Here is a 112,106-nt window from a genome sequence, read left to right on the forward strand (position 1 = left end):
CCTGCGACCGGCTCGCCGCCACCGACGACCTGCCCCGCGACCACGGCTCGAAGCCCCGCGTGATCGTGCTCATCGACCAGGACTCGTTGAAGCAGCAGGTCATCGACGCCGGCTACGCCCGCGGCGGCCGGACCCCCACCGGAGCCCGGCTCTCCGCCACCGCCGTGCGGCGGATGGCGTGCGACGCCGAGATCATCCCCGCCGTCCTCGGCACCGCGGGCCAGGTCCTCGACGTCGGACGCGCCCAACGGCTCGTCACCGCCGCGATCTGGATCGCGCTGGTCATCCGGGACCGACACTGCGCGTTCCCCGGCTGCACCCGCATGCCGCTGGCCTGCGACGCCCACCACATCACCCACTGGGCCGACGGCGGCACCACCGCGCTGCCGAATCTCGTGATGGTCTGCCGACACCACCACACCGTCCTCCACCACACCCCCTGGGTCGTGAAGATCGATCAGGACACCCGACAACCCGTCTGGACCCCACCACCCCGCGCCACCCTCGACTCACTCCACGGCCGAGTCACCTACGCACCCGCCCGACCACGCGCCGCCTGAGGCGCGGCCGGGGCCGGGGCCCGTCGCGCGGTCGGCGAAACCTTGGGGTCCGACCCTGATGCCCGGCGGCGGGCGGATTCCTAGCGTGGTCCCATGGTCCTCCCACGCCTGCTCCGTCCTGCCCTGTTCGTCGCGGCCGGACTGCTCGTCGTACCCGGCACCTTCGCGGTGAGTCCGGCGACGGCCGCCCCCACGGCTGACCCCACGGCTGACTCCACGTTCGCGCCGACAGCCGGACCGGTGGCCAAGCCGGTCGCCACGGCCGCGCCGGTCACGGTGAGCGAGCCGGCCGGCAAGGTGGTCGTGAAGCTGAGGCTGGCGAAGAAGGCGCCGCGGAACCTGTCGCTCTCGTGGTCGACCGTCGCCGGCTCCGCACAGGCAGGCAGCGACTTCAAGGCCGCCCGGGGCACGCTCACCGTGCGGAAGGGGAAGAAGGGCGCCAAGGTCAAGGTGGCCGTCGTCGACGACAAGGTGGCCGAGTCCACCGAGACGTTCCACGTCAAGCTCACCGGGGCGGCGAAGGTGCGCCCGGCCAAGGTTCCGGTGACGATCCTCGACGACGATGGCGGCACGGGGTCGGGAGGTCCTGGCGCGGGCACGCCCTTCCCGCAGACCATCTCCGGCACCCTCTCCGGCACGACCAAGACCGCCGTCTTCAGCGGTGGCACGGTGCCGGACACGCTGCACGTCGAGTGGAGCGGGACGATCTCCTACGTGTTCCAGCCGAACGACCCGGTCCTGGGCACGCCGTGGGCGGACCAGCAGGTCCACTACGCGGTCCAGTCCGCCACCGTGACCTGGACCGCGAGCGGCTCCTGCACCGGGTCGGGCACCCTGACCGGGCCCCAGCTCACCGGCGCCTTCACGGTCGACGCCACCGCCGCCGGGATCGGGTACGACGAGGACCCGGCCGCCTGGGACTACGCCCTCCTGCTCGCCCCGGTGAACAACAGCACCGGCAACATGCCGGTGTCCTGCGGCGGCAGCCCCGGCAACGCCGCCGGCCGGGTCGGGCAGGGCGGCTTCGGCGGGGCGCTGGTCTACAACGGCCACGCCACGCCCGAGCAGCCGGTCAGCAACCGGGTGTCCGCGGACCGCTACACCTACGCCGGCACGGCGAACCCGCCGACGCTGACCTACGACAACACCTGGAGCCTGAGCGGCAGCGGCGTGGCGGCGTACCCGCCCGCGGGCTGAGGGACCCGGCACCTGAGGACAGCGGACCGGCACCTCAGGCGGAGGTGCCACGGGGTGTCTCGTTCCTAGCGTGGTCCGCATGACGATCCTGCTGTCCGATCCCCGCGTCCGTGCGGTGCCCGTCGTCGAGTGCGGGGAGCCACTGGTCCGGCTCCCGCACGACCTCGCACCGTCCGGGGCCCTGGTGCGTGCCGGGCTGGCGTACCGGCTGGTCGCGGCCGACGGGATGCTGCCCGCCGGCATCCGGCTCCGGGTCGTCGAGGGCTTCCGCGCGGTCGAGGAGCAGCGCGCGATCGTGGCGTCGTACGGCGCCGAGCTGGCCGCGCTGCACCCCGGCCTCGGGGACCAGGCGCTGGAGCGGCTGACCAGCCGGTTCGTGGCGCCGGTCGACGTGGCGCCCCACGTGGCCGGAGCGGCGGTCGACCTCACCCTGGTCGACGTCTGCGGCGAGGAGCTCGACCTGGGCACGCCGATCGACGCGACCCCGGAGCAGAGCGACGGCCGGTGCTGGTTCGCGGCGGCGGGGATCGGCCCCGACGCCCGGGCGCACCGCACCCTGCTCGCGAGCGTGCTCGAGGCGCAGGGCCTGGTGAACTATCCGACCGAGTGGTGGCACTGGAGCTACGGCGACCGGTACTGGGCGCTGGTGACCGGTGCCCCGCACGGGCTCTACGGCCCGCTCGCCTCGGCAGTGGCGGCATGAGCCGCACCGGCGGCCTGGCCGTGCAACCGCGCGCGCTGGCGCAGGGCACCCCGCAGCTGACCGTCGACCTCGCCGCTGTCGCCCGCAACACCCGGACCCTCGCCGACCGCACCGCCGGCGAGCTGATGGCCGTGGTCAAGGCCGACGGCTTCGGTCACGGCACGGTCGATGTCGCCCGGACCGCCCTCGCCCACGGTGCCACCCGGCTCGGGGTCACCAGCCTCGCGGAGGCGTGGACGCTGCGGGACGCGGGTCTCGTCGCGCCGCTCCTCAGCTGGCTCAACCCGGTCGACGCCGACTTCCCCGCGGCCGCCGTCCGGGACGTCGACGTCGCGGTGCCGAGCCTCGCCCACCTGGCCGCGGTGGCCGCCGGTCCGGGTCGCAACCGCGTCCATCTCCACGTCGACGCAGGCATGGCCCGCGACGGCGCCGAGCCCGAGGAGTGGCCGGCGCTGTGCCGTGCCGCCCGGCGTGCCGAGGTCCGGGGGCAGGTCGAGGTCGTCGGTGTGATGGGCCATCTCGGCTGCGCCGACGACCCCGCCGACGACTGCAACGCGTTGGGCCGCACCCGGTTCGCCTGGGCGGTCGAGGTGGCCCGCGGCGCGGGCCTGCGCCCCCGCGACCGACACCTCGCCGCGACGGCGGCGACGCTCACCGACCCGCGCGCCCACCACACGATGAGCCGGGTGGGCGCCGGCCTGGTCGGCATCGACCCGTCCGGGACCACGGCGCTCGAGCTGGCGATGACACTGACCGCGCCCTTGGCACAGGTGCGCCGCGTCCGGGCCGGCACACCTGTCGGCTACGGCCACACCCACCGCACGGCCCACGCCACCCACCTCGGCCTGCTCCCGCTGGGGTACGCCGACGGCCTGCCGCGCGTCGCCTCCGGCTGTGCCGAGGTGCTGGTGCGCGGCACCCGGTGCCCGGTGGTCGGCCGGATCTCCATGGACCAGGTGGTCGTCGACCTGGGCCGGACCGGCGCGGAGGCGGGGGAGTGCGTCACCGTCTTCGGTCCGGGCGGGACCGCCGGCGGCGGTGAGCCCACCGTCGCCGAGTGGGCCGCCTGGGCCGGCACCATCGAGCACGAGATCGTCACCGGGATCGGCGCCCGCGTCTCGCGCCGGACCCTGGCCGCGCCGTACCTGAGGCGGCTCGCATGAGGACCCGGGTGGCCGTCATCGGCGGCGGCGAGAACTGCGAGCACGACGTGTCCGTCGCGAGCGCCGCCTCGGTCGCGGCGGCGCTCGATCCGGCGACCTACGACGTCGTCCCGCTGACCATCGGTCGGGACGGGGCCTGGCGCGACCGGGGGCTGCGCCCGATCGGGCTCAGCGGCGCCGCGCAGGTGCTGCGCGGCTGTGACGTCGTGTTCCCGGTCGTGCACGGTCCGCGTGGCGAGGACGGCGCGCTCGCCGCGTTGTGCGAGCTCGCCGGCCTGCCGTACGTCGGCAGCGGCGTCCGCCCCGGCGCGCTGGCCATGGACAAGTGGGCGACCAAGCTGGTCGCGCAGGCGGTCGGGATCGCGACGGCGCCCGGTGCCCTGGTCACGCGCGCGACCGCGTCGCACCTGCGCTGGACCCACCCGGTGGTGGTCAAGCCGGTCGCGGCCGGGTCGAGCCAGGGCGTCAGCCGGGTCGACGTGCCCGAGGCACTGGCGCCGGCGCTGGACGCCGCCTTCGCGCTCGACGACCGGATCCTCGTCGAGGACCTGGTGGCCGGCCGGGAGGTCGACGTCGCGGTGCTGCGCCGCGCCGACGGGACCCTGTTCGTCCCGCCCGCGCTGGAGATCGTGACCGACGGGATCTTCGACTACGACGCGAAGTACGGCGGGAACGCGGACTTCCGGATCCCCGCGGCGCTCGACGAGACCGACGCCAAGGCGTTGCAGAACGCGGCGACCGGGGTGTTCGAGGCGCTCGGTTGCGCCGGTGTCGCCCGGGTCGACTTCTTCCTCACCGAGGCGGGACCGGTGCTCAACGAGGTGAACACCATGCCCGGCATGACCGAGCACTCCCAGGCGCCGCGGATGTTCGCGGCCGCCGGGATGACGTACCCGGACCTGCTCGACGAGCTCGTCCGCGGCGCCCACCGGTGAGGCTGCCGAGTCCGGAACGAGTGGGCGGCCTCGACCTGCTCCGCGGGCTCGCGGTCGGTCTGGTCCTCCTGCGGCATGCACTGCCCGACCTCGCACCCGGGGCCGGCGTCGTCGGCGTGGTCATGTTCTTCGCGCTGTCGGGCTACCTGATCACCGGCGTGCTCGAGCGGCGTCCACCCCTGCGCGACTTCTACACCCGCCGCGCCCGGCGGCTGGTGCCGCCGCTGCTGGTGCTGGTGGCCGGCGTCGTCCTGGTGACGCTGCTCGTCGACCCCCTCGGCGACCGGGACGAGCTCGGCTGGACGGTGCTGTGGGCGCTCACCTGGACCGGGAACCTGCCGTTCGGGCACGCCAGCGACGCGACCTTCCACCTGTGGACGCTGGCGACCGAGGAGCAGTTCTACCTGCTGTGGCCGGCAGCGCTGCTCCTGCTCGGCCGGGGCCGCGCGCTGGTCCTCGCCGCCGTCGGCACCGCCCTGGCCTGCGTCGCGACGACCTGGTGGCTGGCGGAGGACCCCGACCTCGCCTACTCGCTGCCCACCAGCTGGGCGGGGTGCTTCGTGATCGGCGCCGCCGTGCGGCTGTACGGCGACCGGCTGGAGCCCCGTCTCCCGACCTGGGCGGCGCCCTCGGCCCTGGCGGCGCTGGCGGCGCTGAGTGTGATTCCCTTGCGGGGACACGCCCTCACCTACCTGGCAGGAGGTCCGGCCATCGCCGCGCTGACCGGTGTGCTGATCCTCGCCTGCCGGAGCCGGGTCACCGTGACCGGACCGCTGCGCGTGCTCGTGGCGCTGGGCACCGTGTCCTATGCGGCGTACCTGTGGAACTACCCGCTCTCGCTCTGGCTATCCCCGCTCCCGGCGGTGCTGCTGACCCTGGTCGCGGCGGCGCTCTCGTGGCGCTACGTCGAGGCGCCGCTCCAGCGCCGGTGGTCCCGCCGGCCGACCGGAGCCGAGGCCGAGGTGGCGGCATGAGTACGGTGAGCCGCTCGGCGCGCTGGCTGCCCGACCTGCTCGCCGGCGTCGCGGCGTTCGTGGTCGGCCTGGTCGAGATCAACCGGTACTACTACGCCGAGATCTGGCCGCCGCTCGTCGTCATCACCGGCGTCGCCGTCGCGGTCGGGCTGTCCCGGGCCCTGCCCGGGGCCGCGCTCGCGGTCGCCTGGTTCACCGGCCTGCTCCAGGTCCTCACCGGCGTCGACCCGATGGTGACCGAGGTGCTGCTCGCCGTCGTCGCGTTCGGGTGCGCGCGGTGGGGGCGGCTCCCGACGGTCTGGCTCAGCGGCCTGTCCATCCCCGCCGGGGCGGCCATCGCCGTCGTCTGGCTCTCGCCGTACTCCTTCTACGAGGGGCTCGAGAGCCTGGGCATGGGCGGCCTGGCGGAGGACGCGTACCGGGCCGGCGGCTACGGCGCGCGCGCGACCGCGGGCATCCTCGCCATCGCCCTGCTCGCCACACCCTGGCTGCTCGGCCTGGCGCTGCGGTTCGCCTCCCGCTCGCAGGACTCGCGCCGCTCGCAGGTCGCCGCGGAGGCGGAGCGTGACCAGGCCGAGGAGATCGCCCGGCTGCGCGAGGAGCAGGCCCAACTGGCCCGCGACGTGCACGACGTCGTCGGCCACTCGCTGGCGGTGATCCTCGCGCAGGCCGAGTCCGCGCAGTACCTCGAGGACGCCGACACCCAGGGCCTCAAGGTCACCATGGCCAATATCGCCACCTCGGCGCGCTCCTCGCTCGACGACGTCCGGCAGGTGCTCGCCTCGACGGCGCAGCAGCCGGGCAGGGCGACGCCCGCCACCCAGCACACCGACCTGGACAGTCTGATCGAGGGGGTGCGGGCCAGCGGGCACGAGGTGCTCGCCACCGAGATCGGCACGCCGCAGCCGATGCCGCCCGAGCTCGCCGTCGTGGCGTTCCGGGTGCTCCAGGAGATGCTCACCAACGCGATCAAGCACGGCCCGCGCGACCAGCCGGTCCACGTCGAGCGGCACTGGCACGGCGATCTGCGCATCGAGGTGCGCAATGCCGTGGCCCCGGACCAGCCCGCTCCCGACCTGACCCACCCGATCGCGGTGCCGCTCCCACCGCCTCCCCCACCCCCGTCCTCCCCGCCTCCGGCCGGGGGCGGCCAGGGGGTGGACGGCATGCGCCGCCGGCTCGAGGCGATCGGCGGCCGGCTCGACGTCCGCCGGCGCACCGACCCGCCGTCGTTCACCGCGACCGCCTGGGTTCCGGTGCGGGCGCGATAATCGCGGGTGTGAGCGAGCCGATCAAGGTCCTTCTCGTCGACGACCAGGAGCTGTTCCGCGAGGGCGTGCGGGTGATCATCGACGCCCAGGACGGCATGGGCGTCGTCGGCACGGCCGGTGACGGCGTCGCGGCCGTGCGGCTGGTCGACGAGCTCGCGCCCGACGTCGTGCTGATGGACGTCCGGATGCCGGAGATGGACGGCGTCGAGGCGACCCGGCAGATCTTCCTGCCCGACCGCACCGCCCGGCGCGAGCGCCCGGTGCGCGTCATCGTGCTGACCACCTTCAACCTCGACGACCGGGCCGCGACCGCCATCCGGTACGGCGCCAGTGGATTCCTCCTCAAGGGCACCACCCCCGTGATGCTGCGCGACGCGATCCGGACCGTCCACGCCGGCAACGCGGTGCTCGCACCGACCGACCTGTCCACCCTGCTCGACAGCCAGTTCAGGACGGCCGCGGCCCCGCCGCCGGCGTACCTCGGCCTCACCGACAAGGAGCGCGAGGTCTTCGCGGCCGTCGCGAAGGGCCTGTCCAACCAGGAGATCGCCGGCCGGGTGTTCCTCAGCGAGTCGACGGTGAAGACCCATGTCGGCGCGATCCTGCGCAAGCTGGGCCTGCGGGACCGGGTGCAGATCGTGGTCTTCGCCCACGAGCACGCGCTGGTCGGTTGAGCGTGCCGAGCCGTCACGACATCGTCACCTTCCAGGACGCGCCCGTCCCGCCGGGCGCCTCGCCGTGGGTCGACGGCGCCGGTCCCAGCCCGGACGTCGCGGTCGTCCCGCCGGATCCCGCCTGGCCGGCGCGGTTCGACGAGATCGCCGAGGCGGTACGCCGGGCGCTGGGCTGGCGCGCCCTCGTCGTCGAGCACGTCGGCTCCACCTCCGTCCCCGGCCTGCCCGCCAAGCCGGTCATCGACGTGGACCTGGTCGTCGCGGACCCGGCCGACGAGGCGGCGTACGTCCCCGCGTTGGAGGCGCTCGGCCTTGAGCTGCGGGTGCGGGAGCCGTGGTGGCACGAGCACCGGCTGCTGCGCGGCACCGCGCCCGCCTGTCACCTGCACGTCTTCGGCCCCGACAGCCCCGAGGTGGTCCGGCACCGGATCTTCCGCGACTGGCTGCGCGGCAACCCCGACGAGCGGGAGCGGTACGCCGCCGCCAAGCTCACGGCGGCGGCCGCGTCGAGCGCGGCCGGTGAGCACGGCATGCAGTACAACGCCCGCAAGGAGCGGGTGGTCCGGGAGATCTACGGGCGGGCGTTCGCCGCGACCGGTTTGGCGTGATCGTCGGCGCCGTCCCCCCGGGGGGCCGGGCTGTCGTCGTACCCGGCGTCCGGGTCGTCCGGGAGCCGGATCAGCGACCCGAACGCCGGGTACGACGCTCGACGGTGGCGATCACCCGCCCGGCGGGTCGGTGCCCAGTGTGCGAGGACGTCATCGAGCATGAGCTGGTGGGGTGAGCGTGCCGAGCCCGGCACGGCCGTCATCCGGGAGCCACGACGGGGACCGGGGCCCGAGCCCGGTCCCCGTCGTGGCGGATCAGTCTCCTCGGATCAGTGCAGCGCGCCCCGGCGTCGTCCGGTCACCAGGACCGCGACTCCACCCAGGATCAGCGCCAGGGCGCCGATGATCAGGCCGATGCCGACCGGCGAGCCGGTGCCGGGCAGGCCACCGGAGCTGCTGACTCCGGCGACGTCGCCGCCGCGACCCTTGCCGCCGCCGGCGCTCTCGCCGCCGACGTCCCCGGTCAGGACGACTCCCGCGTCCCACGTGGGATCGATGCCCTCACTGGCACCGACGGTCCTGTCGTAGGACCGCACCAACGCGGTGTTGCTGTCGTCGAGCACGATCGGTCCGGTCGTACCGCGCACCCGGTGGGCGTCCGAGTCCCGTGCGTCGTCGCTGCCGGCGTTGCGGCGGGTGAACTCGTACCTCTTCGCCTGCTGCTTCGTCAACGTGAACCGGACCTGGTAGGTGCCGGCCGGCAGGTTGTCGAACAGGTAGCGGCCCGCCGCGTCGGTGAGCGTGGTGGCGACCACCCCGCCGGTGCGGACGTCCAGGAGCTCCACCTGCACGCCGGCCAGCGGCTTCTCGCCGACGCCCTGACGACCGTCGTCGTTCTTGTCGATCCAGACGAGGTCGCCGATCGCGTAGCTCTTCAGCATGAAGCCGAAGTCCAGCGTCGGGTCGCGGTCCCCGTCCTCGCGGAGACCACCGGTCAGCGACGTGGCCTCCCACAGGTCCGAGTCACCCTCGCGGTCCCCGACCTTGGCCGGTGCGGGGGTGTAGGGCGCGAGCGCCTTCGCCGAGGCAGTGCGGTCGATCCGCACCCGGTAGGTGTCCGATCCGGTCAGGGCCGGCAGGTCGTCGAACGAGTAGCGCCCCTCGGCATCGGTCGTCCGCGGCCCGACCGGCTGGCCGAACACGTCGGTCACGGGCTGGCCGTCCGGACCGACCAGGACCAGCACGACGCCCGGGATGCCGGGCTCGCCGGCGTCCTGACGGCCGTCGCGGTCCTCATCGAGCCAGACCAGGTCGCCGACCGAGACCCGCTTGAGCACCACGCCCGCGTCCCAGGTCGGGTCCACGCCCTGCGTGGCCTCGAAGTCCTGGTCGGCGTAGCTGCCGCTGAGGGCGGCGTTGGTGTCGTCGAGCCGGAACGACGCCGTCAGACCCGCGGCAGGATCGGCCTGCACGTGGGCGTCGGAGTCCTTCGGGTCGTCGCCCGCGTCGGTGGCGGTGAACTGGTAGCGCGCGGCCTGGTCGGGCGTCAGCGTGAAGCGGACCCGATAGTCGCCCTCCCCCAGCTCGTCGAACAGGTAGCGGCCCTGGGCGTCGGTCGTCGTGGCCTCGACCACGTCGCCGTGCACGTCCCTGACCGGTTCGCCGTCGGCGTCGGTCAGCTCCACGCGTACGCCGGCCAGGGGCGCCTCGTCGGCGTCCTGGATCCCGTCGCGGTCCCGGTCGATCCAGACCACGTCACCCACGGCGTACGACTTGAGCATGAACCCGAAGTCCAGCGTCGGGTCGTGCGCACCATCGTCCTGCAGCTCGCCCGGAAGGGTCGAGACCTCGCCGGTGGAGGAGTCGCCGGCACGGTCGCCACGGCCGGCGGGGGCCGGCACGTACGGCTCGAGCACGTCGCGGGTCTGCGGTTCGTCGGCCACGATCCGCACGGTGTAGGTCTCCGTCCCGGTCAGCGCGGGAAGCCGCTCGAAGACGTACTCCCCGTCCGGACCGGTCCGGACCGGCAGCACGGGCTTGTCGTCGATGTCGGTCACCGGCTGGCCGTCGGGACCGACCAGCTCCAGCAGCACGCCGGGGATCCCCGGCTCACCCGTGGTCTGGCGTCCGTCGCGGTTCTCGTCGAGCCACACGAAGTCGCCCACCGAGACGGCCTTGGGCCGGGTGTGCGCCCGCCACGGGTCGTCGTCGGTGACCTTCTCCCGGGAGTGGACGCCGATCCCGGTGACGCTCGCCCGGTCGACGTGGCTCTGGGCGAAGTCGTCCAGGGTGAGCGTGCCGGTGCACTCGAACTTCGCACCCGGCTGGAACGGACCGGACCACTGAGTGCCCGGCGTCGCACCACCGGGGAACACGCAGGCCAGGTCCTGCACGACACCGGCGCCGGAGACCAGCTCGTCGGAGACCTCGATGTCCGTCAGGGGCTCCCCGCCGTCGTTCGAGATCGTGAACCGGATCTGCTGGGCCTCGTCGATGGTCAGCTCCTTGCCGGGGCCGGCGGCGTCGAAGTCGCCGTAGAAGCCGTCGTTGACGAGCGCCCCGGCCGCGTCGTAGAGCGGACCGGAGGACGTCGGCTCGACGGTCCACTTCTCGATGTCGATGCTCGGCGGGTCGCCGGGCTCGATGGTGGCGTGGCTGTCGTCGATGATGTTGACGATCGGCTCGGTGACGTCGGAGGGGTCGTTCACCCTGACGACGAGGTACGCCGCGATCGGCTGGCTGGCGTCGAGCACCGTGCCCGTCTTCTGGCGCAGGGTCACCGTGCGCTCGGCCGCGGCGTAGACGGCTTCGAGGTTGCCCCCGATGTCCCGCGGCCCGGTGGCGGCGCCCGCGCCGGTGGCGGCGTCGGCCTCGTCGACGAAGCCGACGAAGCTCACTCCGGCCGGCAGCTTGTCCACGACGGGGCTGATCACCACGCCGTTGAAGTTGCCGTGCGGCAGGAACTCGACCCGGTAGGTGTAGAGGTCCCGGACCAAGGTGCCGTCGGCGTCGACGTAGGCCTTGAGGGTCGGCACCCACTCCTCGTCCCACGGGTCGAAGACCCGCTTGCGGACCTCCGCCTCGTCGCCGTACGACGTGGACTCGGTCGTGTGCTCGGACCAGTAGTGCTCCTTCTCGTCCTCGCCGTAGAGGACGGCCCGGTTGCGGATCTCCAGCGTCTCCTTGACCGGAGGCGGACCGGCCGCTCCGATGGGGCGGGTGGACAGGTCGATGACGACGCGCCACTCCTTGTCCGTGCCCCGGGCCTGGGCGAGCGCCTTGCCCGCGTCGCTGAGCTCGATCTTGAGGTCGCTGCCGACCTTGGTGACCACGAAGTGCGAGGAGTCGAGATTCTGGCCGTCGTACTTGCTGCCGCCGCTGCCGTCGCCGGGGACGATCACGTCGGACAGAGTGCCCGGGAGCACGAAGAGGTCGGGGTCGACGGCATCGATGATGTGGCTCTTGGCCGCGTCGATCCCCTTGCCGCCGGCGAGGCGGAAGGTGTAGCGGACCGTGGTGGACTCACCCGGGTCGACCTCGGTGCTGCTGGCGACACCCGACTTGGCGAAGACGGTCTCGTCGTTGTAGCCGTCCGTGCCGTCGGGGAGCTCGACGACCGTCACGTCGACCTGGCGCGAGGCCGGGCTGCCGGTGGTGTAGTCGAAGGTGGCCGTGTTGCGCAGCCGGTACGCCGTCGCGCCGGCGATCGTGGTCGAGCCGGCCTTGGTCAGGCCGGTCACGCTGTTGACCAGCACCTTGGCGCGGATGTCGACGTTCGTGGAGTCGTCCTTGCCCACGTTGATCAGCAGGACCTGCCCGCTGACGCAGTACGTGCCAATGAAGGCGTCGCCGCGGAAGTCCGCCGCCGAGGTGCCCGGGCACGTGCCCGCGTTGTTCAGCGCGAGGCCACCGGCGCCGCCGGAGCCACGCCCGACGGTGCTGATGAAGCTCGGATCGCCGGTCTTCCACGAGGCCTGGGTGGGCAGCTCGTCACGGATGACGACGTTCTGGCCGAGGACGCGGTTCGGGTTCGCGCCGTCGTTGTCCCACTTCGTCAGGTCCGCACGCAGGGTGTAGGTGAGGTCCTCCGGCGGAGTGAGGTCGCCGTCGGCGTCGGTCTCGACGTTGCGCGAGGACCAGCTCGCGCTCTTGGCGAAGGCCGCGTTCAGGTCCGGCCCCGGGTTCGGGTCGGCCACGGTGCCGCGCAGGCGCAGGTGGGCGGTCCGCTCGATGCTGCCGCCGAACTTCGCGGTGTTGTTGAGCTCGATCTGGAAGTTGCCGTGGCCGGCACCGGCCACCAGGGCGTCGTACTTCGCCTGGAGCGCGGTCTGCAGGGCGAGACGCGCGGCCTCGTCGGGAACGCGGACCCGGTACTCGACGCTGAGCAGCGACGGCGCGGGGAGGTCGACCCTGGTGGAGAAGGAGTCGCCGGTCAGCGTGGGAGTGAAGGGGAACGGATCCTGGACCGTGCGGTTGAGCAGGTCGTCGTCCCAGGAGGTCAGCTTGGCCGCGAACGAGCCGGGAACGTACGCCAAGCCGGACGGCAGCGTGTCGGCGATCTCCCAGTTGGTGCGCGCCGGGCCGGCGTTGGGGGTGTCGACCTCGAGCCGGTAGGTCAGCGTGTCGTCGAGGATCGCCGGGGAGACCGCGACGACACCGTTGGTGACCGTGACCCGGTTGTTGGGCCAGACCAGCGGGTTGCCGCTGGGACGGTCGGAGCCGTTGAGCTTCTTGGCGTACCGCTCGCTCGTCACGTTCGCCGGCTGGTCGCCGTTGTTGACGATGACGACGGGCACCGAGCTCTGGTCGCCGTCGACCTTCCAGGTGATCGGCTCCTTGGAGCTGTGCTCGACCGAGTCGACCGTCAGGTCGATGTCGAAGACACCCTGGTTGACCGTCGCGGGCCACGGGTCCTTGAAGGTGATGACGACCTTGTTGCCCGTCTGGGTGATCGACTCGATCGCCTCGTTGCCGCTCGGCTTCGACACCACGACGTTGGGGTCGAACTCGAACTCCACGGACGTGCCGGCGCCGACGCTGCGGTCGTATTGCACGCGCAGCTCGAGCTTGTCGCCCTCGTTGAGCACCGTGCCCGGCGCGACCGGCTGGCCGTTCTTGAGCAGGCTGCTGGTGATGCCGGGCGTGGCCGCACCGGCGGACGGGCTGATGCCGGCCACCGTCAGGATCGCGAGCAGCAGCGCGATCGTCATCGAGAGCACGCGTCGGGCGTGCGAGCTGTTTCCGGGCGCGCCAGTAGGCGCCGGGCTGGACCTGGTCACTGAGATTCCCTCCGTATGAGACCAAACGCGAGCAGCACCCGGAACCGCTCCGTGACATCGGCCCTCCCGAGGCCGGTCACCGCTCCTACCTTCATCGCCGACGGAGGGCAGGACAAATCCGGGAGGAGCGCTGTGAGGGTGACGTTCATCATCGAGTTTTCGCGTGATAATTCCGTGGTCAGGAACGTCTGAGCAGATGGGCCAGACGTCTGCCGACGACAGCGAGAACGGCGGGCGTCAGCGGCGCCGCGGGGTGCGCCGGCCGGGCATTTCGTGCTGCGGGAGGTGTGCCGGCGGTTCGACGTCGGTACCCGCGGATGAGCGCACCGTCCTGGTGCCTAGACTCGGGCTCGTGCATCGGTTGGTCGCGGCAGGAGCCTTCGTGGTGCACGTCCTGTTCGTCGGCTTCACGGTGATCGGCGGCTTCCTCGCCTGGCTGATGCCGTGGGTGTTCATCCCGCACCTCGCCGCCGCGATCTGGGGCGGGCGGATGGCCGCGACCGACGCGGCCTGCCCGCTCTCCCGTCTCGAGGACTGGGGCCGCGAGGGAGCCGGCAAGCCGCGCATGGACGAGCGCGGGTTCATCGCGCACTACCTGGAGAACCGGGTCTACCCCTCGCGCCTCGCCCGCCGGGTCGAGGTCGTCGTGGCCACGGTCATCCTGGGTTCGTGGCTCGGGTTCGCGATCCGCTGACGCCGGTGTCGGCAGGTGCGTCGGGTGCGTCGGGTGCGGCGCAGTCGAGTGCGGCCAGGTAGCCGAACACCAGCGCCGGGCCGATGGTCGCCCCGGGCCCGGCGTACGTGTGGCCCATGACGGCCGCGCTCGCGTTGCCCGCGGCGTAGAGGCCCGCGATCACGCTGCCGTCCGCGCGCAGCGCCCGCGCCCGCTCGTCGGTGAGGACGCCGCCCTTGGTGCCGAGGTCCGCCGGCACCATCCGGGCCGCGTAGAACGGAGCCTTCGTCAGTGCGCCGAGGCTCGGGTTGGGCTTGTTCGTCGTGTCGCCGTAGTAGTGGTCGTACGCCGACGCACCGCGGTGGAAGTCCGCGTCGACGCCCGCCCGCGCGAATCCGTTGAAGCGGTCCACCGTCCCCGCCAGCACACCCGTCGGTACGCCGATCGCCGCCGCCAGCTCGCCAAGGCTCCCGGCCCGGGTGATCGCGCCGTCCGCCAGCCAGGACTTCGGGAGTGGGCGGCCGCCGGTGACGCCGGCGAAGAGGTAGCGGTCGCGGTAGGTCTGGTCGAACACCAGCCAGCACGGGAGGTTCTCGGCCGGGCCGTCCCCGGCGCCGTACCGGCCGCCGAACATGCGGTGCGTGGCCTCGACGTACGGCAGCGACTCGTTCATGAACCGCTCGCCGCGCGCGTTGACGATGATGCTGCCGGGCAGCGACCGCTCGGCGAGCGCGAACCACGGGCCGCGGGGGAGCGGGATCGACGGTGCCCACCAGGCGTCGTCCATCAGCGCGGTCGCCGCGCCCACGTCGAGCGCGGCGCGGATGCCGTCACCGGTGTTGGTGGCGGCACCGAGGGAGAGCCGGGGTCCCGCGGGCTCGCGCTGGTGCTCGGCGCGCATCGCGGCGGAGTGGTCGAAGCCGCCGCAGGCCAGGACGACGCCGCGGCGGGCGGTGATCCGGTCGCCGGCCGTGGTGAGGACACCGGTCACCCGGTCTCCGTCCCGGATCAGCTCGGCCAGGGCGGTGTCGAGGCGGAGGGGTACGCCGAGCTCGCGCAGGCCCACCAACAGGGACGACGACAGCGCGCTGCCGAGCCCGACGAGGCGGCGGCCGCGCAGCCTTGCGAGGATCGTGCGGAGGCCGACGCGGAGCAGGTGCAGCGGTCCGCGCCAGTGCCGCAGCCCGGTGCTCAGCCAGCGGTAGTCGGACTGCTTGACCACGACGTTGAGCGGCGCCTTGGTGTAGAAGGGCTGCATCGTGGCGGCGTCCGCGCCGATCCGCCGGGTGTCGAACGGCAGCGGCTCGCAGGAGCGGCCCCCGGCCCGGCCGCCGGGCGCCTCGGGGAAGTAGTCGGAGTAGCCGCGCACCCACTCGAGGTCGAGCGCGGAGTGCTCGGTGAGGAAGCGCAGCGCCTCGGCACCCCGGTCGAGGTAGGTGTCGATCCTCGTCGGGTCGACACCGGCTGCCGGGTCGACGATCGCGTGCAGGTAGCGCCGGGCGTGGTCGAGATCGTCGGCCGGGACATGCTTGCGGAGGACGTCGTTCCCGGGAATCCACACGCCGCCACCCGAGCGGGCGGTCGTGCCGCCCCAGACCGGCGCCTTCTCCAGCACCACCGTCGACAGCCCGTGCGCCGCGGCGGTGATCGCGGCCGCCATGCCCGCCCCGCCGGAGCCCACCACGACCACGTCGTACGTCTCGTCGGTCATCCATCACTCCTTGATAGCAACTCCGAATATGGGAGTGTCTATCAACTTGTGACGAAGTCCGCAACGTGGGAGGGTCGCCGGATGGCCCTGACCCTGCGCGAGCGCAACCGGATCCGGGTGCGCCGCGATATCCAGGATGCGGCCTGGACGCTCTTCGCCGAGCGAGGCTTCGCGGCGGTGACGACCGAGGAGATCGCCGCCGCGGCGGGCGTGTCGACGAGCACCTACTTCCGCTACGTCGCCGCCAAGGAGGACCTGCTCCTCCAGCCGCTCCTGGTCAGCAGCGCCGAGATCGTCGCGACGTACGCCGCCCGCCCGGACGACGAGCCGGTCGCCATCTCCCTGGCCGCGGCGATCCGCGAGCGCAGCGCGGAGGTGTCCGACGCGGAGCTGCGGCGCTGGCGGGCGGCGATGCGGACCGCGACCGAGCTCTCCCCGCGGGTCGTCCTCATCGCCGACGACGACCGGGCGGCGCTGGTCGCGCTCGCTGCCGGCCGGATGGGCGTGCCCGACGGCGACGTCCGTGCGGGCGTCGCCGTCCAGGTCGTGCTCGCGGCCGCCGAGTACGCCTACCGTCGCTGGCTGGCCGTCGAGGATCAGTCGTTGCTCGAGCTGATCGGCGCGGCGTTGGACGAGGTCGTGTCGGGCGCCTGGCGCTGAGCCGGCTCCCAGGCGAAGCCGTCCGGGTCGCTCGCCGCGGGACCGCCGTCGGACAGCACGATCCGGTGCGAGCCGCTGCCCTCGATCGCGACACCGGCGTCCTTGGCCAGCGCCTTGCGGCTGAGCAGGCCGAGGGTCACCGCTCCCGCGCCGGACTCGAACTCGACGTACTTCCTGCCGAAGCTCTTCGCGACGCCGAAACCGCGCTCGACGTAGAAGCGCTTGCTCGCCGCGACGTCGTCGGCGCCGATGAGCAGCACGATGCTCTCGATCTCCCGGCTGGCCGGACGGGTGTTCTTCTTGGAGGAGCTGACCACCTTCCAGATCGCGCCGTCGGGCGCGCGGAGCACGCCGCCGTAGCCCCACAGGGACTTGGTGACCGGCTTGATCGTGGTCGCGCCCGCGTCCAGTGCTGTCGCGACGAGCCCGTCGACGTCGGCCGGCTGGGCCATGGTGAGCGAGATGTGGAAGCCCCGAAAGCCGTCGCTCGGCGCCGGGTCGGCGCGGAAGTCGAGCGGGAGGTCCGGCCCGAACGCGCGGGCGTAGAAGTCGCGGGCGGCGGCCGGGTCGGCCACCTCGAGGGTGAGGGTGTCGATGGAGTTCATGTCTCCGACGGTAGGCGCGCCGGACCGCCGCTGCTTCTCGATTCCTGACGGCTTCCGGGCGCGTCAGACCGGCAGGTCGTAGGCGGCGCGGGTGTTGTCCGCGAAGAACTGCGCCCCCTCCTGGTCCGTCGCCAGCTCCGCGACCAGCGGCACGATCGCGCCCAGCAGGTCGGCGTGCCCGACGCGCAGCGAGTCGATCGGCATGTTCGAGCCGAAGAGCAGCCGGTCCCAGCCCCAGGCCGCGACGGCGCCCTCCAGCCACGGCCGGAGGCTCGCGCCGGTGACCCTCGGCAGCACCATGCCGAGGCCGGAGAACTTGCACATCCAGTCGGTCCCCTCGGCCGCGACCCGCATCGCGTCCCGCCAGGCCGCGTGCCCGTCGGGACTGAGATCCTGCGGCGACCCGAGGTGCTCCAGGACGACCCGCAGGCCCGGCCGGGCGGCCAGGACCGATGCCCAGGCGGGCAGGGTGTCGGGGGTGGCCACGAGGTCGAAGACCAGCTCGTGGTCGGCGAGCCAGTCCAGGATCGCGGGAACCCCGGGGGCGTCGGGCTCGAGACCCGGGAAGACGCGGATCCCGCGGAGGTGGTCGTACGCCGCCTGCTGGTCCAGGTGCGCGACGAGCTCGGCGACCGGGAGCAGCGGGTCGACGGTGCCGATTGAGACGATCGGCACCGTCGCGGTGCCGCGCTCCCCCTCCAGCCAGCGTGCCTCCTCGAGATAGGCGTGGGGCGCCGAGCTCGCCGACACGTGCACCAGGCCGGCCAGGGTGACCGCCGGGTGGTGGCGCTCGGCGAAGTCGGCGTACCGGTGCCGGTCGAGCAGCCAGGGGCTCCCCGTCCCCTCGGCGACGCCGTGCAGGCGCGGGTACCAGGGGTTCGCGGCCGGATCCCAGAGGTGGGCGTGGGCGTCGACGATCGTCGGCGGGGTCATCGGTCTCCGTGGGTCGTGGGCGGGTCAGGACGCCGAGGCGCGGAACCGCCGCAGCCGCAGGCTGTTGGACACCACGAACACCGACGAGAACGCCATCGCGGCGCCTGCCAGCATCGGGTTGAGCAGGCCGGCGGCGGCCAGCGGCAGGGCGGCGACGTTGTAGGCGAAGGCCCAGAACAGGTTGCCCTTGATCGTGCCCAGGGTCCGGCGGGAGAGCCGGATCGCGTCGACCGCGACCTGGAGGTCGCCCCGCACGAGGGTGAGGTCGCTGGCCTCGATCGCCACGTCGGTGCCGGTGCCCATCGCGAGGCCGAGATCGGCCTGGGCGAGCGCGGCGGCATCGTTGACGCCGTCGCCGACCATGGCGACGACCTTGCCCTCGCCCTGCAGCCGCTTGACGACGTCGACCTTGTCGGCGGGCAGCACGTCGGCGATGACGTCCGCCTCGGCGATGCCGACCTCGGCCGCGACCGTCCGGGCCACGACGGCGTTGTCGCCGGTGAGCAGGACCGGCCGCAGGCCGAGCTCGCGCAGCTGCGCGATGGCGGTGGCCGAGGTCGGCTTGATCGCGTCGGCGACCACGACCACCCCGCGGGCCTTGCCGTCCCAGCCCACCGCGACCGCCGTACCGCCGGTGCGCTGGGCCTCCTCGAGCGCCGAGGTCAGCTCGGGGGAGAGGTGCTGCGACCACTCCTCCAGGAGCCGCGGCCGCCCGACCAGGACGGCGTGGCTCACGTCGCCGTCGAGCAGGACGCCCTGGACCCCGAGGCCCTCGACGTTGGCGAAGTCCTCGACCGCGGGCAGCGGACCGGCCTCGCGGGCGGCATCGGCGATCGCCCGGGCGATGGGGTGCTCCGAGGCGTCCTCGAGCGCGCCGGCGTACCGCAGCACCTCGGCGGCGTCCTCGCCCTCGCCGGCGACCACGTCACGCAGGGTCATCTTGCCCGTGGTGACCGTGCCGGTCTTGTCGAGGACGACGGTGTCGACCGCGCGGGTCGACTCCAGCACCTCGGGCCCCTTGATCAGGATGCCGAGCTGTGCGCCGCGACCGGTGCCGACCATGAGAGCGGTCGGCGTGGCCAGGCCGAGGGCGCACGGGCAGGCGATGATGAGGACGGCCACCGCGGCGGTGAACGCCGCCGCGAGCCCGTTGCCGGTGCCCAGCCAGAAGCCGAGGGTGCCGGCCGCGAGCACGATGACGATCGGCACGAAGATGCCGGAGATCCGGTCGGCCAGGCGCTGCACCTGGGCCTTGCCGTTCTGGGCGTCCTCGACCAGGCGCGCCATCTGGGCGAGTTGGGTGTCGCCGCCGACGCGGGTCGCCCGGACGACCAGCCGGCCGCCCACGTTGACGCATGAGCCCACGACCGGGTCGCCCGTAGCGACCTCGACCGGCACGGACTCCCCGGTGAGCATCGAGGCGTCGACCGCGGAGCTGCCGCGCTCGACGACGCCGTCGGTCGCGATCTTCTCTCCCGGCCGGACGACGAACAGGTCGCCCACCGCCAGCTGCTCGACCGGCACCGTGGTCTCGGTGACGCCGTCGGGTCCGAGGACCGCGACCTCCTTGGCGCCGAGCTCGAGCAGCGCCTTGAGCGCCGCTCCCGCCCGCCGCTTCGAGCGCTGCTCGAAGTAGCGCCCGGCCAGGATGAACGTCGTCACGCCGGCCGCGGCCTCGAGGTAGATGTTGCCGCTGCCGTCGCTGCGCTCGATGGTGAGCTCGAACGGGTGCGTCATCCCGGTGACACCGGCGGTGCCCCAGAACAGCGCGTAGAGCGACCAGCCCAGCGCGGCGAGCGTGCCGAGCGAGATCAGCGTGTCCATCGTGGACGTGCCGTGGCGCAGGTTGGTCCAGGCAGCCTTGTGGAACGGGTAGGCGCCCCACAGCACGACCGGCGCGGCCAGCGTGAGCGAGAGCCACTGCCAGTAGTCGAACTGGAGCGCGGGCACCATCGCCATCGCGATCACGGGCACCGACAGCACCGCCGAGATGACCAGACGGTTGCGCAGCGGCGCGATCGGGTCGGCCTCGTCGCCGGCGCCCTCCGCACCGCCGTCGGCGGACGGCGGCTTGGGCAGCGCGGCGCCGTAGCCGGCCGCCTCGACCGCCGCGACGAGCGCGTCGGTCGAGACGCCCTCGGCGTAGGAGACCTTCGCCTTCTCGGTCGCGTAGTTGACCGTCGCGGTGACGCCGTCGAGCTTGTTGAGCTTGCGCTCGATCCGGTTGGCGCACGAGGCGCAGGTCATCCCGGTGAGGGCGAGCTCGACCTGCTGCTGGGTGGGGTCAGTGTGCGTGTCCACTGCTCTCTCCGTGCTCCTGGGGCTGGCTCTTCCCGGTGCCGCCGGCGGTGACGGTGAAGGCCGCGGTGCGGACCACGCCGTCGTGCTGGAAGTCGAGGTAGAGGTGGTAGGTCCCGGCGCTGGGGACGGCGGTGTGGAACACGACGTCCGGCCCCGGCCGGGTCGTCCCGTCGCCGGGCTCCCCGTCCGGGTGGACGTGGAGGTAGGCCAGGTCGCCGGAGCGCAGCGCGACCAGGTGGCCGTAGGCGCCGAGGTAGGGCTGCAGGTCGGTGACCGGCTTCCCGTCCTTGCTGACGCTGAGCGTGAGCCTCGCGTCGGCACCGGCGTCCAGGTCGCCGTCGAGGGTGACCTGGTAGCCGTCTACGGTCGCGGTGCGGCTCTCCTGCGCGGGCGGCACGGCCTCGTAGCTGCCGTCGACCGCGAGGTCGGTGCCCAGGGTGAGCGCGTCGCCGCCGGTCGCCTTGAAGTCGGCGAACAGCCGCCACGTCCCGGGCGTCAGCGCCAGGTCGACGGACCAGGTGCCGCCGGTCAGGGTGGGGTGGACGTGCTGGAAGCCGCTGAGGTCACGCCGTACGGCGATCAGGTGGAGCTGCTTCTCGTGCTGCACGTCGTACGCCGTCACGGGGGCGCCGTCGGGTCCGTTGATGGTGAAGCTCACCGGGACCGCATCCCCGGGGAGCGCCCGGGGCTGGTCGAGGGTGAGGGTGTAGCCGTCCTGCGATGTCATGAGTCCTCCTGGGATCTCGGTCTCCGCCTCGGCGGGGTCCTGCGGGGTGTCGCTCGCGGTGGCGTCACCGGCGTGCGTCTCGTGGCTGGGCGCCGCCGAGTCGCTCGCGGCGACCGGGCCGACGGCCCGGCCGACGAGAAGGGCGATGCCGAACACGACGGCGGCGATGGCCCCGAAGCCGGCGAGCCGTGTCGGGGTGTTCATGCGAGCTGGTAGCCGGCCTCCTCGACGGCGGCCTTCACGGCGGACTCGTCGAGGGGGGCGGCGCTGGTGATCGTGACCGCACCGGTGGGCAGGTCGATCGCGACGTCCTCGACGCCGGTGATCTCCTGCACCTCCTCGGTGACGGAGGCGACGCAGTGGCCGCAGGTCATGCCGGTGACGGTGAAGGTCTGGGTGGCGCTCATGGCGAGCTCCTCTCCTGGTGGTGTGGGTGGGGTGGTCGGGGGACGCGTCAGGAACGGACCAGGCGGGCGATGGCGTCGGAGGCCTCCTTGAGCTTGATGGCTGCCTCCTCACCTCCCTCCTGGGCGGCGTTCACGACGCAGTGCGCCATGTGCTCGTCGAGCAGGCCGAGGGCGACGGACTGCAGGGCCTTCGTCATGGCGGAGACCTGGGTGAGGATGTCGATGCAGTACTGCTCCTCCTCGACCATCCGCTGCAGTCCCCGCGCCTGGCCCTCGATGCGGCGCAGCCGCTTGAGGTAGTCGTCCTTGGTGCGGTTGGCGATGTAGCTGTGCTGGTGCTCCGCGCCGGTTCCGGTGTGTGCCATGGCCCTGTGTCCTTCGTGTGCTGGGGTTCGACCTGTGTGAACAGGATACCCCCCTGCGGTATTCCGTGGTAGCGTCCCGCCTTGTCCTAAACCATACCCCCCTAGGGTATGAAGTCAAGCCGGAAGAAGGAGAGAACTCAGATGTCAGTCACGACTGCGCCAGCGACCAACCGGCGCTGGCTCGGGCTCGCGGTCATCGCCGCCGCCCAGTTCATGGTCATCATGGACACCTCGATCATCGGTGTCGCGCTGCCGGAGATGCAGCGGGACCTGGGCTTCACGCCCGAGAACCTGTCCTGGGTGTTCAACGCGTACGTCGTCGCGTTCGGCGGCCTGCTCCTGCTCGGGGGCAAGGTGTCCGACGTCTTCGGGGCGCGCAACGTCTTCGTCGCCGGGTGGCTGGTCCTCGCGGCCGGCTCGCTGGTCGCGGCCGTCGCCGGGAACGTCGAGGTCGAGCTCGCCGGGCGCGCGATCCAGGGCGCGGGCGCCGCGCTCATCGCACCCGCCGCGCTGACCCTGCTGATGATGCTGTTCGGCAGCGAGCCGCGCGAGCTGACCAAGGCCCTCGCCCTGTACGGCGCCGCCGCTCCCGCCGGCGGAACGGCCGGTGTCTTCCTCGGCGGGGTGATCACCGAGTACCTCAGCTGGCCGTGGGTGTTCGCGATCAACCTGCCGATCGCGGTCCTCATCCTCGCGCTCGTGCCCGGCTCGATGCCGGGCGGTCGCGCCGCCGGCTCGCGGCGCGTCGACCTCGTCGGCGCGGTCACCGTGACCGCCGGACTCGCCGCCCTCGTGTACGCCGTGGTCCAGGCCCCCGAGGTGGGCTGGGACGCTCCGCGCACGTGGTGGGTCCTCGCCGCGGGCGTCGTACTGCTCGCCGTCTTCGTCGTCCAGCAGGCTCGCGGTCGCGACCCGTTGGTCCGGCTCGGCATCTTCCGCGCGCCTGACCTCGCCGCGGCGAACCTCGCCCAGCTGCTGCTCGGCGCCGCCTGGATCCCGATGTGGTTCTTCCTGAACCTCTACCTCCAGCAGGTCCTCGGCTTCAGCGCCTTCCCCAGCGGCGCCGCTCTGCTGCCGATGACGCTGCTGATCATGGTCGGCATGGTCGTGCTGGCGCCCAGGGTGCTGGCCCTGGTCGGCGTCCGGACCGCGACCGTGAGCGGCCTGGTCCTGCTCGCCGTCGGCATGGCCTGGCTGGCGATGATCGACCCGGACGGCAGCTACGCGGTCGACGTACTCCCGGCCTCGCTGGTCGCCGCGCTCGGCATGTCGCTCGCCTTCATCCCCACCCTCGGCACCGCGATCTCCGCGGCACCGCCGGAGGAGGGCGGGCTCGCGTCGGGCATCGTCAACACGAGCTACCAGATCGGCTCCGCGCTCGGCCTCGCCGTGATGACCGCGATCGCGGCCGCCGCGGGTGCCGACCGGCTCGGCGACCCGGGCGCCCTCACGGAGGGCTACTCCGCGGCCTTCGTCGGCGCCGCGGTCGTGGCCGCGGTGGGTGCCGTGGCCGCCGGTGCCCTCCTGCGGGGCAACCGGTCGTGACCGGCCGGGACGTCCTCAAGGCCGCCGCCGCCTGCGCACTGCGCTGCGCGGCGGCGGCCCTGGCCGGGACGCTCGTGCGAGCATCGGCGGATGGAACGGGTCCGCCTCCGCCGTCGTCGTGCGGATGACCTGCCGGCACTCGCCGAGGGGTTGCTCGCCCAGCAGCGCACGACGCGCTACCCGTTCCGTGACCCGTTGCCGGTGCCCGTCGAGCAGTTCCTCCACGCGGACGATGCGTTGTCGGCGTGGATCGCGGAGCTCGACGGCCGCCCGGTCGGCCACGTGTGCCGGACCGGTCCGCCGGCCGGGTTCCCGGACGCTGCCGCGCTCAACGACGCGTGTGCCGCGGCCAACGGCTGCGCCGTCGATGCCCTCGGCTGGGTGAGCACCCTGTTCGTGGGCGCCGACGTGCGCGGGAGAGGCCTCGGCCGGCTTCTGCTCGACGCGGTGGTCGACGACATCCGGGCAGCCGGCCTCCGCCCGTGCCTCGAGGTCCTGCCCGTGCACCCCGCGGCGTTGGCCCTCTATCGCCGGAGCGGCTGGTCCGAGGTGCTCGCGCTGCGGCCGGCCTGGCTGCGCGAGGCCGCGGGGGAGGAGGGCCCGGATGTCGTGGTGATGGTGCTGCGCACCGGTGATCTCGCGGGACCGGCGGCGCCAGGATCCTCGGACGACGCCTGCCCGACCGTGCGGTGACCGAGGGCGGACTTCTAAGATCCCGCCATGGACGAGTCCCGATGTCGTTTCCGTTCACCTGTCGCGTCGCGGGCGGGTGAACGGCGATGATCGACACGCAGACCTTCGTGAACCTCGGCCTGGTCGTGGCCTTCGTGCTGGTCGGCGGTGTCTTCGCGGCCACCGAGCTGGCCCTGGTCTCCCTGCGGGACTCCCAGGTGAGCCAGCTCGCGCAGCGCGGCGGTCGCGGCCTGCGGGTCGCGGCGATCGCCCGCGATCCCAACCGCTTCCTGTCGGCGGTCCAGATCGGGGTCACGGTCGCGGGCTTCTTCTCGGCCGCGTACGGCGGCTCGACCCTCGCGCCCGACGTGGCGCCGTACCTCGTCGACCTCGGGCTCGGCCCGGACGCCGCGGACACCGCCGCCCTCGTCGTGATGACGCTCCTGATCGCCTACCTCTCGCTGGTGCTCGGCGAGCTGGTCCCCAAGCGGCTCGCGCTGCAGCGGGCGGCCGAGGTGGCCACGCTGACCGGGCCGGTGCTCGACCGGTTCGCGACCTTGATGCGCCCGGTGATCTGGCTGCTCTCCATCTCCACCAACGCCCTCGTGCGCCTGCTCGGCGGCGACCCCGACGCGACGTCGGAGGAGGTGAGCAAGGAGGAGCTGCGCGAGATCGTCGCGAGTCACGAGGGCCTCGCGGCCGAGGAGCGGCAGATCCTCGGCGACGTCTTCGCCGCGACCCGCAGCAACCTCAAGGAGGTCATGCGCCCGCGCGGCGACGTCGTCTTCGTGCGGGGCGGCATGCCGCTGGCGGAGGCCGCCTCGTGGGTCGCCGACCAGCCGTACTCGCGCTTCCCGGTGATCGGCGAGGACTTCGACGACATCACCGGCTTCGTGCACGTCCGCGACCTGCTCGGTGACCACGGGGCGCACCGGACGGTCGACGACGTCCGACGCGACGTGCTGCACCTGCCCGGCACCAACAAGGTGCTGCCGACCGTCGTACTGCTCCGCAAGGAGGGGACGCACCTGGCCATCGTCGTCGACGAGTTCGGCGGCACCGACGGCATCGTGACGCTCGAGGACCTGGTCGAGGAGATCGTCGGCGACATCCGCGACGAGTACGACCAGGAGCCCGACGGACTCCTGGTCCGGCGCTCGGGCGGTCCCGCCGGTCCCGCGTTCGTCCCCGGTGGGCTGACCATCGAGGACGTCGCGGAGGAGACCGGCGTGGAGCTCCCGGACGGCGACTACGAGACCGTGGCCGGCTATCTGCTCGCCCGGCTCGGCCGGGTCGCCGAGGTCGGTGACGAGGTCGAGGTCGGCGCCGCCCTCCTGCGGGTCGCCGCGGTCGACGGGCGCCGCATCACCCAGGTCGAGGTCGTCGCGACGCCGGCGCCGTCCGACGAGCAGCCCGGCGACCCGGGCGGGTCAGGCGGGTCGGACTAGGCCAGTCGGGAGAGGCGGTGCGCCTCCTCGAGCAGCAGCCGACCCAGCACCGGCTGCCGGTCAGCGCGGAACCGCTGCTCGACGCCGGTGAGGGTCAGCGCCCACTCGGGCCGTCCGGCCTTGTCGAAGACCGCCGCGGCCATGCCCCAGGAGCCCTCGACGACGAGGCCGGGGTTGAGGGACCAGCCGGTACGGCGGGTGGCGGCGAGCCGTTCGCGCACGAGTGCCTCGGCGTGCTGCGGTCCCCACTCGGCGGTGGGGTCCGCGCGTGCGAGGAAGGCGTCCACGTCGCGGGCGGGGAGGTGGGCGAGGATCGCGACTCCGGCCGAGACGACGCCGAGCGGGAAGCGGGCGCTCTCGTAGAGGACGTAGGAGCGGATGGGGAAGTCGCCGTCCTCGCGGAGCAGGACCACCACCTCGTCGCCGCGCCGCACGGAGAAGAAGGCGCTCTCGCCGGTCTCCTTCGCCAGCCGGTGCACACTCGCCCGCGCCTCGTTGGTCAGGTCGTAGCGGGCGGCGGCGGCGACGCCGAGGACATAGGTCTCCGGGCCGAGGTACCAGCGTCCGGTGGCGGGGTCGCGGTCGGCGAGGCCCTCGGCGGCGAGCGACTCGAGCAGCCGGTGGGTGGTCGCGCGAGGCTGCCCGGTGGTCGTCGCCAGGTCGGTGGTGGTGGCGCCGGACTCGGCGGCGGAGAGCGCACGCAGCAGTGCGGCGGCCTTCTCGAGGACTCCGGGGGCGCGTGGCACGCCTCGATGGTACGTCCACTCAGTGGACGCCGATGCTCCTGGGCATCCGCCGAGTGACCACTTCCTTGACCGCGACGGGGTGGGGAGCGGTGAACTGGGGTTCATCCGGTGAGCAGACGAGCAGGAGTGCGCGATGAGGAAGCTGGCGGCGGACCCGCGAACAGCGGTGGCCGAGCGGGTCCGGGACGGGATGACGATCGCGGTCGGAGGGTTCGGTCTGTGCGGCATCCCGCGGGACCTGATCGAGGCGGTGCGCGACAGCGGCGTGCGCGACCTGACCATCGTCTCCAACAACATGGGCGTCGACGGCAAGGGCCTGGGCGTGCTCCTGGAGAACAGCCAGGTGCGCAAGGTGATCGCGTCGTACGTCGGTGAGAACAAGCTCTTCGCCCAGCAGTACCTCGACGGTGCGCTCGAGGTGGAGTTCTGCCCGCAGGGCACGCTCGCCGAGCGGCTGCGGGCCGGTGGCTCCGGCATCGCCGGCTTCTACACCCGCACCGGGGTCGGCACCGAGGTCGCCGAGGGCAAGCCGCACGAGACCTTCGACGGCGAGACGTTCGTCCTCGAGCGCGGCATCGTCGCCGACCTCGCCCTCGTGCACGCCAACACCGCCGACGCCGAGGGCAACCTCCGCTATCGCGCGACGGCGCGCAACTTCAACCCGCTCGTCGCGATGAGCGGGCAGGTCTGCATCGCCGAGGCCGAGACCGTCCTCGACGGCTTCCTCGACCCCGACGAGGTGATGACCCCCGGCATCTTCGTCGACGTCACCGTCCTCGCCAGCGACCGACCCAAGGACATCGAACAGCGCATCGTCCGGCCGCGCATCGACGCGGCGGCCGACGCCGGAGTGGGAGCCTGACATGCCCTGGACCCGTGAGGAGATGGCGGCCATCGCCGCCCGCGAGCTCAACGACGGTGACTACGTCAACCTCGGGATCGGCATCCCGACGCTGGTGGCCGACCACCTGCCGGCGGGCGTCAACGTGATGCTGCAGAGCGAGAACGGCCTGCTGGGCATGGGCCCGTTCCCCTACGAGGGGGACGAGGACGCCGACCTCATCAACGCCGGCAAGCAGACGGTCACGACCGCGCCGGGCGCCTCCTTCTTCGACTCCGCCACCAGCTTCGCCATGATCCGCGGCGGTCACGTCGACATCGCGATCCTCGGCGCGCTGCAGGTCGCGGCCAACGGCGACCTCGCCAACTGGACGGTCCCGGGCAAGCTCGTGAAGGGCATGGGCGGCGCGATGGACCTGGTCGCCGGCACCCGCCGCGTCGTGGTCATCACCGACCACGTGGCCAAGGACGGCACCCCCAAGATCGTCGAGCAGTGCACCCTGCCGCTGACCGGCGCCGGCGTCGTCGACCGGATCATCACCGACCTCGCCGTGCTGGACGTGACCGACGAGGGCCTGGTCCTGGTCGACGTCGCGCCCGGCACCGACGCCGACAAGGTCCGCGAGCTCACGGGCGCGCCGCTCAGGAGCCCAGCCGCTCCTTGATCTCGGTCTTGAGCACCTTGCCGACCTTCGATCGCGGCAGGTCGGCCCAGACCTCGACCTGCTTGGGCGTCTTGACGCTGCCGATCCGCTCCTTCACGAATGCCTGGACGTCCTCGGGTGCGACGGACCGCCCCGGCCGCAGCTGCAGGACGGCGGTGAGCCGTTCGCCCCACTTCTCGTCGGGCAGGCCGATCACCGCGCAGTCGGCGACGGCGGGGTGTGCCATCAGTGCCTGCTCGACCTCGGTGGAGTAGACGTTGAAGCCGCCGGTGATCACCATGTCCTTGGCGCGGTCGACGATGTGCAGGAAGCCGTCCTCGTCGAGGTAGCCGATGTCGCCCGTGTGGTGCCAGCCGTACGCCGACGCCTCGGCCGTCGCCTCCGGGTTCTTGTAGTAGCCCCGCATCACCAGCGAGCTGCGGACCACGATCTCGCCGCGCTCGCCCCGAGGCAGCGTCGTGCCGTCGGTGTCCATGATGGAGACCGTCACCAGCGGTGCCGGTCGCCCCGCCGATGACAGCCGTTCGTGGGCGATGCTCCCGTCGGGACGGAAGTGGTCGCGTGGCGCCATCGTGGAGATCATCATCGGCGCCTCGGTCTGTCCGAACAGCTGCGCCATGACCGGGCCGATCCGGGTGAGCGCCTCCTCCAGCCGGCGCGACGACATCGGCGCGGCGCCGTACCAGAAGCACTGGAGGGACGACAGGTCCGTCGCCTCGAGCTCCGGATGGTCGAGCACCATGTAGATCAGCGTCGGCGGCAGGAAGGTGTGCGTCACCCGGTGTGCGGCGACCGCGTCCAGGAAGCCCCCGACGTCGGGCGTGCGCATCACGGCGATCGAGCCGCCCGACGCCAGCACCGGGAAGCAGAGCACGCCGGCCGCATGGGTGAGCGGCGCCAGCGCGAGGTACGTCGGTCGCTCGGGCCCCTCGGGCCACGGGTAGCTCATCAGTGTGAGCGCCGTCATGGTCTCGAGGTTCGTGCCGGTCAGCAGCACGCCCTTGGGCCGGCCGGTGGTGCCGCCCGTGCCGACGATCATCGCGAGATCGTCGTCGGCCGGGCGGTCCGCCGGCTCCACGCCGCACGCGAGGAACTCCTCCCACCCCAGCGCCCAGTCGTACGACGCGTCGAGGCAGACCAGCGTCGTGACGGCGGGCAGGTCGCCGCGGATCTGGTCGACGAGCCCGGCGTAGGACGCCTGGAAGATCAACGTCGTGCACTCGAACAGGTCGAGCAGCTCCCGGTTCTCCCCGGCCTCGTTGCGCGGGTTGATGGGACACCAGACCGCGCCGGCGCGGCTGATCCCGAACACGCAGGTGAACGCCACGGGGTCGTTGGAGGCGAGGATCGCCACCTTGTCCCCGGGGTGCACGCCCCGCCCGGCGAGGGCGGACGCGATCCGGTCGGCGAGGTCCCCCACCTCGGCGTAGGACCACGTCCGCCCGTCGCAGACCAGGCAGGGCGCGTCACCCCCGAGCGACGCGCCCTTGTCCAGGTAGTCGACCAGCCGCACGGACCCTCCCCCTCAGCCCTCGACCGTCAGCACCGGCTCGGCGACCAGGCCGAACGCGCGCAGCTGGCCCAGGAGCTCGCGGTGGCCGAACGCCTTGCAACCCGAGGCGAACCCGACCCGCAGCGGCGGCTGCTGGAGCAGCGAGTAGGCCGCATAGGCCTGCAGCAGGCCGGTCTGCTTGTAGTTCTGGTTGCCGTGGATCACGCAGTGCGCGCGGCCGAGCGGGCCCGAGGCGTGCACCGAGTCGAGCGACTTGTTGAGCCGGGGGTTCTCCCGCGGCGGCATCTGGTTCATCACTTGCGCGGCGGTGGCGGTCAGCGCCTCGTCGCGCTCCGCCTCGCTCATGTCCTTGGTCGCCTCCAGCGCACCGGCGACGATCTGCGGGACGCCGTGCATCAGGGCCGCGTTGAAGACGCCGCCCTGCGCCTTGCAGTTGGCCACCCGCGGGTCCTTGCGGTACCAGACCGGGTGGGAGGTGCCGCCCCACGGCAGCGAGAGGGCGAGCTCGTGCTGCCCCGGTACGACGAGCGACACGAGCCCCTGCGACGGGTCGAACTCCGCGTACCGGTTCTGCTGCAGGAAGTGCGCCTTGGACGTGGCGGCGTTGACGAGGATGGTCTGGGTGGACGCGATCGTCGGCGATCCGCCCCAGAAGACCGCGATGTCGAGGGTGTCGAGGCCCGGCTTCTCGAGGCACAGCTCGGCCGCGATCTCGCCGGTCGTGTACATCTGGGCGATGCCGGGGGACAGCAGCAGGCCGGCGGCGGCGAAGTCGGCGCCGTACTTCTCGTCGCAGGTGATCAGCCAGTCCTGCTCACCGGTGGTGTCGAGGTAGTGGGTGCCGGCGGCGAGGCAGGCCTCGACCACCTCCGGACCGTGCTTGCTGAATGGTCCGACCGTGTTGCAGACGACGGACGCGCCGCGGAACAGCTCGGTCAGCGAGGCGACGTCGTGGCCGACCTCGACGATCTCGTAGTCGGCGGTCTCGATGCCGGGGACGTTGGCCTCCATCGAGGCCTTGAGCTTGCCGCTGTCGCGGCCGGCGGCGACGAACGGTACGCCGAACTCGCGCAGGTACTCGCAGATCAGCCGTCCGGTGTAGCCGGAGGCGCCGTAGACGATCACAGGCTTGGTGCTCATGGTGTTCTCCTCACATCCCCATTCCGCCGTCGACCGGGAGGCCGGCGCCGTTGACGAACTTGGCTCGGTCCGAGGCGAGGAAGACCACGGCGTCCGCGATCTCCTCCTCGGTGGCCAGGCGGCCCGACGGGGTCAGGCCGACGACGCCGGCGACCGCCTCCTCGGCCGACGGGAACAGGCCGAGGGTGGTCATCTCGTTGGCGAGGCCGGCGCCCATCTCGTTGGGGACCAGGCCGGGGTAGACGCAGTTGACCCGCACGCCGAGACCGAGCTTGCCGCTCTCCATCGCGGCGATCCGGGTGAGCCGGTCGACCGCCGACTTGGACGCGGAGTACGCCGACAGCGCGGGGAACGCGATGGTCGCGGCGACCGAGGCGATGTTGATGACGACGCCGCCCTTGCCCGCCGGGCCGCCCGGGCCCATGGTGCGGAAGGCGTGCTTGATGCCGAGCGAGGTGCCCACCACGTTGACGTCGAGGATCCGGCGCACGACGTCGGGGTCGAGGTCCACGAAGAGGCCGGCGACCTCGATGCCGGCGTTGTTGACCAGGATGTCGAGTCCGCCGACCTCGCTGACGGCCTGGGCGACCGCGGCCTCCCACGAGGCGTCGTCGGTGACGTCGAGGTGGACGTAGCTGCCGCCGATCGCCTCGGCGACGGTCTTCCCTTTCTCGTCCTGCAGGTCGGCGACCACGACGGTCGCACCGGCGGCGGCGAGGAACTCGGCGAACTTCCGGCCCAGGCCCTGGGCGCCGCCGGTCACCAGCGCCGTGCGTCCGGCCAGCTCGGCCGTGGTCGTTTCGGGGGAGGTCATGGGTGCGGCTCCTTCGCCGGTCGGTGAGTGATGAGCGCCACACAACCCCGTTTCCTTGACGACTGTCAAGACTTTCTTGGACAACTGTCAAGATTCTTCTTGGCACCCGCACACAAAGCGCCGTCCAGCCGGTAGCCTCGGGCCCCATGACGACTGCCACGGCTCGTCGTACGCCTGCTGACAAGCACGACGAGCGCCGCCGCGCACTGGCCGACTCCGCCCTGCGGACCCTCGGCGAGCTCGGCTACGCCCGCGCCAGCCTGCGCGAGATCGCGAACAACTCGGAGTTCTCCCACGGCGTCGTCCACTACTACTTCCACGACAAGCTCGACCTGATCGTCTACTGCGTGCGGCAGTACAAGGCCACCTGCGTGCACCGCTACGACGGGGTGGTGGCCGAGGCGTCGACCGCCGACGGCCTGGTCGCGGCCTTCGCCGACAAGCTCGTCGAGACGATCGTCGACGAGGCGCCGATGCACCGGCTCTGGTACGACCTGCGCTCGCAGAGCATGTTCGAGGAGAGCCTGCGCGAGGCGGTCCTGCAGATCGACCAGACGCTCGAGGACATGGTCTGGCGGGTGGTGGCGACCTACGCCGAGCTCGCCGGTCGCCCGGCCGCGATGACGCCGCACGTCGCCTACGGCCTGCTCGACGGCCTGTTCCAGCAGGCGCTGCTGGGCCATCTGTGCGCGCGGGAGGGCGTGCTCGACGACCTCCGCGCGCAGGTGCACCGGCTGATGCCGGTGCTCCTCGGTGCTCCGGCGCTCAGCGATCCCGGCTGAGCGTCGCCTCCGCGTCGAGCGCGGTCAGCTTGGCCGGGTTCCGGATCACCAGGATCCGGCTGATCCGGCCGTCCTCGATCTCCAGGCTGACGGCGGTGAGCTCGCCGCGCGCGTCGATCCGGGCGCCGGGCGCGCCGTTGAGCCACACCGACTCGACCGTGCCCCCGGGTGCGAAGACCGCGAAGTTGGCCAGCAGCCGCGCGACCGGCTCGGGACCGTGCAGCGGCTTGCGGATCGCCTGGGCGACGCCCCCGTGGTCGGCCAGCAGCACGACGTCGGGCGCGAGCGCATCCAGGAGACCCTGCAGGTCGCCGCCCCGCACCGCCTCGAGGAACCGCTCGACCACGGCCTGCTGCTCGGTCCGGTCCACGTCGACCCGCGGTCGCCGGGCGGCCACGTGGTTGCGGGCCCGCACCGCGATCTGCCGCACGGCGGCCGGCGTCTTGTCCACGGCGGCCGCGATCTCGTCGTACGGCGTGTCGAAGACCTCGCGCAGTACGAACACCGCGCGCTCGGTGGGTCCGAGGGTCTCCAGCACGGTCAGCATCGCCATCGAGACGCTCTCCGCGAGCTCGACGTCCTCGGCGACGTCGGGCGCGGTCAGCAGGGGCTCGGGCAGCCACTCGCCGACATAGTCCTCGCGTCGCCGGGCCAGGCTGCGCAGCCGGTTGAGGGCCTGGCGGGTGACGATGCGGACCAGGTACGCCCGCGGGTCACGCACCTCGGCGGCGTCGACCCCGTCCCACCGCAGCCACGTCTCCTGGACGACGTCCTCCGCGTCGGCCGCCGAGCCGAGCATCTCGTAGGCGACGGTGAAGAGCAGGTTGCGGTGGGTGACGAAGGGGTCGGCTCCGCTCATGCCGACGAGCCTACGGTCGCCGACGGACCGGGCTGCGCCAGCGGCTTCATGCCGCACGCCGCCGCGAAGCCCTCGGACTCGATGCCGAGCGCCGTGTTGGAGCGGGTCGTCATGTTGGCGAAGCCGATCACGGTCGTCAGCTCGAGCAGACCCGCCGGCCCCAGGGCGGCGAGCAGCGGCGCGACCATCTCGTCGGTCACCGTCGGCGGCGTCTGGCTCGCCGCCTCGGCGTACTCCAGCACCTGGCGCTCCAGCGGGCTGAACACCGCCGAGTCCCGCCAGCGCGGGACCTCGCGGGCCTTGTCCTCGTCCAGGCCCTTGTCGCGGGACATGAAGTAGTTGAAGTCCAGGCACCAGGTGCAGCCGACGAGGGACGCGACGGCCATGTGCGCGTAGGTCTTCAGCGTCTCGTCGCAGGCGTCCCACTTCTGCAGCTTCTGGCCGTAGGCCATGCTCGCCTTGAGGGCCGGCAGGTGGTGCCACATCACGCCGAGGGACTCGGGCACGCGGCCGAACATCCGGCCGGCGAACTTCTTGACCAGGGCGCCGTAGAGGCCGGTGATCGGGGCCGCGGGCACGCGGGTGGGGTGCGGGGTGGTGGTCATGTCGTCCTCCTCGTTGGGGTGGGTTCGACATCAAGACACCGGGCGTGCGACGGATGTGACAGTCAGGTCGCGTAGCCGAGGCCCAGCTCCGCCATCGCCTGCTCCAGCCGGTCGAGCGCGATCGGCCCGACGCCGTGCAGCGCGGCGAGGTCGGCACGCCGCCAGCCGCTGACGGCCTCGAGCGTGTGCACGTCGACCTCCCGCAGCGCACGGGTGGCGGGGGCGCCGATGGTGCGCGGCAACGGGGATCCGGTACGCCGCGGGGCACGCTCGCGCGGGCCGTCCTCGTGGTCCAGGACGGCCTCGCCGCGCGAGGAGAGGCGGTACCCGATCGCCAGCGACTCGGTCAGCCCCCGCTCCTTGAGCTTGCGCACGTCCTTCTTGAAGTCGAGGGTCTCGCGGCCCAGCTCCGCCGCCAGGTCGGGAGCCCGGACCTCCGGGTTGCGGTCGATGATGCGCAGGGTGGCCCGGGTCCACGGCCCGATCGCGGAGGCCGCGTCCAGCCGGTCCAGGCCGGCCAGGATGCGAGGAACCTCCGCGGCGTCGGGGACCGCGGCGCGCAGCGCCTCACGCGGGTCGGGGCCGCCGTACCTCAGGCCGATGCGGAAGACCGGCCGGTCCGGCCGTGCTGACAATGCCCCCTTGAGCGCGGTGAGCGATGTGGCTCCCGCGCGGCGGGCGTCGTCGGCGCGCAGTGCCGAGAGCCCCACCTGCTCGACGCTGACCACCTCGACCACGCCGACCGCGGTGCGCAGCCGGCTGCCGACCTTCACCCGCGGGCGGTCCCAGCGGCGGAAGGCCAGGTCGACCGTGCCGTCGCGGACGCCCTCGAGCTCGACGGGTCGCATCATCACGGCCCCGAGCATAGGGAACCCGTCCCGCGGCGGACGACCTGATCGTGGACCCAGATGACGCCGACCCGGCGCAGATTGAACCTCAGATGACGCCGACCCGGCTCAGATTGAACCCCAGATGACGCCGACCCGGCGCAGAGTGACGTACGAGCAGTTCAATCTGCGCCGGGTCGGCGGGCATGGGGCATCAGTCTGCGCCGGGTCGGCGGGCATGGGGCATCAGTCTGCGCCGGGTCGGCGGGCATGGGGCATCAGTCTGCGCCGGGTCGGGGAATGAGCCGCTCCAGGAGCATCGCCGCGATTCGTCTCGGCCCGACCGATGAGTCCGCGGGCGCGCCCCGGTCAGCACCGGCATGGGCATCGTGACCGCGGACATCGGCATCACCCTCGACGGCTTCGGCGCGGCGGCGGACCAGTCCCTGGAGCACCCGTTCGGCTCGATCGACGAGCACCGGCTGCACAGCTGGATGTTCGAGCACGGCGACGACAACGCGGCGGAGGTCGCGGCGATAGTCGATGCCGGCGCCTTCGTGATGGGCCGCAACATGTTCGACCCCGGCCGCGGCGACTGGGACCTCTCCTGGCGCGGCTGGTGGGGCGAGGACCCGCCGTACCACGCGCCGGTCTTCGTGCTCACCCATCACGCGCGTGAGCCGTTGCCGATGGAGGGCGGCACGACCTTCCACTTCGTCACCGACGGCCTCGCGTCGGCGCTCGCGCAGGCTCGCGCCGCCGCCGGTGAGCGCGATGTCGCCGTCGCGGGCGGCGCCTCCACCATCAACGCCTGCCTCGCGGCGGGCGTGCTCGACGAGCTGCGGCTCCATGTCGCGCCGTTCGTCGCCGGGCTGGCCACCGGCTCCCGGATGTTCGACGGGGTCGGTCCGCTCGGGCTCGAGCCGGTGGCGGCCCGGCACACGCCGCACGTCACCCACCTGACCTACCGGCGGGCGTAGGGGCGCGTTCAGTCGAGGGCCACCACGGCGAGCGGGAGGTCGAGGACCCGCTGTTCCGGCGGCAGGGTGTCGAAGGAGACGCCGTCGAGGAGGTCGCCGCACAGGTGCCGGCCGCTGTTGCTCGACAGGATCCGGCCGAAGCTGTTGACCACGGCGATCCGGGGCCCGGCGGCGCGCAGCGGCGGGAGCAGGGCCCGCTCGGCGTTCTTCACCGCGATGTCGGCGCCGCCCACGCCGCAGAACCGGCCGCCGACGACGACGGGCACGGTGAAGGTGAGGGTGTACTCCTCGGTGCACAGATAGTCGACGTACGGCCCGGTGACGTGGCGGTGCCCGGTGTCGCGCGGGACGACGAACCACGGCAGGTGCTCGTAGTCGTAGAACCCGATCGCCTGCGGCTCGGAGTGGGTGACCAGGCGCTGGGGGCGGCCGTCGGGGTCGCGGGCGAACCACTCGAGCCACCATTCGGCGTCCTGGAGGACCTCGGGCGCGGCGACGAAGCCCGCTCCCTGCACGGGCTGTCGTCCGTCGCCGAGCACGGGGACGACGAGGGGCTCGACCGGGTCGAGGTCGGCGCGGCGCGGCGCGGTCCGCCCGGCGAGGGCGCGGGTGACCGTCTCGGCGATCCGGTCGGCCAGGCCGAAGGCCTGGTCGGCGAGCTCGGCGACGGCGGCATGCACCGGCGCGACGTCGCCGGGGGAGAGGCGGAGCCTGTGCTTCGAGGACTTCATCGGTGGACCTCGCTCAGCTGGTAGTCGATGAGACGGGCGGTGGAGTCGGCCACCCGCTGCTCGGCCGCCTCGCGGGCGGCATGGGGATCGCGGTCGGCGATCGCGGCGACGACGGCCCGGCAGCTGCGGACCATCTGGGCGTGGCTGTCGTCGTCGCCGAAGGCGAGCCACAGCAGGGTCCCGAACTCGGCCTGGAGGCCGACCTCCTCGTGGTAGAGGCGGGGGGACTGGGCGGCCGCGGCCACCTCGATGTGGAACTGCGCGTCGGCCCGCCGACGGGCGTCGGGCTTCTCCGCGTGCTCGAGCGCGTCGGCGACCCGCTGCAGCCGATCGACGTCGTCGGGGCTGGACCGCCGGGCGGCCAGGGCCGCGCTGGCGCCGCAGATGGCGGCGTACACGTCGCCGAGGTCGCGCAGCTCGCCGAGGCTGAACCCGTCGAGCCGGCGGCGGGCGAGGTGGCTGACGCCGTTCTCGGGCGTGCGCACGAAGCTGCCGCCGCCACGTCCGCGGCGGGTCTCGATCAGTCCCTCGGAGCGCAGCACGGACAGCGCCTCGCGGACGGTGACGGTGGAGACGCCGAAGATCCCCGCGAGGTCCAGCTCGCCGGGGAGCTGCTCGGCATCGGGGAGGAGGCCGAGCGCGATCGCGTCGGTGAGCCGACGTACGACGAGCTCCGAACGGCTCAGCGACTCCAGCGGTGAGAACACCGCCGCGGATGCACGTCCGTAGAACGGCACGGCCACCGTCTCTCCTCCTCCAGTCCCGGACGACCCCCGCGTGTCGCCTTTTCGGGGCAATCTTGCCGGACGCTCTTGTGCTTTGAACTGTGAAGTCATATGTTAACGCCGATCTGAACGTGACGAAAGGCACATCGATGTCCCTCTCGACCAGTGCTCCCGCTGAGGCGGCTGCAGTCGACCGCACCCCCGCGATCACGCTGCGCGGCCTTCGCAAGACCTTCGGTGACGTCGTCGCGGTCGACGCCGTCGACCTCGACATCGCCGACGGCGAGTTCTTCTCGATGCTCGGCCCGTCGGGCTCGGGCAAGACCACCGTGCTGCGGCTGATCGCCGGCTTCGAGCAGGCCAGCGCCGGCACCGTCGAGCTCGGCGGCGTCGACGTCACGCGCTCCGCGCCCTTCGAGCGCGACGTCCACACGGTGTTCCAGGACTACGCGCTCTTCCCGCACATGAGCGTCCTCGACAACGTCGGCTACGGCCTGCGCGTGCGCGGACTCGGCAAGAAGGAGCGTCGCGAGCGCGCCCAGCAGGCGCTCGACACGGTCCGGCTCGGCCACCTCGGCGCCCGGCGGCCGGCGCAGCTGTCCGGCGGCCAGCGCCAGCGGGTCGCCCTGGCGCGAGCCATCGTGCTCCAGCCGCGGGTGCTGCTCCTCGACGAGCCGCTCGGCGCCCTCGACCTCAAGCTGCGCGAGCAGATGCAGGTCGAGCTCAAGCAGCTCCAGCGCGAGCTCGGCATCACCTTCGTGTTCGTCACCCACGACCAGGAGGAGGCGCTCACCCTCAGCGACCGGATCGCCGTCTTCGACGCCGGCCGCATCCAGCAGCTCGGCAGCCCGCGCGAGATCTACGAGAGCCCCGCCTCGGCGTACGTCGCCGGGTTCGTCGGCACCACGAACCTCTTCGACTCCGCGACCTCCCAGCGGATCCTCGGGGTGGCCGGCGAGCACGCCGTCCGGCCCGAGCGGCTCCGGCTCTCCGCGGGCACGGAGCCCGACAGCGAGGGGAGTGCCCGCCCCGACGAGGTCCGCCTCGAGGCGGTGGTCGTCGAGACGATCTACCTCGGCACCGGCAACCGCGTGCACCTGCGCACCTCCGACGGCGTCGAGCTGGTCGCGCTCGAGCAGTCGACCGGCTCGCTCGACACCCGCGAGCACCGCGGCGAGGACGTCACCGTCCGGTTCGCCCGCGCCGACGTGGTCCCGCTCGCGGCCGGCTCCTGAGCCGCGCCCAGCCCCGTGCTCCCACGCACCTGCAACCCCACCAGTCTCCGTCCCAACCAGAAGGGGAGAACCCGATGAAGAACACCCTCCGGAGAGGCCGCGTCGCCACGGCCTGCCTGACCCTGCTCTCGGTGTCCGTGCTGAGTGCCTGCGGCAGTGGCGACGACGACAAGAAGACCGAGGCCGTCGAGAAGGTCGGCAAGGCCGAGGGCCAGGTCTCGATCCTCGCGTGGCCCGGCTACGTCGAGGACGGCAGCAACGACCCCGCCGTCGACTGGGTCTCCGCCTTCGAGAAGGACACCGGCTGCGAGGTGACCAGCAAGGTCTACGGCACCTCCGACGAGGCGCTCAACCTCGCCAAGTCCGGTGAGTACGACGTGATCGCGGCCTCTGGCGACCTGTCGCTGCGGCTCATCGCGTCCGACGAGGCCCAGGCGATCAACACCGACCTGGTGCCCAACTACGAGAACGTCTACGACTTCCTCAAGGACACCGAGTGGAACTCGGCGGACGGCAAGAACTACGGCGTCCCGCACGGCTATGGCGCGAACCTCTTGATGTTCAACAAGAAGAACTTCGCCGAGGCGCCGACCTCGTGGGGCGCCGTCTTCGACAAGGAGCAGCTCGCGGCCAACAAGGGCAAGGTGACGGCGTACGACTCGCCGATCTACATCGCCGACGCCGCGCTGTACCTCATGAAGACCCAGCCCGACCTCGGCATCGAGAACCCCTACGCGCTGGACGAGGACCAGCTCGACGCGGCCGTGGCCCTGCTCAAGGAGCAGCGCCAGTACGTCGGCGAGTACTGGTCGGACTACCTCAAGGAGGTCCAGGCCTTCGAGACCGGCGACTCGGTCGTCGGCACCACCTGGCAGGTGATCAAGAACAGCATCGAGAACCCGGACGTCGACGTCACGCTGCCCACCGAGGGCGCCACCGCGTGGAACGACACCTGGATGCTGTCGTCGCAGGCCAAGAACCCCAACTGCGCCTACAAGTGGATGGACTACATCCTCAGCCCCGAGGCCAACGCCCAGGCGACCGAGTACTTCGGCGAGGCGCCCAACAGCCCCGAGGCCTGCGCGCAGACGACCGACCCGAAGCACTGCGAGACGTTCCACGCCGGTGACGAGGAGTACGCGAAGCAGCTGTGGTTCTGGCGGACCCCGATCGAGAAGTGCCTCGACGGTCGGACCGACGTGCAGTGCACCAACTACGCCCAGTGGACCGAGGCGTGGACGGAGATCAAGGGCTGATCATGTCCGTCACGTCCCGCGCTCCCGACGCCCGGAACGACCAGGCCCCGGCCCCCGCGCTGCGGGGGCCGGTGGCCCGGCCGGGCTCCCGGCTGCTGCACCGGATGGTGTGGCTGCGCCTCTCCCTCCTGCTCTCCGCGCCGCTCGCCTGGATGCTGCTGGTCTACGTCGTCGCGCTGGTGGCCCTGCTGATCACCTCGCTGTGGTCGGTCGACAGCCTCAGCAGTGAGATCGACCGCTCGTGGACGCTGGAGAACTTCCGCACGCTCCTCGAGAACGAGGTCTACCGCAATGTCGCGCTCCGCACCGTCGGCGTCGCGGTCGCGGTGACCGTGATCGACGTGGCGATCGCGCTGCCGATCGCCTTCTACATGGCCAAGGTCGCCTCGCCGCGGGCGCGCCGGATGCTGGTGGTCGCGGTGCTCACCCCGCTGTGGGCCAGCTACCTGGTCAAGGTCTTCTCGTGGCGGGTGGTGCTGTCCGAGGGCGGCCTGGCCGAGTGGAGCGGGCTCGGCTCGCCGGGCTACGGCCTCACCGCCGTCGTGATCACGCAGGCCTACATCTGGCTGCCGTACGTCATCCTGCCGATCTTCGCCGCGCTGGAGCGGGTCCCCGACTCGCTGCTCGAGGCGGCCGGCGACCTCGGTGCCCCCACCGGCATGGTGCTGCGCTCGATCGTGATGCCGCTGCTCGTCCCCGGCATCGTGGCCGGCGCGATCTTCAGCTTCTCGCTGACGATGGGCGACTACATCACCGTCAACATCGTCGGCGGGGCCAACCAGATGCTCGGCAACCTCATCTTCATCAACGCCGGCGCGGCCAACAACCTGCCGCTCGCGGCGGCGATCGCGATGATCCCGATCGCGGTGATGGTCGTGCTGCTGACCGCGATCCGCCGCACGGGCGCACTGGAGAACATGTGATGACCCTCAGTCCTCTGTCCCGCAAGGTCCTGGCCGGCCTCACCTTCGGCGTGCTCGCGCTGATCTACCTGCCCCTGCTCGTCGTCGTCGCCAACTCGGTGAACCCGAGCCAGTCGATGACCTGGCCGCCGCGAGGCGTCACCTTCGAGTGGTGGGAGCGGGCGGCGCACAGCTCCGGTGTCCGCGAGGCCCTGGTGACCAGCCTGCAGGTGGCGGCGATCGCGACCCTGCTGGCGCTCGTCCTCGGCACCCTGCTGGCCCTGGCGCTGCAGCGGTACTCGTTCTTCGGCAAGAGCTCGGTCAACCTGCTGGTGATCCTCCCGATCGCGCTGCCGGGCGTCGTCACGGGCATCGCGCTCAACAACGGCTTCAAGGGCATCCTCGGCGTCGACCTGTCGATCTGGACGATCGTGATCGCCCACGCGACGTTCTGCATCGTCACCGTCTTCAACAACGTGCAGGCGCGGCTGCGCCGGCTGGGCACCAGCCTCGAGGAGGCCTCGTCCGACCTCGGCGCCGGCGTGTTCACGACCTTCCGGCTGGTCACGCTCCCACAGCTGCGCTCGGCCCTTCTCGCCGGTGGCATGCTGGCCTTTGCACTGAGCTTCGACGAGATCATCGTGACCACGTTCACCGCCGGCAACGGCGCCAACACCCTGCCCATCTGGATCCTCAACAACATGTTCCGCCCCAACCAGGCGCCGGTGGTCAACGTCGTCGCCGTGGTGCTGATCGTGTTCTCGATCCTCCCCGTCTGGCTCGCGCAGCGACTGTCCTCGGACGTCGAAGCCGCCCACTGACCCACCGCTGTCCCTCCCGAAGGAGTCTCACCCCATGACCGAGTACGCCGTCCGCAACCCCGCGACAGGGGAGCTGGTCGAGACCTTCCCGACCGCCACCGACGCCGACATCGCCGCCGCGATCGACGCGGCCTCCGCGGCGTACGGCTCCTGGGGCCGCACCTCCGGCGTCGCCGAGCGCGCGGCCCTGGTCCGCCGGGTCGCCGAGCTGCACCGCGAGCGCAGCGCCGAGCTGTCCGCCGCGATGGTGGAGGAGATGGGCAAGCCGCTCGCCGACGCCGAGGGCGAGGTCGACTTCTCCGCCTCGATCTACGAGTTCTACGCCGACAACGCCGAGCGCTTCCTCGCCGACGAGCCGATCGAGCTCGGCGAGGGCGAGGGCACCGCGGTCATCCGCCGGACGCCGGTCGGCGTCCTGCTCGGGATCATGCCGTGGAACTTCCCCGTCTACCAGATCGCCCGCTTCGCCGGCCCGAACCTGGTCACCGGCAACACGATCCTGCTCAAGCACGCCCCGCAGTGCCCGCGGTCCGCCGCGCTGCAGGAGCAGATCTTCCGCGATGCGGGCTTCCCCGAGGGTGCCTACGTCAACATCTATGCCACCAACGAGCAGATCGCCGACGTCATCGCCGACCCGCGCGTCCAGGGTGTCTCGCTGACCGGCTCCGAGCGGGCCGGCGCGGCCGTCGCCGAGATCGCCGGGCGCAACCTCAAGAAGGTCGTCCTCGAGCTCGGCGGCTCCGACCCGTTCATCGTGCTGTCCTCCGACGACCTCGACGCCACCGTCGAGGCCGCGGTCTTCGCGCGCATGGACAACGCCGGCCAGGTCTGCAACGGCGGCAAGCGGTTCATCGTCGTCGACGGCCTGTACGACGACTTCGTCTCCCGCTTCACCGAGAAGCTGCTCGAGGCCTCCGGCGGCTCGCCGCTCTCCTCGGTCACCGCCGCGGACAACCTGGACAAGCAGGTCGGCGAGGCCGTCGCCGGCGGCGCGACGCTCGCCACCGCGGGCGAGCGCGAAGGCGCGTTCTACCCCAGCGGCGTGCTGTCGGGCATCACCACCGAGAACCCGGCGTACCACCAGGAGCTCTTCGGCCCGGTCGCCATGGTCTTCCGCGCGAGCGACGAGGACGACGCGGTGCGGATCGCCAACGACACGCCCTACGGCCTCGGCTCCTACGTCTTCTCCACCGACGCCGCCCAGGCCCAGCGCGTCGCCGACCAGATCGAGGCCGGCATGGTCTTCGTCAACGGGGTCGGCCTCGACGCCGCCGAGCTGCCCTTCGGCGGCGTCAAGCGCTCCGGCTTCGGTCGCGAGCTGAGCCGCTACGGCATGGAGGAGTTCGTCAACAAGAAGCTGATCCGCACGGCCGGCTGACGTCGGAGCGGGGGTCAGGCTCCGTCGCGCACCCGGCGAAGGGGGTCGGGCTGGTAGGAGCCCTCTTCGCCGGAGGTGTCGCGATAGCGGGCGCTGAGCAGGTCGACGAGGCCGGGCACGTCCTCGAGCGCGAGCTGGAAGGTGCCCGTGCAGACGTTGTCGCGCCACAGCGAGAGCACGACGACGTCGGCCTCGGAATGCCAGCTCACCCGCAGCGCGCGGCCGTCGCCGCGGGGGTCCAGGTAGGCCGCGCCCGCGCTCGGAAGGGGTGGGTGCACCCGGCGCATGCCCCATGATGCGCCGGGATGTGCCGAACTGTCACCGGTTTCGCCGGACCGGTGGCCCGGCAGCCGGGTCAGCCCTCCTGCGGCGGGCAGAGGCAGAACGGGTGGCCGTCGGGGTCGAGCAGGACCCGCCAGGAGCCGCCGACGCCGGCGGCCGGCTGCGTCTCGGCGACGGTGGCGCCGAGCGAGGTCGCGTGCTCGGTGGCCGCCTCCAGGTCGGGGACCCGGAAGTCGAGATGGAACTGCTGCGGGTGCTCCTGGCCGGGCCACTGCGGGCGGGAGAAGTCCTTGACGGTCTGGAAGTTGAAGGTCGCGCCGAGGACGGAGGCCGAGGCGTACCCGTACTCCGGGTAGTCCCCGGTCACCTCGCCGCCGGTCAGGTCGGCGTAGAAGCGGGCCAGCGCGGCGGCATCGGCGGTGTCGATGGTGAAGGCGATGAGCTCGGTGACAGGAGTGGTCATCTGCCCACCCTGCCTCGTGGCACCGACACCCGTCTTGAAGATTCCCGACAGTCGGCCGTGTCTCTGCGATGACACGGCAGCGCGCTGCCGTCGCGCGTCTCGGCCGTGCTGCCGACATAATCCGACACATGCGCTGGCAGCCGGACGGACCGCTCGACGTGGTCGAGGCCGCGCAGCTGCGCGACGTCCGGGGGTTCAGTCCCTCGCTGCGGCGCTATGCCCCGCCGCCGTCGCTCGCGGACGCCGTCCGCCGGTTCTGGGTGCCGGTCTGGTCCCTGGAGCCGGGGACGACCTCGGTGCAGCGGGTGCTCCAGTACCCCGTGTGCCAGGTCGTGGTCGGCCCTGCCGGCGGACAGCTGGTCGGGCCGCACGCCGGACTGAGCACCGAGGAGCTGAGCGGGTCCGGTTGGGCCGTCGGCGTGATGATGCAGCCCGCCGCCGGGCTCGCGCTGGTCGGCGGCCCGGTCGCGGAGCTGACCAACGAGCGACGTGACCTCGCGACCGTCTCCGGTCTCGACGCGGCGGGCCTGGTCGCGGCGGTCCGCGCCGCGCTCGGCGACGACCCCGCCGAGATCGCCCGCCAGCGGGAGGCGTGTGCGCTGGTGGCCGAGGCGCTCGCCGTACTCGCACCGGTGGACGACGAGGGTCGCCTGGTCAACGCCGTCGTCGAGTACGTCGAGGGCGACCGCGAGGTGCAGCGGGTCTCGCAGGTGTGCGCCAAGTTCGACCTCGGGGAGCGTGCGCTGCAGCGGCTGACCCGGCGCCGCATCGGGCTCTCCCCGAAGTGGCTGGTCCAGCGGCGCCGGCTGCACGACGCGGCGGAGCTGCTGCGGGCCGGTTCGGCCGTCGACCTGGCCCGGGTGGCCGCCGAGCTGGGGTACGCCGACCAGGCGCACTTCACCCGCGACTTCCGCTCCGCCACCGGCCTCACGCCGGGGGAGTTCAGCGCGGAGCCCGGTCCGGTCGGTCCGGAGCGAGGGTGAGCTCGAGCCGGGGGAGCACCCGGCCGGGGATCGAGCCGGACGCAACGGCGCCCACACGGACCGCTCCCGCAGCCAGGTAGAACGCCTCGGCGTTGGGGTCGGCGTCGATGCTGAGCGACGCGAAGCCGGCTGCTCGGGCCTCGTCGAGGAGGTCGGTGATCAGGGCGCGGCCGACGCCCCGGCCGATCAGGTCGGGGTCGACGAACATCATGCCGACGGTGCCGTTCGGCGGCCGTCCCTCGAGGGTGCGGAAGCCCACGATCCGGCCGTCGACCTCGGCGACGACCGCGCGGCGGTCGGTCAGCTCCTCGTCGCGCACGGTCAGCTCGTCGCGACACGCTGCCAGGAAGGCGGCGTCGTAGCCCCAGTGGCCCTTCGAGCGCAGCGCGAGCGTCGTCAGTGCGGCGCCCTCGTCGGGTCCGGCCGGGCGGAGCCGGGGTGCGGCGCTCATGCGAGCTCCCGCAGGTAGCAGAGCATCCGGTAGTCCTCGCCGGGCTGGATGTTCGTGAACCCGTGCCGCTCGTAGAAGCGCCGGGTGTCGACGTCGACCTCGTCGACGTTGATGTGCACCTCGATCCCGCCGCGCCGCTCGACCTCCGCAACCGCCGTGGTGAGCAGGACGGTGCCGATGCCCCGGTCCCGCAGGGTCGGCACGACGTACAGCTCCTCGAGCTGGCCGAGCGGTCCGTCGCCGTACGGCGTGGGGCGCAGGGTGAGGTAGCCGAAGCCGGTCGCGGCGCCGGTGGCCCGGTCCTCGGTGAGCACGACGAACACGTCGGGGCGGGCCAGCAGGGAGGTGAACCGGTCGCCGAAGTCGGCCGCGCTCGGCGTGGGCGACCCGAACTCGGTGTTGAAGTCGAAGAGGAGCCCGCCGACGACGTACGCGTCGGCGGGAGTGGCGAGCCGGACGGCCGGCGTCGCGGGCAGGTCGGTCATGCGAACCACGCCTTCGTCAGCGAGCCGATCACGCCGGTGAGGCGCTCGGCGGTGAACCGGCCGGGGTCGGCGAGGACCAGCCGGCCGAAGTGGTCGAGCAGGGCGAGGATGCCGTGGGAGAGCACCTCGGCATCGGCCGGCTCGCCGAGCACGCCCGCGACGAGCTGCTCGATCACCGCCCGGACCCGCTCGCGGTCACCTTCTATCCGCTCCCGCACGACGTCGGGGACCGTGACCGGCGAGGCCAGGATCGCCCGCCAGGTGACGGGGTCGGCGAGCACCATCGCGTGCAGGGCGGGAACGGCGCGCTCGACCACCGCGACCGGGTCGTCGCCGGCGGCGTCGAGGGGGAGGGCGGCGAAGAGCTGGGTCAGGGCACGCTCCTGCTGGCGGTCGAGGAGGGTCGTCAGCAGCGGGCCGAGCCCGTCGAAGGCGCCGTAGACGACCGGACGCGTGACGCCGACCTCGCGGGCGACCGCGTCGATCGAGACGCCGTCGTACCCGTCGCGGTCGATGATGGTGAGCGCCGCGTCGAGGAGCTGCTCGCGGCGCTCGACCATCGGCACGCGCGGTGCGTACGGGCGTCGCTTGCGGGCCGGCTCGGGCATGGCGTCCACTCTAGGGTTCCATTTACTACAGTTGTGTAGCATTCTAGGCCCATGGCGACCAGCAAGCGCACGCGCGACATCACGCCCGCCGAGGACTACGGCTTCTTCGGCCCCGAGTCGGTGGCCTGGAAGGTCTGGGGCTATCCGACGTCGCTGACGATCGGCTTCAGCCGGGCGGTCGTGGTCGAGGAGCTCGACCCGAACCTGGTGGCGTCGGTCGACCGCACCCAGGACATCTACCGACGGCCGAAGACCCGCTACGACCGCACGATCCACTACTTCGCCCTCGTCGCGTTCGGCGACAGCCGGACCACCGCGCGCGCGGCGGACGTCCTGGTCAAGGTGCACAGCAAGGCGATCGGCACCGAGCCCTACGGAGGCGGCCGGTACGACGCCAACGACCCCGACTCGCAGCTGTGGATCCTCGTCACCGGCTGGCACTCGGTCCTGAAGGCCTACGAGATGTACGGCCCCGGGCGGCTGTCCGAGGCCGACGAGGCGCAGTACTGGGCGGAGTGTGCCCGGGCCGCCGAGCTGCAGACCTGCTCGCCCGACGACGTCCCGCGCTCGCGGGCCGAGCTGCACGCCTACTACGAGCGGATGCGGCCGGTGATGTCCGGCTCGCCGATCGCCCGCCGGGCGATGGCGCACCTGATGGACGTCAGCCAGCTCGCCGACGACGTGCCCCTGGTGGCGCGCCCCGCCCGCTGGGTGATCGGCCGGTTCTTCCGCGCCGGCGTGATCGCGACCCTGCCGCACTGGATGCGGGAGATGGGCGATGTGACCCAGCCGCGGGCCGTGGACCTCGTCACGCGGCCGGTGCTGCGCGCCACCTTCGCCGGGATCTCGACGAGCAAGCGGCTCCAGCTGCGGATCCTCGGTCTGCTGTCCCCCAGTACGGTCCCGGTGGTCGCGCCGATCCTGCTCGGCGTGCCACCGGTGACCCCGGAGCTGCTCACGCCCACCCAGGCGCAGGAGCGGTACGGGTACGACCGGCCTGCCGAGGCACACCTCGCCTGGCGCGCGAAGCAGCACGACAAGGTCTTCGGCCGCGGCGAGGCGCCCAGCGACGCCGGACTCGTCGAGTCGGAGCCGGTGCTCGGGCGCCTGGCCTGAGTCGGCCCGCCCGAGTGACCCCACCCGCGTCGTACCCGAAGGAGAGCCCGTGGGCCTCAACCCCGTCGCCGACATCCTCAAGCGCACCGACAAGGTGCTCAAGAACGCCGAGGCCGCGCTGGGCAACGTCGACGCCACGCTGGTCGACGTCGACGGCAAGCTGAGCACCGTGGACGCCACGCTCGCCGAGACCCGCGACGTGCTGGGACAGGTGCAGACGCTGCTCGGCGACCTCAACGACAAGCTGGTCCTGCTCGACGAGGTGCCGGAGCTCAAGGCGAAGCTCGACGCCGTGCTCGCCGCCGTCCAGCGGGGCTGACGCCCTCGCGTCGGCCGACCGCGCGACGAGTGCGCACGGCGGGTGCGCACGACGGGTCCGGCGGTTGACAGGCGAGCGTTCCCGGGTTCTAAATTGGAAGCGTGACTATTTTAGAGGAGAGGTGGCGTCCCCGGATCGTCGCCGACGGTCCCGTCGTCGACCTGACCCGGGGCCGGCGATGAACGTCGTGGTGGTCGGCGGCGGCCTGGCCGCGGCCAACGCGGTCGCCGAGCTGCGGAGCCAGGGCCACACCGGCGACATCGTGGTCGCCGCGGAGGAGCCGCACGCGCCGTACGAGCGCCCGCCGCTCTCCAAGGGCATCCTGCTCGGCTCGGCCGAGCCGGACGCGGCGTTCGTCCACCCCCGGGACTGGTACGACGAGCAGCAGGTCGACCTGCGCATCGGGACCGTCGCGACCGGGATCGACCTGGACCGGCGGCGGGTGCGGCTCGGGGCGGAGGAGCTGGCCTACGACCGGCTGCTGCTCGCGACCGGCGCCACCCCGCGCCGGCTCCCGATGGCCGACGCGTCGGGCGCGCCGGTGCGGTACCTGCGCACCCTCGACGACGCCCTGGTCCTGCGAGACGGTCTGACCGAGGGTGCCCGGGTCGCGATCATCGGTGCCGGCTGGATCGGGCTCGAGGTCGCCTCCGCCGCCCGGCAGCGCGGGGCCGAGGTGACGGTCCTCGAGGCGGCACCGCTCCCGCTCCGGCGGGTGCTCGGCGACGAGCTCGCCACGGTCTTCGCGGACCTGCACCGTGAGCACGGCGTGGATCTGCGTCTCGGTGTCCGCGTCGCCGGCGTCGAGCACGACCACGGCAAGGCGGTCGTCCATGTCGAGGACGGCCGGCCGGTCGTCGCCGACCTGCTGCTGGTCGCGGTCGGTGTCACGCCCGCGGACGCGCTCGCCGCGCAGTCCGGCCTCGCGGTCGACAACGGGATCCTGGTCGACGCCCGGCTGCGCACTCCGGACCCGCACGTCTTCGCCGCCGGCGATGTCGCCCACCACGACCACCCCGCGCTCGGCACCCGGGTCCGCGTCGAGCACTGGGACACCGCCATCCACCAGGGCCGGCACGCCGCGCGGGTCATGCTCGGCGCCGACGAGCCCTACACCCGGCTGCCGTACTTCTTCACCGACCAGTACGACCTCGGGATGGAGTACGTCGGCCACGTCGACGCGGCCGCCGGGTACGACGCCCTCGTGGTCCGCGGCGACCTCGCCGCCCGGCACGCCAGCGTGCTGTGGCTCCGCGGCGACCGGGTGATCGCCGGCATGCACCTCAACGACTGGGACGCGATCGACCCGCTGCGCGCCGTGGTCGGCGGTCCGGCCACCGATGCCGTGCGGGACCCCTCGGTGCCGCTGGCCGACCTCGCCTGAGGCTGGTCTGACCAGTTCTCATTGGGCAGAGACTGCATGCCCCGGGCCCGAAATTGCACGGTTTGGTCCCAAACCGCAGCACTTTCCGCGCCGGTTCGCCCGCCCCCGGGCCGCCTCGGAGCAGCTCGGGCTCAGCCCGCGTGGTGCCGGGCATGCAGCGCCCGCACCCGCTCGGCGTACTCCTCGACCGGCCCGTCCACGGGCAGCCCGGGAGCGACCTCGGCGATCCGGAGCGCGGCGACCGGGGAGGCGGGCAGGCCCAGCTCGGCGTACCACTGCACGAGCTGGGGCGTCGACGTCGCGAAGACGATCCGGCCCAGGCCGGCCCAGGCGTGCGCGGCCGAGCACATCGCGCAGTGCTCGCCGGACGTGTAGACGGTCAACGAAGCACGTTCGGCTACCGGCACCTGAGCCGCCGCCCACAGGGCGATCGCGAGCTCGGGATGCCGGGTGCCGTCACCTCCGCTGACGTGGTTGTGGTCCTCCATCAGCACGGTGCCGTCGGCGGCGACGAGCACCGAGCCGAACGGCTCGTCGCCGGCGGCCACGGCCGCCTCGGCGAGCTCGACGCAGCGGTCCAGGTGACGGCGGTCGTCGGCGGAGATGGTCATCGGGAGTGCCTCCTCAGGCTCGGATGATGCGGCGCTCGATCGCGGCCGCGACGGCGCCGGCCCGGGTGTCGACGCCGAGCTTCGTGTAGATGTGCGAGAGGTGCGACTTCACCGTCGCCTCGGAGACGAACAGCTCGCGCGCCATCTCCTTGTTGCCGAGCCCGCGGGAGAGGAGCTCGAGCACCTCGACCTCGCGCTCGGTGATGGAGACGGCGCCGGGGGTCGTGCGCCGCACGAGGGTCGCCGCCACCGACGGGGCGAGTACGGTCTCCCCGCGCGCGGTGGCGCGGATCCCGGCGAACAGCTCGTCGGGTGGCGCGTCCTTGAGCAGGTAGCCACGCGCACCGGCCTCCAGCGCCCGCAGGATGTCGGACTCGGTGTCGTACGTCGTCAGCACCAGCACCTCCGGCGGCGCGGCCAGTGCTCGCAGCGCCGCGGTCACCTCGGCACCGCCGGCCTCGCCGTCGCCGAGGCTCAGGTCCATCAGCACGACGTCGGGCCGGTCCGCCTGCACGACGACGACGGCGCGATCGAGCCCGTCGGCCTCGCCGACGACGGACAGGTCGTCCTGCCCCTCGACCAGGGCGCGCAGCCCGGCACGGACCACCGGGTGGTCGTCGACCAGCACGATCCGGATCATCGTTCCTCCTCCTGGCGCACGGGGAAGCGGACCGACACGGTCGTGCCCTCCCCGGGAGCGCTCTCGACGTCGGCGCGCCCGCCCAGTGCCTCGGCCCGGTCGCGGATGCCGGCCAGCCCCCGTCCGCGGGTACCGGACGGACGCACCTGGTGCCCGAGGTCGACCTGGTCGAAGCCGTGGCCGTCGTCGCGTACGTCGAGCACCACCTCGTCCACGTGGTAGGTCAGGGTCAGCGCCACCCGGCCGGCACCGGCGTGCTCGCGGACGTTGGCGAGCGCGCCGCGAGCGGTGCGCACCAGCGCCGCCGCCACCTCGGCGGGGACGATGACGGGCTCGCCGTCGACGCGGACCTCGATCCGCATGCCGGGCACCGCCTGCGCGAGCTGGTCGGCCGCGCGGCGCAGGGCGGCGGGCAGCGCGGTGCCGGTGACGTCGCCGGCCAGGTCGGCGGGGGCCAGGTCGCGCACGACGCGGCGCACCTCGTCGAGGCCGTCGCGGGCGGTCGCCGCGGCGGTGCGGACGTGCTCGCGGGCCGCAGCCGGCTGGGTGGACCAGGCCCGCTCGGCCGCCTGGAGCAGCAGGTTGATGCTGGACAGGCCCTGTCCCACGGAGTCGTGGATCTCCCGCGAGAGGCGGGTCCGCTCGGCGAGGGCGCCGGTGCGGTGCTGCTCCTCGGCCAGCTCGGCCTGGGCCTCGACCAGCTGGTCGAGCAGGTCCTGCCTGGCCCGCGACTCGAGGTCCAGCGCGCGGTAGGCCAGCACGGTGACCAGCCCGACGCCGATCGGCCCGGCGACCTGGACCGGGTCGAAGCCGGTCGTGATCCGCTGCCAGGCGGCGGTCAGCAGCACGGTCATCAGCACCACCGTGCCGACCGCCCACGCGAAGGGCAGCACCCGCAGCACCGCGAAGGCGACCGGGACCGCGCACCACGCGAAGGACGGTGCCACCGCGGTCAGCGCGCCCCACAGGACGACCATGCCGGTGACCCACACGGTCGGCCACCAGCTCCGGTCGGCCAGCAGCCCGCGGGTGGCGTAGGCGAGGCCGAGCACGAGCGCGCCGGCCAGGACGGCGACCCCGGCCGCGTCGAGGGCGTGCCGGTCGACGTACCGCACCGCGCAGGTCACGAGCAGGACCACCAGGACGACGAGCAGCCATCGGTCGAGGCGGCTCGCCGGGGCGAGGATGCCGTGCTCGCCGGGGCGGCGGGCGGGCTGGAGGACGGACATGACGGGACCAGCGTAGGGAGGATGGGGCGAGGACGGCATCAACCGATTGGCTATCGGGCGGTAGCCGGCTGCCCGACGTGCGGGCCCCGGTCGACGCCGCAGAGTGGTGGACATGAAGCGCAACCACCTCATCACCAGCTCCCTGCTCGTCGCGACCGCCGCCACCGCGAGCCTCACCGGTCTCGCCGGTACGACGGCCGCCACCGCCGCGGACCGCGACCACGGCCGCGCCGCGAGCTACCTGCTCACCGGCGACCCGGTCGACGCGAACAACCCGGCCGGCTCGAAGTTCGAGGGCATCGGCGCCGACGAGAAGCGCGGCCGCTTCTACGTCAGCGAGGTGACCGGCGGCGAGCTCCACCGCGGCACGGTCGGCACCGCTCGGACGCGCGAGTGGATCGCCGGCAACGGCACCGACGGCCGGTTCACCGCCCGCGGCGTCACCGTCGACGCCAAGGGCCGCGTCTACGTCGCCGGCGGCCCCAACGGCATCAGCAACGGCGGCCCCAACGGCATCGACCCGGCGGGCACCGACAACGCGGCCCGCCCGGACCTGTGGGTCTACTCGAAGTCGGGCAGGCTCCTCGCCGCCCTGCAGATCCCGGGCAAGCCGGTGTTCCTCAACGACGTCGCGATCGGCCCCGACGGTGCGGCGTACTTCACCAACTCCAAGGACGCCGAGATCTACCGGGTAGCCCAGGACAAGTTGGGCTGGGGCGTGAGGCTCTGGGCCGACGCCAGCGACAGGATCGCCGGCCAGCCCGGCTTCAACCTCGGCGGCATCGTCGTCAGCGAGGACCAGAAGGCGCTGGTCGTCGCGCAGGGCAACACCGGCCGCCTGTGGCGCTTCTCGCTGGCGACCGGCAAGGTCAGCCAGGTCAGGACCGGCGGCGCCGACCTCACCGACGCCGACGGCCTGGTCCTGCAGGGCGACCGCCTCACCGTCGTGCGCAACTTCAAGAGGCAGGTCGCGACGCTGCGCCTGTCCGCCGACGGCCGCAAGGCGAAGCTGATCCGCCAGCGCGCCACCTCACCGGACCGCGTGCTCACGACCGCCAAGGAGCTCCGCGGCCAGATCCTGTACGTCGACAGCAAGTTCGACGAGCAGATCGCCTCCGGTCCCTACGAGGTCATCGCGGACCCGACCCGATGAGGCGCCGGCTCGTCGTGGCCCTCCCGCTCGCGCTCGTCCTGGGCGCGTGCGGGGGCGGTGACCCCGCCGGTACGGCGGACCCGTCCGCCGGCGGGGATCGCACGACGAGCCCGGCGGCCACGCCCTCCGGCCCGGCCACGCCCTCCGAGCCGGCCTCGGCCGGTTCGGAGGCCCCTGCCGTCCCGCAGGCCGAGCTCGACCAGCGGCTCCGCGATGCTGCCTGGGCCGACGACGTGAAGGCTGCCCGCAGACTCGTGCGGCAGGGCGCCGACGTCAACGCCAAGGATGACACCGAGCAGTCGGCGTACCTCGTCGCCACCAGCGAGGGACACCTCGAGCTGCTGCGCCTGACGCTGCGCAACGGAGCGGAGATCGACGACAAGGACAGCTGGAACGGCACCGGCCTGATCCGGGCCGCCGAGCGCGGCCACGGTCTCGTCGTCGGTGAGCTGCTCCGGGCCGGCATCGACCGCGACCACGTGAACCGGATCGGCTACCAGGCGATCCACGAGGCGGTCTGGCTCGGCGAGGACACGCCGTCCTATGCCACGACCGTGCGGGTGCTGGCCGCCGGCGGCGTCCAGCTCGACGCGGTCTCGCCATCGGCGGGACTGACCCCGCTGCAGATGGCCCGCGAGCGCGGGTACGACGGCCTGGAGAGGATCCTGAGCACCGTGACCACCGCCGACCTGCCTGCCGACGCCGACGCCGCGCTGCTGCGCGCAGCCCGCACCGGCGACGCCGACGCCGTGGCCGTCGCGCTCCGGGCGGGCGCCGACATCGAGGCCCGGGACGACCACGAGCGCACCGCGCTCCTGCTGGCGTCGACGTACGACCACGTCGCCGTGGCCGAGGTCCTCGTGGCGATGGGCGCAGACCCCGACGCCCTCGACGACCGCCACGACACCCCGTGGCTGGTCACCGGCGTGACCGGCAGCGTCGCGATGCTCGAGGCGCTGCTCCCGGCCGAGCCGGACCTGTCGATCGAGAACCGGTACGGCGGCCTCTCGCCCATCCCCGCCGGGGAGCGCGGCCACGTCGACTACATCCGCCGGGTCGTGGAGACCGGGGTCGACATCGACCACGTCAACGACCTCGGCTGGACCGCGATGCTCGAGGCGATCATCCTCGGCGACGGCAGCGAGCCGTACCAGGAGATCGTCCGGGTCCTTCTCGCCGCCGGCGCCGACCCGGCCATCACCGACCGCGAGGGCGTCACGCCGCTGCGGCACGCCGAGCGGCGCGGGTACGACGAGATCGCGGCCCGGTTGCGCGGCTGACCGACGTCGGGGAGGGCGCCCGTTCGGGTAGCACGACGGCCCCGGCCACTGCGACGGCTACCGTGTCCGGGGTGCCCTTCTCCTGCACCGGTCCCGTGATCGAGTGGCGCGGACCCGCGCCCTTCGTCTTCCTCGCCGTCCCCGACGAGGAGAGCGAGGACATCAAGGAGGCCGCTCGCGGGCTGGAGTACTGGGGGCAGGTGGCGGTCGACGTCCGGATCGGTGCCACCGGCTTCCGCACGGCACTCTTCCCCAAGGACGGGCGCTACCTGGTGCCGCTGCGCGTCGCCGTACGCCGAGCCGAGGGGATCGAGGTCGGACAGGAGCTGACCGCCGAGCTGGAGCTGGCCTCGAGGAACGGGACGGAGGACTGACGTGCCCGTCACCCTCGCCCATCCGGCCGCCGTCCTGCCGCTGCGGGGCCTGGGGCTGCCCCTGTCGGCGATGGTCATCGGCTCCATGGTCCCGGACCTGCCGGTGCTCGCGCGGACCTGGGCGCTCTACGACTTCACCCACAGCCCGCTGGGGATCGTGACCGTCGACCTCGCTGTCACGGTCGTGCTGCTGGCGTTCTGGGACCGGTGGGGTCGCGACGCGCTCGTCGACACGACACCCGCCCTCGTCCGGGACCGGCTCCCGAGCCGAGCCCGGATCGGCCGCGGCGCCTGGCTGCTCGCGCCGCTCGCCGCGGTCCTCGGGTCGATGACCCACGTCGTCTGGGACGCCTTCACCCACCCGGGCCGCTGGGGCGTGCGGCAGGTCGGGTGGCTGCAGGAGACGCACGGTCCGCTGCCCGGTCAGCAGTGGGCGCAGTTCGCGTCGGGGATCGTCGGCCTGCTGGTGACCGCGCTGGCGATCGTGCTGCACGTTCGCCGCTCCCGGGGAGGTACGCCGCGGTCGCGGCGGCTCCCCGCCGCGACGCTGCCGGCCGGGTTCGCCGTCGCGACGGCGGTCTCGCTCGCCGCCGGACTCGTCAACCTCGATGCCGGCTGGCATGCCGCCGCCTTCGACGCGGCGGTCGCCGGGATCCTCGCGTTGGCGGCGCTGGTGCTGCTCGTGGCGCTGGCCTGGCGCCTGGCCGGGGAGGCTTCCGCCGGGGAGGCAGCCGCCGGGGAGGCAGCCGCCGGGGAGGTCAGCGACCGGGCCGGTCCCTGAGCGCGACCGGCGGCCCGGCGTACGACTCCAGGGCGGCGCGCACCGCGTCCGAGACCGGCCATGCCGAGCCGGCCGCGGTGTCCCAGAACACCGTGGAGGTCTCGGCCACGACGGCCGGGGCGTGGTCCGGCGCGACCCGCAGCTCGAGGGAGACCGCGCAGGAGGACCGTCCGACGTGGCTGACCCAGATCCGGACCAGGAAGGGCTGGAAGGCGACGAAGCGCATCTCGGAGTGGTAGTCGACGCGCTGCGCGCCGACCAGCTCGGCGACGCCGGACGGGAGGTCGCGGAGCAGGCCGCGGCGCTCGTTGTCCGCGGTCAGCACCGCGTGCCGGAAGAACAGCAGCCGGGCCTCGTCGAGCACCCGCAGCGCCTCCACGTTGTCGACGTGGCCGCCGAGGTTGATGTCGCGCATCCGCGCCTGGATCTCGCAGTCGAAGACGTCGCCCACGGGTCGCATCCTCCCAGGCGGGTGCACCGACACGTGTAACTACCGGTTGTTGCCACTGCCGTACCCGTAGACCGGTGCGGTAGTGGCAACGACAGATAGTTACAGCTGCCGTCGGCTCGGCAAATGCGCGTCAAGCGGCGTCAAGAACGCGTCAACACGGCTCGTTCCCACCGTCGGCGGCACTTTGCTGGAGCCATGAGCATGCAAGCCGGCCTCCTGATAGCAGGGGTGATCGCCGTCGCGATCTACCTGCTCCTGGCCTTGATCCTTCCGGAGCGCTTCTAGTGTCCGACACCGCTGGCGGTCTGTTGTCGATCGCCGCCCTCATCGCCCTGCTCGCGATCGTGTACGTGCCCCTGGGCGACTACATGGCGCGCGTCTTCACCAGCGGGAAGCACCTCCGGGTCGAGCGCGGGGTCTACCGCCTGACGGGCGTGAACCCCGATGCCGAGCAGAGCCCGAAGGCCTACGCCCTCAGCGTCGTGGGGTTCTCCCTCGCCAGCATCGTGCTGCTGATGGGCATCCTGCTGGCGCAGGCGCAGCTCCCGATGAGCCGCGACCTCGAGGGCATGCCGTTCTGGATGTCCTTCAACACCGCGATCTCGTTCGTCACCAACACCAACTGGCAGTCCTACGCCGGTGAGTCGACCCTCGGCTTCACGGCCCAGATGGCCGGGCTGGCGGTGCAGAACTTCCTGTCCGCTGCGGTCGGCATCGCGGTCGCGGTCGCCCTGATCCGCGGCTTCACCCGGGTCCGCAGCGGCTCGCTCGGCAACTTCTGGGTCGACCTGACCCGGGGCACGCTCCGGATCCTGCTGCCGCTCGCCCTGGTCGGTGCGGTCGTCCTGCTCCTGGGCGGCGTCATCCAGAGCTTCCAGGACAGCACCATGACCACCCTGGCGGGCCAGGACCACGTGCTGCCGGGTGGGCCGGTCGCCAGCCAGGAGGTCATCAAGAACCTGGGCAACAACGGAGGCGGCTTCTTCAACGCGAACGCCGCGCACCCGTTCGAGAACCCCAACGCCTTCACGAACCTGTTCGAGATCTTCCTGATCCTCGTCCTGCCGATCTCGCTGACCCGCACTCTCGGCACGATGCTGGGCAACCGTCGGCAGGGCCTGGCCGTCCTGGGCGCGATGGGCGTGCTGATGCTCGCGGCGCTCACGCTGACGACCTGGGCGGAGGTCAGCGCGCAGTCGCCGACGGCGCAGGTGGCCGGCGCCGCCATGGAGGGCAAGGAGACCCGCTTCGGCGAGTGGGGCTCGGCCCTGTTCGCGGTGGCCACGACCGGCACCTCGACCGGTGCCGTCAACTCCGCCCACGACTCGATGACCCCGGTCGGCGGCGGCACGGTGCTGCTGAACATGATGCTCGGCGAGATCGCGCCCGGCGGTGTCGGAGCGGGCATCTACGGCATCTTGGTCATGGCGATCCTGGCCGTGTTCATCTGCGGCCTCATGGTCGGGCGCACCCCCGAGCTGCTGGGCAAGAAGATCAGCGCCCGGCAGATGACGTACGTCGCCCTCTACACGCTCACCACCCCGGCGCTGGTGCTGATCGGCACCGGAGTGGCCATCTCCCGCGACTCCACCGCCGACGCGATGGGCAACGCGGGCGGCCACGGGTTCAGCGAGGTGCTCTACGCCTACACCTCGGCCGCCAACAACAACGGCAGCGCCTTCGGCGGCATCACGGTCACCTCGGACTTCTTCCAGGTCACGCTCGGTCTGGCGATGCTCCTCGGCCGGCTGATCCCGATCGTGCTCGTCCTGCTCCTGGCCGGCTCGCTGGCCCAGCAGGGCAAGGTCCCGGTGACCGCCGGAACCCTCCCCACCCACAAGCCACTCTTCGTCGGGATGCTGGTCGGCGTCATCGTGATCATGACCGGCCTCACCTACTTCCCGGCGCTCGCCCTCGGACCGATCGCAGAGGCCCTCGCATGATCACCCCACGATCTTCTTCGACTCCCCCGCTCCGCTCCTCCGCCGAACAACATCGCGGGGACCCCGATCCGAGCACCGACCAGACGACCACGCCCGTCCGCGACCCCGAGCGGACCGAGCACGCCCCCGCCCCGGTGCACCGGACCGCCGCGGGCATGAGCCTGCGGGTCCTGCTCACCCAGGGCGTCGCGCAGCTCCCCGAGGCGCTGCGCAAGCTCGACCCCCGGCACCTGTGGCGCTCGCCCGTCATGTTCCTCGTCTGGCTCGGCTCGATCGGCACCACCGTCGCCGCGATCGCGGATCCCAGCGTGTTCACGGTGGCGATCGCGGCCTGGCTGTGGCTGACCGTGATCTTCGGGAATCTCGCCGAGGCCGTCGCCGAGGGACGTGGGAAGGCCCAGGCCGCGTCGCTGCGGGCCGCGCGATCCGACACCGTGGCCCGGCTCCTCGACGCCACCGGCGGGGAGACCCGGGTGCCGGGTACCCAGCTGAAGGTCGGCGACCTGGTCGTCGTCGAGGCGGGCGAGGTGGTCCCCGGCGACGGCGACATCGTCGAGGGGATCGCCTCCGTGGACGAGTCGGCGATCACCGGCGAGTCCGCGCCGGTCATCCGCGAGGCTGGTGGCGACCGGAGCGCCGTCACCGGCGGCACCCGCGTCCTCTCCGACCGGATCGTCGTCAGGGTCACGGCGGCCGCGGGCGAGACCTTCCTGGACAAGATGATCGCCCTGGTCGAGGGCACCTCGCGGCGCAGGACGCCCAACGAGATCGCGCTCTCGATCCTGCTGACCAGCCTGACCCTCGTCTTCCTCGCCGCCGTCGCCACCCTGGCGCCGATGGCCGAGTACGCCGGCGCTCCCCAGGACCTCGTGGTCCTCATCGCCCTGCTGGTCTGCCTGATCCCGACCACGATCGGCGCCCTCCTCTCGGCGATCGGCATCGCCGGCATGGACCGGCTGGTCCGGGTCAACGTCCTCGCCATGTCGGGCCGGGCCGTCGAGGCCGCCGGCGACGTCAGCACGCTGCTGCTCGACAAGACCGGCACCATCACCTACGGCAACCGGCAGGCCGCCCGGTTCGTCCCCGCTCCGGGCGTGAGTGAGACGCGCCTGCGTGACGCGGCCCGGATCTCGAGCCTGGCCGACCAGACCCCGGAGGGCCGGTCGATCGTCGAGCTCGCCCTGACCTTGGGCGCAGACGACCGGGACCTCCCCGCGGGCGCCGAGTTCGTCGAGTTCACCGCCCAGACCCGGATGTCCGGTGTCGACCTCGTCGACGGGACCCGGATCCGCAAGGGTGCCGGCTCGGCCGTCGCCGGCTGGCTGGGCACCGAACCGGACGCGGCGGTCATCGACACCATCGACGAGATCGCGAAGGCGGGCGGCACCCCGCTGGTGATCGCCGAGCGGACCACGGACGGCCCGAGCCTCGTCCTGGGCGTGATCCACCTCAAGGACGTCGTCAAGCAGGGCATGACCGAGCGCTTCGCCGAGCTGCGGGCGATGGGCATCCGCACGGTGATGATCACCGGCGACAACGCGCTGACCGCCCGGGCGATCGCGGACGAGGCGGGCGTCGACGACTTCCTCGCCGAGGCCACCCCCGAGGACAAGCTGGCCTACATCCGCAAGGAGCAGGAGGGCGGCCGCCTGGTCGCGATGACCGGCGACGGCACCAATGACGCCCCCGCGCTGGCGGCCGCCGACGTCGGGGTCGCGATGAACAGCGGGACGGCCGCGGCGAAGGAGGCCGGCAACATGGTCGACCTCGACTCGGATCCCACGAAGCTCATCGACATCGTCGAGATCGGCAAGCAGCTGCTCATCACCCGTGGTGCGCTGACGACCTTCTCGATCGCCAACGACGTGGCGAAGTACTTCGCGATCATCCCCGCGATGTTCGTGACGGCCTACCCGTCCCTGGACCGCCTCAACGTCATGGGCCTGGCGACGCCGGAGTCGGCGATCCTGTCCGCGGTCATCTTCAACGCGCTCATCATCGTCGGGCTGATCCCACTCGCGCTGCGGGGCGTCCGGTTCAAGGCGGCCTCGGCGACCTCGATCCTGCGCCGCAACATCTACGTCTTCGGCCTCGGCGGTGTCCTCGTGCCGTTCGCCGGGATCAAGCTCATCGACCTGCTCGTCTCCACCCTCCCCGGCCTCGGCTCCTAGAAGGGCCTGATCACCATGATCTCCTCGACACTCTCCGACCTCGCCCGCCAGTCCGTGGCCGCCCTCCGGCTCCTCGTCGTGTTCACACTTATCCTGGGGATCGGCTACCCCGTACTCGTGTGGGGCGTCGGGCGCGCCCTCGGCGACCGGGCCGACGGCCAGCCGGTCCGGGTCGACGGCCAGGTCGTCGGATCCGCGCTGCTCGGGCAGAGCCTCACCGGCGTGGAGTGGTTCCACTCCCGCCCCTCGCCCAACGACTACGACACGCTGGCCTCGGCACCGAGCAACCTCGGGCCGCTCAGCCCCGACCTCGACGCAGCCGTCGCGGAGCGTCGTACGGCGGTCGCCGAGACCGAGGGCGTCGCCGAGTCCGCCGTTCCGGCCGATGCCGTGACCGCGTCGGGCTCCGGGCTCGACCCGCACATCTCACCCGCCTACGCCGAGCTCCAGGCGGCCCGGGTGGCGGAGGCGAACGGCCTCTCCCTCGCGACGGTGCGGAGCCTGATCGACGAGAACACCCAGGGCCGGGTGCTCGGGTTCCTCGGCGAGCCCGGGGTCAACGTCCTCACGCTCAACGTCGCGATCCTCCGGGCGACGGCGTGAGGTCCCGTACGCGCCGCCGGCGCGACAGGTAGAGACTGGGCTCATGGAGACGGCCGACACCCGGGGACGGCTGCGGGTCTACCTCGGTGCCGCACCCGGGGTCGGGAAGACCTACGCGATGCTCGACGAGGGCCACCGGCGTCGTGACCGCGGCACGGACGTCGTGGTCGGCTACGTCGAGACCCACGGCCGCAGGAAGACGATCGGCTCCCTCGGTGATCTGGAGGTGGTGCCGAGGGCCCGGGTCGCGTACCGCGGCACGGTCCAGGAGGAGATGGACCTCGACGCCATCCTCGCGCGGCGCCCGAGCGTCGTACTCGTCGACGAGCTGGCGCACACCAACGTCCCGGGCGGCCGGCACGAGAAGCGCTGGCAGGACGTCGAGGCGCTGAGGGACGCCGGCATCGAGGTCATCACGACCGTCAACATCCAGCACCTCGAGTCGCTCAACGACGTGACGGAGTCGATCACGGGGGTGCGTCAGCGCGAGACGGTGCCCGATGCGGTGGTCCGGTCCGCCGACCAGATCGAGCTCGTCGACATGAGCCCCCAGTCGCTGCGCCGGCGGATGGCGCACGGCAACATCTACGCCCCCGAGAAGGTCGACGCGGCCCTCGCGAACTACTTCCGCGAGGGCAATCTCACGGCCCTGCGGGAGCTGGCGCTGCTCTGGCTGGCCGACCGGGTGGACGAGGGCCTGGAGCGCTACCGCGACCAGCACGACATCAAGGGCACCTGGGCGACCCGCGAGCGCATCATCGCGGCGGTGACCGGCGGCCCCGAGTCAGCGACCCTGATGCGCCGGGCGGCCCGGATCGCCTCGCGCCGCGCCGGCGGCGAGTGGCAGGCCCTCTACGTCACCCGGCACGACGGCCTCAGTGGCGTCGCGCCCGACCGGCTCGCCGCGTTGCAGGCGAAGGCCGAGGACCTCGGCGGCAGCCTCCACACGATCGTCGGCGACGACGCCGCGGAGGCGATCCTCGAGTTCGCGCGGGCCGAGAACGCCAACCAGGTCATCATCGGCGCCAGCCGCCGGGGTCGGCTCTCGGCGCTGGCGCGGCCCGGGATCGGCGAACGGGTGATCGCCGCCTCGGGGGACATCGACGTCCACATCGTGACCCACGACTACGTCCGGCGCCGGGGGCTCGGTCCGCCCCAGCGCGAGAGCCTGCTGGGGTTCCGCCGTCAGATCAGCGGGTACCTCTTCGCCCTGATCGCGCCGCTGGCCGTCAGCGGCCTCCTCAAGCTCACCGACCGGTTCCACGGGCTGCCCTCCGAGGCGATGGTGCTGATGGCCGTGGTGGTGGCCACCGCACTCATCGGCGGGCTGGTGCCGGCCGTCATCGCCGCGCTCAGCAGCGGCCTGCTCCTCAACCTCCTGTTCACACCGCCCCTCTACGAGCTGACCATCGCCGAGCCGGGCAATGCGCTGGCCATCGCCTTGTTCGTGGTCGTCGGCATCGCCGTCGCCACTGTCGTCGACCATTCCGCGCGCCGCTCCGCCGAGGCGAGGAAGGCGCGCGCCGAGGCCGACGCGCTGACCGTCCTGGCCCACAGCCTGCTGAACTCCAGCGACGACCTGGCCGGACTGCTGGGCTCGGCGTGCGAGGTGTTCAGCGCGACCGGGGGCGCCATCCTCCGCCGCGGCGAGCGCGGCAGCCACGAGGTGGTGGCCTGTGTGGGCACGGCACCCACGGGCGTGGAGGCGACGGACATCTCCACGGCGATCGACGACGACACGCTCCTGGTCCTGCGGGGCGGCAACCACAGCGCTTCCGAGCGGGCGCTGCTCAACGCGTACGCCGCCTACGCGAAGGTGATGGCCGAGCGGCAGCGTGCCGCCCGTGCCGAGGCCGAGCGGATCCGCCTGGCCGAGGTGGACCGGACCCGGACCGCGCTGCTGGCGGCCGTCTCCCACGACCTGCGCTCGCCGCTGGCCGTCGTCAAGGCGTCGGTCTCCAGCCTGCGCAGCGACGTCGTCACCTTCTCCGCCGACGACGAGGCCGAGCTGCTGGAGACCATCGAGTCGGCTGCCGACCGGCTCACCGCGCTGGTGACCAACCTGCTCGACATGAGCCGGATCCACACCGGCGCCGTCAACGTCACGCTCACCGAGGTCAGCCTCGGCCGTGCGGTGACCTACGCGCTCGCCCCCCTGGTCGGCAACGAGCGGATCACGGTCGACGTCCCCCGGGACCTCACGGTCCTCGCCGACGCCGGGCTGCTCGACCGGGTGGTGGCCAATATCGCCGAGAACGCGCTGAAGTACACGCCGCTCGGGGCCGACATCCGCATCGACGGCACGGCGATCGATGACAGCAGCTCGGGCCCGCGGGCGATCCTGCGCATCAGCGACAACGGGCCTGGCGTGCCCGACCACCAGCAGGAGCAGCTGTTCGCGCCCTTCCAGCGGTTCGGCGACGTACCGCAGAAGGACGGCGTGGGCCTGGGCCTCGCCGTCGCGCGGGGGCTCACCGAGGCGATGGGCGGCACCATCGCGACCGAGGACACGCCGGCGGGCGGATTGACGTTCGTGCTGGAGTTCCCCCGGCCGCCCGCACCTGTGGAGGCCGCACCTGTGGAGGCCGTGCCCGTGGAGACCGGACCCGTGGAGGAGGGCCGATGACCTTCGTCCTCGTCGTCGACGACGACCCGGCGATCCTGCGCACCCTCTCCATCAACCTGAGGGCCCGCGACTACGACGTCGAGACCGCCGCCGACGGGCGCTCGGCGCTGCAGATCGTCGACGAGCGGATGCCCGACGTGGTGCTCCTCGACCTCGGGCTGCCGGACATCGACGGCATCAGCGTGCTCAAGCGGCTCCGGGCCTTCACCTCGGTCCCCGTGATCGTGGTCTCGGCCCGCAGCGATCCCGACGACAAGGTCGAGGCGCTCGACCTCGGCGCGGACGACTTCATCACCAAGCCGTTCTCGATCGAGGAGCTGTTGGCCCGCGTCCGCGTGACGACCCGTCGTTCGAGCGTGGCGGAGCCCGCCCTGGTGGTGACCGTCGACGACCTCCGGCTCGACATCACCGAGTCCCGGGCGGTCCGCGCCGGCGAGGAGATCCACCTGACGCCGATCGAGTGGAAGATCGTCGAGACCCTGGCCCGCCGGCGCGGGCGACTCGTGCGGCAGTCGGAGCTGTTGCACGCGGTCTGGGGTCCCGGCTACGAGCGCCAGACCAACTACCTGCGCGTCCACCTCGCCAGCATCCGGCGCAAGATCGAGCACGACCCGTCCGCGCCGCGGATCTTCGTCACCGAGCCCGGCATCGGCTACCGCCTGCTGCCCGAGGACTCCTGACCTCTCCTCCTGCACCCGTCAAGACGCGGCTCGCGCGGCCGGCTCCTGCTCCTTGCCGGACTGGCGCTGCTGACCGGCCCGGGCGGCTCGCGGCACGGCGTACGGTCGGAGTCATGGCACGCAGTTATGAGCAGATCAGCGCAGAGCGGTTCAGCGCGGCCGAGGGCGTCGGCGAGTGGCGGGTGCTCGGGTGGCACGCCTTCGCGGTCTTCCGCACCGGCACCTTCGCGACCGGCCTCGCCCTGGTGAACGCGATCGGCGAGCTCGCCGAGGCCGCCGACCACCACCCCGACCTGAAGCTCGGCTACCCGGCGCTCGCCGTCCGGCTGGCGACCCACGACACGGAGTCCCTCACGACCGCCGACCTGGACCTCGCGCAGCGCATCTCGGCCGCCGCGCGCGACCTCGGCGTGGCGGGCGACCCCGACGCGGTCCGGGCCTGGGAGTGAAGCTGTAACTATCTGCTATTGCCCCTACCGCACCGGTCTACAGGTACGGCAGTGGCCATACCAGGTAGTTACAGCCGGGCGGCGGCCTCACCACCCGACGTGCGTGATCGCGCCGCCGGTCCGTCCTCGTTATGTCTCAGTCGTGTTAAAACGTGTTGAAACAACCACGAACTCATTGACATGAGTTCAATCACGGACTCGGTGATCGCCTTCTCCAAGAACTCCGATGTGCGCGCCCTGATGTGCAACCCGCCGCAGAACATCTTCCGGATCGTCGTTCCCGAGGACTCGGACATCGAGTCGGTCGAGGACCTGGAGGGACGCACCCTCGGGATCGCGGAGGCAGGCGGCGGGGAGGAGCCCATCGTGAACGCCTCCCTCGAGGACGCCGGTCTCGCCCGCGACCAGGACGTGCGGATCCAGCCCATCGGCGATGCGGGGCCGGCGTCCCTCAACGCCATCCTCGAGGGCAAGGTCGACGCCTACGCCGGTTCGTATCCGGACATCTCGACGCTCAGCGCCGACGGACGCCTGGTGACGCGGGACATCACGCCGGCGGCGTACAACGCGATCCCGGGTGACTGCATGATCACGACGGTCGAGCACCTCGAGAACGGGGAGACGCGCAAGCAGCTCGTCGGCCTTGCCCGCGCGTGGGCCAAGGGCGCGGTGTACGCGGCCGCGCACCCGGAGGAAGCGACCCAGATGGCGTGCGCCCAAGTGCCCCAGGAGTGTCAGGACATGGCGTTCGCGACGAAGTACACCGCCGACACCATCGCCCTCTCCGGCGTCACGTCGAGTGGCGGACCGTTCGGCGCTGTTCCCGTCGACGCCTGGCAGACGACCATCGACGTGCTCTCCGGCTCCGGTGCCGTCGACGGTGATCTCTCCGCCGACGAGCTCGGGGGCGGCACGGACGTCGAGTCGTTCGTGAACGACTACTCGGACTTCGACGCGGCCGACCTCGGGAGTGCCACGCCGTGACGGTGGACGCTCAGCCCGGCACCGAGGACGGAATCCGGATCGCGGGTGCCAACAAGACGTACCGGACGGCCGATGGCGGCCACGTCGAAGCACTCCGGGGTGTCGACCTCGATATCGCTCCGGGCGAGTTCGTGTCCTTCCTCGGTCCGAGCGGGTGCGGCAAGTCGACCCTGCTGCACATGATCGCGGGCCTGCTGTCGACGACGCAGGGGCACATCGACGTACGCGGAACGCCCGCGGCACCGGGCCGCGCGGACATGGCCATCATGCTGCAGACTCCCGTCCTGTTCCCGTGGCGGACGGTCATCGACAACGTCATGCTCCCCGTGGAGATCCTGCGGCTCGACCGGACCAAGGCGCGCCGGCGCGCCGAGGAGCTGCTCGAGCTGACCCACCTGACGGAGTTCGCCGAGAAGCATGTCTGGGAGCTTTCTGGAGGCATGAAGCAGCGGGTGAGTCTGGCGCGTGCGCTGGTCACCGATCCCTCGCTGCTCTTGATGGACGAGCCCTTCTCCGCGCTGGACGAGTTCACCCGCGAGCGACTGAACGTGGAGCTCGCACGACTCCACGACGACTTGGGCAGGACGACGCTCTTCGTCACGCACAACATCGCCGAGGCCGTGTTCCTGTCGGATCGGATCGTCTGCATGCGGCCCCGTCCAGGGGAGGTCATCGAGGTCATCGACGTGCCGCTGCCGCGGCCGCGTGAGCGCGCTCTGGTGGGTACGCCGGACGTGGTGGCTCTCGAGAACCGCGTGCGTCGAGCGATCGCTGAGTTCATCTGATGCCCCGGCCCCGACCGACCGACGACATGAGGTACCCGTGACCGCGACCACGTCCGATTCTCCGCGCCTGGCCCGAGCCGCCCGGCGGCCCTTCTCCGGCTCGCTTGGCAAGGTGCTGCTGCCGAGCTCGGTCCTCCTGCTGTCGGTGGCGGTCTGGGAGGCCGTCTCCCGGGCGGGGCTGGTCAACGAGATCATCGTCCCCGCCCCGACCGCCGTGGCCCAGGAGCTGGTCGGGATGCTCGATGAGAGCTACTTCTGGGAGGCCACGTGGGTGACCATGGCCGAGACGCTCGCCGGATTCGCGATCGGCGTGGTGCTGGCCTGGGCGCTCGGGACGGTCCTCGGCATGTTCGAGGGCGCCCGTACGGCGTTCTATCCGATCGTGGTCGGCTTCCAGATCACTCCCCGCGTTGCTCTGGCGCCGCTCTTCCTCACCTGGTTCGGCTTCGGGCTCACCTCCAAGGTCGTGATGGCGGCGACGATCTGCTTCTTCCCGGTGCTCCTCAACGTGATGGTGGGCATGCAGGGCGTGGACCCGGCGGCGCGCACGCTGATGCGGTCGCTGGGTGCGAGCCGGTGGGAGGAGTATCGGAAGCTCACCCTGCCCTCGTCCCTTCCGCTGATCTTCGCCGGAATCAAGAACGCCATCACGCTGGCCCTGATCGGGGCGATCGTGGCCGAGTTCGTCGGTGCGTCCCAGGGCATGGGCGTCTTGATCAAGACGCTCAACTTCCAGCTCAACGTCGCCGCGGGCTTCGCCGTCATCGTCGCGCTCATGGTGTTCGGGCTGATCCTCTACTGGATCGTCGAGCTCGTGGACGCCAAGGTCGTCCACTGGCGCAACCACGCCTGAGCTCGTCGGTGCGACGTGGAGCGCACAGCGGGACGGCGGAGCGGGCCGTCGGAGAACAAGCCTATTGACATGAATGCAATCACATTGAAACATGAGCCTTCCAAGGTGGTCGTGTTTCGACCCTGATGAACTCGAGGTACACCGATGGCCCCAGGCATCCCCTCCCCGCTCCCCGCCGTCGATGATGAGGCCGGCGTCTTGTCGGTCGGCTTCGACGAGCGGCTGAGCGCACCACGCACGGCACTGTTCGGCGCGCAGCACCTGCTCGCACTGACCGGCATCTGGCTGTTCCCCTCGATCATCGGCGGTGCTCTGGGGCTGTCCCTGGAGGAGACCGGCTGGCTGACGCAGGGCTGCTTCTTCATGGTCGGCCTGATCACCGTGCTCCAGTCCAGCCGTCTCCTTCGACTGCCGATCGTGCAGGGGCCGACCGCGGCGTTCATGCTGGCGATCATCTCGGCCGGTCTCACGTTCGGGCCCGGCACGGCGTTCGGCTCCATGTTCGTCGCCGGCCTGATCTTCGCGGCCCTGGCGATTCCGCTGAAGCGGCTCGGTCTCTTCGGTCACGTCGCCCGCCTCGCGTCCGACCCCATCCTGTTCGGCACCTTGTTCGTGATCATCGGCGGACAGCTCGCCGCCATCGGTCTGAGCGGGTGGTTCGGCGTGCCGGGTGCACCCGGGTTCGGCTGGCCGTTCTTCCTGATCAGCGTCGTCACGGTCCTCGCCGTCGTCGGATTCACGATCTTCGGCGGCAGCTCGGTGCTGCGGCGGGGCGCGATCTTCTGGGGCATCGTCGTCGGCACGTTGGTCGCGGCCCTCACGCAGCAGTGGGATCTCCCCGACGTCGGCGCGGTCTCCATCGTCGGCACGCCCCAGTTCCTGCCCTTCGGCTTCGGCGTCGAATGGTCCGTCGTGGTGCTGATGCTCCTCGCGTTCCTCCAGGCAGGCACCGAGTCCGCAGGCATGTACCAGCTCATCGGCAGCTGGGGCGGGCAGAAGATCGATGTCGAGCGCACGAACCGCGGCCTGTTCACCGAGTTCCTCGGTACGGCGATCGGCGCCCTGTTCTGCGGTATCGGCACCACGTCCTATCCCGAGAACGCCGGCATCGTGCGGGTGTCGGGCATCGGCAGCCGCTTCGTCACCCTCGCGGCCGGCATCGGCTGCCTGGTGCTCGCGTTCGTCCCGTCGGTCGGCCTGTTCGTCGCCGGGCTGCCCCTCCCGGTGCTGTCCGCCGCGTCGACCGTCCTGTTCGGCATCATCGCGATGTCCGGCATCCAGATGATGGGGAACGTCGTGTGGGACGAGCTGAACCTGATGGTGGCCGCTCCGGCGTTCATCATCGCGCTCGGCACGGCGTACCTGCCTGACGAGATCGTGTCCGCGATGCCCGAGTCCGTGGCGAGCATCGTGACCACACCGATGATGGTCGGTGTCATCCTGCTGCTCGTGCTGCATCTCACGATCAACTACGGCATCCGACCCGTGCTCGAGCGCAGGGTCCGCGCGTGACCACGATCCGGCTCGGACTCGCGCAGACGGTCGCGCGGTTCGGCGGGCGTGAGTCCGAGAATCTCGCCCGGGCCGTGGCCCTGGTGCGGGAGGCCGCGGAGCTCGGCGTCGACCTGCTCGCCTTCGCCGAGAACTACCCGGGTCCGTTCACCGAGTCCTTCCGGTACGACGTGGCCGAAGCGATGGCCGCGGCGGCCCGTGAGCACGGGGTCGCGGTCGCCTACGGGACGTCGTTGCCCGACCGCACCCGGCCGGGGTCCTACAACATCGCCACGGTGGTGCTCGACGGCGACGGCGAGGAACGCGGGTGCTATCGACGCACCCACCCGATCGGGCCCTACATCTACCGGGACAGCCCGGAGTGGAACTTCGACTATGTCGCGGCCGACGACTTCCCGGTGATCGAGATGCCGTGGGGCACGCTCGGCATCTCGATCTGCTCGGAGGTGCATCTCCCGGAGATCTCCCGGATCCTCGCGCTCCAGGGTGCCGAGGTGATCCTCTACCCGAGCGGCCTGCTCATCCACGAGCTCGGCTACACCGAGTCGTGGCAGACCCTCGTGTACGCCCGCGCGATCGAGAACCACTGCTACACGGCGACGCTGGTCAACCTGATGGATCGCTCGGTCGGCGACCAGTTCGCCCCGGAGGGTGAGTCGGGGCGGCCCGGGGAGGAGCAGACCACCCGGGGGATCGGCCTCATCGCCTCGCCCGAGGGGGTGCTGGCGCGGTCGTCCGAGCCGGGCATCCTGACCGCCGACCTGGACCTGGAACGGGTTCGCTACCTGCGTCGGACCGAGGAGCAGCTGATCGTGCCGGCGCCGTACCGGACGATTCCCGGGCATCATGGCTGGCGCCGGCCGGAGCTCTACGCGCGCTTGTCGACGACCTCCGCGTGTTAGCATGCCGCTCAACGGGTTTTCGACCTGGTTGACATTGTAGGGGAGCGGGCGCCGTCACCCCGCGGAGCGAGCATGCAGGTCTCGGGCCGTCGGTCCGAGCCGACCGAGAGCGGAGTGGCACCTTGGGCCTGGACGACGTCGACGCTCGTGAGCACGCTCGTCCCCAGCACAGCGCGGACCAGACCATCGCATTGGTGGGCGCCCGGATCCGGGGACTGCGCTCCCGGCAGGGCCTGACCCTCAAGGACCTCGCCGAGCGCACCGGGGTCAGCGTGTCAATGCTGAGCATGCTGGAGCGTGGCGTCGCCAGTGCGTCGATCGGCACCCTGGTCTCGGTGGCGTCGGCTCTCGGCGTGCACATGTACGACCTGTTCGACCATCCGGACAACGGCAAGAACTCCCCGGTCACCCGGCGCGATGAGCAGACCGTGGCGCAGACCAGTGAGGGAGCGACCCGCCGGGTCGCGCACCAGGATGCCGCCGCCGGCGTCGAGCTGGCAGTGAACACCTACCTGCCGGGCAGTGCGTCCGGCCCCACCGCCACGCACCACGAGGGTCGCGAGTTCGGCGTCGTCCTGGCCGGCCGGCTGCGCGTGGAGCTCGACGGCGAGACCCACGATCTCGAGGTCGGAGACGCGATCGCCTACGGCTCGGTGCTGCCTCACCGGATCAGCAATGTCGGCGATGTCGACACGGTTGCGGTCTGGGTGAACATCGACCGTTCCTGAATTCCCCGTCCGACGGAGGTCGGCAGTTCAGTTGAATGACGTTGAAATTCAATCCTGTTGAATGCTAGGTTCCTCCCGTGACTGAGAACCTCACCACCTCCGAAGGCGTCCGGGTGATCTCCCGGGACGCGTGGGGCCCCGACCTGGGTCACGTCGACGGCGGCGCCTGGCGCGAGATCGTCGGTGCCCGGACCGGCGGCACCTGCCGCAGCCTCTACGCCGTGGAGCTGGGCGCGAGCGCGACCACCGTCCTCCTCCAGCACCCCGGCGAGGCGGTCTACTACGTCTGCGCCGGACGCGGTGAGGTCGTCGAGCATCGTGCGTCCCGCGTCGACCGGCGCGCCCTGACCGAGGGCTCGATGGTGCACGTGCGTCCCGGCGCCACCTATCGTTTCGAGTCCGCGGCCGGGATGACGCTGCTCGGCGGTCCCAGTCCGGTCGACCCCGACCTGGGCGCGGACCCCGGACCGGCCCGGAGCGAGGAGGGGGTGCGCACCTACCACCGCGACGAGCCCGGCCTGCTGGTCCCGTTCATCTCCCGCGACGCCCGTCTCGTCGTCTGGCTGGGGGAGGGCGCGGTCACGGCGAACATGAACTACGTCGTCCTGGAGCCGGGCGAGCGCAACACCGAGCACGTGCACGCGGTGTCCGAGGACACCATTCACATCCTCGAGGGTCACGGGACGGCCGAGAACGTCACGACCGGCGAGCGCCTCGCCTTCGGGCCCGGCGACACGATCCACATCGAGATCGGCTTCTGGCACGCGGTGGCGGCCGACCGGGGCGAGCGGGTGGTCAGCATCGGCGGACCCTGCCCCGCCGACGTGAACATGCTGCGCGCGGCCGGCGTCGATGTCGACGCCATCACCCGCGATCTTGCCGACGTCCCGGGCCTGGACTGATCGATCATGACCGCAGCGTCCGCCCCGACCACGGTGACCGTGGCGCTCGAGCAGCTCGACGTCGTCGGCGCCCGGCCGGCCGCCAACCGGGCACTCGCACTGACCCGTGTCCGCGCGGCGTTCGAGGCCGGTGCTGACGTGGTGGCACTGCCCGAGCTCGCGATCAGCGGGTACGTCGTGGATCCAGGTCTGGCGGCGAGCGTGGCCGAGCCCGTCGACGGGCCGACCCACGACGCGATGAGAGCTCTCGCGCGCCAGTACGACGGCCTGGTCGTCTACGGCTTCTGCGAGCGTGCCGGCGCCGATCTGTTCAACACGGTGGTCGCCGTCGACGGCAACGGAATCGCGCTGCACTACCGCAAGCTGCACCTCTTCGACGAGGAGCTCGGGGTCTATGCCCCCGGCGACCTCGGGTTGCCCGTCGTCGAGACCCGGTGGGGCAACCTCGGCGTCTGCATCTGCTACGACCTCCGGTTCGTCGAGGTCCTGCGCGCCCTCTCACTGCGCGGCGCCGACCTCGTGATCGCCCCCGCTGCCTGGGTCGGTGGGTTCGACCGCACCGTCCCGCACGCCGGTGCCACCCGGCACGTCGACTCGGTGCTTGCCCAGGCCAACCTCGATCAGGTCGCGGTCGTGGCGGTCTCGCAGGTCGCCGGCGCCTCGCACGGCGGACCGGCGACGCTCGGCGGCTCTGTCGCCTGCGACGCCTATGGCGAGCTGTTGGCGGGTCCGCTCTCACGCACGGAGGCCGACTCCGCCCTGGTGACGGTCGATCTTGCCGCCGTCCGCGGAGCCCAGCACCGCAGCGCGACGATCCGCCCCCGGGAGGACCGACGTACCGACGTCTACTCCCTCGCCTACGGAGGTGATTCCTGGTGAAGCCGAGTCCGTTCGAGTACGTCGCGCCGACCTCGATGGAGGAGGCGCTGGCGGTGCTCGCCGGCGATCCTGACGAGACGAAGGTGCTTGCCGGGGGCCAGAGCCTCGTCCCGATGATGAACTTCAGGCTCGCCCGTCCCGAGCGACTCGTCGACATCAATCGCATCCCGGGCATCGCGGGCACCGACGTGGTCGCGGACCGGCTGGTGATCCGCACCCGGACGCGTCACCTGGCCCTGCAGAACACGTCGTTGCCCGGTCCGCTCGGCCACCTGCTCCGCCACGCCGCCGCCAAGGTCGGCCACCTGCCGATCCGGACCCGAGGAACGTTCGGCGGATCCCTCGCGCACTGCGACGCCGCGTCGGAGTGGTGTCTCGTCGCGTCCCTGCTGGACGCGGACATCACCGCCGAGAGTCAGGCGCGCGGCAGCCGCACCATCGCCGCGGCCGACTTCTTCCGGTCCATCTTCACCACGGCACTCGAACCCGACGAGATCCTGACCAGCGTCAGCCTGCCGCTCCTCGACGACTCGTGGACCGCCGGAATCGCCGAGTTCGCCCGACGTGCCGGCGACTTCGGCATCGTCACGGCGACCGCCGCCGTCCAGGTCGTCGACGGGACCGTCACGGAGGCTCGGGTGAGTCTCGGCGGCGTCGGCGAGGTGCCCTTCCGCAGCGTTGCGGCGGAGTCGACGATGCGTGGCGAGGCCTGGACGACGGACCTGATCACCGCCGCTGCCCAGGCGGCGGCCGAGGAGGTCGACCCGCCGAGCGACATCCACGGCGATGCCGCCTATCGCCGCGATCTCGTGCGGGCCCTGCTGCCCCGGGCGCTGGGACGGCCATGACCGGCACGACGACGGGCGCCGAGCCGCAGACCTGGACCGGTCGGGCGCTCCCGCGCCTGGAGGATCCGGCGATCCTGCGTGGCTGGGGGACCTACGTCGCCGACGTGGCCGCCCGCGATCCCGGCTGCCTGCACGTCCGGTTCGTGCGCAGCGCCCATGCCTCCGGCCGGATCCTCTCGATCACGGCCCCGCCGGGCGTCACCATGTTCACTGCTGCCGATCTCGACGGGGTGCAGCCGATCCGCGCGGTGCTGCACCGACCTGACTTCGTCGCGGTCGCGACGCCCGTACTGGCCACCGACGTGGTCCGCTTCGTGGGGGAGCCGATCGCGCTGGTCGTCGCGGACTCCGAGGCCGAGGCGGAGGATGCCCTCGACCGGGTCGAGGTCGAGATCGAGGAGCTGCCGGCCGTACTCTCCACGCAGCACGCGGTGTCCGGTCACGCGCCGCTCGTGCACGACGTCGAGTTCCCCGGCGACCCCAACACGGTGGTCGACGGACACATCCACACCGACGGCTTCGACGCCGCCTTCGCGGCAGCGGACCGGGTCGTGGCGATCCAGGTCAGCTCGGCGCGCCAGAGCGCGATGCCACTCGAGGCGCGCGCCGCCCACGCGGCCTACGACCGCGCCACCGGCCGCAGCACCCTGCACGCCACGCTCCAGATGCCGCATGTCACGCGCACCGGCATCGCCGACAGCCTCGGCATCTCCGAGGACGACCTGCGCGTCGTGTCTCCCGATGTGGGGGGAGGCTTCGGCGCGAAGATGACGCTGGCCCGCGAGGACATCGCGCTGGTCTGGGTGTCCCGCCGGCTCCGGCGCGACGTCGCCTGGATCGAGACCCGTGAGGAGAACTTCCTCGCCGCCTGGCACAGCCGGGAGCAGGTCTACGACATCGAAGGCGCCTTCACTGCCGACGGGGATCTCGTCGCGCTGCGCGGTGACCTCGTGTGCGACGTGGGCGCCTACTGCTGCTCCCCGGTCACGTGGGGCGTCGAGCCCCTCATGGCGTTGGCCGAGCTGCCGGGCCCCTACAAGGTCGAGCACTACTCCGTGCGCTCCCGCGGCATCACCACGAACAAGTGCCCCATCGCGCCCTATCGCGGGGTCTCCCGACCGATGCAGGTGCTCGCGATGGAGCGGCTGTTCGACGTCGCCGCGGCCGAGCTCGAGCTCGACCGGGTCGACATCCGGCACCGCAACCTGATCTCGGAGTTCCCGCACCGGGCGCCATCGGGCCTGGTGCTCGATCAGGCCTCCCACCAGGAGACGCTCGCCGCCGCGGTCGAGCTCGCCGACCTGTCCGACTTCCGCGCCCGTCAGGCGGCGGCGCGCGAGGCCGGCCGCTACCTGGGCATCGGCATCTCGTGCTTCGCCGAGCGCACCGGCTACGGCACGCCCGCCTTCGTGGCGCGCAACCAGCCCTACGAGTTGCCGCGCACCGCCTCTCCCGACGTCATCACGCCCGGGTACGAGCGGGTGCTGCTCACGATGGACCCCTCGGGTGGCGTCGTACTGCGCATCGGCGCCGCGCCGCACGGACAGGGACTGCGCACGACCCTGACCCAGGTGGTCTGCGACCAGCTCGGCATCAGCCCCGAGGCGGTCCGGGTCATCGACAGCGACACGGACGCCACGCCGTACGGCTGGGGCAGCTTCGCGTCCCGCGCGATGGTGATCGCCGGCGGTGCCTCGATGCTCGCGGCGCAGGATCTCGCCGAGCGGCTGCGTGGCCTGGCGGCGGCCCGGCTCGGCGGCCTGCCCGACGACATCGACCTCACCGACGGCGCGGCCCGGCTGCGGGGCACCGACGACGCGGTCGCGCTCTCCGTGCTCGCCCGCGACGTCTACCACTCCGCCCACCTCCTTCCCGACAAGGGGCAGCCCGCATTGGAGTCGGTGGGCTTCTACGACCCGAGCGGGACCTTCGCCAACGCCTGCCATGTCGCCGAGGTGGAGGTCGACGTCGAGACCGGCCAGGTCGACATCCACCGCTTCCTCGTCGCCGAGGATGCCGGCCGGCTGATCAACCCGGCGATCGTCGACGGCCAGATCCACGGTGGCGTCGCCCAGGGCGTGGCCAACGCCCTCTACGAGGAGCTCGTGTACGACGAGCGCGGGGTGCTGGTCACGACATCGCTCATGGACTACCTGCCGCCGACCGTGCACGAGATGCCCAGCATCGAGATCCTCCACCTGGAGACGATCTCGCCCGCATCGCTCACCGGCGCCAAGGGCGTCGGCGAAGGCGGCACGATCGGTGCGCCCGCAGCGCTCGCCAATGCGATCAGCGACGCCCTCGAGCCGTTCGGCGTCGGCGTGTTCCACCTGCCCGCGACGCCGCACCGCGTCCGCGCCGCCATCCGCGACGGCGAAGACCTCCACGTGGTCGCCCGGCCCGTGCCCCGCCCCGAGAAGGAGGCCGACTGATGAGCATCCCCAGCGCCGTGCCCGTCCGGCTCTATGTGAACGGCGACCGCTACGACGTGAGCGTCGAGCCCCGTCGTACCCTCGCCGACGCGCTCCGCGAGGACTGTGGCCTCACCGGCACCCACCTCGGCTGTGAGCACGGTGTCTGCGGTGCGTGCACCGTGCTCGTCGACGGCCAGCCCATGCGCTCGTGCCTGATGTTCGCCGTCCAGGCCGAGGGCTCCTCGGTCCGCACCGTCGAGGGTCTCGCGATCGACGACACGACGCTGCATCCCGTGCAGCAGGCCTTCTGGGAGCATCACGGCCTCCAGTGCGGGTTCTGCACCCCGGGCTTCCTGACCCTCGCCGCCGGCTACCTCGAGGAGCATCCTGACGCCGGCGAGGCCGAGCTCAGGGACGTGCTCTCGTCCAACCTCTGCCGCTGCACCGGATATCAGAACATCGTCAAGGCCACGCTCGCTGCACAGCAGGCCATGAACGGCGACCCTGACGGTGACACTGACGGTGACACTGACACCGACGCCGATGTCGGCGGGGAGCCCGCATGATCGGAGCCCGCGCCCTGCGCATCGAGGATCCGGTGCTGTTGCGGGGCAACGGACGGTTCGCCGCGGACACGGTCCGCGCCGGAGAGCTGCACATGCGCGTGGTCCGCTCTCCGGTCGCGCGTGGCCGGATCGTCACGGTCGATGTCTCGCGGGCGCTGCTGCTCGACGGCGTCGTCGCCGCCTGGACCCACGACGACATCGCCGAGCTGCCGGCCATCGGCTTCCGGCTCACGCCCCGCGACGACCTCCTGCCCTACCGGCAGCCGGTGCTCGCCCGCAACGAGGTCCGCTATGTCGGTGAGCCGGTCGCGGTGGTCTTCGCCCGGTCGGCCTACCTCGCCGAGGACGCCGCCGACCTGGTCGAGCTCGACATCGAGCCGCTCTCCGCCCACCTCGACTCCGACGCCGACCCCGTCCCCTGGGTGGACGCCGAGCAGGCCACCTGGGCGGCCGGCCTGGGACGCGACCTGCCGGCCCAGGACTCCGAGGCGACGGAGTTCACCACCGAGTACGGCGACGTCGAGCGGGCCTTCGCGAAGGCGGTCGCGGCGGGCGGGCCCGGGACCCACCGGATCGTCGAGATGGACGCGCGCGTCGGCCGGCACAGCGGCGTCCCGATGGAGTGTCGTGGCCTGTGCGCGGTCTACGACGAGGCCGAACAGCTGCTCGTGGTCGACGGTGCGGCCAAGGTGCCGTTCTGGAACCGCGAGGCGGTCGCCGCCATGTGCGGCCTGCCACCGCACCGCGTCCTCGTCCGGGAGACCCACGTCGGCGGCGGCTTCGGCCCACGCGGCGAGCTCTATCCGGAGGACGTGCTGGTCGCGGTCGCCGCGATGCGCCTGAGGAAGCCGATCAAGTGGATCGAGGACCGTCAGGAGCACCTGACGACGACCAACCACTCCCGCGATCAGCATCATCGGATGCGCGCCCTGGTCCGGGTCGAGGACGGCTGGATCGAAGCGCTGGACGCGACCTTCGCGCTCGATCAGGGTGCGTACGTCCGGACCCACGGCGCAACGGTCGCCTCACTCACCGCCTCCATGCTGCCCGGCCCCTACGTCATCCCGCACTTCCGGGTCGTCGCCCGGGTACGGCTCACGAACAAGACGCCCGCGGGCACCTATCGCTCCCCCGGACGCTACGAGGGCACCTTCGCCCGGGAGCGCCTCGTGGACAAGATCGCCGATGAGCTCGGACTGGGCCGGGCCGAGGTACGTCGTACGAACTTCATCCGGGCCGACCAGATGCCCTACGAGCGCCCGATCCAGGCGATGGGCACCCATCTCGTCCACGACTCCGGGGACTACGCCCTGCTGCTCGACAAGGTCAGCGAGACCTTCGACTTCGCCGGGATCCGCGCCGAGGTCGAGCGTCGCCGTGCTGGTGGGGAGGTGGTCGGGTTCGGGTTCGGGTTCTTCGTCGAGAAGAGCGGCATCGGCCCGGTCGAAGGCGCCAGGGTCACGGTCGACGTCGCGGGCCAGGTCACCCTCACCTGCGGCGCGTCGTCCGTGGGTCAGGGTGTCGACACGGTCCTCGCCCAGGTCGTCGCGGAGCAGCTGGACATCGGGCACGACTCGATCCGGGTCGTTCGCGGCCGCACCGACCAGTTCGAGTACGGACGAGGCGCCTTCGCCACCCGGCTCGCCGTCATGGCGGGGTCCGCTGCGGCCAACGCCGCGGAGAACCTGGCCCAGAAGGCGAAACGGGTCGCGGCCCATCAGCTCAAGGTCAGCGTGGAGGAGCTCGAGCTGCGCGGCGGCTCGGTGGTCGTCGTCGGCCGTCCCGAGGAGGCGCTCGCGCTCGGCGAGATCGCCGGGCTGCTGGAGCCGATAGGAGCCGGGCGGCTGAAGGAGGAGCCCGGCCTGTCCACCGACGGCTGGTTCCGCACCGACCACATGACCTATCCGTACGGCCTGCACGCCGCGCTCGTCCGCGTCGACCGAGGCACGGGCCAGCTCCACATCGAGCGCTTCATCGTCGGGTACGACGTCGGCCGGGCGTTGAACCCGACACTCGTCGAAGGGCAGATCGCCGGCGGCGTCGCCCAAGGCATCGGTGGCGCGGTGTACGAGGAGTTCCGCTACGCCGACGACGGCACGCCGACCTGCACGACCTTCATGGACTATCTGGTTCCGACCCTGCACGAGATCCCTGACGTGGAGATGCTCGTGACCGAGGACGCCCCGAGCCCGATCAACCCGCTCGGGGTCAAGGGTGCCGGCGAGGGAGGTACCACGGCGGTCGCGGCCGCCATCGCCTCAGCCGTCGACGACGCACTGCGGATCCCCGATGCGATCCGCAGCGTCCCGATCCGGCCGGCCCACCTCAGACGCCTGCTCGCCTGAGGCCGCTCGACCACCGACCTGCGGGCACCCAGCCCGAACGACGTCAACCAACCGAACTGCTGTGCTTACGGCTGAAACGGAGACACACATGCGCATCGTCGACCTGACCCACCCGTGGGGCATCCACACACCCGGGTGGGTGGGCTACCCGGGAGGGAAGCTCTACTACACCCAGAACCTGCAGACGAACCAGATCGTGTCGCAGAAGATCGAGACGTCGCTGCACAGCGGCACGCACCTGGACGGACCGATGCACGGCACCGACGGTGGCCTCGACATGGCCTCGCTGCCGCTGGACAAGCTGATCCACCCCGGCGCGATCGTCGACGTCTCCGACGTGGTCGGCGACTGGGACCTGATCGAGCCCGAGCACATCACCCGCAACGTGGAGATCAAGAAGGGCGACATCCTGATCATCCACACCGGGTTCATCGACTACTACCAGGGGATGCCCAAGCAGGACCTGGTCCGCTACTTCACGATGCACCCCGGCGGCAGCACCCGGCTCGCGGAGTGGATGGCCGACATGGAGATCCGCTGGTGGGGAATCGATGCCGGCTCCGGCGACCACCCGATGAACACCACGATCCGCAACATGCGTCCCGACCTGCTCGCCAAGTTCGAAGAGCACGTGGGCATGTCCTACAAGGAGTTCCTGGGCGAGTACTCCTACACCCACCACATGTCGGGCCGTGAGATCACCTCCGACATCTTCCCGATGCACCACCTGGCCTTCCAGGACGGCTGCATCCACGCCGAGAACGTCGGCGGTGACCTCAAGACCGTGCTCAACCAGCGCGCGATCATCGGCGCGTTCCCGTGGAAGATCGAGGGCGGCGAGGCCTGCCCGTGCCGCATCATGGCGTTCTTCGACTGCGGTGCGGACGAGGTCATCGAGGGACTCGGAGGCTGACGTGCTGCTCACGAACGAGTTCGAGATCGACGCCGATCTCGACCAGGCCTGGGCCCTGCTCACCGATCTCGAGCGGATCATGCCCTGCATGCCGGGTGCGGCGCTCGACGGACGCGAGGGCGACACCTACCTGGGCAACGTCAGGGTCAAGGTCGGTCCGATCGGTGCTCACTTCAGGGGCACCGCGCACTTCGCCGAGAAGGACGACGCGGCACGCAGCGCCGTGATCGCGGCGTCCGGCAAGGACCCCAAGGGGCAGGCCGCGGCGAATGCGCGGATCCACGCCCGGCTCGAGCCGATGGGCCCGACCCGCACCCGCGTGCTGATCGACACCGACCTCGACATCTCGGGTCGGATGGCGCAGTTCGGTCGTGGCGCGATCGCCGACGTCTCCAACCGGCTGATGGGTCAGTTCGTCGCCAATATCGGTGCGTTGCTCGACCAACCGGAATCGACGGGCGCCGGCCCGGCGACACCCTCGTCCGGTCGGTCCGCCGCGCCGTCGGCGTACAGCGCGCCGGCCACGGCGCCGGCCGCCACGGCGCCGGCCGCTACGGCGCCCGCCGCCGCGGACCTCGACGTGATGGCACTGGTGCTGCCCATGGTCAAGGAGCGCTACGGCCAGGCGATCCTCGGCGGACTGATCGGCTTCGCGCTCAGCTGGCTGGCGTTCGGGCGGAAGGGGGCCCGCTCATGAGCGACCGTCTGGCTCGCCTCACGCCCGACCAGCTCGACGAGGCCCAGCGTGCGGTCTACGACAGCATCGCCGGTGGCGACCGCGCCAAGGGCGTGCAGCACTTCCCGCTGGCGGCCGACGACGGCTCCCTCAACGGGCCGTTCGGGATCATGCTGCACGCCCCGGGCGTGGGCGCGGTGCTCAGCGAGCTCGGGGCGACCATCCGGTTCCGGACCGACCTGACCCTCCGGGTCCGCGAGATCGTCATCCTCCAGGTGGCCCAGGCGCTCGGCAGCGAGTTCGAGTGGTGGGCGCACGAACGGGTCGGCCGTGCCGCGGGGCTGACCGACGAGGAGCTCATGCTGCTCTCGCTGGGCAGCTTCCGCAGCGACGATCCGGTCGAGGCCGCCGCCGCGGCGTTCTGCGCGAACCTCCTCTCGTCGTCGGTCGTCACCGACGACGAGTTCGCGAGTGCGTCCGCGGTCCTCAGCGCCCAGCAGCTGATCGACCTCACCGTCCTGGTGGGCTACTACCGCACGCTCGCGCAGCTGATGGCGGTCTTCGACGTGGGGATCCCGGCCGGAGAGACCACGCCGCTCAGCGGCCACCGTCACCCGCACTGATCCCCGCGCCCACACCTCCGAAGGGAACGAATCCCATGCCTCGCCGTGTCACCCTCGACGCCCAGCTCACTCCGTCCGTCGCCGAGAGCGTCGGCCTGCCCGCGCCCGGCGCCGGCCAGATCCGGGTGCGGGTCGTGCGCGCCGGGGTGAACTTCTGGGAGGTCATGCAGCGCCGCGGCCGGGTGCCGGCACCGGCCGACGGCGTCCCCGGCACGGAGGGTGTCGGCGTCGTCGACGAGCTCGGAGCGGGCGTCACCGCGCCGGCGGTCGGCGACCGGGTCGCGTGGTCCAAGGTGCCCGGGAGCTACGCGGACCAGGTCGTCGGGCCCGCCGACTCCTTCGTCAGCGTGCCCGACGAGGTCGACGACGACACGGCGGCGGGCCTGTTGTTCCAGGGCACGACCGCGGCGTACCTGTGCGAGGCGGCATGGCCCGTCGCCCAGGGCGATCCGGTGGTCGTCACCTCGGCATCGGGAGGCGTGGGTCTGCTGCTCACGCAGCTGCTCGTCGCTCGCGGCGCCGTCGTGGTCGGGGCGGTGTCGTCGCCGGACAAGGCCGGCGCCAGCCGGGACGCGGGTGCCGCGCGGGTACTGACCTACGGCGGGGGCCTCGCCGAGGAGATCCGCACGCTTCATCCCGAGGGCGTCGCGGCGGTGTTCGACGCGGTCGGCGCCGGTGTCGTGGAACCGTTGGTCGCCACGCTTCGCCCCCGCGGCGCCCTCGTCCTCTATGGCGCCGCGTCCGGCAAGGAGGCCCAGATCGGCGCGTCCGATCTCGGCCGGGGCTCGCTCTTCCTCACCCGAACGGCCGGGCGGGACTACCTGCCGACCAGCGATGTGGTGGCGGAGTACTCCCGGATGCTGCTCGCGCTTGCTGGTTCCGGACGGCTGCGCGTGAGGGTCGACCGGGTGCTGCCACTCGAGGACACCATGGCCGCCTGGGATGCGCTGGAGTCACGCCGCAGCATCGGGAAGATCCTGCTGGCACCCTGAGCTGGTCGCGAAGCGCTCGACCTGCGCCGGCTCGCCCAGGGCAGCGAGCCACGTTGGGAGTGGGGGGACGGCTGTAACTATCTGTTGTTGCTCCTACCGCACCGGTCTACAGGTAAGGCAGGGGCAACAACAGATAGTTACAGCCGGGGCGGCGCCTCACCCCCCGACGTACGCCGCCAGGTGCTCGCCGGTGAGCGTCGGCTGCTTCGCGACCAGGTCGGCGGGAGTGCCTTCGAAGACGACGGTGCCGCCGTCGTGGCCGGCCCCGGGCCCGAGGTCGATGATCCAGTCGGCGTGCGCCATCACGGCCTGGTGGTGCTCGATCACGATGACCGACTTGCCGGCGTCGACCAGCCGGTCCAGCAGGCCGAGCAGGTTGGCGACGTCGGCGAGGTGGAGGCCGGTGGTCGGCTCGTCGAGGACGTAGACGCCGCCCTTCTCGCCCATCCGCATCGCGAGCTTGAGTCGCTGCCGCTCGCCGCCGGAGAGGGTGTTGAGGGGCTGGCCGAGCTTCAGGTAGCCGAGACCGACGTCCTCCATCCGCTGCAGGATGGCCGCGGCGGCGGGAGTCTTGGCGTCGCCCTCGGCGAAGAAGGCGTGCGCCTGGGCGACCGGCAGGTCGAGCACCTCGGCGATGTTGAGCTCGCCGAGCCGGAGATCCAGCACCGAGGCCTGGAACCGCTTGCCGCCGCACTCGTCGCAGACGGTGGCGACGGTGTCCATGAACCCGAGCTCGGTGTAGATCATCCCGTTGCCGTTGCAGCTCCCGCAGGCGCCCTCGGAGTTGGCGCTGAAGAGGGCGGGCTTCACGCCGTTGGCCTTGGCGAACGCCTTGCGGATCGGCTCGAGCAGACCGGTGTACGTCGCCGGGTTGCTGCGTCGTGAGCCCTTGATCGCGCCCTGGTCGATGACCACCACCTCGTCGCGGCCCGCGATGGAGCCGTGGATGAGCGAGCTCTTGCCGGAGCCGGCGACACCGGTGACGACGCAGAGCACGCCGAGCGGCACGTCGACGTCGACGTCGCGCAGGTTGTGGGTCGCGGCACCGCGCACCTCGATCGCGCCGGTCGCCTCGCGCACGGTCTCCTTGACCTCGGCGCGGTAGCTGAGGTGGCGGCCGGTGAGGGTGTCGGAGGCGCGCAGGCCGTCGACGTCGCCCTCGAAGCAGATGGTGCCGCCGCCGGTGCCGGCGCCCGGGCCGAGGTCGACGACGTGGTCGGCGATCGCGATCGTCTCCGGCTTGTGCTCGACGACGAGCACCGTGTTGCCCTTGTCGCGCAGCTCGAGGAGCAGGTTGTTCATCCGCTGGATGTCGTGCGGGTGCAGGCCGATGGTGGGCTCGTCGAAGACGTAGGTGACATCGGTCAGCGCGGAGCCGAGGTGCCTGATCATCTTGGTGCGCTGGGCCTCGCCGCCCGACAGCGTGCCGGCGGGCCGGTCGAGGGAGAGGTAGCCGAGGCCGATCTCCACGAAGGAGTCGAACAGGTGGAGCAGGTTGGCGAGCAGCGGCGCGACGCCCGGGTCCTTGATCCCGCGCACCCACTCCGCGGCGTCGGTGATCTGCAGCGCGCACACGTCGGCGATGCTCTTGCCGTTGATCTTCGAGCCGCGGGCCGCCTCGTTGAGCCGCGTCCCGTGGCAGGCCGGGCACGGCGCGAACACCGCCGCCCGCTCGACGAACGCCTTGATGTGCGGCTGGAGGGAGTCGACGTCCTTGCTGAACATCGACTTGCGGATCTTGGGGATCAGGCCCTCGTAGGTGATGTTGATCTTGTCGACCTTCACCTTGCGCGGCTCGGCGTACAGCAGGTCCTCGCGCTCGGCCTTGGTGTACTTCCCGACCGGCTTCTCGGGCGGCAGCACCTCCTTGTAGGGCGCCACCATCCAGCCGTCGGCGGTGTAGCCCGGGACCAGGATCGCGCCCTCGACGAGCGACTTGCTCTCGTCGACGATGGCGCTCATGTCGAGGTCGGAGACGGTGCCGCGACCCTCGCACTCGGCACACATGCCGCCGAGGTAGATCTCGTTCTTGACGACCCTCTTCTCGACCTTGCCCCCGGCCTTCTCGGTCTGCATCACGCCGCCGGCCTTGCGGGTCGGGACGTTGAACGCGAAGGCGGTCGGCGGGCCGACGAACGGGTCGCCGATCCGGCTGAACAGCACGCGGAGCATCGCGTTGGCGTCGGTCGCCGTGCCGACCGTCGAGCGCACGTTGGCGCCCATCCGCTCCTGGTCGACGAGGATCGCGGTGGTGATCCCCTCCAGATGGTCGACCTCGGGGCGGGCGAGCGAGGGCATGAAGCCCTGCACGAAGGTGCTGTAGGTCTCGTTGATCATCCGCTGCGACTCGGCCGCGATGGTGCCGAACACGAGGGAGCTCTTGCCGGACCCGGACACGCCGGTGAAGACGCTCAGCCGGCGCTTCGGTATGTCGACGTCGACACCTCGGAGGTTGTTGACGTGGGCGCCCTGCACCCGGATGTTGTCGTGGCTGTCGGCGGGGTGGCTGTCGCTGGTGCGCGGGGCGGCAGGCTTCGGCATGCGCCCATCATGACGGATCGGACCGACACCGCACCCGTCCGCCGCGAGGTCAGCGAGGCGCCTGGTGCTCCAGCTGCGGTGCGGTGGCGCGGAGCTGCCCGCGGCCCCAGAGGTGGTGGACGACCAGTGCCGCCACGACCGAGCCGAGCACCCCCAGGCCGAGGTCGCCCAGGGTGTCCTCGTAGGCGAACGCCCGCTCCGAGTGCCCGTTGATGAAGGCGAAGTACTCCGCCAGCTCCCACAGGATCGCCGCCGTCGCACCGACCGCCAGCGCGCGCTCGACCACGCGCAGCCGGGTGGCGCTGTGGTGCAGGGTCAGCAGGATGACAGCCGCCGCGATCAGGCCGGTGTTGGCGAAGTGCATCAGGTCATCGAACCAGGTGATCGTGTCGTACAGGTCCATCCGGTTGCCGAGGATGTCGGTGAAGCAGGTGAGCGTGACCAGCAGGTCGGGCAGCCACGGGAAGGACGCGCGCTCCTTCCACGCCAGCAGCCACACCACCGGGATCGTGAAGGACGCCAGCGGGTAGCCGACGGCCCGGGCCTCCGCCGCCTTGTCGCGCAGGTTGCCGCTGTCGGGGTCGATCACCGCCAGCACGAGGAGCAGCACCAGCAGGCTCTTGGCGCAGACGTCGGCCGAGCGTACGACGATCGGGGTCGGGTAGCGCACCACCACGGCCGCGTCGGTCATCCGGGCTCCTTCGTCAGCGAGCCGCGATTCTCGCATGACCTCGCCGGTTCGCCCGCGTTGATGGAGGTGCCCGCCGTCGCCCGCTGCCGGGGGATGAGCGAGAATCAGCAGTCCTGGAGGGGGTTTCAGGACATTCATGGGGGGTGCTGTGGTCGAGGCCACGTCGACGACGTACGAGCAGTTCGGGGTCAGCTGGATCCACCGGGTGCTCCACAAGGAGCGGATCCTGCGCACCGTCGACCAGGTGCTCGGCGACCAGATCGCGCTCGGGCCGATCGGCGCCGGGCCGGGCCGGGCGTTCGCGAGCGTGAGCTTCGTCGGGACCTACCGGCCCACCACGGGCGAGCTGGTCCCCGGGGAGCTGCTGACCTATGCGATCGACCTGCCGATCAGTGTGGTCTTCGACCTCGACCTGCCGCTCGACAGGCTGACGTTCAACGCGGAGGTCGTCGTCCCGTTGCTCCTGGAGGTCCACACCGAGGCGCCGCTCAGGCTGCGGCTGGAGCTGACCACGCCCAGCGAGGACCAGATCGGCCTCGAGCTCACGACCGACACCCGTCGCGGCGCGATGCTGCGCAAGGTCGCCGGCCTGGACGCCGAGCTGCGCCGCTTCCTGCTCAAGGTGCTGGACACCGAGCTGGCCAAGGCCTACGTGCGGAAGGCGACCTACCTCGACATGGAGCAGCTGATCGACGGGGCCTGGCCGGCGTTCACCGCGCAGTTCCTGCCGCGGGGACCCGAGGACCGACGGGGCTGACCGAGCCGCCGGGGGCGCGGTGCGCCGGCCGCGCGGTGATGCCCCGAGCCGACCGCGCCAGCCGCGCCGGGGCGGCGACGGCGTCGTGGAGGGCGCCGAACGCCATCGCGACGAGCGGGATCCAGACGGGGATCAGCATGAAGGCGAAGATCGGCACCAGCGTCATCACGTCGCGCATCTCGGGCTCCGTATCGGTTCGGGGTTCTCGACCCACCGAGTGTGGTTCGCCGGCGGCGGCCCCCGCTCGTGCGCAGCGACAGAGTCGCGCGCCCGATTTGTGCTCCCGCAACAGGCGGCGTCGACCGTGAGCGGCGCCGGCGTCAGCTGCCGTCAGCCGCTGACCCCGGCGGGCTCGACCGCCAGCAGCTCCCGGACCCGCGGCGCGACCCGGGTGCCGTAGAGCTCGATGCTGCGCAGCAGCTGGTCGTGCGGCATCGTGCCGTTGCTGTACTTCAGGTCGAAGCGCTGGATGCCGAGTGCCCGTACGGCGTCCGCGATCTTGCGCGCCACCGTCTCCGGGGAGCCGACGAACAGGGCGCCGTGGTCGACCTCGGCGTCGTACTGCTCCCGGGTGGCGGGTGCCCAGCCGCGCTCGGCGCCGATCCGGTCCCGGTTGGCCTTGAAGTGAGGGAACAGCTGCTCACGGGCCTCGTCGTCGGTGTCGGCGACGAAGCCGGGGGAGTGCACCCCGATCGGGCGCGGCGCGAGCTCGAACTCGTCGAGGGCGCGGCGGTACAGGTCGGTGAACGGCGCGAAGCGGGAGGGCTCGCCGCCGATGATCGCCAGCATGAGCGGGAAGCCGTAGCGCGCGGCGCGGACGACCGACTCGGGCGAGCCGCCGACACCGATCCACGTCGGGATCGAGCCGCGCTCGGTGCTGGGGTAGACCCGGGCGTCGCGCAACGGGGCCCGCAGCTCGCCGCGGTCCCAGGTCACCGGCTGCTCGCCCTGGAGCGCCGCCCACAGGTCGAGCTTCTCGGTGAAGAGCCGCTCGTAGTCGGCCAGGTCGTAGCCGAACAGCGGGAACGACTCCGTGAAGGAGCCACGCCCGAGGGTGATCTCCGCGCGGCCGTCGGACAGCGCGTCGAGGGTCGCGAACCGCTCGTAGACCCGGACCGGGTCGTCGGAGCTGAGCACCGTGACCGCCGTACCGAGGCCGATCCGCTCGGTGCGCGCGGCGATCGCGGCCAGCACCACGTCGGGGGCGGACACCGCGAAGTCGTCGCGGTGGTGCTCGCCGATGTTGAACACGTCGACGCCCACCTCCTCGGCGAGCACCGCCTGCTCGACGATGGTGCGGATGACCGCGGGATGGCCGAGCCGCTCGCCCGTCGCCGGGTCGAGCGTGACGTCGCCGAAGGTGTCGAGGCCGAACTCCAGCCCGTGGGGCTCGGGAGCCTGCTCACTCACCGTCGACGGCCTTCGCGGCGTCCACGTCGAAGTCGCGGACCGCGGAGATCACCTGCGCCAGCGCCGGCGCCGGCAGGGCACCGGGCTGGGAGAAGACGAGGGCACCCTTCTTGAACGCCATCAGCGTCGGGATCGAGGTGACCCGCGCGGCCGATGCGAGCTGCTGCTCCTCCTCGGTGTTGACCGAGCCGAACACCAGGTCGCCGTGCTCCTCCGCGGCAGCCTCGTAGATCGGGGCGAAGTTGCGGCACGGGCCGCACCACGACGCCCAGAAGTCGACGAACACGATCTCGTTGTCGAGAACCGTCTGCTCGAAGTTGCCGGCGGTGAGGTCGATGGTGGACATGACTACTCAACGCTTGCCGACGGGGATTGTTCCCCGGTTGCGGTCGACGCCGCCCGCGATACCGGGAACGGAGCCGCGGTCGGCGTACTGCCACACGGCCCAGTCGCGGTCCGGCGGGCGGTCGCCGAGACGCCGTACCCACTGCGGATGGTCGGCCAGGTCGTCGGCGAACCCGAAGCGGTCCTCGAACTCGGGGTAGAGGTAGACCAGCGTCGTGGTGCCCAGCCGCTCGTCCACGATGGTGAGGAACTCCCGGACCTCGGCCAGCAGGGTCCGCGGCGGTGGCGGCGCGGCGCAGCTGCCCGCGAGCTCCAGGTCGACGGCCGGTGGCGGGACGTCGCGAGCCCCGCCCTGGTCCGGGCCGTCGTCGAGCACGGCCAGGAAGTGCTCGGCCTGGGCGGCGCCGTCGCTGCAGAGCTGGAAGTAGTGGTAGCCCGCGACCGCCACGCCCGCCCGTACGGCGGCCGCCCGGTGCGCCGCGAACCGCGGGTCGGTGAACCCGGTGCCCTCGGTCGCCTTGAGGTAGGCGAACCGGATCCCCGCCCCGGCCACCCGCTCCCAGTCGATCGGGCCCTGGTGGTGGGAGGCGTCGATGCCCTCGACCGGTGCGGGCACGGGGGCATCGGTCGGTGGGCTGGGGGCGGGCGCCGGCGGGGCCGGCGGGGTCGCGGTCGGAGCGCTCGCCGCGGGCGGCGTGGTGGAGAGGGTGGTGGCTGGGGTGGTGGGTGGCCGGGTCGGCGGGGAGCCGGACTCCGACGTACCGCCCGTGCAGCCGGCGAGCGCCAACAGCGCCGACAGCGCCGACAGCGCCGCCGCGGCGCTCAGGTGCATCGGGCTCCTCACGCGGTCCACCCAACCATCCCGCCGGCGCCCCGCGCATCGACAGGGATCCGATCAAGGGGGCTCATCGGATCGCTGTCGATCGGCTCCGGCCGTTCGGCGGCGGCTAGCCTCCTCCCATGGAGACCACGCGGACCACGCACGTCCTGGTCGACGGCGAGAACCTCGACGCGACCCTGGGCACGTCGATCCTCGGCCGGAGGCCACGGCCCGAGGAGCGGCCGCGGTGGGAACGGCTGCTGCAGTTCGTCGAGCGGCAGTGGGGTCAGCCGACGAACGGCCTGTTCTTCCTGGCGGCCAACAGCGAGCTGCCGATGTCGTTCGTGCAGGCGCTGCTGGCGATCGGCTACCGGCCGATCCCGCTGTCGGGCGGCGCGAACCAGAAGGTCGTCGACATCGCCATCCAGCGCACGCTGGACGAGTTGAAGAGCCGCGAGGCCGATGTCGTCCTGGTCAGCAACGACGGCGACTTCATCGAGCAGGTCGACAACGTCCTCGACGGGCGACGGGTGGGCCTGGTCGGGTTCACCGAGTTCCGCAACAGCGCGTTCGCGGAGCTGGCCACGCGCGGCCTGGAGCTCTTCGACCTGGAGTACGACGTCCACGCGTTCAACGAGCGGCTGCCGCGGGTCCGGATCATCCCCATCGACGAGTTCGACCCCAGCCAGTTTCTTTGAGCCGAGCGTGTCGGATATCGAGTTCGCCGCACGGTCCTCGCTGCGCTCGGACCGCGGGCTTCACTCGATGCGCTGCGCGCGTCCGCCACGCTGCCGGCTACGCGGTCGAGTCCGGCGACACCACCGCAGGCCTGGCGGCAAGACGTTCGTGGGCGACGCTGCTGCGCTCGGACCGCGGGCTTCACTCGATGCGCTGCGCGCGGGCGCCACGCTGCCGGCTACGCGGTCGAGTCCGGCGACACCACCGCAGGCCTGGCGGCAAGACGTTCGTGGGCCTGGCGACACCACCGCCGGTCGGCGTCCGGAGGACTCGCTGGGGCGGTCGGGCATAGTGGCCGGATGAGGCTCCTGGTTCTCGGAGGTACCCAGTTCCTCTCCCGCGCGGTGGCGGCGGAGGCGGCCCGGCGCGGGCATGACGTGGTGTGCGCCAACCGCGGGCGGTCCGGCGCGGCGCCGCCGGGAGTGAGCACGGTGCGCTGGGACCGCGAGGAGCCCGCTCCGGCCGAGCTCACCGACGGCGAGTCGTACGACGCCGTGGTGGACGTGGCGCGCGTGCCGTCCCACGTGCGCCGCGCCCTCACCGCCCTGCGGGATGCCCACAGCCCCGGCGCGCACTGGGTGTTCGTCTCCACCATCTCGGTCTACGCCGACGACGCCGACCCGGCCGGTCCGGGGGCGGGTCGGCTCAAGGAGGCGGTCATCGACGACCGGGACCCGATGGCGAGCGTCGAGAACTACGGCGGGATGAAGGTCGCCTGCGAGCGGCTGGTGCTCGACTCCGTGCCGAACGCCGCGGTCGTGCGGCCGGGCCTGATCGTCGGGCCGGGCGACCCGAGCGGCCGGTTAGCCTACTGGGCGCGCCGCTCGACCTCCACCGGAGAGGTCCTCGCGCCCGGCGACCCGGCGGACCTGGTGCAGGTGATCGACGTCCGCGACCTCGCCGCCTGGATCGTCACCCTCGCCGAGGAGCGTACCGGCGGGACGTACGACGCCGTCGGGCCCGCGCTCCCGGTCGGCGACCTGCTCGCCGCCTGCCTCCCCGACGCCGACCTGGTCTGGGTCGACCAGGACTTCCTCGAGGCCGAGGGTGTCGAGCCGTGGTCGGGCCCGGACAGCGTCCCGGTCTGGCTGCCCCGCCCGGCGTACGACGGCATGCTGGCCCACGACGCCGCGCCCGCTCTCGCCGCGGGGCTGACCCCGCGCCCGGTCGACGCGACCACGCGCGACACCCGCGCCTGGCTGGACGCCGATCCCGCGGCGCGGATCACCGGCATCACCATCGAGCGGGAGGCCGACCTCCTGGCCCGCTGGCGGGATCGCTAACGTCCCGCGGGTGTCCCACCCGTTCCGTGTCGCCACCGCCAACATCAACGGCATCCGCGCCGCCCACCGACGTGGCTTCGGCGACTGGCTGGCCACCCGCGGCTGCGACGTGGTGACGCTGCAGGAGGTCCGCTGTCCTGTCGATGCCCTGCCCGAGGCGGCGTTCGGCGACTACGCGGTGGCGTACGACGCCGGCGAGATCGCCGGCCGCAACGGGGTCGCCGTGCTGACCCGTGAGCCGGCCGCCGCCGTGCGCACCTGGTCGGTGCCCGATCCCGCCCGCCCGCTGCAGCGGGAGCTGCGCCGCCACGCGGCGGAGGGGCGCTATGTCGAGGTCGACCTGGCCGGCGTACCGCTGACGGTGGCGAGCCTCTATCTCCCCAAGGGCGGCCTGCCGGCGCACCTGCAGGACCCGAGACGGATGCGCGAGGCGCCCGACGGTGGGGCGAAGTACGACAGGAAGATGGCGTTCCTGGCCGGCTTCGCCCGGCACCTGGCGGCCTCGCGCCGGGCGGCGGCCGCGGCCGGCAGGGAGTTCCTGCTGACCGGCGACCTCAATATCGCGCACGCGAGGGCGGACGTCGCGAACTGGCGGCGTAGCAACCAGGTCGAGGGCTTCCTGCCCGAGGAGCGGGCCTGGCTCGACGCGCAGCTCACCCCGCGCACGCTCGTCGACGTGGTGCGCCGGCTGCACCCGGACGTGGAGGGCCCGTACTCCTGGTGGAGCTGGCTCGGCCAGGCCTATGCCAAGGACGCCGGCTGGCGGATCGACTACCACCTGGCGACGCCCGCGCTGGCGCGCGCCGCGGTGTCGGCGGTGGTCGACCGCGAGCATGCCGGTACCCGGCTCAGCGACCACGCGCCCGTGGTCGTCGACTACGCGTTCGGCTGACGCCGTCAGCTGACGTGACGCTCGCCGGCGACCGGGACCACGGCCACGGCGAGGAGCGGGAGGGCCGCGGCGATGGCGTACGTCGCGCCGTACCCCCAGGCCGTGATGGTCAGCCCCGCGACCGGCGGGACGGCGACCGCGACGACGTGCTGCGCGGTGTTCTGCAGCCCGAGCGCGCGCCCGGACCAGAACGGCCCGGCCCGTTCGGCGACCGCGGTGAAGGCCAGGCCGTTGTCGGCGACGGTGACCGCGGACGCCACGACGAGCAGGGCGACCGCCGCGACCGTCAGCGCCGTGGAGTCGTCGGTGCCCGTCGCGGTCAGGCCGAGGAGCGCCATCGTGGCCGCGGCCAGGACAGCGACCGCACGCATCGGCCGCATCCGGCTCCCGACCAGGTCGGAGACCCAGCCCGCGCCGATCCGGGCGGCGGCGCCGGCCAGCTGGGTGCCGGCGATGACGAGGCCCGCGATGCCCGGCGACCAGCCGAGATCGTCCACCAGCCAGGTCAGCCCGAAGGTCCACACCAGGAACTGTGGGACGACCAGGAGCACCGAGGCCGCGTGGATCCGGGCGAGATAGGGGTCGGCGCGGTACGGGTTGGCGACGGCCCGCGCCTCGGAGGCCGGCGGTCGTGGCGGGTCGATCACGACGAGCGCGACGTAGACCGCGACGAGGGAGGCCGCGGCGGTCGGCACCCACAGCGCCGGCCCGATGCCGTGGTGGTGGGCGATGACCGCGACCGTCCCGGCGGCGATGCCGACGCCGAGCGGCTGCCCGGTCTGCCTGATGCCCATCGCGATCCCGCGACGCTCCGGTGGGAACCAGCCGACGACGACCCGGCCGGACGCGGAGTTCGTGGCGGCGGCGCCGATGCCCGCGAAGCACAGTGCCGCCGCCATCGGCCATGGCTGCGCCAGCGCGGCGGCCGCGCCGCCGCCCGTCGCCGTCACCAGCAGGCCCGCCAGCAGCGCGAACCGCTCTCCGCGCCGGTCGACGACGAGCCCCCACAGCACGAGCGTGCACATCATCCCGGCCATCGCCGCCGCGGCGACCAGCCCGGCCTCGGCGAGGCTCATGCCGTACCCGCCCTCACTGCTCGGCCGGTGCAGCTCGGGGATCAGGAAGCTCGGCGCGGTCACCATCGCCGCGGTTGCCGCCTGCGCCGCGGTCCCGGCCGCCAGCATCGCCCAGCGTCGCGGGGCCGAGACCGTCCGCTCCTCCGTCGTGGAGGGCGGTACGGCGGTCCGGCTCACCACTCCAGTCAAGCACTGGCTGTCCGGTCGGTGAGACTCAGTTCTCATGATTCGAGACAAGGCGCCTCGGGTGACGTGACCCGTCGGGCGGCGATCGCGAGATCGCTTCGACGGCCCCCTCCCCGCTGGCTCAACCGGCGAGGCGTCACGTCATCCGAGGCGGTCACCAGCCTAGGCAGCCCGGCGGCCACCGGACCCGTCGAACGGCGGCAATCCCCCAGGTTGGGGATGTCGCCCGTCCGGGCCGCCGGTGCGGCGCATCACCGGCGCCCGCGGCGTCCCGAATTCTGGGGAGAACGGCGCATCGCCCACCCGACGGGCTGCCGGATCGAGGACGCTGTCGGTGCAGCCCGCAGCAGCGTGGGCAGGCATCGAGGAGGGTCACGCCGATGACAGCATCCACCGCCGGGTCCGGCCTTCCCGAGCCCGGCCCCGCGCTCACGGCCGGGGAGGCCCTCGGCGTCGTCGACGAGCTGGCGACGCTGATCGGCGACGCGCTCGGCCGTCCGGTCCGACTCGTGCTCGGCTCCGCCTTACCGCCCGTCGACAGCCCGGTCTTCCACGCCTACGACGGCGCCGGCGCGCCGGTCGCGATCGCCCGGTGGGCGCTCGACCCGGGCAGCGCACAGCTCCTCCTCGACGAGGCAGCGGTCCTCGCCGCGCTGGAGGAGGCCGCGGAGCGGGGATCGCCACTCGTCGCGCCACGGGTGCTGGTGCTCACCACCTGGCGTGGCCGGCCGCTGCTGGTGCAGGAGGCGGGCGCGCCGCCGTACCGGACCCGGCCGCCGGCCCGGGCGGCGCTGCTCGCGGCGGAGCGGGCGGTGGCCCGGCTGGTCACGCCCGCCGACCTGGACCGCTCCTACGCGACCCAGCTGCGCACCGCCCTCGCCGGGCTGGAGCCGTCGTCGCTCACCGAGCGGCTGGTGGCCACCCTCGGCCTGCTCGCCGAGCGGCACGACCTCGAGGCGCTGCCCCGCGGCGCCTGGCACGGCAGCTGGTCGCCGGACACCACCGCCTCCTGTGCGGCCGGGGGCGGCCGGGTGCTCGCCTGGGGCTGGGAGCGGTTCGCGGTGAACCGCCCCCTCGGCTTCGACACCCTCCACTTCCGGCTCACGCAGCTGCGTCGCGACGGCCGGGCCAGCGGAGCGGGCGCCGCGTTGGTGCGCGAGGCACCGCGACTGCTGGCGGACTGGCCGGTCCCGCTCGAGGACCGCGACTGCGTGGCCCGACTGCTCCTGCTCGAGCTGGCGGCCCGGGAGATCACCGAGGTGGGGACCCGGCACGCGCCGGTGTCCTGGGCCGCCGACTGGCTGGCGCCCACGCTCCCGACCAGCGCCTGACCAGCGCCTGACCCGCGCTTGACCCGGCCCCGGAGCCGAACCCGGAGCCGAACCCGGATCAGCCGATCCCGCCCCCGCCCGGCGTACCGCTGTCACGATGGTTGCAGCCGTCGGACGGGGGTAGGCCATCGTGGTGGACACCGCCCTGTCGCGCACCCTCCAGCTGATCGCCGAGGGCGTGCGCGAGTTCGCCGGCTTCGACCTCGCCGCGGTCAGCCTGGTCGGCGACGGCCTGCTCCACACGGTCGCGGTCGTGGGGGACGACGAGGCCAGCGCGCGGCTGCTCGACCTCCGGGCGCCCGTGGACCTGGTCGAGCAGGAGCTGGCACCCGCCGAGATCTGGGGCGCCCTGCGGTTCCTGCCCGCCGGCAGCTCGGGCGGCCACCTCGACGGGCACGACTGGGTGCCGGACATGGTCGCGCTCGACGTTCCCGACGCCTGGGACCCCGACGACCTGCTGTGCGGGCTCCTGCGCGACGACGACGGGCTGTTGCGGGGCCTGCTGTCCGTCGACCTGCCGCGCAACGGCCGGCGACCCGACGCCGCCCAGCGGGAGACGCTGCAGATGTACGTCCGACTGGCGGAGCGGGCGCTCGTCACCGCCCTGGAGCGGGGCGACCTGGAGATACTGGTCGAGCGCGAGCATGCGGTGGCGGAGTACCGTCGCACCATCATCGACGTGCTGTCCCACGAGCTGCGGGGCACGGCCGCGGCCATCGCCAACACGGTCGAGGTGCTGCGCCGTCGTACCACTCCCGACCAGGTGACACGGTCCGCGCTGGACGCCGTCGACGCCGGCACGGACCGGATCAGGTCGGTCGTCGACGACATGGCCGCCCTGGCGAAGCTGGGCCGTCCGGGAGCGACCCTGCGGGTCGCGCCCACCGATCTGGGCGCGGTCGCCCGCGACGTGATCGGCTTCCACGACGGTGCGGCCCGGCTCCGGGAGGTGTCGGTGTCGCTGGAGGTCACCGGCGTGCCGGTGGTGGTGGGCGACCCGGAGGACCTCGACCGGATGGTGACCAACCTGCTCTCCAACGCCGTCAAGTACACCGATCCCGGTGGCGAGGTCCGGGTCCGTGTCGCCGAGACCGCCGGCCGCGACGGCCGACCGACCGTGGTCCTCGAGGTGGCCGACACCGGCATCGGTATCGACGACGCCGACAGCGGGCGGGTCTTCGAGGAGTTCTTCCGCTCCCGAGACGGCGCCGTACGCCGGCGGCCGGGCGTCGGGCTCGGCCTGGCCATCGTCGAGCGGATCGTCACGCTGCACGACGGGTCGGTCCGGGTCGCCTCCGCGCTCGGTGAGGGCGCCACCTTCACCGTCGAGCTGCCGGTCGCCGACGGACCTGCGGGTTCCGCGGTCGCGGAGGGGGCTGTCGGTTGATAATCGGGCGCGTGAGCACACGGTCTTCCGCGCCGCGGTGGCGACGATGAACAGGGCGGCGCGCGGGAAGATGCGCGTCGTCCTGCTCGAGGACCACGTGCTCTTCGCCGAGTCGCTCGAGCTCGCGCTCGAGCTGGAGGGCTACGACGCGCTGAGCGTCTCGCCGAACGCCTTCACCTCGGTCCAGGCCCTGCTGAGCCGGGTCCTGCGGGTGCGGCCCGGCCTGGTGCTGCTCGACCTCGATCTCGGCGCGCTCGGTGACGGGCGCCGGCTGATCGCCCCCCTCGTCGAGGCGGAGGCCCAGGTGGTCGTCGTCACCGGGGCCACCGACCGGGCACGCTGGGGCGAGTGCCTCGCGCTGGGTGCGCGCCGCGTCCTGCCCAAGTCCGGCTCGCTCAACGAGATCCTCGCGACGATCCGCCGCGTCGACCAGGGACTCCCCGTGCTCGCGGACGGCGAACGAGCGTCGCTGATCGACCTCGCGCGCCAGCAGAGCCGCGAGCGCGCCGAGGCCCGTGACCGGCTGGAGCAGCTCAGCCGGCGGGAGAGCGAGGTGCTCGGTCGGTTGCTGCTCGGCGAGACGGTCAGCGAGATCGCCGCCCACTTCGTCGTCTCCGACGCCACCGTGCGGACCCAGGTCAAGGCCATCCTCGCCAAGCTCGCGGTGTCGTCGCAGATCGCGGCCGTGGGGCTGGCCAACCGGGCCGACTGGCACCCGCCGGGGGCCGACTGATCGGTCGCATGAATCCCGGGATGTCCGGGGATTCACGCAGCCCTCAGTACCCGCTCGGGACGATCGCGGAGATGACCGTGCCGTCGGCGCGCTGGATCCCGGCGGGGTACGGCGGCTCGCCGTCCAGCCGCGGTCCCTGGTGCTCGAGCGGCACGACGACCGGCGCACCCGGGGCGACCTTGACCAGCTCGCCCCGCACGGAGAAGGTGGCGGGCCCGCTGCCCTGCTCGACGTACAGCTCCAGCTCGGCGGGGCGGACGGTGACCCGGACCCGGGTGCCGTGCAGGGTCACCCGGTAGACCAGCGACGACCACTCGTCAGGCAGGCGGGGGTCGAGCTGCCACTGCTGGTCGCCCGCCCCGGAGCCGTGGTCGCGGAAGCCGCCGAAGCCGCCGACGAGGGCACTCCAGACGCCGCCGGTGGAGGCCACGTGGACCCCGTCGGCGGTGTTGTTGTGGCGATCGGCGAGGTCGACGAAGAGGGCGGAGTGGAAGTAGCGCAGCGCCAGTGAGTGGTAGCCGACCTCGGCGGCGACGATCGACTGGACGACGGCCGACAGGGTGGAGTCACCGGTCGTGATCGGGTCGTAGTACTCGAAGTCGGCCTGCTTCTGCTCGGCCGTGAAGTCCTCGCCCTGCAGGTACAGCGCGAGGACGACGTCGGCCTGCTTGAGCACCTGGAACCGGTAGATCACCAGCGGGTGGTAGTGCAGCAGCAGCGGGCGGCTGTCGAGCGGCGTGTTCTCCAGGTCCCACATCTCCCGCTCGAGGAAGTGCCGGTCCTGCGGGTGGATGCCGAGGAAGGAGTCGAACGGGATCGACATGCCGGCGGCGCACTCGGCCCACTCGTCGGGCTCGTCCGACGTCAGCCCGGTACGCCGGACCAGCGCCTCGTAGGCCGCCGGGTCGTCGCGCTGCAGCTCCCACACGGCGCGGGCGGCGCGGCGGAGGTTGAAGCGGGCGAGCACGTTCGTGTACAGGTTGTCGTTGACCACGGTCGTGTACTCGTCCGGACCGGTGACCCCGTGGATGTGGAAGGTGCGCCTCGTCTCGTCGCGCCAGAACCCGAGGTCGGCCCACATCCGGGCGGTCTCGACGAAGATGTCGACCGCCTCGCGGGCGAGGAACTCGTCGTCGCCGGTGGCGCCGACGTACTGGCTGAGCGCATAGGCGATGTCGGCGTCGATGTGGTACTGCGCGGTCCCGGCGGCGTAGTACGCGGACGCCTCCTGCCCGCTGATCGTGCGCCACGGGAAGAGCGCGCCCTTCTGGGACAGCTCGCGCGCCCGCGACCGGGCGCTGTCGAGGAGGTTGTAGCGGAACCGCAGCGCGTTGCGCGCCGCCCACGGCATCGTGTACGTCAGGAACGGCATCACGTAGATCTCCGTGTCCCAGAAGTAGTGGCCGCCGTACCCCGACCCGCTGACGCCCTTGGCCGCGATGCCCTGGCCCTCGGCACGCGCCGAGGCCTGCAGGACCGAGAAGAGGTTCCACCGGATCGCCTGCTGCAGCGCAGGCTGGCCCGCCACCACGACGTCCGCGCGCGCCCAGAACCCGTCCAGCCAGGCCCGCTGCGCGGCGTACTGGTGGTCGACGCCCTCCTCGTGGGTGCGCGCCAGGGTCCGCTCGCAGCGGTCGATCAGCTCCCGCGGCGGCACCGTCTCGGCCGTATGGAAGGCGACCAGCTTGGTGAGCCGCACCGGCACCCCGGGCTCGGCCGCGATCCGGTAGATCGCCTTGACGAGGTCGTCCTCGGCCTGCACGTCCATCGAGTACGGCGACGCCGACTCGAGCAGGTGATCGGCGACCACCCCCAGGGTCATCCCGCTCTGTGCGGTGCGGTAGCCCAGCCGGAGCCGGCCGGTCTCCGGGTCGGCGCCGTGGATGCGCGGCTCGAGCACCCGCCGGTCGAAGTCCTCGGCCCGGCGCGGGTCCGCCGTACTGCCGCCGCTCTGGTCGAGCGGCCCCTCCTCACGCTGCTCGTCCTGACGGTTCACGAGCTGGGAGGAGATCGCGAGCGACGCGTGCTGGTCGAGCAGGGTGACCTCGAAGGTGAGCACGGCCAGGTGACGCTGCTCCAGCGGCACCATCCGGGTGCTGCGGATCCGGACCCGCTTGCCGCCGGGCGTGCGCCACAGCAGGTCGCGGCTGAGCACCCCGGAGCGGAAGTCCAGGGCCCGCTCGTACTCCAGCAGGTCGGCGACCGAGACCTGCAGCGGCTCGTCGTCGACGTAGAGCCGGATCACCTTCGGGTCCGGCACGTTGACGATGGTCTGCCCGATCCGCGCGAAGCCGTAGGCCTCCTCGGCGTGGGAGATCGGCCAGGTCTCGTGGAAGCCGTTGATGAATGTGCCGTCGAGGTGGGCGTCGCGGCTCTCGGAGTAGTTGCCGCGCAGGCCGAGATAGCCGTTGCCGACGGTGAAGAGCGACTCGGTGGTGCCGAGGTCGGAGGCGTCGAAGCGGGTCTCCACCAGCCGCCACTCGTCGACGGGGAACCGGGTGCGGTCGAGCGGATCCTCGACCGGAGGCGCCTTGTGGGACGGGCCCTCGGGTGCGTTCATGGACTCTCCCCTGGCTGGTTGTTCGCGTGGTCGTTCGGGTGGTCGTTCGGATGGTCGTCCGGTACGACGTCGGCGAGATCGGTCACGACGAGGTCGGCGCCGGCCGCGGTCAGCGCATCCGTCCCGGCGCCGCGGTCGACCCCGATCACCAGGCCGAAGTCGCCGGCCCGGCCGGCGGCCACGCCGCTGACGGCGTCCTCGAGGACCACGGCCTGCGCGTTGGTCGCGCCGAGCCGGTGGGCGGCGTACGCGAAGGTGTCCGGGGCCGGCTTGCCGGGCAGTCCCAGCTCCTCGGCGAGCCCGCCGTGCACCACGAGCGCGAAGTACGCGCTCAGGTCGGCGGCCGCGAGGACCGCCGGAGCGTTGCGCGACGACGACACGACCGCCATCGGGACGCCGCGGCGGTGCAGGGCGAGGATCAGCTCCACGGAGCCGGCGTAGGGGACGACGCCCTCGGAGCTGAGGATCCGCTCGAAGGCGTCGTTCTTGCTGTTGCCCAGCCCGCACACCGTCTGCGCGGTCGGCGGGTCGTCGGGGGTGCCCTCCGGCAGCGTGATCCCACGCGAGGCCAGGAAGGACCGGACGCCGTCGTAGCGGGGCTTCCCGTCGACGTAGGCGAAGTAGTCCTGCTCGGTATAGGGCGCATGGGCGACGCCGTCCTCCGCCGTCCTGCGGGTGAGGAAGGCGTTGAACATCGCGTCCCAGGCGTGCATGTGCACCACGGCGGTCGGCGTCACCACCCCGTCGAGGTCGAACAGCACGGCTTTCCAGGCATCCCAGTCCACTTGTGTCCGAGGCACCCGCTCAGGCTAACGGTGCGGACCTCAGGGTCGGGTCAGGGACGCGATCCGGGTCACACCGGATTCACCGAGGTGTCTCGTCTGGTGAAATGCACCCATGCGCATCCCTCTCTTCGACTCGCTGCTGCGGCCGGTCCTGGACCCCGTGCTCGGCCCCGCCAAGCAGCGGATCGGCATCTGGCTGCTCAACCGGACCATGCGCAACGGGATCGACCTGCGCAAGCTGCGCTTCCTGCCCGACGCCTTCACGCTCCCGCTGCGCCGCGAGGGACTCGACCCGGTGCCCGAGCTCGCGAAGGTGCAGGCCGAGGAACCGGTGAAGAAGCTCGCCGACCTGTTCGGCAAGGGCGTGTGGCTGGTCAGCGGGTACGACGAGGCGCGCGACGTGCTCGCCGGCGGCGCGGAGGTGTGGTCCAACGACCTCGGCCAGTTCGTGTCGCAGGAAGGCCGCTCCGACGAGGAGCAGATCGGCGGCCTCGGCATGACCGACCCGCCGCTGCACACGGCTCTGCGCCGCTATCTGACCCCCGAGTTCACGATGCGTCGCCTCGCCCGGCTCCAGCCCGGCATCGAGGCGATCGTCAAGCAGCGGCTCGACGCGATGGCCGTGGCCGGCCGTGCCGGGCGTCCGGTCGACATGGTGGAGGAGTTCGCCTTCGCCGTACCGTTCGACGTCATCTGCGACCTGCTCGGCCTCCCGGTCGACGACCGGGCCCGCTTCCTCGAGCTCGGGGTCGCCCGGTTCGACCTCACCGAGGGCGGCGCGGGCGCGTTCGGTGCGGCCGCGCACACCCGCGAGTTCCTCATCAACGCCGTCCGCGAGCAGCGGGAGAACCCCGGCGACGGGCTGATCGGCGCGCTGCTGAAGGAGCACGGCGACGAGCTCGACGACGTCACCCTCGGCGGCATCGCCGACGGCGTGTTCCTCGGCGGCTACGAGACCTCCGCGTCGATGCTGGCACTGGGTGCCTACCTGATCGCGACCACCCCGAAGGCCGGCGAGATGCTGCGCTCGGAGGACGCTGGCCAGGTCAACCAGGTCGTCGAGGAGCTGCTGCGCCACCTGTGCGTCGTCCAGCTCGCCTTCCTGCGCTTCGCCAAGCAGGACGTCGAGATCGGCGGCACCCTGATCAAGGAGGGCGACGCCGTGGGCGTCTCGCTCCTGGCCGCGAACCGCGACCCGCGCCTGGCGCCGGGCCTCGACGAGTTCGACCCGGCCCGCGAGCCGACCCGCCACCTCGCCTTCGGCTGGGGCATGCACCGCTGCGTCGGCGCCGAGCTGGCCCGGATGGAGCTGCGCACCGCCCTCCGGATGCTCGCGGAGCGGTTCCCGGACCTGGCGATGGCCAAGGACATCTCCGCGCTGGAGTTCCGCAAGCTGTCGGCCGTCTACGGCGTCGAGGCGCTCCCCGTCTACACCGGCACCGGCCGGGCCACCGCCCTCGCCTGACCCGGCGCAAACTGAATCTGAGATCGCGCCGACCCGGCCCAGATTGAACTCGAAGCACCGCCGACCCGGCGCAGATTGAACGCGCGCGCATTCAGTTTGCGCCGGGTCGGCGCGCAACCTGGTTCAGTTTGCGCCGGGTCGGCGCGTCTGGTGGCTCAATCTGAGCCGGGTCGGGGTGATACCCAGTTCAGTTTGCGACGGGTCGGGGGACATAGGGTCGCGGGCGTGAGGATCGTGGTGGTCGGTGCCGACGCCGCCGGGATGAGCGCCGCCCACACGGCCCTGCGCGCGGCCGCCGGCGCCGACCGCGAGGTCGGCATCACTGTGCTCGAGGCGACCGGCCACACGTCGTACTCCGCCTGCGGCATCCCGTACTGGATCGCCGGGGACGTGCCGGGCGGCGAGGACCTGGTCGCCCGCTCCGCGCGGGAGCACCGCGCAGCCGGGATCGACCTCCGGCTCGGGACGCGGGCGGTGGCGCTCGACCCCGAGCGACGGCGGGTCCGGGTCGAGGGCGATGGCGGCCCCGACGAGCTGGAGTACGACGAGCTGGTGCTCGCCACCGGCGCCGCGCCGATCGTGCCCGACTGGGCGCGGACGGCGGCCGGAGGGCTGGTCGAGGGGGTGCATCCGGTCAAGAACCTCGATGACGGAGCCGTGTGGACCGGGCTCCTCGCCGAGGCCGGCGAGATGGGCGGCCCGACCCGGGCGGTCGTGGTCGGCGGCGGCTACATCGGCCTCGAGATGGCCGAGGCCCTGATCCGGCGTGGGCTGACGACGACGCTCGTCACCCGGAGCCGGGTGATGAGCAGTCTCGATGCGGACCTGGGCGCGGAGATCGAGGCCGCCCTGGTGGCCGGCGGTGTCGACCTGCGCACCGGTCGCACCGTCGAGCGGCTGGAGACGACCGACGGACGGGTGGGCGGCGTCGTCACCGACACCGGGGAGCGCCTCACCACCGATGTCGTCGTCCTCGCGATCGGGGTCGAGCCCGCCACCTCCCTGGGAGCCGCGGCCGGGCTGCCGCTGGGGGTGGAAGGGGGCTACCTGCCGGACCCCGGCGGCCGGGTCGCGCCGGGCATCTGGGCCGCAGGCGACTGCTGCGAGGTCACGCACCGGCTCACCGGTGGCCGTGCCTTCCTGCCCCTGGGCACGCATGCCAACAAGCTGGGCCGGGTCGTCGGCGACAACCTGCTCGGTGGCGACCGCCGCTTCGGTGGTGCACTGGGGACCGCCATCACCCGGTTCGTCGCGGGCGGTGTGCACCTGGAGATCGCCCGGACCGGGCTCTCCAGCGCCGCAGCCACCGCCGCCGGGTACGACGTCGCGGCACTCGTCACCATCGGCACGACGGCCAGCGGCTACATGCCCGAGGCCGAGCAGATCCAGACCAAGGTGATCGCCGACCGGACGACCCGCCGCCTCCTCGGCGTACAGATCGTCGGCGGACCGGGCTCGGCGAAGCGGATCGACGCCGCGGCGGCCGCCCTGTGGGGCGGCCTCGACGTCGACGACCTGGCGGGCATGGACCTGGCCTACGCGCCGCCGTTCGCGACGGTGTGGGACGCGCTGCAGATCGCCGCGCGGAGGCTGGCCGACCGGCTCTGACCTCCGCGCCGTCGTACCGGACAGAACCGTCCTGAGATCGGCCGATCCACGACGGTTTCGTCCGGTACGACGGGGACTACTTGCTCGTGGTGAGCCGGTACTGGCGTACCGACAGCGGCGCGAACACCGCGATGATCAGCACCACCCAGATCAGCGTGTAGGCGACCGGGTTCTGCATCGACCAGGCGTCCGAGCCCGGACCCACCCCGGTGTTGCCGAACAGGTCGCGGCTGGCCTGGGTGACCGCGGAGACGGGGTTCCACTCGACGAAGGGCTTGAGCACCTTGTTGAACGACTCCGTCGGCACGAACGCGTTGGAGATGAAGGTCAGCGGCATGATCACGATGAACGAGGCGTTGTTGATGACCTCGACGCTGGGGACCATCAGGCCGACCCAGGCCATCACCCAGCTGATCGCGTAGCCGAACACCAGCAGCAGCGCGAACCCGGCCAGTGCCTTGAGGGCGCCCTCGTTGATCCGCCAGCCGACGATCAGCCCGGTCAGCGCCATGATGATCAATGACAGCACGTTGTAGACCACGTCGGAGGCGGTCCGGCCGACGAGCACCGCCGAGTTGGACATCGGCAGCGACCGGAACCGGTCGATGATGCCCTTCTGCATGTCCTCGGCGAGGCCGGCGCCGGTGAAGGTGGCGCCGAAGACGATGGTCTGGCCGAAGATGCCGGCGATCAGCCACTCGCGGTAGTTGACGCCGGGCGTCTCGATCGCGCCGCCGAAGACATAGGCGAACAGCAGCACGAACATGATCGGGCTGACCAGGACGAAGACCAGGATCTCCGGCACCCGGATGATCTTGATCAGGTTGCGCTGGGCGACCACCCAGCCGTCGTTGAGGGCCTGGGCCATGGTGCTCACTGGGGCGCCTCCGCGCTCTCGTCGGTGCTGTCGGTGGTGCTCTCGTGGCCGGTCAGGGTGAGGAAGACGTCGTCGAGGGTCGGGCGACGCAGCCCGACGTCGAGGACCTTCACGGCGTCGCGCTCGAAGCCCTGGAGCACACGCAGCAGGTCGCCCGCCGCGTCCTCGCCGACCGCGGCCGCGAGCTCGCGCCCGCCGCCGTTGACCTTGACCTCGCCCACGGCGACGTCGTTGAGGATCCGGCTCGCGGTCTCGGTGTCGGCGGTGCTGGTGAGCACCACCTCGATCCGCTGCCCGCCGGTCTGTGCCTTGAGCTCGTCGGCGGTGCCGTGGGCGATCTGGCGGCCGTGGTCGATCACCACGATGTCGTCGGCCAGGACATCGGCCTCCTCGAGGTACTGCGTGGTCAGCAGCAGTGTCGCGCCCTCGCCGACCAGCTCGCGGATGACGTCCCACATCAGCTGGCGGCTGCGCGGGTCGAGGCCGGTGGTCGGCTCGTCGAGCACGATCACAGGCGGCGCCGCGACCAGCGCGCCGGCCAGGTCGAGGCGCCGGCGCTGGCCGCCGGAGTAGGTCTTGGTCGGCCGGCTCGCGAACTCGGTGAGGTCGAAGCGCTCGAGCAGCTCCTGCGCCCGCGCCCGGGCCCGGGTGCGGCCGAGGTGGTAGAGCCGGCCGATCATGACCAGGTTCTCGTACGCCGTCAGGTGCTCGTCGACCGCGGCGTACTGCCCCGAGAGGCCGATCTTGGCCTTGGCCGCCGCCGGGTCGGCCAGCACGTCGATGCCGGCGACCGTGGCCGTGCCGGCGTCGGGCTTCAGCAGGGTCGTCAGGCAGCGTACGGCCGTCGTCTTGCCGGCGCCGTTGGGGCCCAGCAGCGCCAGCACCTTGCCCTCGGGCACGGCCAGGTCGAGCCCGGCGAGCGCCTCGACGTCCTTGTAGCGCTTGACCAGTCCGGTCGCGCGGATCATGGGTTCGCTCATCGCAGCCCCTGGGTCTCCTCGTCTGGTTCGTGTCGATCGTCTATCCCGGTTCGCACACTAGGGACCGCCACCGACACCGGAACTCATCGCGGCCGGTCCGGAACTGAGGCAAGGCTCGCTTTCCTGGAACGGTTCAAGAAAAGGTGGCACAGTGGTGGACACCGCAAGAGAACGAACGAAAGGGAGCACCCTCCATGGCCGCCACCGCGACCCAGCACCGCACCCGCCAGCACGTCTCGCACCCCGCCTTCCGTGCCGACGCGACCTTCGCCGGTCACCTCCAGCAGGTCCTCGTCGACCTCAACGACCTGGCCCTCCAGGGCAAGCAGGCGCACTGGAACGCCGTCGGCGCCAACTTCCGCGACCTGCACCTCCAGCTCGACGAGATCGTCGATGCCGCCCGCACCTTCGCCGACGACGTGGCCGAGCGGATGCGCGCGGTCTACGTCGTCCCGGACGGCACCGCCGCCCGGACCGCCGCCCAGTCCAGCCTTCCCGCCTTCCCGGGCGGCGAGGTCGAGACCGGTGCGGCCATCGACGCGATCGTCGCCTCGATCTACGCCGTCGTCGGCACCGCCCGCCGGGTCCACGACGAGATCGACGCGGCCGACCCCACCACCGCCGACCTGCTGCACACGATCATCGAGCGCCTGGAGCAGCTCGCCTGGCTGACCGACGCCGAGCGGCGTACGCCGGGCGCGTCGGTGCCGGAGCCGGTCATCGCCTGAGCTGCCGGCCTGGTGCGCCGCGCAACTACCGAATTCGTCGTGATGACGGCTCGCGGGCAGCACATCTGGTAGTTGAGCCGTCCCTCGCGTCGCCCTGCGACACTAGACAGATTGGTCGACATGTCTCATTGTTGGGGCATGTCGACTGAACTGTCCCAGGGCTACCAGCCGGGCGGCGGGGCCGCCTGGCGTGACCCCTGGGCGTCGTACGCCTGGCTGCGCGACCACGACCCGGTGCACCACGTGGTGCCCGACGGACGGGCGGAGCGTGACCACTACGTGCTGTCCCGCCATGCCGACGTGCTGGCCGCCGCGGTCGACGTGGCGACCTACTCGAGCGCGCGCGGCCTCACCGTCGAGTACGACGAGCTCGAGCGGATCGGCCTGGTCGACAACCCGCCGTTCGTGATGACGGACCCGCCGGCCCACACGACCTTCCGCAAGCTGGTGGCGCGCGGGTTCACGCCGCGGCAGGTGCGCGACCTCGAGCCGGTGGTGCGGGCGTTCGCCGCCGAGCGGCTCGACGCCCTGCGGTCGGTGGGCGGCGGCGACATCGTGGCCGAGCTGTTCAAGCCGCTGCCCAGCCTGGTGGTCGGCCACTACCTCGGCGTCCCGGCCGCCGACCAGCCGCGCTTCGACGACTGGAGCGGCGCGATCGTCGCGGCCAACGTCGCCGGCGAGGGGGAGGTCGCGGCGGCCGGCGCGGCCGATGCCACGCTGGAGCTGATGGCGTACTTCTCCGAGCTCGTCGAGCGCCGGCGCCACGAGCCCGGTGACGACACGGTCTCCCAGCTGGTCCAGGCTGACGTCGAGCTGCTGGAGATCCTCGCGTTCGTCTTCACGATGGTGGCCGGCGGCAACGACACCTCGACCGGCGCGCTCGGCGGCGCGGTCCAGCTGCTCGCCGGGCGTCCCGACCAGCGTGCGCTGCTCGCCGGCGACCCGGGCCTGGTGCCGGACGCGGTCGAGGAGTTCCTCCGGCTCACCTCGCCGGTGCAGGGCCTCGCGCGCACAACCACCCGCGACGTCGAGCTGCACGGCACGACGATCCCCGCGGGCCGCAAGGTCCTCCTGCTGTACGGCGCCGGGAACCGCGACCCGCGCAGGTACGGCCCCGACGCCGACGCGCTCGACGTACGCCGCCGGCCGACCCAGATCCTCAGCTTCAGCCAGGGTCACCACCACTGCCTGGGCGCGGCCGCCGCGCGGCTGCAGATCACCGTTGCGCTGGAGGAGGTGCTGGCGCGGATCCCCTACTTCACGGTCGACGAGGACGCGATCACCTGGGCGTCGGGCCCCTACGTCCGCCGTCCGCTCTCGGTCCCGCTGGCCGTGGCATGAGCCCTGGCATGATCCCTGGCACGAGCCCTGGCACGAGCCGTCGCGCGAACCGCGCCACGAGCCGGCCCGAGAGCACCTGGGTCGACCGCCGGGCCCCCGCGGTGGAGCGGATCCTGGACGCGGCCGGGTCGCTCTTCGCCGAGCGTGGCGTCGACGGGGTCGCGATGGGCGAGATCGCCGCCGCAGCCGGGTGCTCGCGGGCCACGCTCTATCGCTACTTCCCCGACCGACCGGCGCTGCAGCTGGCGTTCGTGCAGCGGGAGGCGATCCGGGTCGGCGCGCTCGTGGTCGCGGATCTCGCCGCCGCGGCGGGCGACCCGGTCACCGAGGCCGTCCTCTCGGCGCTGCGCCACGTGCGCGCGGCGCCGACACTCGCCGCCTGGTTCCGGGAGACCGACGCCGGGCACACCGCCGACCTCGCCCAGGGATCCGAGGTGATCGAGGCGCTCGGCCTGACCATGGCGCCCGACCCGGAGGCCGCCCGCTGGCTGGTGCGCGTGATCGTGTCGCTGCTGACCGTCCCGGGCGGGAACGTGGCCGAGGAGCGCCGGCTGGTCGAGCGCTTCGTCGCCCCGGTGATCGCCCTGACCACCCCCTGACGGGTCCCTGAACGGCCCCTGACCGCCCCGGGATCCGGGTCGTCGTCCCCTACGGTGGAGCCCGTGGGAGCGCTGGTGTGGGTCTACACGGTCGTCACGAGCCTGGTCCTGGCCGCCGGCCTCGCGGCGGTGATCCGCCGCATCCTCGGTGCCCGCGTCGGCTGGCTGCGCACGCTGCTCGTGGGCTGGGTAGCGCTGCTCGTCGGCATCCCGGTCACGGGCAAGCTGGCCGTCGCCGCCGGCGTCGGCACCGAGAGCGGCGAGCTGACCACCTCCGAGGGGACGGCTGCCGCCTTCCTCCTGGTCAGCTGCCTGTGGGTCTTCGCGGCCGCGCTCGCCGTCGTGATGCTGCTCGAGGTGCTGCTCCCCTCGGGCACGGTGCCCGGCCCGCGGGAGGCCGTCGGCCGGCTCCGGGCGTGGCTGCGCCGGACCCGGCGCTACCTCCAGATCGGCCGCGCCGCCACGGGCTCCGGGCTCGGTGCGGTGCTGCGCGGCGGCCCGGGCTCGGCCTCCTTCGGCCCCGCCCTCGCCTCCGTGTTCAACAGGTCCGGCGTCACCTTCGTCAAGCTCGGCCAGATCCTCGCCACCCGCGACGACCTGCTGCCCGCCGAGACCACCCGGGCGCTGGCGACCCTGCAGTCCGACGCCGCCCCGGAGTCGTACGACGCCGTGGCGGCCACGATCGAGGCCGACCTCGGCGACCGGCCCGATGCCCTCTTCGCCGCCTTCGACACCGACCCGCTCGCGGCCGCGTCGGTGGCCCAGGTGCACACCGCGACCACCCACGACGGTCGCGACGTCGTCGTCAAGGTGCAGCGCAGCAAGGCGCGCCGGCAGGTCGAGGTCGACACCGACATCCTCGTCCGGCTGGCCCGCACGGCCGAGCAGCGCTGGCCGTGGGCGCGGGACATGACGGTCTCGCGACTGGCCGCGGGCCTGGCCCAGTCGCTGCGTGAGGAGCTCGACTACCGGATCGAGGCGGGCAACACCGCGTCCGGCGCCGCGGCGCTGCGGGAGCGGACCGACATCGTCGTCCCGGCCGTGGACACCACGCTGAGCACCCGCCGGGTCCTCGTGATGGACCGGCTGCACGGCGTACCCCTGTCGGCCGGGGAGGCCGCGGTCTCCGGCCTCGACCCCGCCCGTCGGGTGGAGCTCGCCGACACCCTCATCGGTGCCCTGCTCGACACGGTCTTCGTCGCCGGCGTCTTCCACGCCGACCTGCACCCCGGCAACATCCTCGTGCTCGACGACGGACGGATCGGGCTGCTCGACTTCGGTGCGGTCGGGATCCTCGACAGCGAGACCCGGCAGCTGCTGGCGCTCCTGCTGTTCGCGATCCTCAGTGACGACGCGGTGTCCGCGGTCGACGCGCTGACCCTGGCCTTCGACGTGCCCGACAGCCTCGACGTCCCGCTGCTGCGCCGCGAGCTGGGCCGCGAGATCGCGGCGCTCCAGCTGCAGACCAACATCGGCGGCGACACCTTCACCCGGATCTTCGCGGTGCTCCGCCGCCACGGGATCGGTGTCCCCGGCGACGTCGCCGCAGCCTTCCGCACCCTCACCTCGGTCGAGGCGGCCGTCACCCTGCTCGATCCCGGCAGCAGCCTGCTCCAGTCGGCCCGCTCCCAGCTGCCGTCCCTGCTGAAGCGGCTCGCCGAGCCGAAGCGGGTCGCGGCCCAGGCCGTCAGCCAGGCCGGTGTCGTCGCGGCGATCGCCCGACGGCTGCCCGAGCGCGTCGAGCACCTCACCAGCGCACTCGGCGACGGCACCTTCACCGTCCGCACCCGCGCCTTCGGCGACGCCGAGGACCGCGCCTGGCTCCGCGACCAGGTCAACAACGGCCTGGCGGCGGCCTTCGGCATCACCGCCTGCATCCTGGCTGTCGTGCTGGGCGGGACCGGCGGCGGGCCGCAGCTGACCGACGAGCTCTCGCTCTTCGGGCTGCTCGGGCTGACTCTCGGGTTCTGCGGTGTCACCCTGGCGCTGCGCGTCGTGGTGCGACTGTTCCAGCGCCGGGAGTAGGGCGGCGGCGAGGACGAGCGCCACCGGTCACTGGGCGACCAGCACCGCCTCCACCTGCTGCTCCACCGACGGCGTCAGTGCGTCGGCGCCGGTGGCGATCTCGACCCACTCGATCCGGCCGGTGAACCGGTACCCGTCGCGGGTGCCGTAGTCGTCGGTGACGGGCGTGCCGCGGTCGATGCCGACATCGAGGGTCTGGTCCATCGAGAACATGCCGGGCAGCGAGCGCTCCAGCCGGCCGTGGCCGACCTCCGCCCCGTCGAGCACGAGGGTGATGTCGGCGCCCTTGCCGAGCCCGCCGCCGTCGTACGCGAACCGGAGCTCGGCGACGTGCTCGCCCTCGGTGAGCGCCACCGTCGCGCGGACGTGGGTCCAGTCGACCGCCGCGTAGCTGTAGGCCCAGGTCAGCGCGCCGTCCTTCACATAGAGCGACCAGCCGCCGAAGTAGCCGCCCTGCGCGACGAGCACCCCGTGCGTCGAGGGCCCGCCGGTGAAGGAGGCGCGGACCAGGTGGGAGGCGTTGCGCACGATCGGTACGGCGTCGTCGCGCAGCCGTCCCGACGTCGGGCCGAGCACGATCGACTCCGGGGGAGCGGGCCGGCTTCCGGCGGAGCGGGCGAAGACCAGCTTGTCGTCCATCGGCAGCACGTGGTTGCGTCGGGCCTCGGCCAGGAAGAGTGCCTGCAGCTCGGCCAGCCGCTCGGGCTGCTCCGCCGCGAGGTCGCGGGCCTGGGTCCAGTCGGTCGTGGTGTCGTACAGCTCCCAGCGGTCGTCCTCGAAGCGCGGCGTCTGCGCGAACCGCGGGTGCCACGGCGCCTTGTGGGCGGCGACCGCGGTCCAGCCCTCGTGGTAGATCCCGCGGTTGCCGAACATCTCGAAGTACTGCGTGGTGTGCCGCTCCGCCGCCTCGGGGGCGTCGAAGGAGTACGCGAACGACACCCCGTCGAGGGGGGCCTGCTCGACGCCGTCGATCGTCTCCGGCACCGGTACGCCGGCCACCTCGAGCAGCGTGGGCAGCACGTCGTTGACGTGGTGCCACTGGTGCCGCACCTCGCCACGCGCCCGGATCCCACGGGGCCAGTGCACGACCAGGCCGTTGCGGGTGCCGCCGTAGTGGGAGGCGACCTGCTTGGTCCACTGGTACGGAGTGTCCATCGCGACCGCCCAGCCCGCGGGGTAGTGCGCGTAGGTGTCCGGGCCGCCCAGCTCGCCCGGGCGCTCCTCGATGAAGCGTGCGATCCGCTCCGGGTCCTCGTCGATCCCGTTGAAGTGCAGGCCCTCGTTGAGCGTGCCGGCGTCGCCGCCCTCGGCCGAGGCCCCGTTGTCGCCGAGGATGTAGAGCACGATCGTGTTGTCCAGCTCGCCACGCTCGCGGAGCGCCTCGACCACCCGCCCCACCTGGGCGTCGGTGTGCTCCGCGAACGCGGCGTACAGCTCCATGAGCTGCTGCCCGGTCTCGCGCTCGAGGTCGGAGACCTCGTCCCAGCGGGGGACACCGGGCGTCCAGGGCGCCAGCTCCGCGTCGGGAGGTACGACGCCCAGCTGCTTCTGCCGCTCGAGGGTGATCTCGCGCTGGCGGTCCCAGCCGTGCGTGAACTCCCCGCGATAGCGGTCCCGCCACGACTCCGGGACCTGGAAGGGCGCATGGGTGGCGCCGAACGCGAGATAGCAGAGCCACGGCTTGTCGGGCGCGTGCCGGCGCACGTCGCCGGTCCAGGCGATCGCGCGGTCGGCCAGATCCTCCGAGAGGTGGTAGCCCTCGGCGGCGGTGCGGGGCGGGTCGACGAAGGTGGTGCCGTCGACGAGGGTCGGCTCGAACTGGCTGGCCTCGCCGCCGAGGAAGCCGTAGAAGCTGTCGAAGCCCTCGCCGGTCGGCCAGCGGTCGAACGGACCGGCCGCGGTCTGCTCCCACGGCGGCGTCTGGTGCCACTTGCCGAAGGCGCCGGTGCTGTAGCCGTTGCCGCGCAGGATCTGCGCGAGGGTCCCCGCGCTGCGCGGTCGCTGGCCGTCGTACCCGGGGGCGCCGGTGGAGATCTCCATGACGGTGCCGACGCCGACGGCGTGGTGGTTGCGGCCGGTCATCAGGGCCGCGCGGGTGGGGGAGCACAGTGCGGTCGTGTGGAAGCGGGTGTAGCGCAGGCCGTCCTCGGCGAGCTCCTCGGCGACCGGCGTCCGGCACGGCCCGCCGAAGACGGACGGCGCGCCGAAGCCCATGTCGTCGAGGAGGACGACGAGGACGTTCGGCGCACCCTCGGGGGCGTGCAGCCGCTCGGGCAGCGGCAGCGGCGCGACCTGGTCGCGGGCGTCCAGCTCGGCCTTGAAGGCCGGGCGGTCCTGATGGAAGGGCAGGTGGGTGCGGGTGTCGGTCATCGGGGCTCCGTTCGGGAGGGGGTCGGGAGGGAGTTGCCGCACCGGAAGCCGATGTTGGCGGAGGCCGAGTCGGGGGTGTTGCCGGTGCGGGCGGCGACGCGATAGCGGTTGCAGTAGGAGTCGTGGCACAGGTACGAGCCGCCGCGCATGACGCGGTGGGTGCCGTGGTCGGGGCCGCGCGGGTCCCGGGCCGGGGAGGCGGCGTAGTAGGTCGGGTCGAACCAGTCGGCGCACCACTCCCACACGTTGCCGACCGTCTGGAACAGCCCGTACCCGTTGGGCCGGTAGGACTTCGCGGGCGCCGTGGTGAGGTGGCCGTCATCGAGCGTGTTGGCCACCGGGAAGTCGCCCTGCCACACGTTGAGCCGCCAGGCACCGCCGTCGTGCAGCTCGTCGCCCCACGGGAACCGGCGCGCGGCCAGCCCGCCGCGAGCGGCGTACTCCCACTCGGCCTCGGTGAGCAGACGCTTGCCCGCCCAGCGGCAGTAGGCCTGTGCGTCGTTCCAGGTGACGTGGACGACCGGGTGGTGCGGCAGGTCGCCGATCGAGGAGCGCGGTCCGGCCGGGTGCCGCCAGTCCGCGCCCTTCACCGCGACCCACCACGGCGTGGTGTCCAGTCGGTGCAGCACGTCGGCCCGGGCCGCCTCGACGGCCAGGTGGAAGACCGCGGACACGCCGAGCCGCTCTGCCTCGGTGACGTAGCCGGTCGTCTTCGCGAAGCGTCCGAAGGCCGCGTTGGTCACCGCCGTCTCGTCCACGAGGTACGGCGCCAGGGCGACCTCGTGCACCGGACCCTCCCCGTCGCCCGGGGCGCCGTCCCCGAAGTGGTCGCCCATCGCGAAGCTGCCGCCGGGGACGGGCTGCTGGCCTCGGGTGTCGCGGTGGGGTGCGGGTTCATCACGGGATGTAGGCGAATCGGAGCCTCCCGTGCGGAGTTCCACCAGGGAAGTGCCGGTCGGACTACATCCCGTGGTGAATCTGCCGCCCCCAGCGCAGCAGGCGCCACTCACGACGCCAGCTCCCGGACCCGGCGCCCGCGGCGGGCCGGATCGGGCACGGGCACCGCGTCGAGCAGCCGGCGGGTGTAGTCCGCCTCGGGCCGGGCGAAGACGGTGCCGACCGGCCCGGTCTCGACCAGCTCGCCGCCGCGGAGCACCGCGACCCGGTCGGCCACCTGGTGCACGACGGCGAGGTCGTGGCTGATGAACAGGCAGGCGAACCCGAGCCGCTCCTGGAGGTCGCGGAAGAGCTCGAGGACCCGCGCCTGCACCGACACGTCCAGGGCACTGGTGGGCTCGTCGGCGACCAGCAGCGTGGGCTCCAGGGCCAGGGCGCGGGCCAGCGCGATCCGCTGTCGCTGGCCGCCGGAGAGCTCGCGCGGCCGCCGCGCGGCGTACGACGCCGGGAGCTGGACCGCGTCGAGCAGCTCGGCCACGCGGGCGTCCCGTTCGGCCGGCGTGCCGACGCGATGGATGTCCAGCGGCTCGCGGATGCTCGCGCCCACCGCGTAGCGCGGGTCGAGGGAGGCCTCGGGGTCCTGGTGCACGAACGCCAGGCCGCGCCGCAGGTGGCGGCGCTCCGCGCGCGGGGCGGCGAGGACGTCCTCGCCCTGCAACAGCACCCGGCCCTCGGCGAGCGGCACCAGGCCCGCGGCCAGCCGGCCCAGGGTGGTCTTGCCCGAGCCGGACTCGCCGACCAGGCCGACCACCTCACCGGGCGCCACCCGCAGCGAGACGTCGGTGACCGCGGGGAAGGCGCGGCCGCGCCGGCGCGACCCGTAGTGCACGTGGACGCCCCGGAACTCGACCGCCGGCACGTCCGGGGCCGGCACGTCCGGGCCCGGCACGTCCGGGCCCGGCACGTCCGAAGCGGGAGCGGAAGGCAGGAGAGCCGAGGGCTCGACGACGCTGTCGAGCTCGGGCAGCCGCAGCACGGAGGCGAGCAGCGTCTTCGTGTACGGCTCCCGGGGGTTCGCGAACAGCGTGCGGGTCTCGCCCTCCTCGACGACGTTGCCGGCCTGGAGGACGACGACCCGGTCGGCGATCTCCGCGACCACGCCCATGTTGTGGGTGATCAGCACGATCGCGGTGCCGGTCCGCTCCCGGATCCGGTCGAGCAGCCGCAGGATCTCGGCCTGCACCGTCACGTCGAGTGCCGTGGTGGGTTCGTCGGCGAGCAGCACCTCCGGCTCGTTCGCGAGGGCGAGGGCGAGGACGACGCGCTGCTTCTGGCCCCCGGAGAGCTGGTGGGGATAGGACCCGAGGCGACGCTCGGGCTCGGGGATCTCCACGGCGCGCAGCAGCTCGACCGCTCGCTCCGCAGCGGCCCTCCGGGACTTCAGGCCGTGCGCGCGCAGGGCCTCGCGCAGCTGCCAGCCGATCGTGCGCACCGGGTTGAGGGCGGT

Annotated in this window: 107 protein-coding genes (1 of these 107 running past the window's edge); 67 read left to right on the top strand and 40 right to left on the bottom strand. The window is 72.3% G+C overall.

All coding sequences use genetic code 11. From position 1 onward, the window contains the following. From KVF89_RS00595 to KVF89_RS00635, 9 genes are all read left to right on the top strand, one after another. A partial coding sequence (locus KVF89_RS00595; RefSeq protein ID WP_257422555.1) for an HNH endonuclease signature motif containing protein occupies window positions 1-560 on the top strand: 560 nt, incomplete at its 5' end. A gap of 93 nt (window positions 561-653) precedes the next feature. Further along, window positions 654-1,757, top strand: coding sequence for a Calx-beta domain-containing protein (locus tag KVF89_RS00600; protein ID WP_257422556.1), 1,104 nt, complete (start codon window positions 654-656; stop codon window positions 1,755-1,757). Between the two features lie 79 nt (window positions 1,758-1,836). After that, window positions 1,837-2,460: a M15 family metallopeptidase gene (locus tag KVF89_RS00605; protein WP_257422557.1), complete on the top strand. Its 624-nt coding sequence runs from the start codon at window positions 1,837-1,839 to the stop codon at window positions 2,458-2,460. Beyond that, window positions 2,457-3,623 carry an alanine racemase gene (gene alr / locus KVF89_RS00610; RefSeq protein WP_257422558.1) on the top strand — a complete coding sequence of 389 codons (1,167 nt, stop codon included), beginning with the start codon at window positions 2,457-2,459 and terminating at the stop codon, window positions 3,621-3,623. The genes KVF89_RS00605 and alr overlap by 4 nt, the downstream gene beginning before the upstream one ends. Continuing rightward, window positions 3,620-4,558, top strand: coding sequence for a D-alanine--D-alanine ligase family protein (locus KVF89_RS00615; RefSeq protein WP_257422559.1), 939 nt, complete (start codon window positions 3,620-3,622; stop codon window positions 4,556-4,558). The genes alr and KVF89_RS00615 overlap by 4 nt, the downstream gene beginning before the upstream one ends. Continuing rightward, window positions 4,555-5,532, top strand: coding sequence for an acyltransferase family protein (locus KVF89_RS00620; RefSeq protein WP_257422560.1), 978 nt, complete (start codon window positions 4,555-4,557; stop codon window positions 5,530-5,532). Before KVF89_RS00615 ends, KVF89_RS00620 begins: the two co-directional genes overlap by 4 nt. Continuing rightward, on the top strand, window positions 5,529-6,803 hold the full coding sequence (locus KVF89_RS00625) for a sensor histidine kinase (protein ID WP_257422561.1): 1,275 nt from the start codon (window positions 5,529-5,531) through the stop codon (window positions 6,801-6,803). The genes KVF89_RS00620 and KVF89_RS00625 overlap by 4 nt, the downstream gene beginning before the upstream one ends. A gap of 8 nt (window positions 6,804-6,811) precedes the next feature. Continuing rightward, the gene (locus KVF89_RS00630; protein ID WP_257422562.1) at window positions 6,812-7,477 is read left to right on the top strand and encodes a response regulator; all 666 of its coding nucleotides are present in this window, start codon (window positions 6,812-6,814) and stop codon (window positions 7,475-7,477) included. A 2-nt stretch (window positions 7,478-7,479) separates the two neighbouring features. After that, window positions 7,480-8,085, top strand: a complete 606-nt coding sequence (locus tag KVF89_RS00635) for a GrpB family protein (protein ID WP_257423002.1) — start codon at window positions 7,480-7,482, stop codon at window positions 8,083-8,085. Between the two features lie 269 nt (window positions 8,086-8,354). Here KVF89_RS00635 and KVF89_RS00640 read toward each other — a convergent pair whose 3' ends face one another. Then, complete coding sequence (locus KVF89_RS00640) at window positions 8,355-13,304, bottom strand: SdrD B-like domain-containing protein (RefSeq protein WP_257422563.1); 4,950 nt, start codon at window positions 13,302-13,304, stop codon at window positions 8,355-8,357. A gap of 352 nt (window positions 13,305-13,656) precedes the next feature. Here KVF89_RS00640 and KVF89_RS00645 point away from each other — a divergent pair, with 352 nt between their 5' ends. Then, window positions 13,657-13,998, top strand: coding sequence for a DUF2784 domain-containing protein (locus KVF89_RS00645; protein ID WP_257422564.1), 342 nt, complete (start codon window positions 13,657-13,659; stop codon window positions 13,996-13,998). On the opposite strand, the gene kstD is transcribed toward KVF89_RS00645, so the two are convergent. After that, the gene (gene kstD / locus KVF89_RS00650; RefSeq protein ID WP_257422565.1) at window positions 13,961-15,688 is read right to left on the bottom strand and encodes a 3-oxosteroid 1-dehydrogenase; all 1,728 of its coding nucleotides are present in this window, start codon (window positions 15,686-15,688) and stop codon (window positions 13,961-13,963) included. The two genes, KVF89_RS00645 and kstD, sit on opposite strands and share 38 nt — an antisense overlap. An 81-nt stretch (window positions 15,689-15,769) precedes the next feature. On the opposite strand from kstD, the gene KVF89_RS00655 reads away from it, so the two are divergent. Further along, a complete protein-coding gene (locus KVF89_RS00655) occupies window positions 15,770-16,348 on the top strand; it encodes a TetR family transcriptional regulator (RefSeq protein WP_257422566.1) in 579 nt (192 codons plus the stop codon). Here the strand turns inward: KVF89_RS00655 and KVF89_RS00660 are convergent. The 6 genes from KVF89_RS00660 to KVF89_RS00685 form a co-directional block, all read right to left on the bottom strand. Continuing rightward, window positions 16,285-16,953, bottom strand: coding sequence for a VOC family protein (locus KVF89_RS00660; protein ID WP_257422567.1), 669 nt, complete (start codon window positions 16,951-16,953; stop codon window positions 16,285-16,287). The two genes, KVF89_RS00655 and KVF89_RS00660, sit on opposite strands and share 64 nt — an antisense overlap. 63 nt (window positions 16,954-17,016) lie before the next feature. Then, window positions 17,017-17,886 (bottom strand): amidohydrolase family protein, encoded by an 870-nt coding sequence (locus tag KVF89_RS00665; RefSeq protein ID WP_257422568.1) that lies wholly within the window; start codon window positions 17,884-17,886, stop codon window positions 17,017-17,019. 24 nt (window positions 17,887-17,910) lie between these two features. Then, a complete protein-coding gene (locus KVF89_RS00670) occupies window positions 17,911-20,133 on the bottom strand; it encodes a heavy metal translocating P-type ATPase (protein ID WP_257423003.1) in 2,223 nt (740 codons plus the stop codon). Between the two features lie 37 nt (window positions 20,134-20,170). After that, window positions 20,171-21,118: a DUF8832 domain-containing protein gene (locus tag KVF89_RS00675; RefSeq protein ID WP_257422569.1), complete on the bottom strand. Its 948-nt coding sequence runs from the start codon at window positions 21,116-21,118 to the stop codon at window positions 20,171-20,173. Continuing rightward, complete coding sequence (locus KVF89_RS00680) at window positions 21,115-21,321, bottom strand: heavy-metal-associated domain-containing protein (protein ID WP_257422570.1); 207 nt, start codon at window positions 21,319-21,321, stop codon at window positions 21,115-21,117. Before KVF89_RS00680 ends, KVF89_RS00675 begins: the two co-directional genes overlap by 4 nt. 47 nt (window positions 21,322-21,368) lie before the next feature. Continuing rightward, on the bottom strand, window positions 21,369-21,686 hold the full coding sequence (locus KVF89_RS00685) for a metal-sensitive transcriptional regulator (protein WP_257422571.1): 318 nt from the start codon (window positions 21,684-21,686) through the stop codon (window positions 21,369-21,371). Between the two features lie 141 nt (window positions 21,687-21,827). On the opposite strand from KVF89_RS00685, the gene KVF89_RS00690 reads away from it, so the two are divergent. The 3 genes from KVF89_RS00690 to KVF89_RS00700 all read left to right on the top strand — a co-directional run bounded on the left by KVF89_RS00690 (window position 21,828) and on the right by KVF89_RS00700 (window position 25,351). Further along, window positions 21,828-23,231: an MFS transporter gene (locus KVF89_RS00690; RefSeq protein ID WP_257422572.1), complete on the top strand. Its 1,404-nt coding sequence runs from the start codon at window positions 21,828-21,830 to the stop codon at window positions 23,229-23,231. Between the two features lie 90 nt (window positions 23,232-23,321). Continuing rightward, window positions 23,322-23,924, top strand: a complete 603-nt coding sequence (locus KVF89_RS00695; RefSeq protein WP_257422573.1) for a GNAT family N-acetyltransferase — start codon at window positions 23,322-23,324, stop codon at window positions 23,922-23,924. A gap of 86 nt (window positions 23,925-24,010) precedes the next feature. Beyond that, entirely contained in the window at window positions 24,011-25,351 is a 1,341-nt protein-coding gene (locus KVF89_RS00700; protein WP_257422574.1) for a hemolysin family protein, read from the top strand. Here KVF89_RS00700 and KVF89_RS00705 read toward each other — a convergent pair. Next, the gene (locus KVF89_RS00705) at window positions 25,348-26,097 is read right to left on the bottom strand and encodes an IclR family transcriptional regulator (RefSeq protein ID WP_257422575.1); all 750 of its coding nucleotides are present in this window, start codon (window positions 26,095-26,097) and stop codon (window positions 25,348-25,350) included. The two genes, KVF89_RS00700 and KVF89_RS00705, sit on opposite strands and share 4 nt — an antisense overlap. Before the next feature lie 133 nt (window positions 26,098-26,230). Here KVF89_RS00705 and KVF89_RS00710 point away from each other — a divergent pair, with 133 nt between their 5' ends. Together KVF89_RS00710 and KVF89_RS00715 are read left to right on the top strand one after the other, a co-directional pair. After that, window positions 26,231-26,959: a CoA transferase subunit A gene (locus KVF89_RS00710; RefSeq protein WP_257422576.1), complete on the top strand. Its 729-nt coding sequence runs from the start codon at window positions 26,231-26,233 to the stop codon at window positions 26,957-26,959. Window position 26,960: 1 nt separating this feature from the next. After that, window positions 26,961-27,602 carry a CoA transferase subunit B gene (locus tag KVF89_RS00715; RefSeq protein WP_257422577.1) on the top strand — a complete coding sequence of 214 codons (642 nt, stop codon included), beginning with the start codon at window positions 26,961-26,963 and terminating at the stop codon, window positions 27,600-27,602. Here KVF89_RS00715 and KVF89_RS00720 read toward each other — a convergent pair. The 3 genes from KVF89_RS00720 to KVF89_RS00730 are packed head-to-tail and all read right to left on the bottom strand — an operon-like array spanning window position 27,580 to window position 31,069. Further along, window positions 27,580-29,115 carry an acyl-CoA synthetase gene (locus KVF89_RS00720; RefSeq protein WP_257422578.1) on the bottom strand — a complete coding sequence of 512 codons (1,536 nt, stop codon included), beginning with the start codon at window positions 29,113-29,115 and terminating at the stop codon, window positions 27,580-27,582. The two genes, KVF89_RS00715 and KVF89_RS00720, sit on opposite strands and share 23 nt — an antisense overlap. Window positions 29,116-29,127: 12 nt before the next feature. Further along, complete coding sequence (locus KVF89_RS00725; RefSeq protein WP_257422579.1) at window positions 29,128-30,255, bottom strand: DUF5938 domain-containing protein; 1,128 nt, start codon at window positions 30,253-30,255, stop codon at window positions 29,128-29,130. A gap of 10 nt (window positions 30,256-30,265) precedes the next feature. After that, window positions 30,266-31,069, bottom strand: coding sequence for an SDR family NAD(P)-dependent oxidoreductase (locus KVF89_RS00730; RefSeq protein ID WP_257422580.1), 804 nt, complete (start codon window positions 31,067-31,069; stop codon window positions 30,266-30,268). A 146-nt stretch (window positions 31,070-31,215) separates the two neighbouring features. Between KVF89_RS00730 and KVF89_RS00735 the strand changes: the two genes are divergently transcribed. Further along, window positions 31,216-31,851 carry a TetR/AcrR family transcriptional regulator gene (locus KVF89_RS00735; protein WP_257422581.1) on the top strand — a complete coding sequence of 212 codons (636 nt, stop codon included), beginning with the start codon at window positions 31,216-31,218 and terminating at the stop codon, window positions 31,849-31,851. Here KVF89_RS00735 and KVF89_RS00740 read toward each other — a convergent pair. The 3 genes from KVF89_RS00740 to KVF89_RS00750 form a co-directional block, all read right to left on the bottom strand. Then, entirely contained in the window at window positions 31,835-32,710 is an 876-nt protein-coding gene (locus KVF89_RS00740; protein WP_257422582.1) for an RNA polymerase sigma-70 factor, read from the bottom strand. The two genes, KVF89_RS00735 and KVF89_RS00740, sit on opposite strands and share 17 nt — an antisense overlap. Then, on the bottom strand, window positions 32,707-33,315 hold the full coding sequence (locus KVF89_RS00745; protein WP_257422583.1) for a carboxymuconolactone decarboxylase family protein: 609 nt from the start codon (window positions 33,313-33,315) through the stop codon (window positions 32,707-32,709). Before KVF89_RS00745 ends, KVF89_RS00740 begins: the two co-directional genes overlap by 4 nt. Before the next feature lie 62 nt (window positions 33,316-33,377). Further along, complete coding sequence (locus KVF89_RS00750) at window positions 33,378-34,169, bottom strand: helix-hairpin-helix domain-containing protein (protein ID WP_257422584.1); 792 nt, start codon at window positions 34,167-34,169, stop codon at window positions 33,378-33,380. A 353-nt stretch (window positions 34,170-34,522) separates the two neighbouring features. Between KVF89_RS00750 and KVF89_RS00755 the strand changes: the two genes are divergently transcribed. Continuing rightward, on the top strand, window positions 34,523-35,122 hold the full coding sequence (locus tag KVF89_RS00755) for a dihydrofolate reductase family protein (RefSeq protein WP_257422585.1): 600 nt from the start codon (window positions 34,523-34,525) through the stop codon (window positions 35,120-35,122). Between the two features lie 8 nt (window positions 35,123-35,130). Here KVF89_RS00755 and KVF89_RS00760 read toward each other — a convergent pair whose 3' ends face one another. Continuing rightward, complete coding sequence (locus tag KVF89_RS00760; protein WP_257422586.1) at window positions 35,131-35,853, bottom strand: cache domain-containing protein; 723 nt, start codon at window positions 35,851-35,853, stop codon at window positions 35,131-35,133. Next, window positions 35,850-36,596 carry a FadR/GntR family transcriptional regulator gene (locus KVF89_RS00765; protein WP_257422587.1) on the bottom strand — a complete coding sequence of 249 codons (747 nt, stop codon included), beginning with the start codon at window positions 36,594-36,596 and terminating at the stop codon, window positions 35,850-35,852. Before KVF89_RS00765 ends, KVF89_RS00760 begins: the two co-directional genes overlap by 4 nt. A gap of 131 nt (window positions 36,597-36,727) precedes the next feature. Here KVF89_RS00765 and KVF89_RS00770 point away from each other — a divergent pair, with 131 nt between their 5' ends. From KVF89_RS00770 to KVF89_RS00790, 5 genes are all read left to right on the top strand, one after another. Next, the gene (locus KVF89_RS00770; protein ID WP_257422588.1) at window positions 36,728-37,813 is read left to right on the top strand and encodes an ABC transporter ATP-binding protein; all 1,086 of its coding nucleotides are present in this window, start codon (window positions 36,728-36,730) and stop codon (window positions 37,811-37,813) included. Window positions 37,814-37,887: 74 nt separating this feature from the next. After that, window positions 37,888-39,069: an extracellular solute-binding protein gene (locus tag KVF89_RS00775; RefSeq protein WP_257422589.1), complete on the top strand. Its 1,182-nt coding sequence runs from the start codon at window positions 37,888-37,890 to the stop codon at window positions 39,067-39,069. Window positions 39,070-39,071: 2 nt separating this feature from the next. Beyond that, window positions 39,072-39,992, top strand: a complete 921-nt coding sequence (locus tag KVF89_RS00780) for an ABC transporter permease (protein ID WP_257422590.1) — start codon at window positions 39,072-39,074, stop codon at window positions 39,990-39,992. Beyond that, window positions 39,992-40,792, top strand: a complete 801-nt coding sequence (locus KVF89_RS00785; protein WP_257422591.1) for an ABC transporter permease — start codon at window positions 39,992-39,994, stop codon at window positions 40,790-40,792. Before KVF89_RS00780 ends, KVF89_RS00785 begins: the two co-directional genes overlap by 1 nt. A gap of 34 nt (window positions 40,793-40,826) precedes the next feature. Further along, window positions 40,827-42,170, top strand: a complete 1,344-nt coding sequence (locus KVF89_RS00790; protein ID WP_257422592.1) for an NAD-dependent succinate-semialdehyde dehydrogenase — start codon at window positions 40,827-40,829, stop codon at window positions 42,168-42,170. A 14-nt stretch (window positions 42,171-42,184) separates the two neighbouring features. On the opposite strand, the gene KVF89_RS00795 is transcribed toward KVF89_RS00790, so the two are convergent. Further along, complete coding sequence (locus tag KVF89_RS00795; protein ID WP_257422593.1) at window positions 42,185-42,457, bottom strand: hypothetical protein; 273 nt, start codon at window positions 42,455-42,457, stop codon at window positions 42,185-42,187. A 68-nt stretch (window positions 42,458-42,525) separates the two neighbouring features. After that, window positions 42,526-42,915 (bottom strand): VOC family protein, encoded by a 390-nt coding sequence (locus tag KVF89_RS00800; protein ID WP_257422594.1) that lies wholly within the window; start codon window positions 42,913-42,915, stop codon window positions 42,526-42,528. A gap of 128 nt (window positions 42,916-43,043) precedes the next feature. Here KVF89_RS00800 and KVF89_RS00805 point away from each other — a divergent pair, with 128 nt between their 5' ends. Further along, a complete protein-coding gene (locus tag KVF89_RS00805; RefSeq protein WP_257422595.1) occupies window positions 43,044-43,898 on the top strand; it encodes a helix-turn-helix domain-containing protein in 855 nt (284 codons plus the stop codon). Here the strand turns inward: KVF89_RS00805 and KVF89_RS00810 are convergent. The 3 genes from KVF89_RS00810 to KVF89_RS00820 are packed head-to-tail and all read right to left on the bottom strand — an operon-like array spanning window position 43,858 to window position 45,442. Beyond that, window positions 43,858-44,349: a GNAT family N-acetyltransferase gene (locus KVF89_RS00810; RefSeq protein ID WP_257422596.1), complete on the bottom strand. Its 492-nt coding sequence runs from the start codon at window positions 44,347-44,349 to the stop codon at window positions 43,858-43,860. The genes KVF89_RS00805 and KVF89_RS00810 overlap by 41 nt on opposite strands. Next, entirely contained in the window at window positions 44,346-44,825 is a 480-nt protein-coding gene (locus KVF89_RS00815) for a GNAT family N-acetyltransferase (RefSeq protein WP_372497838.1), read from the bottom strand. Before KVF89_RS00815 ends, KVF89_RS00810 begins: the two co-directional genes overlap by 4 nt. 5 nt (window positions 44,826-44,830) lie before the next feature. Next, window positions 44,831-45,442: a TetR/AcrR family transcriptional regulator gene (locus KVF89_RS00820; RefSeq protein WP_257422598.1), complete on the bottom strand. Its 612-nt coding sequence runs from the start codon at window positions 45,440-45,442 to the stop codon at window positions 44,831-44,833. Window positions 45,443-45,493: 51 nt separating this feature from the next. Here KVF89_RS00820 and KVF89_RS00825 point away from each other — a divergent pair, with 51 nt between their 5' ends. The 3 genes from KVF89_RS00825 (at window position 45,494) to KVF89_RS00835 (ending at window position 48,261) form a co-directional block, all read left to right on the top strand. Further along, window positions 45,494-46,558, top strand: coding sequence for an oxygenase MpaB family protein (locus KVF89_RS00825; RefSeq protein ID WP_257422599.1), 1,065 nt, complete (start codon window positions 45,494-45,496; stop codon window positions 46,556-46,558). A gap of 49 nt (window positions 46,559-46,607) precedes the next feature. Next, entirely contained in the window at window positions 46,608-46,877 is a 270-nt protein-coding gene (locus KVF89_RS00830; protein WP_257422600.1) for a hypothetical protein, read from the top strand. Window positions 46,878-47,055: 178 nt separating this feature from the next. Continuing rightward, window positions 47,056-48,261 (top strand): NAD(P)/FAD-dependent oxidoreductase, encoded by a 1,206-nt coding sequence (locus KVF89_RS00835; RefSeq protein WP_257422601.1) that lies wholly within the window; start codon window positions 47,056-47,058, stop codon window positions 48,259-48,261. 131 nt (window positions 48,262-48,392) lie between these two features. Here KVF89_RS00835 and KVF89_RS00840 read toward each other — a convergent pair whose 3' ends face one another. From KVF89_RS00840 to KVF89_RS00850, 3 genes are read right to left on the bottom strand one after another with little or no spacing between them, the layout of a single operon-like run. After that, on the bottom strand, window positions 48,393-48,872 hold the full coding sequence (locus KVF89_RS00840; RefSeq protein WP_257422602.1) for a nucleoside deaminase: 480 nt from the start codon (window positions 48,870-48,872) through the stop codon (window positions 48,393-48,395). 13 nt (window positions 48,873-48,885) lie between these two features. Next, window positions 48,886-49,512 (bottom strand): response regulator, encoded by a 627-nt coding sequence (locus KVF89_RS00845; RefSeq protein ID WP_257422603.1) that lies wholly within the window; start codon window positions 49,510-49,512, stop codon window positions 48,886-48,888. Further along, window positions 49,509-50,741, bottom strand: a complete 1,233-nt coding sequence (locus KVF89_RS00850; RefSeq protein ID WP_257422604.1) for a sensor histidine kinase — start codon at window positions 50,739-50,741, stop codon at window positions 49,509-49,511. The genes KVF89_RS00845 and KVF89_RS00850 overlap by 4 nt, the downstream gene beginning before the upstream one ends. Window positions 50,742-50,853: 112 nt before the next feature. Here KVF89_RS00850 and KVF89_RS00855 point away from each other — a divergent pair, with 112 nt between their 5' ends. The 4 genes from KVF89_RS00855 (at window position 50,854) to KVF89_RS00870 (ending at window position 54,329) form a co-directional block, all read left to right on the top strand. After that, on the top strand, window positions 50,854-51,894 hold the full coding sequence (locus KVF89_RS00855; protein WP_257422605.1) for an SMP-30/gluconolactonase/LRE family protein: 1,041 nt from the start codon (window positions 50,854-50,856) through the stop codon (window positions 51,892-51,894). After that, window positions 51,891-53,174 carry an ankyrin repeat domain-containing protein gene (locus tag KVF89_RS00860; RefSeq protein ID WP_257422606.1) on the top strand — a complete coding sequence of 428 codons (1,284 nt, stop codon included), beginning with the start codon at window positions 51,891-51,893 and terminating at the stop codon, window positions 53,172-53,174. Before KVF89_RS00855 ends, KVF89_RS00860 begins: the two co-directional genes overlap by 4 nt. Before the next feature lie 71 nt (window positions 53,175-53,245). Next, window positions 53,246-53,548 carry a DUF1905 domain-containing protein gene (locus KVF89_RS00865; RefSeq protein ID WP_257422607.1) on the top strand — a complete coding sequence of 101 codons (303 nt, stop codon included), beginning with the start codon at window positions 53,246-53,248 and terminating at the stop codon, window positions 53,546-53,548. A 1-nt stretch (window position 53,549) separates the two neighbouring features. Next, complete coding sequence (locus KVF89_RS00870) at window positions 53,550-54,329, top strand: DUF4184 family protein (RefSeq protein WP_257422608.1); 780 nt, start codon at window positions 53,550-53,552, stop codon at window positions 54,327-54,329. On the opposite strand, the gene KVF89_RS00875 is transcribed toward KVF89_RS00870, so the two are convergent. Then, the gene (locus tag KVF89_RS00875) at window positions 54,307-54,780 is read right to left on the bottom strand and encodes an acyl-CoA thioesterase (RefSeq protein ID WP_257422609.1); all 474 of its coding nucleotides are present in this window, start codon (window positions 54,778-54,780) and stop codon (window positions 54,307-54,309) included. The two genes, KVF89_RS00870 and KVF89_RS00875, sit on opposite strands and share 23 nt — an antisense overlap. 195 nt (window positions 54,781-54,975) lie before the next feature. Between KVF89_RS00875 and KVF89_RS00880 the strand changes: the two genes are divergently transcribed. The 23 genes from KVF89_RS00880 to KVF89_RS00990 all read left to right on the top strand — a co-directional run bounded on the left by KVF89_RS00880 (window position 54,976) and on the right by KVF89_RS00990 (window position 80,174). Beyond that, window positions 54,976-55,065 (top strand): potassium-transporting ATPase subunit F, encoded by a 90-nt coding sequence (locus KVF89_RS00880; protein ID WP_257422610.1) that lies wholly within the window; start codon window positions 54,976-54,978, stop codon window positions 55,063-55,065. Continuing rightward, the gene (gene kdpA, locus KVF89_RS00885) at window positions 55,065-56,723 is read left to right on the top strand and encodes a potassium-transporting ATPase subunit KdpA (RefSeq protein ID WP_257422611.1); all 1,659 of its coding nucleotides are present in this window, start codon (window positions 55,065-55,067) and stop codon (window positions 56,721-56,723) included. The genes KVF89_RS00880 and kdpA overlap by 1 nt, the downstream gene beginning before the upstream one ends. Before the next feature lie 155 nt (window positions 56,724-56,878). Next, window positions 56,879-58,894, top strand: a complete 2,016-nt coding sequence (gene kdpB / locus KVF89_RS00890; protein ID WP_257423005.1) for a potassium-transporting ATPase subunit KdpB — start codon at window positions 56,879-56,881, stop codon at window positions 58,892-58,894. A gap of 15 nt (window positions 58,895-58,909) precedes the next feature. Then, window positions 58,910-59,497 carry a potassium-transporting ATPase subunit KdpC gene (kdpC, locus tag KVF89_RS00895; RefSeq protein ID WP_257422612.1) on the top strand — a complete coding sequence of 196 codons (588 nt, stop codon included), beginning with the start codon at window positions 58,910-58,912 and terminating at the stop codon, window positions 59,495-59,497. 43 nt (window positions 59,498-59,540) lie between these two features. After that, window positions 59,541-62,123, top strand: coding sequence for a DUF4118 domain-containing protein (locus KVF89_RS00900; RefSeq protein WP_257422613.1), 2,583 nt, complete (start codon window positions 59,541-59,543; stop codon window positions 62,121-62,123). Further along, window positions 62,120-62,803 (top strand): response regulator, encoded by a 684-nt coding sequence (locus KVF89_RS00905; RefSeq protein WP_257422614.1) that lies wholly within the window; start codon window positions 62,120-62,122, stop codon window positions 62,801-62,803. Before KVF89_RS00900 ends, KVF89_RS00905 begins: the two co-directional genes overlap by 4 nt. 113 nt (window positions 62,804-62,916) lie before the next feature. After that, window positions 62,917-63,252, top strand: coding sequence for a 4a-hydroxytetrahydrobiopterin dehydratase (locus tag KVF89_RS00910; protein ID WP_257422615.1), 336 nt, complete (start codon window positions 62,917-62,919; stop codon window positions 63,250-63,252). 180 nt (window positions 63,253-63,432) lie between these two features. Further along, a complete protein-coding gene (locus tag KVF89_RS00915; protein WP_257422616.1) occupies window positions 63,433-64,236 on the top strand; it encodes an ABC transporter substrate-binding protein in 804 nt (267 codons plus the stop codon). After that, window positions 64,233-65,021: an ABC transporter ATP-binding protein gene (locus KVF89_RS00920; protein WP_257422617.1), complete on the top strand. Its 789-nt coding sequence runs from the start codon at window positions 64,233-64,235 to the stop codon at window positions 65,019-65,021. Before KVF89_RS00915 ends, KVF89_RS00920 begins: the two co-directional genes overlap by 4 nt. 37 nt (window positions 65,022-65,058) lie before the next feature. Continuing rightward, window positions 65,059-65,874: an ABC transporter permease gene (locus KVF89_RS00925; RefSeq protein WP_257422618.1), complete on the top strand. Its 816-nt coding sequence runs from the start codon at window positions 65,059-65,061 to the stop codon at window positions 65,872-65,874. A gap of 144 nt (window positions 65,875-66,018) precedes the next feature. Further along, window positions 66,019-67,386 (top strand): uracil-xanthine permease family protein, encoded by a 1,368-nt coding sequence (locus KVF89_RS00930; protein ID WP_257422619.1) that lies wholly within the window; start codon window positions 66,019-66,021, stop codon window positions 67,384-67,386. Next, window positions 67,383-68,288 (top strand): carbon-nitrogen hydrolase family protein, encoded by a 906-nt coding sequence (locus tag KVF89_RS00935; RefSeq protein WP_257422620.1) that lies wholly within the window; start codon window positions 67,383-67,385, stop codon window positions 68,286-68,288. The genes KVF89_RS00930 and KVF89_RS00935 overlap by 4 nt, the downstream gene beginning before the upstream one ends. A 122-nt stretch (window positions 68,289-68,410) precedes the next feature. Continuing rightward, window positions 68,411-69,016, top strand: coding sequence for a cupin domain-containing protein (locus KVF89_RS00940; RefSeq protein WP_257422621.1), 606 nt, complete (start codon window positions 68,411-68,413; stop codon window positions 69,014-69,016). 77 nt (window positions 69,017-69,093) lie between these two features. Further along, entirely contained in the window at window positions 69,094-69,918 is an 825-nt protein-coding gene (locus KVF89_RS30280) for a cupin domain-containing protein (RefSeq protein WP_257422622.1), read from the top strand. 6 nt (window positions 69,919-69,924) lie between these two features. Next, window positions 69,925-70,797 (top strand): carbon-nitrogen hydrolase family protein, encoded by an 873-nt coding sequence (locus KVF89_RS00950; protein ID WP_257422623.1) that lies wholly within the window; start codon window positions 69,925-69,927, stop codon window positions 70,795-70,797. Further along, a complete protein-coding gene (locus KVF89_RS00955) occupies window positions 70,794-71,645 on the top strand; it encodes an FAD binding domain-containing protein (RefSeq protein WP_257422624.1) in 852 nt (283 codons plus the stop codon). The genes KVF89_RS00950 and KVF89_RS00955 overlap by 4 nt, the downstream gene beginning before the upstream one ends. Continuing rightward, the gene (locus KVF89_RS00960) at window positions 71,642-74,077 is read left to right on the top strand and encodes a xanthine dehydrogenase family protein molybdopterin-binding subunit (RefSeq protein ID WP_257422625.1); all 2,436 of its coding nucleotides are present in this window, start codon (window positions 71,642-71,644) and stop codon (window positions 74,075-74,077) included. The genes KVF89_RS00955 and KVF89_RS00960 overlap by 4 nt, the downstream gene beginning before the upstream one ends. After that, window positions 74,077-74,625, top strand: a complete 549-nt coding sequence (locus KVF89_RS00965; protein ID WP_257422626.1) for a (2Fe-2S)-binding protein — start codon at window positions 74,077-74,079, stop codon at window positions 74,623-74,625. Before KVF89_RS00960 ends, KVF89_RS00965 begins: the two co-directional genes overlap by 1 nt. Next, window positions 74,622-76,970, top strand: coding sequence for a xanthine dehydrogenase family protein molybdopterin-binding subunit (locus KVF89_RS00970; RefSeq protein ID WP_257422627.1), 2,349 nt, complete (start codon window positions 74,622-74,624; stop codon window positions 76,968-76,970). Before KVF89_RS00965 ends, KVF89_RS00970 begins: the two co-directional genes overlap by 4 nt. An 88-nt stretch (window positions 76,971-77,058) precedes the next feature. Beyond that, entirely contained in the window at window positions 77,059-77,883 is an 825-nt protein-coding gene (locus KVF89_RS00975; RefSeq protein WP_257422628.1) for a cyclase family protein, read from the top strand. A gap of 1 nt (window position 77,884) precedes the next feature. Beyond that, entirely contained in the window at window positions 77,885-78,580 is a 696-nt protein-coding gene (locus KVF89_RS00980; RefSeq protein ID WP_257422629.1) for an SRPBCC family protein, read from the top strand. Next, on the top strand, window positions 78,577-79,182 hold the full coding sequence (locus tag KVF89_RS00985) for a carboxymuconolactone decarboxylase family protein (RefSeq protein ID WP_257422630.1): 606 nt from the start codon (window positions 78,577-78,579) through the stop codon (window positions 79,180-79,182). Before KVF89_RS00980 ends, KVF89_RS00985 begins: the two co-directional genes overlap by 4 nt. 35 nt (window positions 79,183-79,217) lie before the next feature. Next, a complete protein-coding gene (locus KVF89_RS00990; protein WP_257422631.1) occupies window positions 79,218-80,174 on the top strand; it encodes a zinc-binding dehydrogenase in 957 nt (318 codons plus the stop codon). Window positions 80,175-80,330: 156 nt separating this feature from the next. Here the strand turns inward: KVF89_RS00990 and KVF89_RS00995 are convergent, their stop codons facing one another. Continuing rightward, window positions 80,331-82,715, bottom strand: coding sequence for an ATP-binding cassette domain-containing protein (locus tag KVF89_RS00995; RefSeq protein ID WP_257422632.1), 2,385 nt, complete (start codon window positions 82,713-82,715; stop codon window positions 80,331-80,333). 49 nt (window positions 82,716-82,764) lie between these two features. Next, the gene (locus tag KVF89_RS01000; protein ID WP_257422633.1) at window positions 82,765-83,406 is read right to left on the bottom strand and encodes a DUF2238 domain-containing protein; all 642 of its coding nucleotides are present in this window, start codon (window positions 83,404-83,406) and stop codon (window positions 82,765-82,767) included. A 136-nt stretch (window positions 83,407-83,542) separates the two neighbouring features. Between KVF89_RS01000 and KVF89_RS01005 the strand changes: the two genes are divergently transcribed. Continuing rightward, the gene (locus tag KVF89_RS01005) at window positions 83,543-84,163 is read left to right on the top strand and encodes a hypothetical protein (RefSeq protein WP_257422634.1); all 621 of its coding nucleotides are present in this window, start codon (window positions 83,543-83,545) and stop codon (window positions 84,161-84,163) included. On the opposite strand, the gene KVF89_RS01010 is transcribed toward KVF89_RS01005, so the two are convergent. From KVF89_RS01010 to KVF89_RS01025, 4 genes are all read right to left on the bottom strand, one after another. Beyond that, window positions 84,117-84,341: a hypothetical protein gene (locus KVF89_RS01010; protein WP_257422635.1), complete on the bottom strand. Its 225-nt coding sequence runs from the start codon at window positions 84,339-84,341 to the stop codon at window positions 84,117-84,119. The two genes, KVF89_RS01005 and KVF89_RS01010, sit on opposite strands and share 47 nt — an antisense overlap. A gap of 152 nt (window positions 84,342-84,493) precedes the next feature. Continuing rightward, entirely contained in the window at window positions 84,494-85,573 is a 1,080-nt protein-coding gene (locus tag KVF89_RS01015) for an LLM class flavin-dependent oxidoreductase (protein WP_257422636.1), read from the bottom strand. Further along, window positions 85,566-85,919 (bottom strand): thioredoxin, encoded by a 354-nt coding sequence (gene trxA, locus KVF89_RS01020; protein ID WP_257422637.1) that lies wholly within the window; start codon window positions 85,917-85,919, stop codon window positions 85,566-85,568. Before trxA ends, KVF89_RS01015 begins: the two co-directional genes overlap by 8 nt. Before the next feature lie 6 nt (window positions 85,920-85,925). After that, window positions 85,926-86,750 (bottom strand): glycoside hydrolase family 25 protein, encoded by an 825-nt coding sequence (locus KVF89_RS01025; protein ID WP_257422638.1) that lies wholly within the window; start codon window positions 86,748-86,750, stop codon window positions 85,926-85,928. A 128-nt stretch (window positions 86,751-86,878) separates the two neighbouring features. Here KVF89_RS01025 and KVF89_RS01030 point away from each other — a divergent pair, with 128 nt between their 5' ends. From KVF89_RS01030 to KVF89_RS01040, 3 genes are all read left to right on the top strand, one after another. Beyond that, entirely contained in the window at window positions 86,879-87,436 is a 558-nt protein-coding gene (locus tag KVF89_RS01030) for an NYN domain-containing protein (RefSeq protein WP_257422639.1), read from the top strand. A 339-nt stretch (window positions 87,437-87,775) separates the two neighbouring features. Continuing rightward, window positions 87,776-88,759 (top strand): NAD-dependent epimerase/dehydratase family protein, encoded by a 984-nt coding sequence (locus tag KVF89_RS01035; protein ID WP_257422640.1) that lies wholly within the window; start codon window positions 87,776-87,778, stop codon window positions 88,757-88,759. Between the two features lie 10 nt (window positions 88,760-88,769). After that, window positions 88,770-89,651: an exodeoxyribonuclease III gene (locus KVF89_RS01040; protein ID WP_257422641.1), complete on the top strand. Its 882-nt coding sequence runs from the start codon at window positions 88,770-88,772 to the stop codon at window positions 89,649-89,651. Between the two features lie 5 nt (window positions 89,652-89,656). Here the strand turns inward: KVF89_RS01040 and KVF89_RS01045 are convergent, their stop codons facing one another. After that, a complete protein-coding gene (locus KVF89_RS01045) occupies window positions 89,657-90,904 on the bottom strand; it encodes an MFS transporter (protein ID WP_257422642.1) in 1,248 nt (415 codons plus the stop codon). A 389-nt stretch (window positions 90,905-91,293) separates the two neighbouring features. On the opposite strand from KVF89_RS01045, the gene KVF89_RS01050 reads away from it, so the two are divergent. The 3 genes from KVF89_RS01050 to KVF89_RS01060 all read left to right on the top strand — a co-directional run bounded on the left by KVF89_RS01050 (window position 91,294) and on the right by KVF89_RS01060 (window position 94,364). Then, window positions 91,294-92,244, top strand: coding sequence for a hypothetical protein (locus tag KVF89_RS01050; RefSeq protein WP_257422643.1), 951 nt, complete (start codon window positions 91,294-91,296; stop codon window positions 92,242-92,244). A 130-nt stretch (window positions 92,245-92,374) separates the two neighbouring features. Next, window positions 92,375-93,631: a sensor histidine kinase gene (locus KVF89_RS30285; RefSeq protein WP_257422644.1), complete on the top strand. Its 1,257-nt coding sequence runs from the start codon at window positions 92,375-92,377 to the stop codon at window positions 93,629-93,631. A gap of 46 nt (window positions 93,632-93,677) precedes the next feature. Continuing rightward, entirely contained in the window at window positions 93,678-94,364 is a 687-nt protein-coding gene (locus tag KVF89_RS01060) for a helix-turn-helix transcriptional regulator (RefSeq protein WP_257422645.1), read from the top strand. A gap of 43 nt (window positions 94,365-94,407) precedes the next feature. Here KVF89_RS01060 and KVF89_RS01065 read toward each other — a convergent pair whose 3' ends face one another. Continuing rightward, window positions 94,408-96,924, bottom strand: a complete 2,517-nt coding sequence (locus KVF89_RS01065; RefSeq protein WP_257422646.1) for a glycoside hydrolase family 65 protein — start codon at window positions 96,922-96,924, stop codon at window positions 94,408-94,410. Further along, window positions 96,921-97,724 (bottom strand): HAD family hydrolase, encoded by an 804-nt coding sequence (locus KVF89_RS01070; protein ID WP_257422647.1) that lies wholly within the window; start codon window positions 97,722-97,724, stop codon window positions 96,921-96,923. Before KVF89_RS01070 ends, KVF89_RS01065 begins: the two co-directional genes overlap by 4 nt. A gap of 97 nt (window positions 97,725-97,821) precedes the next feature. Between KVF89_RS01070 and KVF89_RS01075 the strand changes: the two genes are divergently transcribed. Together KVF89_RS01075 and KVF89_RS01080 are read left to right on the top strand one after the other, a co-directional pair. Beyond that, on the top strand, window positions 97,822-99,174 hold the full coding sequence (locus tag KVF89_RS01075; protein ID WP_257422648.1) for a cytochrome P450: 1,353 nt from the start codon (window positions 97,822-97,824) through the stop codon (window positions 99,172-99,174). Between the two features lie 225 nt (window positions 99,175-99,399). Continuing rightward, on the top strand, window positions 99,400-100,782 hold the full coding sequence (locus tag KVF89_RS01080; RefSeq protein WP_257422649.1) for an FAD-dependent oxidoreductase: 1,383 nt from the start codon (window positions 99,400-99,402) through the stop codon (window positions 100,780-100,782). Between the two features lie 76 nt (window positions 100,783-100,858). On the opposite strand, the gene KVF89_RS01085 is transcribed toward KVF89_RS01080, so the two are convergent. Both KVF89_RS01085 and KVF89_RS01090 read right to left on the bottom strand, forming a co-directional pair. Then, on the bottom strand, window positions 100,859-101,650 hold the full coding sequence (locus tag KVF89_RS01085) for an ABC transporter permease (RefSeq protein ID WP_257423006.1): 792 nt from the start codon (window positions 101,648-101,650) through the stop codon (window positions 100,859-100,861). Window positions 101,651-101,655: 5 nt separating this feature from the next. Then, window positions 101,656-102,639 (bottom strand): ATP-binding cassette domain-containing protein, encoded by a 984-nt coding sequence (locus KVF89_RS01090; protein ID WP_257422650.1) that lies wholly within the window; start codon window positions 102,637-102,639, stop codon window positions 101,656-101,658. 194 nt (window positions 102,640-102,833) lie between these two features. Between KVF89_RS01090 and KVF89_RS01095 the strand changes: the two genes are divergently transcribed. The 4 genes from KVF89_RS01095 to KVF89_RS01110 all read left to right on the top strand — a co-directional run bounded on the left by KVF89_RS01095 (window position 102,834) and on the right by KVF89_RS01110 (window position 107,332). Further along, window positions 102,834-103,367 (top strand): Dps family protein, encoded by a 534-nt coding sequence (locus tag KVF89_RS01095; protein ID WP_257422651.1) that lies wholly within the window; start codon window positions 102,834-102,836, stop codon window positions 103,365-103,367. A gap of 138 nt (window positions 103,368-103,505) precedes the next feature. Next, window positions 103,506-104,708 (top strand): cytochrome P450, encoded by a 1,203-nt coding sequence (locus KVF89_RS01100; RefSeq protein WP_257422652.1) that lies wholly within the window; start codon window positions 103,506-103,508, stop codon window positions 104,706-104,708. 8 nt (window positions 104,709-104,716) lie between these two features. Then, complete coding sequence (locus tag KVF89_RS01105) at window positions 104,717-105,307, top strand: TetR/AcrR family transcriptional regulator (RefSeq protein WP_257422653.1); 591 nt, start codon at window positions 104,717-104,719, stop codon at window positions 105,305-105,307. A gap of 63 nt (window positions 105,308-105,370) precedes the next feature. After that, window positions 105,371-107,332, top strand: a complete 1,962-nt coding sequence (locus KVF89_RS01110; RefSeq protein WP_257422654.1) for an ABC1 kinase family protein — start codon at window positions 105,371-105,373, stop codon at window positions 107,330-107,332. A 27-nt stretch (window positions 107,333-107,359) separates the two neighbouring features. On the opposite strand, the gene KVF89_RS01115 is transcribed toward KVF89_RS01110, so the two are convergent. The 3 genes from KVF89_RS01115 to KVF89_RS30290 all read right to left on the bottom strand — a co-directional run. Then, entirely contained in the window at window positions 107,360-109,702 is a 2,343-nt protein-coding gene (locus tag KVF89_RS01115; protein WP_257422655.1) for an arylsulfatase, read from the bottom strand. After that, on the bottom strand, window positions 109,699-110,538 hold the full coding sequence (locus KVF89_RS01120) for a formylglycine-generating enzyme family protein (RefSeq protein ID WP_443689991.1): 840 nt from the start codon (window positions 110,536-110,538) through the stop codon (window positions 109,699-109,701). The genes KVF89_RS01115 and KVF89_RS01120 overlap by 4 nt, the downstream gene beginning before the upstream one ends. A 170-nt stretch (window positions 110,539-110,708) precedes the next feature. Continuing rightward, a protein-coding gene (locus KVF89_RS30290) for a dipeptide ABC transporter ATP-binding protein (RefSeq protein ID WP_257422657.1) crosses the window boundary here: on the bottom strand, window positions 110,709-112,106 show its 3' portion. The gene runs 306 nt beyond the window's last position; only the last 1,398 of its 1,704 coding nucleotides appear in the window; its start codon lies beyond the right edge, outside the window; its stop codon occupies window positions 110,709-110,711.

Source organism: Nocardioides carbamazepini (assembly GCF_024614185.1).
Lineage (GTDB): Bacteria > Actinomycetota > Actinomycetes > Propionibacteriales > Nocardioidaceae > Nocardioides > Nocardioides carbamazepini.

What these genes read in the sequence shown, in the direction of transcription:
- KVF89_RS00805 (WP_257422595.1), top strand. Translation starts at nt 43,044, where the DNA reads ATGCGCTGGCAGCCGGACGGACCGCTCGACGTGGTCGAGGCCGCGCAG.
- KVF89_RS00625 (WP_257422561.1), top strand. Translation starts at nt 5,529, where the DNA reads ATGAGTACGGTGAGCCGCTCGGCGCGCTGGCTGCCCGACCTGCTCGCC.
- KVF89_RS00790 (WP_257422592.1), top strand. Translation starts at nt 40,827, where the DNA reads ATGACCGAGTACGCCGTCCGCAACCCCGCGACAGGGGAGCTGGTCGAG.
- KVF89_RS00835 (WP_257422601.1), top strand. Translation starts at nt 47,056, where the DNA reads ATGAACGTCGTGGTGGTCGGCGGCGGCCTGGCCGCGGCCAACGCGGTC.
- KVF89_RS01075 (WP_257422648.1), top strand. Translation starts at nt 97,822, where the DNA reads ATGCGCATCCCTCTCTTCGACTCGCTGCTGCGGCCGGTCCTGGACCCC.
- KVF89_RS00605 (WP_257422557.1), top strand. Translation starts at nt 1,837, where the DNA reads ATGACGATCCTGCTGTCCGATCCCCGCGTCCGTGCGGTGCCCGTCGTC.
- KVF89_RS00760 (WP_257422586.1), bottom strand. Translation starts at nt 35,853, where the DNA reads ATGAAGTCCTCGAAGCACAGGCTCCGCCTCTCCCCCGGCGACGTCGCG.
- KVF89_RS00900 (WP_257422613.1), top strand. Translation starts at nt 59,541, where the DNA reads ATGGAGACGGCCGACACCCGGGGACGGCTGCGGGTCTACCTCGGTGCC.
- KVF89_RS00810 (WP_257422596.1), bottom strand. Translation starts at nt 44,349, where the DNA reads ATGAGCGCCGCACCCCGGCTCCGCCCGGCCGGACCCGACGAGGGCGCC.
- KVF89_RS01005 (WP_257422634.1), top strand. Translation starts at nt 83,543, where the DNA reads ATGGGGGGTGCTGTGGTCGAGGCCACGTCGACGACGTACGAGCAGTTC.
- kdpB (WP_257423005.1), top strand. Translation starts at nt 56,879, where the DNA reads ATGAGCCTGCGGGTCCTGCTCACCCAGGGCGTCGCGCAGCTCCCCGAG.
- KVF89_RS01065 (WP_257422646.1), bottom strand. Translation starts at nt 96,924, where the DNA reads ATGAACGCACCCGAGGGCCCGTCCCACAAGGCGCCTCCGGTCGAGGAT.
- KVF89_RS01060 (WP_257422645.1), top strand. Translation starts at nt 93,678, where the DNA reads ATGAACAGGGCGGCGCGCGGGAAGATGCGCGTCGTCCTGCTCGAGGAC.
- alr (WP_257422558.1), top strand. Translation starts at nt 2,457, where the DNA reads ATGAGCCGCACCGGCGGCCTGGCCGTGCAACCGCGCGCGCTGGCGCAG.
- kstD (WP_257422565.1), bottom strand. Translation starts at nt 15,688, where the DNA reads ATGACCGACGAGACGTACGACGTGGTCGTGGTGGGCTCCGGCGGGGCG.
- KVF89_RS00600 (WP_257422556.1), top strand. Translation starts at nt 654, where the DNA reads ATGGTCCTCCCACGCCTGCTCCGTCCTGCCCTGTTCGTCGCGGCCGGA.
- KVF89_RS00840 (WP_257422602.1), bottom strand. Translation starts at nt 48,872, where the DNA reads ATGACCATCTCCGCCGACGACCGCCGTCACCTGGACCGCTGCGTCGAG.
- KVF89_RS01025 (WP_257422638.1), bottom strand. Translation starts at nt 86,750, where the DNA reads ATGCACCTGAGCGCCGCGGCGGCGCTGTCGGCGCTGTCGGCGCTGTTG.
- KVF89_RS01115 (WP_257422655.1), bottom strand. Translation starts at nt 109,702, where the DNA reads ATGACCGACACCCGCACCCACCTGCCCTTCCATCAGGACCGCCCGGCC.
- KVF89_RS00985 (WP_257422630.1), top strand. Translation starts at nt 78,577, where the DNA reads ATGAGCGACCGTCTGGCTCGCCTCACGCCCGACCAGCTCGACGAGGCC.
- kdpC (WP_257422612.1), top strand. Translation starts at nt 58,910, where the DNA reads ATGATCTCCTCGACACTCTCCGACCTCGCCCGCCAGTCCGTGGCCGCC.
- KVF89_RS00690 (WP_257422572.1), top strand. Translation starts at nt 21,828, where the DNA reads ATGTCAGTCACGACTGCGCCAGCGACCAACCGGCGCTGGCTCGGGCTC.
- KVF89_RS00700 (WP_257422574.1), top strand. Translation starts at nt 24,011, where the DNA reads ATGATCGACACGCAGACCTTCGTGAACCTCGGCCTGGTCGTGGCCTTC.
- trxA (WP_257422637.1), bottom strand. Translation starts at nt 85,919, where the DNA reads ATGTCCACCATCGACCTCACCGCCGGCAACTTCGAGCAGACGGTTCTC.
- KVF89_RS01090 (WP_257422650.1), bottom strand. Translation starts at nt 102,639, where the DNA reads ATGAGCGAACCCATGATCCGCGCGACCGGACTGGTCAAGCGCTACAAG.
- KVF89_RS00965 (WP_257422626.1), top strand. Translation starts at nt 74,077, where the DNA reads ATGAGCATCCCCAGCGCCGTGCCCGTCCGGCTCTATGTGAACGGCGAC.
- KVF89_RS00970 (WP_257422627.1), top strand. Translation starts at nt 74,622, where the DNA reads ATGATCGGAGCCCGCGCCCTGCGCATCGAGGATCCGGTGCTGTTGCGG.
- KVF89_RS00730 (WP_257422580.1), bottom strand. Translation starts at nt 31,069, where the DNA reads ATGACCTCCCCCGAAACGACCACGGCCGAGCTGGCCGGACGCACGGCG.
- KVF89_RS00735 (WP_257422581.1), top strand. Translation starts at nt 31,216, where the DNA reads ATGACGACTGCCACGGCTCGTCGTACGCCTGCTGACAAGCACGACGAG.
- KVF89_RS00785 (WP_257422591.1), top strand. Translation starts at nt 39,992, where the DNA reads ATGACCCTCAGTCCTCTGTCCCGCAAGGTCCTGGCCGGCCTCACCTTC.
- KVF89_RS00755 (WP_257422585.1), top strand. Translation starts at nt 34,523, where the DNA reads ATGGGCATCGTGACCGCGGACATCGGCATCACCCTCGACGGCTTCGGC.
- KVF89_RS00990 (WP_257422631.1), top strand. Translation starts at nt 79,218, where the DNA reads ATGCCTCGCCGTGTCACCCTCGACGCCCAGCTCACTCCGTCCGTCGCC.
- KVF89_RS00670 (WP_257423003.1), bottom strand. Translation starts at nt 20,133, where the DNA reads ATGACCTGCGCCTCGTGCGCCAACCGGATCGAGCGCAAGCTCAACAAG.
- KVF89_RS00975 (WP_257422628.1), top strand. Translation starts at nt 77,059, where the DNA reads ATGCGCATCGTCGACCTGACCCACCCGTGGGGCATCCACACACCCGGG.
- KVF89_RS00930 (WP_257422619.1), top strand. Translation starts at nt 66,019, where the DNA reads ATGGCCCCAGGCATCCCCTCCCCGCTCCCCGCCGTCGATGATGAGGCC.
- KVF89_RS00695 (WP_257422573.1), top strand. Translation starts at nt 23,322, where the DNA reads ATGGAACGGGTCCGCCTCCGCCGTCGTCGTGCGGATGACCTGCCGGCA.
- KVF89_RS00915 (WP_257422616.1), top strand. Translation starts at nt 63,433, where the DNA reads ATGAGTTCAATCACGGACTCGGTGATCGCCTTCTCCAAGAACTCCGAT.
- KVF89_RS00800 (WP_257422594.1), bottom strand. Translation starts at nt 42,915, where the DNA reads ATGACCACTCCTGTCACCGAGCTCATCGCCTTCACCATCGACACCGCC.
- KVF89_RS01030 (WP_257422639.1), top strand. Translation starts at nt 86,879, where the DNA reads ATGGAGACCACGCGGACCACGCACGTCCTGGTCGACGGCGAGAACCTC.
- KVF89_RS01120 (WP_443689991.1), bottom strand. Translation starts at nt 110,538, where the DNA reads ATGGGCGACCACTTCGGGGACGGCGCCCCGGGCGACGGGGAGGGTCCG.
- KVF89_RS00860 (WP_257422606.1), top strand. Translation starts at nt 51,891, where the DNA reads ATGAGGCGCCGGCTCGTCGTGGCCCTCCCGCTCGCGCTCGTCCTGGGC.
- KVF89_RS01050 (WP_257422643.1), top strand. Translation starts at nt 91,294, where the DNA reads ATGACAGCATCCACCGCCGGGTCCGGCCTTCCCGAGCCCGGCCCCGCG.
- KVF89_RS00855 (WP_257422605.1), top strand. Translation starts at nt 50,854, where the DNA reads ATGAAGCGCAACCACCTCATCACCAGCTCCCTGCTCGTCGCGACCGCC.
- KVF89_RS00665 (WP_257422568.1), bottom strand. Translation starts at nt 17,886, where the DNA reads ATGACCCCGCCGACGATCGTCGACGCCCACGCCCACCTCTGGGATCCG.
- KVF89_RS00680 (WP_257422570.1), bottom strand. Translation starts at nt 21,321, where the DNA reads ATGAGCGCCACCCAGACCTTCACCGTCACCGGCATGACCTGCGGCCAC.
- KVF89_RS00740 (WP_257422582.1), bottom strand. Translation starts at nt 32,710, where the DNA reads ATGAGCGGAGCCGACCCCTTCGTCACCCACCGCAACCTGCTCTTCACC.
- KVF89_RS00780 (WP_257422590.1), top strand. Translation starts at nt 39,072, where the DNA reads ATGTCCGTCACGTCCCGCGCTCCCGACGCCCGGAACGACCAGGCCCCG.
- KVF89_RS01100 (WP_257422652.1), top strand. Translation starts at nt 103,506, where the DNA reads ATGTCGACTGAACTGTCCCAGGGCTACCAGCCGGGCGGCGGGGCCGCC.
- KVF89_RS01105 (WP_257422653.1), top strand. Translation starts at nt 104,717, where the DNA reads ATGATCCCTGGCACGAGCCCTGGCACGAGCCGTCGCGCGAACCGCGCC.
- KVF89_RS00820 (WP_257422598.1), bottom strand. Translation starts at nt 45,442, where the DNA reads ATGCCCGAGCCGGCCCGCAAGCGACGCCCGTACGCACCGCGCGTGCCG.
- KVF89_RS00850 (WP_257422604.1), bottom strand. Translation starts at nt 50,741, where the DNA reads ATGTCCGTCCTCCAGCCCGCCCGCCGCCCCGGCGAGCACGGCATCCTC.
- KVF89_RS00825 (WP_257422599.1), top strand. Translation starts at nt 45,494, where the DNA reads ATGGCGACCAGCAAGCGCACGCGCGACATCACGCCCGCCGAGGACTAC.
- KVF89_RS00715 (WP_257422577.1), top strand. Translation starts at nt 26,961, where the DNA reads ATGCCCTGGACCCGTGAGGAGATGGCGGCCATCGCCGCCCGCGAGCTC.
- KVF89_RS00660 (WP_257422567.1), bottom strand. Translation starts at nt 16,953, where the DNA reads ATGAACTCCATCGACACCCTCACCCTCGAGGTGGCCGACCCGGCCGCC.
- KVF89_RS01010 (WP_257422635.1), bottom strand. Translation starts at nt 84,341, where the DNA reads ATGCGCGACGTGATGACGCTGGTGCCGATCTTCGCCTTCATGCTGATC.
- KVF89_RS00685 (WP_257422571.1), bottom strand. Translation starts at nt 21,686, where the DNA reads ATGGCACACACCGGAACCGGCGCGGAGCACCAGCACAGCTACATCGCC.
- KVF89_RS00950 (WP_257422623.1), top strand. Translation starts at nt 69,925, where the DNA reads ATGACCGCAGCGTCCGCCCCGACCACGGTGACCGTGGCGCTCGAGCAG.
- KVF89_RS00795 (WP_257422593.1), bottom strand. Translation starts at nt 42,457, where the DNA reads ATGCGCCGGGTGCACCCACCCCTTCCGAGCGCGGGCGCGGCCTACCTG.
- KVF89_RS00995 (WP_257422632.1), bottom strand. Translation starts at nt 82,715, where the DNA reads ATGCCGAAGCCTGCCGCCCCGCGCACCAGCGACAGCCACCCCGCCGAC.
- KVF89_RS01095 (WP_257422651.1), top strand. Translation starts at nt 102,834, where the DNA reads ATGGCCGCCACCGCGACCCAGCACCGCACCCGCCAGCACGTCTCGCAC.
- KVF89_RS00655 (WP_257422566.1), top strand. Translation starts at nt 15,770, where the DNA reads ATGGCCCTGACCCTGCGCGAGCGCAACCGGATCCGGGTGCGCCGCGAT.
- KVF89_RS00615 (WP_257422559.1), top strand. Translation starts at nt 3,620, where the DNA reads ATGAGGACCCGGGTGGCCGTCATCGGCGGCGGCGAGAACTGCGAGCAC.
- KVF89_RS01035 (WP_257422640.1), top strand. Translation starts at nt 87,776, where the DNA reads ATGAGGCTCCTGGTTCTCGGAGGTACCCAGTTCCTCTCCCGCGCGGTG.
- KVF89_RS00910 (WP_257422615.1), top strand. Translation starts at nt 62,917, where the DNA reads ATGGCACGCAGTTATGAGCAGATCAGCGCAGAGCGGTTCAGCGCGGCC.
- KVF89_RS00745 (WP_257422583.1), bottom strand. Translation starts at nt 33,315, where the DNA reads ATGACCACCACCCCGCACCCCACCCGCGTGCCCGCGGCCCCGATCACC.
- KVF89_RS00770 (WP_257422588.1), top strand. Translation starts at nt 36,728, where the DNA reads ATGTCCCTCTCGACCAGTGCTCCCGCTGAGGCGGCTGCAGTCGACCGC.
- KVF89_RS00725 (WP_257422579.1), bottom strand. Translation starts at nt 30,255, where the DNA reads ATGAGCACCAAGCCTGTGATCGTCTACGGCGCCTCCGGCTACACCGGA.
- KVF89_RS00710 (WP_257422576.1), top strand. Translation starts at nt 26,231, where the DNA reads ATGAGGAAGCTGGCGGCGGACCCGCGAACAGCGGTGGCCGAGCGGGTC.
- KVF89_RS01000 (WP_257422633.1), bottom strand. Translation starts at nt 83,406, where the DNA reads ATGACCGACGCGGCCGTGGTGGTGCGCTACCCGACCCCGATCGTCGTA.
- KVF89_RS00960 (WP_257422625.1), top strand. Translation starts at nt 71,642, where the DNA reads ATGACCGGCACGACGACGGGCGCCGAGCCGCAGACCTGGACCGGTCGG.
- KVF89_RS00675 (WP_257422569.1), bottom strand. Translation starts at nt 21,118, where the DNA reads ATGAACACCCCGACACGGCTCGCCGGCTTCGGGGCCATCGCCGCCGTC.
- KVF89_RS00845 (WP_257422603.1), bottom strand. Translation starts at nt 49,512, where the DNA reads ATGATCCGGATCGTGCTGGTCGACGACCACCCGGTGGTCCGTGCCGGG.
- KVF89_RS01085 (WP_257423006.1), bottom strand. Translation starts at nt 101,650, where the DNA reads ATGGCCCAGGCCCTCAACGACGGCTGGGTGGTCGCCCAGCGCAACCTG.
- KVF89_RS00905 (WP_257422614.1), top strand. Translation starts at nt 62,120, where the DNA reads ATGACCTTCGTCCTCGTCGTCGACGACGACCCGGCGATCCTGCGCACC.
- KVF89_RS00775 (WP_257422589.1), top strand. Translation starts at nt 37,888, where the DNA reads ATGAAGAACACCCTCCGGAGAGGCCGCGTCGCCACGGCCTGCCTGACC.
- KVF89_RS00880 (WP_257422610.1), top strand. Translation starts at nt 54,976, where the DNA reads ATGAGCATGCAAGCCGGCCTCCTGATAGCAGGGGTGATCGCCGTCGCG.